General features: G+C 57.6%; 112 protein-coding genes (2 of these 112 running past the window's edge). 57 read left to right on the forward strand and 55 right to left on the reverse strand.

What is annotated here, in order from left to right; all coding sequences use genetic code 11:
- Positions 1–568: the 3' portion of an AEC family transporter gene (locus CLV83_RS20195; protein WP_132297001.1), read on the forward strand. Its footprint begins 326 nt before the window's first position; 568 of the gene's 894 nt are visible here — the last part of the coding sequence; the start codon falls outside the window, past its left edge; its stop codon occupies positions 566–568.
- A 51-nt stretch (positions 569–619) separates the two neighbouring features.
- On the opposite strand, the gene CLV83_RS20200 is transcribed toward CLV83_RS20195, so the two are convergent.
- The 12 genes from CLV83_RS20200 to gyrA form a co-directional block, all read right to left on the reverse strand.
- Entirely contained in the window at positions 620–892 is a 273-nt protein-coding gene (locus tag CLV83_RS20200; protein ID WP_132297004.1) for a ComEA family DNA-binding protein, read from the reverse strand.
- A gap of 146 nt (positions 893–1038) precedes the next feature.
- Positions 1039–1743 carry an orotidine-5'-phosphate decarboxylase gene (gene pyrF / locus CLV83_RS20205; RefSeq protein ID WP_132297007.1) on the reverse strand — a complete coding sequence of 235 codons (705 nt, stop codon included), beginning with the start codon at positions 1741–1743 and terminating at the stop codon, positions 1039–1041.
- 14 nt (positions 1744–1757) lie between these two features.
- Positions 1758–2954 carry a lipopolysaccharide assembly protein LapB gene (gene lapB / locus CLV83_RS20210; protein ID WP_132297010.1) on the reverse strand — a complete coding sequence of 399 codons (1197 nt, stop codon included), beginning with the start codon at positions 2952–2954 and terminating at the stop codon, positions 1758–1760.
- A 1-nt stretch (position 2955) separates the two neighbouring features.
- Positions 2956–3261: a LapA family protein gene (locus CLV83_RS20215; protein ID WP_132297013.1), complete on the reverse strand. Its 306-nt coding sequence runs from the start codon at positions 3259–3261 to the stop codon at positions 2956–2958.
- A 20-nt stretch (positions 3262–3281) separates the two neighbouring features.
- Entirely contained in the window at positions 3282–3578 is a 297-nt protein-coding gene (ihfB, locus tag CLV83_RS20220; protein ID WP_132297016.1) for an integration host factor subunit beta, read from the reverse strand.
- A 51-nt stretch (positions 3579–3629) separates the two neighbouring features.
- Positions 3630–5309 carry a 30S ribosomal protein S1 gene (gene rpsA / locus CLV83_RS20225; protein ID WP_132297019.1) on the reverse strand — a complete coding sequence of 560 codons (1680 nt, stop codon included), beginning with the start codon at positions 5307–5309 and terminating at the stop codon, positions 3630–3632.
- A gap of 28 nt (positions 5310–5337) precedes the next feature.
- Complete coding sequence (gene cmk, locus CLV83_RS20230) at positions 5338–6033, reverse strand: (d)CMP kinase (protein ID WP_132297022.1); 696 nt, start codon at positions 6031–6033, stop codon at positions 5338–5340.
- Complete coding sequence (locus tag CLV83_RS20235) at positions 6033–8246, reverse strand: bifunctional prephenate dehydrogenase/3-phosphoshikimate 1-carboxyvinyltransferase (protein WP_341540391.1); 2214 nt, start codon at positions 8244–8246, stop codon at positions 6033–6035. The genes cmk and CLV83_RS20235 overlap by 1 nt, the downstream gene beginning before the upstream one ends.
- On the reverse strand, positions 8240–9346 hold the full coding sequence (gene hisC / locus CLV83_RS20240) for a histidinol-phosphate transaminase (RefSeq protein ID WP_132297025.1): 1107 nt from the start codon (positions 9344–9346) through the stop codon (positions 8240–8242). Before hisC ends, CLV83_RS20235 begins: the two co-directional genes overlap by 7 nt.
- Positions 9347–9368: 22 nt before the next feature.
- Positions 9369–10490, reverse strand: a complete 1122-nt coding sequence (gene pheA, locus CLV83_RS20245) for a prephenate dehydratase (RefSeq protein WP_132297028.1) — start codon at positions 10488–10490, stop codon at positions 9369–9371.
- A 34-nt stretch (positions 10491–10524) separates the two neighbouring features.
- Positions 10525–11607 carry a 3-phosphoserine/phosphohydroxythreonine transaminase gene (serC, locus tag CLV83_RS20250; RefSeq protein WP_132297031.1) on the reverse strand — a complete coding sequence of 361 codons (1083 nt, stop codon included), beginning with the start codon at positions 11605–11607 and terminating at the stop codon, positions 10525–10527.
- Positions 11608–11664: 57 nt separating this feature from the next.
- Positions 11665–14325, reverse strand: a complete 2661-nt coding sequence (gene gyrA / locus CLV83_RS20255) for a DNA gyrase subunit A (RefSeq protein ID WP_132297034.1) — start codon at positions 14323–14325, stop codon at positions 11665–11667.
- A gap of 250 nt (positions 14326–14575) precedes the next feature.
- Here gyrA and ubiG point away from each other — a divergent pair, with 250 nt between their 5' ends.
- From ubiG to CLV83_RS20270, 3 genes are read left to right on the forward strand one after another with little or no spacing between them, the layout of a single operon-like run.
- Positions 14576–15295, forward strand: a complete 720-nt coding sequence (gene ubiG, locus CLV83_RS20260) for a bifunctional 2-polyprenyl-6-hydroxyphenol methylase/3-demethylubiquinol 3-O-methyltransferase UbiG (RefSeq protein WP_132297037.1) — start codon at positions 14576–14578, stop codon at positions 15293–15295.
- Complete coding sequence (locus tag CLV83_RS20265) at positions 15295–15951, forward strand: HAD family hydrolase (protein WP_132297040.1); 657 nt, start codon at positions 15295–15297, stop codon at positions 15949–15951. The genes ubiG and CLV83_RS20265 overlap by 1 nt, the downstream gene beginning before the upstream one ends.
- A gap of 59 nt (positions 15952–16010) precedes the next feature.
- Entirely contained in the window at positions 16011–16766 is a 756-nt protein-coding gene (locus CLV83_RS20270; protein ID WP_132297043.1) for a YciK family oxidoreductase, read from the forward strand.
- A 115-nt stretch (positions 16767–16881) separates the two neighbouring features.
- Here CLV83_RS20270 and rluB read toward each other — a convergent pair whose 3' ends face one another.
- From rluB to CLV83_RS20290, 4 genes are all read right to left on the reverse strand, one after another.
- Positions 16882–17781 (reverse strand): 23S rRNA pseudouridine(2605) synthase RluB, encoded by a 900-nt coding sequence (rluB, locus tag CLV83_RS20275; protein ID WP_132297046.1) that lies wholly within the window; start codon positions 17779–17781, stop codon positions 16882–16884.
- 77 nt (positions 17782–17858) lie between these two features.
- A complete protein-coding gene (locus tag CLV83_RS20280) occupies positions 17859–18251 on the reverse strand; it encodes an H-NS histone family protein (protein ID WP_132297049.1) in 393 nt (130 codons plus the stop codon).
- A gap of 106 nt (positions 18252–18357) precedes the next feature.
- Positions 18358–18984, reverse strand: coding sequence for an L-threonylcarbamoyladenylate synthase (locus CLV83_RS20285; protein WP_132297052.1), 627 nt, complete (start codon positions 18982–18984; stop codon positions 18358–18360).
- Positions 18985–19010: 26 nt separating this feature from the next.
- On the reverse strand, positions 19011–19901 hold the full coding sequence (locus tag CLV83_RS20290) for a PHP domain-containing protein (protein ID WP_132297055.1): 891 nt from the start codon (positions 19899–19901) through the stop codon (positions 19011–19013).
- A gap of 52 nt (positions 19902–19953) precedes the next feature.
- Between CLV83_RS20290 and CLV83_RS20295 the strand changes: the two genes are divergently transcribed.
- The 3 genes from CLV83_RS20295 (at position 19954) to CLV83_RS20305 (ending at position 21538) form a co-directional block, all read left to right on the forward strand.
- The gene (locus CLV83_RS20295; protein ID WP_132297058.1) at positions 19954–20499 is read left to right on the forward strand and encodes a septation protein A; all 546 of its coding nucleotides are present in this window, start codon (positions 19954–19956) and stop codon (positions 20497–20499) included.
- A gap of 18 nt (positions 20500–20517) precedes the next feature.
- Positions 20518–20817 carry a YciI family protein gene (locus CLV83_RS20300; RefSeq protein WP_132297061.1) on the forward strand — a complete coding sequence of 100 codons (300 nt, stop codon included), beginning with the start codon at positions 20518–20520 and terminating at the stop codon, positions 20815–20817.
- 115 nt (positions 20818–20932) lie between these two features.
- Positions 20933–21538, forward strand: a complete 606-nt coding sequence (locus tag CLV83_RS20305; RefSeq protein WP_243642459.1) for an OmpA family protein — start codon at positions 20933–20935, stop codon at positions 21536–21538.
- 196 nt (positions 21539–21734) lie between these two features.
- Here the strand turns inward: CLV83_RS20305 and purL are convergent, their stop codons facing one another.
- Positions 21735–25637 carry a phosphoribosylformylglycinamidine synthase gene (gene purL, locus CLV83_RS20310; RefSeq protein WP_132297064.1) on the reverse strand — a complete coding sequence of 1301 codons (3903 nt, stop codon included), beginning with the start codon at positions 25635–25637 and terminating at the stop codon, positions 21735–21737.
- Positions 25638–25743: 106 nt separating this feature from the next.
- Between purL and mltF the strand changes: the two genes are divergently transcribed.
- Entirely contained in the window at positions 25744–27243 is a 1500-nt protein-coding gene (gene mltF / locus CLV83_RS20315; RefSeq protein WP_132297067.1) for a membrane-bound lytic murein transglycosylase MltF, read from the forward strand.
- On the opposite strand, the gene tadA is transcribed toward mltF, so the two are convergent.
- From tadA to CLV83_RS22945, 3 genes are all read right to left on the reverse strand, one after another.
- Complete coding sequence (gene tadA, locus CLV83_RS20320) at positions 27244–27765, reverse strand: tRNA adenosine(34) deaminase TadA (protein ID WP_279387539.1); 522 nt, start codon at positions 27763–27765, stop codon at positions 27244–27246.
- Between the two features lie 533 nt (positions 27766–28298).
- Entirely contained in the window at positions 28299–28934 is a 636-nt protein-coding gene (locus CLV83_RS20325; RefSeq protein ID WP_132297073.1) for a YrbL family protein, read from the reverse strand.
- A 268-nt stretch (positions 28935–29202) separates the two neighbouring features.
- Positions 29203–29355 carry a transposase gene (locus tag CLV83_RS22945; RefSeq protein WP_424399133.1) on the reverse strand — a complete coding sequence of 51 codons (153 nt, stop codon included), beginning with the start codon at positions 29353–29355 and terminating at the stop codon, positions 29203–29205.
- A gap of 603 nt (positions 29356–29958) precedes the next feature.
- On the opposite strand from CLV83_RS22945, the gene CLV83_RS20335 reads away from it, so the two are divergent.
- Positions 29959–30894 (forward strand): glycosyltransferase family 2 protein, encoded by a 936-nt coding sequence (locus tag CLV83_RS20335; protein WP_132297076.1) that lies wholly within the window; start codon positions 29959–29961, stop codon positions 30892–30894.
- A gap of 19 nt (positions 30895–30913) precedes the next feature.
- On the opposite strand, the gene msbA is transcribed toward CLV83_RS20335, so the two are convergent.
- From msbA to guaB, 4 genes are all read right to left on the reverse strand, one after another.
- The gene (gene msbA / locus CLV83_RS20340; RefSeq protein ID WP_132297079.1) at positions 30914–32674 is read right to left on the reverse strand and encodes a lipid A export permease/ATP-binding protein MsbA; all 1761 of its coding nucleotides are present in this window, start codon (positions 32672–32674) and stop codon (positions 30914–30916) included.
- A 223-nt stretch (positions 32675–32897) separates the two neighbouring features.
- Positions 32898–34061 carry a glycosyltransferase family 4 protein gene (locus CLV83_RS20345; RefSeq protein WP_132297082.1) on the reverse strand — a complete coding sequence of 388 codons (1164 nt, stop codon included), beginning with the start codon at positions 34059–34061 and terminating at the stop codon, positions 32898–32900.
- A gap of 590 nt (positions 34062–34651) precedes the next feature.
- Entirely contained in the window at positions 34652–36232 is a 1581-nt protein-coding gene (gene guaA, locus CLV83_RS20350) for a glutamine-hydrolyzing GMP synthase (protein WP_132297085.1), read from the reverse strand.
- Between the two features lie 97 nt (positions 36233–36329).
- Positions 36330–37799: an IMP dehydrogenase gene (gene guaB, locus CLV83_RS20355; RefSeq protein ID WP_132297088.1), complete on the reverse strand. Its 1470-nt coding sequence runs from the start codon at positions 37797–37799 to the stop codon at positions 36330–36332.
- Positions 37800–37938: 139 nt separating this feature from the next.
- On the opposite strand from guaB, the gene xseA reads away from it, so the two are divergent.
- From xseA to CLV83_RS20375, 4 genes are all read left to right on the forward strand, one after another.
- Complete coding sequence (gene xseA / locus CLV83_RS20360) at positions 37939–39291, forward strand: exodeoxyribonuclease VII large subunit (protein WP_207894975.1); 1353 nt, start codon at positions 37939–37941, stop codon at positions 39289–39291.
- Positions 39292–39311: 20 nt separating this feature from the next.
- Complete coding sequence (locus CLV83_RS20365) at positions 39312–40151, forward strand: peptidoglycan DD-metalloendopeptidase family protein (RefSeq protein ID WP_132297094.1); 840 nt, start codon at positions 39312–39314, stop codon at positions 40149–40151.
- 86 nt (positions 40152–40237) lie between these two features.
- Complete coding sequence (gene bamJ / locus CLV83_RS20370) at positions 40238–40864, forward strand: BamJ family beta-barrel-assembly machinery protein (RefSeq protein WP_132297097.1); 627 nt, start codon at positions 40238–40240, stop codon at positions 40862–40864.
- Positions 40865–40903: 39 nt separating this feature from the next.
- The gene (locus CLV83_RS20375; RefSeq protein ID WP_132297100.1) at positions 40904–41671 is read left to right on the forward strand and encodes an alpha/beta fold hydrolase; all 768 of its coding nucleotides are present in this window, start codon (positions 40904–40906) and stop codon (positions 41669–41671) included.
- On the opposite strand, the gene CLV83_RS20380 is transcribed toward CLV83_RS20375, so the two are convergent.
- From CLV83_RS20380 to bioB, 7 genes are all read right to left on the reverse strand, one after another.
- A complete protein-coding gene (locus CLV83_RS20380) occupies positions 41662–42591 on the reverse strand; it encodes a putative metalloprotease CJM1_0395 family protein (RefSeq protein WP_132297103.1) in 930 nt (309 codons plus the stop codon). The two genes, CLV83_RS20375 and CLV83_RS20380, sit on opposite strands and share 10 nt — an antisense overlap.
- Before the next feature lie 51 nt (positions 42592–42642).
- A complete protein-coding gene (locus CLV83_RS20385) occupies positions 42643–42912 on the reverse strand; it encodes a hypothetical protein (RefSeq protein ID WP_207894976.1) in 270 nt (89 codons plus the stop codon).
- 154 nt (positions 42913–43066) lie between these two features.
- Positions 43067–43759 carry a dethiobiotin synthase gene (bioD, locus tag CLV83_RS20390; protein ID WP_132297106.1) on the reverse strand — a complete coding sequence of 231 codons (693 nt, stop codon included), beginning with the start codon at positions 43757–43759 and terminating at the stop codon, positions 43067–43069.
- Positions 43756–44559 carry a malonyl-ACP O-methyltransferase BioC gene (gene bioC, locus CLV83_RS20395; RefSeq protein ID WP_132297110.1) on the reverse strand — a complete coding sequence of 268 codons (804 nt, stop codon included), beginning with the start codon at positions 44557–44559 and terminating at the stop codon, positions 43756–43758. Before bioC ends, bioD begins: the two co-directional genes overlap by 4 nt.
- The gene (bioH, locus tag CLV83_RS20400) at positions 44556–45329 is read right to left on the reverse strand and encodes a pimeloyl-ACP methyl ester esterase BioH (RefSeq protein ID WP_132297113.1); all 774 of its coding nucleotides are present in this window, start codon (positions 45327–45329) and stop codon (positions 44556–44558) included. Before bioH ends, bioC begins: the two co-directional genes overlap by 4 nt.
- On the reverse strand, positions 45326–46492 hold the full coding sequence (gene bioF / locus CLV83_RS20405) for an 8-amino-7-oxononanoate synthase (protein WP_132297116.1): 1167 nt from the start codon (positions 46490–46492) through the stop codon (positions 45326–45328). The genes bioH and bioF overlap by 4 nt, the downstream gene beginning before the upstream one ends.
- A gap of 5 nt (positions 46493–46497) precedes the next feature.
- Complete coding sequence (bioB, locus tag CLV83_RS20410) at positions 46498–47547, reverse strand: biotin synthase BioB (RefSeq protein WP_132297119.1); 1050 nt, start codon at positions 47545–47547, stop codon at positions 46498–46500.
- A gap of 76 nt (positions 47548–47623) precedes the next feature.
- Between bioB and CLV83_RS20415 the strand changes: the two genes are divergently transcribed.
- The 8 genes from CLV83_RS20415 to CLV83_RS20450 all read left to right on the forward strand — a co-directional run bounded on the left by CLV83_RS20415 (position 47624) and on the right by CLV83_RS20450 (position 56174).
- Positions 47624–48328, forward strand: a complete 705-nt coding sequence (locus CLV83_RS20415) for a ComF family protein (RefSeq protein WP_132297122.1) — start codon at positions 47624–47626, stop codon at positions 48326–48328.
- Positions 48329–48403: 75 nt separating this feature from the next.
- The gene (locus tag CLV83_RS20420; protein ID WP_132297125.1) at positions 48404–50044 is read left to right on the forward strand and encodes a Na/Pi cotransporter family protein; all 1641 of its coding nucleotides are present in this window, start codon (positions 48404–48406) and stop codon (positions 50042–50044) included.
- On the forward strand, positions 50041–50787 hold the full coding sequence (locus tag CLV83_RS20425) for a sulfite exporter TauE/SafE family protein (protein WP_132297128.1): 747 nt from the start codon (positions 50041–50043) through the stop codon (positions 50785–50787). The genes CLV83_RS20420 and CLV83_RS20425 overlap by 4 nt, the downstream gene beginning before the upstream one ends.
- 9 nt (positions 50788–50796) lie before the next feature.
- Entirely contained in the window at positions 50797–51504 is a 708-nt protein-coding gene (gene tsaA, locus CLV83_RS20430; RefSeq protein WP_132297131.1) for a tRNA (N6-threonylcarbamoyladenosine(37)-N6)-methyltransferase TrmO, read from the forward strand.
- Positions 51505–51598: 94 nt separating this feature from the next.
- A complete protein-coding gene (locus CLV83_RS20435; protein ID WP_132297134.1) occupies positions 51599–52954 on the forward strand; it encodes a DASH family cryptochrome in 1356 nt (451 codons plus the stop codon).
- Positions 52947–54428, forward strand: a complete 1482-nt coding sequence (locus CLV83_RS20440) for an FAD-binding domain-containing protein (RefSeq protein ID WP_243642460.1) — start codon at positions 52947–52949, stop codon at positions 54426–54428. Before CLV83_RS20435 ends, CLV83_RS20440 begins: the two co-directional genes overlap by 8 nt.
- The gene (locus CLV83_RS20445; RefSeq protein ID WP_132297140.1) at positions 54385–54588 is read left to right on the forward strand and encodes a DUF2256 domain-containing protein; all 204 of its coding nucleotides are present in this window, start codon (positions 54385–54387) and stop codon (positions 54586–54588) included. Before CLV83_RS20440 ends, CLV83_RS20445 begins: the two co-directional genes overlap by 44 nt.
- 20 nt (positions 54589–54608) lie before the next feature.
- The gene (locus CLV83_RS20450) at positions 54609–56174 is read left to right on the forward strand and encodes a cryptochrome/photolyase family protein (RefSeq protein WP_132297143.1); all 1566 of its coding nucleotides are present in this window, start codon (positions 54609–54611) and stop codon (positions 56172–56174) included.
- Between the two features lie 18 nt (positions 56175–56192).
- Here the strand turns inward: CLV83_RS20450 and CLV83_RS20455 are convergent, their stop codons facing one another.
- Entirely contained in the window at positions 56193–57797 is a 1605-nt protein-coding gene (locus tag CLV83_RS20455) for an OpgD/OpgG family glucan biosynthesis protein (RefSeq protein WP_132297146.1), read from the reverse strand.
- A gap of 272 nt (positions 57798–58069) precedes the next feature.
- Here CLV83_RS20455 and CLV83_RS20460 point away from each other — a divergent pair, with 272 nt between their 5' ends.
- The 3 genes from CLV83_RS20460 (at position 58070) to CLV83_RS20470 (ending at position 60172) form a co-directional block, all read left to right on the forward strand.
- Entirely contained in the window at positions 58070–58279 is a 210-nt protein-coding gene (locus tag CLV83_RS20460; protein WP_132297149.1) for a hypothetical protein, read from the forward strand.
- 90 nt (positions 58280–58369) lie between these two features.
- Positions 58370–59659, forward strand: a complete 1290-nt coding sequence (gene bioA, locus CLV83_RS20465; RefSeq protein ID WP_132297152.1) for an adenosylmethionine--8-amino-7-oxononanoate transaminase — start codon at positions 58370–58372, stop codon at positions 59657–59659.
- Between the two features lie 78 nt (positions 59660–59737).
- Positions 59738–60172, forward strand: coding sequence for an acyl-CoA thioesterase (locus tag CLV83_RS20470; protein ID WP_132297155.1), 435 nt, complete (start codon positions 59738–59740; stop codon positions 60170–60172).
- Positions 60173–60193: 21 nt separating this feature from the next.
- Here the strand turns inward: CLV83_RS20470 and dnaB are convergent, their stop codons facing one another.
- The 9 genes from dnaB to CLV83_RS20515 all read right to left on the reverse strand — a co-directional run bounded on the left by dnaB (position 60194) and on the right by CLV83_RS20515 (position 66594).
- Positions 60194–61579 (reverse strand): replicative DNA helicase, encoded by a 1386-nt coding sequence (gene dnaB / locus CLV83_RS20475; RefSeq protein WP_132297158.1) that lies wholly within the window; start codon positions 61577–61579, stop codon positions 60194–60196.
- Between the two features lie 166 nt (positions 61580–61745).
- Positions 61746–62192 (reverse strand): 50S ribosomal protein L9, encoded by a 447-nt coding sequence (rplI, locus tag CLV83_RS20480; protein WP_132297161.1) that lies wholly within the window; start codon positions 62190–62192, stop codon positions 61746–61748.
- 146 nt (positions 62193–62338) lie between these two features.
- Positions 62339–62569: a 30S ribosomal protein S18 gene (gene rpsR / locus CLV83_RS20485; RefSeq protein ID WP_027852917.1), complete on the reverse strand. Its 231-nt coding sequence runs from the start codon at positions 62567–62569 to the stop codon at positions 62339–62341.
- A gap of 17 nt (positions 62570–62586) precedes the next feature.
- Complete coding sequence (rpsF, locus tag CLV83_RS20490; RefSeq protein WP_132297164.1) at positions 62587–62997, reverse strand: 30S ribosomal protein S6; 411 nt, start codon at positions 62995–62997, stop codon at positions 62587–62589.
- A 196-nt stretch (positions 62998–63193) separates the two neighbouring features.
- A complete protein-coding gene (locus CLV83_RS20495) occupies positions 63194–63601 on the reverse strand; it encodes an OsmC family protein (RefSeq protein WP_165900372.1) in 408 nt (135 codons plus the stop codon).
- Positions 63602–63621: 20 nt separating this feature from the next.
- Positions 63622–64431, reverse strand: coding sequence for an indole-3-glycerol phosphate synthase TrpC (gene trpC / locus CLV83_RS20500; protein ID WP_132297170.1), 810 nt, complete (start codon positions 64429–64431; stop codon positions 63622–63624).
- 5 nt (positions 64432–64436) lie between these two features.
- Positions 64437–65471, reverse strand: a complete 1035-nt coding sequence (trpD, locus tag CLV83_RS20505) for an anthranilate phosphoribosyltransferase (protein ID WP_132297173.1) — start codon at positions 65469–65471, stop codon at positions 64437–64439.
- Between the two features lie 11 nt (positions 65472–65482).
- Complete coding sequence (locus tag CLV83_RS20510) at positions 65483–66064, reverse strand: aminodeoxychorismate/anthranilate synthase component II (RefSeq protein WP_132297176.1); 582 nt, start codon at positions 66062–66064, stop codon at positions 65483–65485.
- A 146-nt stretch (positions 66065–66210) separates the two neighbouring features.
- The gene (locus CLV83_RS20515) at positions 66211–66594 is read right to left on the reverse strand and encodes a hypothetical protein (RefSeq protein ID WP_132297179.1); all 384 of its coding nucleotides are present in this window, start codon (positions 66592–66594) and stop codon (positions 66211–66213) included.
- 135 nt (positions 66595–66729) lie between these two features.
- Here CLV83_RS20515 and CLV83_RS20520 point away from each other — a divergent pair, with 135 nt between their 5' ends.
- From CLV83_RS20520 to CLV83_RS20535, 4 genes are all read left to right on the forward strand, one after another.
- Positions 66730–68250 (forward strand): sensor histidine kinase, encoded by a 1521-nt coding sequence (locus tag CLV83_RS20520; protein WP_132297182.1) that lies wholly within the window; start codon positions 66730–66732, stop codon positions 68248–68250.
- Entirely contained in the window at positions 68234–69616 is a 1383-nt protein-coding gene (locus CLV83_RS20525; protein ID WP_132297185.1) for a sigma-54-dependent transcriptional regulator, read from the forward strand. Before CLV83_RS20520 ends, CLV83_RS20525 begins: the two co-directional genes overlap by 17 nt.
- A 181-nt stretch (positions 69617–69797) precedes the next feature.
- Positions 69798–70190 (forward strand): DUF4168 domain-containing protein, encoded by a 393-nt coding sequence (locus CLV83_RS20530; protein ID WP_165900370.1) that lies wholly within the window; start codon positions 69798–69800, stop codon positions 70188–70190.
- 210 nt (positions 70191–70400) lie between these two features.
- On the forward strand, positions 70401–70997 hold the full coding sequence (locus tag CLV83_RS20535) for a DUF938 domain-containing protein (RefSeq protein WP_132297191.1): 597 nt from the start codon (positions 70401–70403) through the stop codon (positions 70995–70997).
- A gap of 11 nt (positions 70998–71008) precedes the next feature.
- Here CLV83_RS20535 and CLV83_RS20540 read toward each other — a convergent pair whose 3' ends face one another.
- Positions 71009–71974 (reverse strand): zinc metalloprotease HtpX, encoded by a 966-nt coding sequence (locus CLV83_RS20540; protein ID WP_132297194.1) that lies wholly within the window; start codon positions 71972–71974, stop codon positions 71009–71011.
- Positions 71975–72120: 146 nt separating this feature from the next.
- Here CLV83_RS20540 and hrpB point away from each other — a divergent pair, with 146 nt between their 5' ends.
- The 6 genes from hrpB (at position 72121) to CLV83_RS20570 (ending at position 78358) form a co-directional block, all read left to right on the forward strand.
- Positions 72121–74646, forward strand: a complete 2526-nt coding sequence (gene hrpB, locus CLV83_RS20545; protein WP_132297197.1) for an ATP-dependent helicase HrpB — start codon at positions 72121–72123, stop codon at positions 74644–74646.
- Between the two features lie 77 nt (positions 74647–74723).
- The gene (locus tag CLV83_RS20550; RefSeq protein ID WP_132297200.1) at positions 74724–74888 is read left to right on the forward strand and encodes an oxidoreductase-like domain-containing protein; all 165 of its coding nucleotides are present in this window, start codon (positions 74724–74726) and stop codon (positions 74886–74888) included.
- 5 nt (positions 74889–74893) lie between these two features.
- A complete protein-coding gene (locus CLV83_RS20555) occupies positions 74894–75619 on the forward strand; it encodes an AraC family transcriptional regulator (protein WP_132297203.1) in 726 nt (241 codons plus the stop codon).
- Positions 75620–75751: 132 nt separating this feature from the next.
- Positions 75752–76654, forward strand: coding sequence for an aromatic amino acid exporter YddG (yddG, locus tag CLV83_RS20560; RefSeq protein ID WP_132297206.1), 903 nt, complete (start codon positions 75752–75754; stop codon positions 76652–76654).
- Between the two features lie 57 nt (positions 76655–76711).
- Complete coding sequence (locus tag CLV83_RS20565) at positions 76712–77623, forward strand: LysR family transcriptional regulator (protein WP_132297209.1); 912 nt, start codon at positions 76712–76714, stop codon at positions 77621–77623.
- 135 nt (positions 77624–77758) lie between these two features.
- On the forward strand, positions 77759–78358 hold the full coding sequence (locus CLV83_RS20570; protein WP_132297212.1) for a LysE family transporter: 600 nt from the start codon (positions 77759–77761) through the stop codon (positions 78356–78358).
- 14 nt (positions 78359–78372) lie between these two features.
- Here CLV83_RS20570 and CLV83_RS20575 read toward each other — a convergent pair whose 3' ends face one another.
- Entirely contained in the window at positions 78373–79287 is a 915-nt protein-coding gene (locus CLV83_RS20575; RefSeq protein WP_132297215.1) for a LysR family transcriptional regulator ArgP, read from the reverse strand.
- A gap of 104 nt (positions 79288–79391) precedes the next feature.
- On the opposite strand from CLV83_RS20575, the gene CLV83_RS20580 reads away from it, so the two are divergent.
- Positions 79392–80018 (forward strand): LysE/ArgO family amino acid transporter, encoded by a 627-nt coding sequence (locus CLV83_RS20580; protein ID WP_132297218.1) that lies wholly within the window; start codon positions 79392–79394, stop codon positions 80016–80018.
- A gap of 57 nt (positions 80019–80075) precedes the next feature.
- On the opposite strand, the gene CLV83_RS20585 is transcribed toward CLV83_RS20580, so the two are convergent.
- On the reverse strand, positions 80076–80798 hold the full coding sequence (locus tag CLV83_RS20585; protein WP_165900371.1) for a DUF3108 domain-containing protein: 723 nt from the start codon (positions 80796–80798) through the stop codon (positions 80076–80078).
- A 163-nt stretch (positions 80799–80961) separates the two neighbouring features.
- Between CLV83_RS20585 and CLV83_RS20590 the strand changes: the two genes are divergently transcribed.
- Positions 80962–81897, forward strand: a complete 936-nt coding sequence (locus tag CLV83_RS20590) for a p-hydroxyphenylacetate 3-hydroxylase reductase component (protein WP_132297224.1) — start codon at positions 80962–80964, stop codon at positions 81895–81897.
- A 138-nt stretch (positions 81898–82035) separates the two neighbouring features.
- Here the strand turns inward: CLV83_RS20590 and CLV83_RS22890 are convergent, their stop codons facing one another.
- On the reverse strand, positions 82036–82503 hold the full coding sequence (locus CLV83_RS22890; protein ID WP_132297227.1) for a cold-shock protein: 468 nt from the start codon (positions 82501–82503) through the stop codon (positions 82036–82038).
- A gap of 329 nt (positions 82504–82832) precedes the next feature.
- Here CLV83_RS22890 and CLV83_RS20600 point away from each other — a divergent pair, with 329 nt between their 5' ends.
- Together CLV83_RS20600 and CLV83_RS20605 are read left to right on the forward strand one after the other, a co-directional pair.
- Complete coding sequence (locus CLV83_RS20600) at positions 82833–83027, forward strand: SlyX family protein (protein ID WP_132297230.1); 195 nt, start codon at positions 82833–82835, stop codon at positions 83025–83027.
- A gap of 5 nt (positions 83028–83032) precedes the next feature.
- On the forward strand, positions 83033–84766 hold the full coding sequence (locus tag CLV83_RS20605) for a 1-acyl-sn-glycerol-3-phosphate acyltransferase (protein ID WP_132297233.1): 1734 nt from the start codon (positions 83033–83035) through the stop codon (positions 84764–84766).
- Here CLV83_RS20605 and CLV83_RS20610 read toward each other — a convergent pair.
- The 5 genes from CLV83_RS20610 to mpl all read right to left on the reverse strand — a co-directional run bounded on the left by CLV83_RS20610 (position 84763) and on the right by mpl (position 89104).
- The gene (locus tag CLV83_RS20610) at positions 84763–85545 is read right to left on the reverse strand and encodes a class I SAM-dependent methyltransferase (protein WP_132297236.1); all 783 of its coding nucleotides are present in this window, start codon (positions 85543–85545) and stop codon (positions 84763–84765) included. The genes CLV83_RS20605 and CLV83_RS20610 overlap by 4 nt on opposite strands.
- A 1-nt stretch (position 85546) precedes the next feature.
- Positions 85547–86356 carry an undecaprenyl-diphosphate phosphatase gene (locus CLV83_RS20615; RefSeq protein WP_132297239.1) on the reverse strand — a complete coding sequence of 270 codons (810 nt, stop codon included), beginning with the start codon at positions 86354–86356 and terminating at the stop codon, positions 85547–85549.
- Positions 86353–87039: a tRNA (adenosine(37)-N6)-threonylcarbamoyltransferase complex dimerization subunit type 1 TsaB gene (gene tsaB / locus CLV83_RS20620; RefSeq protein ID WP_132297242.1), complete on the reverse strand. Its 687-nt coding sequence runs from the start codon at positions 87037–87039 to the stop codon at positions 86353–86355. Before tsaB ends, CLV83_RS20615 begins: the two co-directional genes overlap by 4 nt.
- A gap of 71 nt (positions 87040–87110) precedes the next feature.
- Entirely contained in the window at positions 87111–87734 is a 624-nt protein-coding gene (locus CLV83_RS20625) for a flavin prenyltransferase UbiX (protein WP_132297245.1), read from the reverse strand.
- A complete protein-coding gene (mpl, locus tag CLV83_RS20630; RefSeq protein WP_132297248.1) occupies positions 87734–89104 on the reverse strand; it encodes a UDP-N-acetylmuramate:L-alanyl-gamma-D-glutamyl-meso-diaminopimelate ligase in 1371 nt (456 codons plus the stop codon). The genes CLV83_RS20625 and mpl overlap by 1 nt, the downstream gene beginning before the upstream one ends.
- 159 nt (positions 89105–89263) lie before the next feature.
- On the opposite strand from mpl, the gene CLV83_RS20635 reads away from it, so the two are divergent.
- Entirely contained in the window at positions 89264–90253 is a 990-nt protein-coding gene (locus tag CLV83_RS20635; protein ID WP_132297251.1) for a class 1 fructose-bisphosphatase, read from the forward strand.
- Between the two features lie 87 nt (positions 90254–90340).
- The gene (gene ppa, locus CLV83_RS20640; protein WP_132297254.1) at positions 90341–90874 is read left to right on the forward strand and encodes an inorganic diphosphatase; all 534 of its coding nucleotides are present in this window, start codon (positions 90341–90343) and stop codon (positions 90872–90874) included.
- 113 nt (positions 90875–90987) lie between these two features.
- On the opposite strand, the gene CLV83_RS20645 is transcribed toward ppa, so the two are convergent.
- Complete coding sequence (locus tag CLV83_RS20645; protein WP_132297257.1) at positions 90988–92292, reverse strand: uracil-xanthine permease family protein; 1305 nt, start codon at positions 92290–92292, stop codon at positions 90988–90990.
- A gap of 11 nt (positions 92293–92303) precedes the next feature.
- Positions 92304–92930 (reverse strand): uracil phosphoribosyltransferase, encoded by a 627-nt coding sequence (upp, locus tag CLV83_RS20650; RefSeq protein ID WP_132297260.1) that lies wholly within the window; start codon positions 92928–92930, stop codon positions 92304–92306.
- A gap of 213 nt (positions 92931–93143) precedes the next feature.
- Between upp and CLV83_RS20655 the strand changes: the two genes are divergently transcribed.
- Complete coding sequence (locus tag CLV83_RS20655) at positions 93144–93704, forward strand: hypoxanthine-guanine phosphoribosyltransferase (protein ID WP_132297263.1); 561 nt, start codon at positions 93144–93146, stop codon at positions 93702–93704.
- Positions 93705–93939: 235 nt separating this feature from the next.
- Here the strand turns inward: CLV83_RS20655 and CLV83_RS20660 are convergent, their stop codons facing one another.
- Complete coding sequence (locus CLV83_RS20660; RefSeq protein WP_132297266.1) at positions 93940–94710, reverse strand: ParA family protein; 771 nt, start codon at positions 94708–94710, stop codon at positions 93940–93942.
- Positions 94711–94772: 62 nt separating this feature from the next.
- Positions 94773–95819, reverse strand: a complete 1047-nt coding sequence (locus tag CLV83_RS20665) for a DUF2333 family protein (protein WP_132297269.1) — start codon at positions 95817–95819, stop codon at positions 94773–94775.
- Positions 95820–96314: 495 nt separating this feature from the next.
- Here CLV83_RS20665 and accB point away from each other — a divergent pair, with 495 nt between their 5' ends.
- From accB to CLV83_RS20745, 16 genes are all read left to right on the forward strand, one after another.
- Positions 96315–96767 carry an acetyl-CoA carboxylase biotin carboxyl carrier protein gene (accB, locus tag CLV83_RS20670; RefSeq protein ID WP_132297272.1) on the forward strand — a complete coding sequence of 151 codons (453 nt, stop codon included), beginning with the start codon at positions 96315–96317 and terminating at the stop codon, positions 96765–96767.
- Positions 96768–96798: 31 nt separating this feature from the next.
- Positions 96799–98139 (forward strand): acetyl-CoA carboxylase biotin carboxylase subunit, encoded by a 1341-nt coding sequence (gene accC / locus CLV83_RS20675; protein WP_132297275.1) that lies wholly within the window; start codon positions 96799–96801, stop codon positions 98137–98139.
- Between the two features lie 129 nt (positions 98140–98268).
- On the forward strand, positions 98269–99174 hold the full coding sequence (gene prmA, locus CLV83_RS20680) for a 50S ribosomal protein L11 methyltransferase (protein WP_132297278.1): 906 nt from the start codon (positions 98269–98271) through the stop codon (positions 99172–99174).
- Complete coding sequence (locus CLV83_RS20685; protein ID WP_132297281.1) at positions 99171–100493, forward strand: DUF3426 domain-containing protein; 1323 nt, start codon at positions 99171–99173, stop codon at positions 100491–100493. The genes prmA and CLV83_RS20685 overlap by 4 nt, the downstream gene beginning before the upstream one ends.
- A 247-nt stretch (positions 100494–100740) precedes the next feature.
- Positions 100741–101715 (forward strand): tRNA dihydrouridine synthase DusB, encoded by a 975-nt coding sequence (gene dusB / locus CLV83_RS20690; protein ID WP_132297284.1) that lies wholly within the window; start codon positions 100741–100743, stop codon positions 101713–101715.
- Positions 101716–101732: 17 nt separating this feature from the next.
- Positions 101733–102029: a DNA-binding transcriptional regulator Fis gene (fis, locus tag CLV83_RS20695; RefSeq protein ID WP_104004338.1), complete on the forward strand. Its 297-nt coding sequence runs from the start codon at positions 101733–101735 to the stop codon at positions 102027–102029.
- Between the two features lie 32 nt (positions 102030–102061).
- Positions 102062–103645: a bifunctional phosphoribosylaminoimidazolecarboxamide formyltransferase/IMP cyclohydrolase gene (gene purH / locus CLV83_RS20700; protein ID WP_132297287.1), complete on the forward strand. Its 1584-nt coding sequence runs from the start codon at positions 102062–102064 to the stop codon at positions 103643–103645.
- A gap of 16 nt (positions 103646–103661) precedes the next feature.
- Positions 103662–104948, forward strand: coding sequence for a phosphoribosylamine--glycine ligase (purD, locus tag CLV83_RS20705; protein ID WP_132297290.1), 1287 nt, complete (start codon positions 103662–103664; stop codon positions 104946–104948).
- 86 nt (positions 104949–105034) lie between these two features.
- On the forward strand, positions 105035–105649 hold the full coding sequence (locus CLV83_RS20710) for a LysE family transporter (RefSeq protein WP_132297293.1): 615 nt from the start codon (positions 105035–105037) through the stop codon (positions 105647–105649).
- Positions 105650–105680: 31 nt separating this feature from the next.
- Positions 105681–106493, forward strand: a complete 813-nt coding sequence (locus CLV83_RS20715) for a tetratricopeptide repeat protein (protein ID WP_132297296.1) — start codon at positions 105681–105683, stop codon at positions 106491–106493.
- A 580-nt stretch (positions 106494–107073) separates the two neighbouring features.
- Positions 107074–108996: a PrkA family serine protein kinase gene (locus CLV83_RS20720; protein WP_132297299.1), complete on the forward strand. Its 1923-nt coding sequence runs from the start codon at positions 107074–107076 to the stop codon at positions 108994–108996.
- Positions 108997–109050: 54 nt separating this feature from the next.
- A complete protein-coding gene (locus CLV83_RS20725; protein WP_132297302.1) occupies positions 109051–110340 on the forward strand; it encodes a YeaH/YhbH family protein in 1290 nt (429 codons plus the stop codon).
- Positions 110337–111863 (forward strand): SpoVR family protein, encoded by a 1527-nt coding sequence (locus tag CLV83_RS20730; protein ID WP_132297305.1) that lies wholly within the window; start codon positions 110337–110339, stop codon positions 111861–111863. The genes CLV83_RS20725 and CLV83_RS20730 overlap by 4 nt, the downstream gene beginning before the upstream one ends.
- A gap of 60 nt (positions 111864–111923) precedes the next feature.
- The gene (locus CLV83_RS20735) at positions 111924–112289 is read left to right on the forward strand and encodes a histidine triad nucleotide-binding protein (protein WP_132297308.1); all 366 of its coding nucleotides are present in this window, start codon (positions 111924–111926) and stop codon (positions 112287–112289) included.
- Positions 112290–112415: 126 nt separating this feature from the next.
- Positions 112416–113411 carry a bifunctional enoyl-CoA hydratase/phosphate acetyltransferase gene (locus CLV83_RS20740; protein ID WP_279387541.1) on the forward strand — a complete coding sequence of 332 codons (996 nt, stop codon included), beginning with the start codon at positions 112416–112418 and terminating at the stop codon, positions 113409–113411.
- A gap of 3 nt (positions 113412–113414) precedes the next feature.
- Positions 113415–114602 carry an acetate/propionate family kinase gene (locus tag CLV83_RS20745; protein WP_132297314.1) on the forward strand — a complete coding sequence of 396 codons (1188 nt, stop codon included), beginning with the start codon at positions 113415–113417 and terminating at the stop codon, positions 114600–114602.
- Positions 114603–114626: 24 nt separating this feature from the next.
- On the opposite strand, the gene CLV83_RS20750 is transcribed toward CLV83_RS20745, so the two are convergent.
- A protein-coding gene (locus tag CLV83_RS20750; protein WP_132297317.1) for a hypothetical protein crosses the window boundary here: on the reverse strand, positions 114627–114692 show its end. It continues 144 nt past the right edge of the window; the window shows 66 of its 210 coding nt (coding positions 145–210); its start codon lies beyond the right edge, outside the window; its stop codon occupies positions 114627–114629.

Genomic DNA, 114692 nt, shown 5'->3' on the forward strand with positions numbered 1-114692 from the left:
TAACCTGGGGATTCCTCTGATTGTCCTGGCGTTCGGTGAAAATGCCCTGGCCGCTGCCGTGGTCCTGTTTATCGTGGAGAACCTGCTCCACTTCACCCTGGGGATGTTTATTCTCGACAGCCGCACTAATCTGCGGCAACTGGCGCGCAACCCGATGATCCTTGCCAGCGTAGCCGGACTGGCATGGAGTCTGTTCGATATTCCGCTTCCTGCCGCGGTAAAGACCCCGATAGACATGCTCGGACAGATCGCGATCCCACTGATGCTGTTTGCACTGGGGGTAAGGATGACCAGCATCGATTTTTCGAACTGGAAGACCGGTGCCTGGGGAGCAATACTGACACCGCTGAGCGGCTTGATCGCCGCGGTGCCAGCGATCTGGTTGCTCGGCCTGGAGGGCAATGACGCTGCGTTTCTGATTCTATTCGGTGTGCTACCGCCTGCGGTACTCAACTACATGGTTGCCGAACGCTATAACCAGGAACCGCATCAGGTGGCATCCATTGTTTTGATTGGCAATGTGGCCAGCCTGGCCGTTATTCCGCTGACTCTCGCGTTTATCCTGTAGTTGCAAAAACAGATCCATAGAAAAGGCCAGCCGAATGGCTGGCCTTGAACACTACTCCGCGCTATCACCCGCTCCCAGGGTTATCTGGTCACGATTTTTCTCTACCGTGGCTGGCCCTATCCCGTTAACTTCCATTAGCTGATCAACGCTGACAAAGGGCCCGAATTCATCGCGATATTCGATGATAGCAGCCGCTTTAGAAGGCCCGATTCCCTCCAGGGAACTGGCCAGCTGATCAACAGAGGCACTGTTAATATCAACCGCAAAAGCGAGAGGGGAGAAAAAGCAGAGCGCCAGAGTCAGCGCCTTCAGAATTTTACGCATGTGAATGTCCTTATTCCTAGTAAGTTTTTCGTAACCATCCAGTTACCAACTGCTCAATTACTGAACAGAAACCTACTATATCGGCGTGCTTCTCATGCAGCCTTTGATCTGCATCAAATCTACAGATCAAAGGCTTTAACGCTGGGTCAGGCTGACGCTACCTCACTCAGTACCGCTTCGACTGCCCGGGCAGGATCTTCGGACTGGGTAATCGGGCGTCCCACTACCAGGTAACTTGAGCCTGCACGAATCGCATCCACCGGCGTCAGAATACGACGCTGATCTCCGGCAGCGGCCCAGGCTGGACGGATTCCCGGCGTGACCAGATCAAAGTCACCGACGATCTCTTCGCGCAGCATCTGCGCTTCCTGCGCCGAGCATACGACGCCATCAAGGCCGCTGTCTTTGGTCAGCTTAGCCAGACGGCGCACCTGCTCCAGAGGCTCGATATCCAGCCCAATCTCAGCCAGGTCAGAACGCTCCATGCTGGTCAGCACCGTCACGGCAATCAGCTTGGTATCGCCAGACACCTGCGCCAGTTCGTTCTGCGCCGCTTCCATCATCCGACGGCCGCCACTTGCATGGACGTTGACCATCCAGACGCCCAGTTCCGCCGCTGCGCGCACTGCCTTGGCTACCGTGTTAGGAATATCGTGAAATTTAAGATCCAGAAACAGATCGAACCCCTGCTTCTGCAAGGCTTCAACGATGGCTGGACCTTCACGAGTGAACAGCTCTTTACCGACCTTGACGCGACATTTGGCGGGATCAAGTCGCGCAGCCATCTCCAGTGCAGGAGCTTGCGCCGGGTAATCCAGCGCCACGATGACCGGTTTTTCTACTTTATTCATTGTTACCAACCTGTTTATTCACCTTCCAGCCCCTGAATAGGGCGCGTGCTATCCCACTGCCGACAGGACGGGCAATGCCAGTGCAGCGTGCGGCCCGCAAAACCGCAGTGTCCACAGCGATAAATCGGCTTACTCAACTCCAACTGCCCCGTCAGCCCCCGAAGTACGGTAAGGCTTTCTCTGGCACTGCTGGAACCATATTCGAGATGCAGATCTATCAGTCGATTAAAGCCCCGAATGGATGGCCGGCTTTTCAATTCATCCGTTATAAATTGCCCTGCAGCCCTGACGCCTTCTCGCTCACAAAGAAGATCAGTCCTTGCAAGCAGCACCGTTGTCGACGGCGCGTGCACCATACACTCTTCAAGATAGCTTTCAAACTGATCGAGGCGATTAACCTCCTTATAGCAGCGGGCCAGCAACGGAATCGTTTCCGAAACCAGCAACGGCTCCTGCTCACGAACACTGCGAAGGCGCTTGATAGCGAGCGGCCACTGACTTCGCTCCATCGCCATCCGGGCACCAAGAAGGTTGGGACGTACACCACTGGGGTTAAACCTGAGTGCTTCTGCCAGACCGGTCTGAACCTCCTTCCAGCGTTTTCTTGCCAGGCTGTTTTCGGCCAGTTCACAACAGTATTGCGCCAACTCGCGCCCTATACGGCCCTGGCCTTCCGCTTCCAACTGACGCCCCATACGCAGCGCATCGCTCCACTCGGCCTCTTTTTCATAGAGCTTGACCAGCAACTCAAGCGCGTTGGATTTCATCTCCGCACCGGGGTTGTCGCGGATAATTTCGTGCAACAGATTTTCAGCTCGATCCAGCAGACCTATCGCTTCATAGTCACGCGCCAGCGCCATCTGAATCCGGATGAAATCGGTATGCTCCAACCCGGGGCGGGCAAGCAGAGTCTGGTGAACACGGATAGCACGATCCACATCGCCCTTGCGACGCAGCAGACGGGCAACCGCGAGATGGGCAGGAATTGTATCGGAATTGATTTCGAGCGCCCGTATGAAGCTCTCTATGGCCTCGTCGGTACGGTCGCTCATCAGATAGTTGAGCCCCTGGAAATATTCACGGCTCAACGCTCCGTCCTGGCGCGTCTCGCTGCCGCGACTCGCGTCAGATTGCCGGGAGCGCCGACCCAGGAACCAGCCGATCCCTATGGCGGCAACCAGCAACAGCAGCAGGAGCGGATCAAAGGACATCTCAGGCAGAGTCTTTCAGCGCCAGGGAGCGCAGGCGATCTATCTCTTCTCGATTATGAGTAACCTTGCGCTGGGCACGGCTCAAGCGTGTTTTCAACGCCATGATGGTCAGGCTGCTCAGCAATACTCCGCAGAGTCCGCCGGCGACAAACGCAAGAATCAACCAGAGCGACAGAGTCGCCTCAGGCAGGGTAAAGAACACCAGATCAATGCTGACCGGCTCCGTGTTATGCACGGTAAAAAGAATCCCCACTGCCAGTATCAGCAAACCGATGACGGCAGCGAGAAGGGTTTTGATCCAGTTCACAGAACGGCCTCTATATCAGCTCAGGATTCGTCCTGAAGGCTTTGGTTTACCTGATCACGCAACTCTTTACCCGGTTTGAAGTGAGGTACAAACTTTTCCGGCAGAGGCACGGAATCACCGGTTTTCGGGTTACGACCGATGCGCGGCGCCCGGTAATGCAGAGAAAAACTGCCAAAACCCCGTATCTCGATCCGGTCCCCTTCAGACAGGGCCTCCGTCATATGATCAAGCATGGTTTTAACTGCAAGTTCGACATCCTTTACCGATAACTGAGGGTGCGCATCAATCAGACGCTCAATCAATTCCGATTTTGTCATATCAGCTCCTCGCCGAAGTTAGGGGCCGGACCAGCGGGTCCGGCGACCTGATCAGGAATCCCGTTTTTCCATCTGCGCCTTAATAAGATCACCAATGGTCGTCGGAGCTGCCTCATCGGCCTTCTCCTGGACAGACTTGAGCGCTTCTTTCTGCTCTTTGATCTCAACCTGTTTTACCGACAGGTTAATAGCGCGATTCCGGCGATCAACACTGATGATCGCAGCTTCGATCTCGTCACCTACAGAGAGTTCACTGCTCAGATCTTCAACACGGTCGCGGGACAATTCCGAGACTTTCAGAACGCCATCTATGCCCTCAGCCAGGCTGACTGTAGCCTGACGCGGGTCCACTTCCGTTACTTTACCGGTGACAATCGCCCCTTTCGGGTTCTGATCGGCATACTCGATAAACGGATCGGAATTCATCTGTTTGATACCCAGCGCAATGCGTTCACGCTCCGGATCGATAGAGAGCACCAGCGCTTCAACTTCCTGCCCCTTGGAATACTCTTTGACCACAGTCTCACCCGGCTCATCCCAGGAAAGATCGGACAGGTGTACGAGGCCGTCGATTCCACCTTCCAGGCCAATAAAGACACCAAAGTCAGTAATCGAGCGAATAGCACCACTGATGCGATCGCCTTTCTTGTAGGTGCTGGCAAAGGCCTGCCAGGGGTTCTGTTTACACTGTTTCATCCCCAGGGAGATGCGACGACGCTGCTGATCGATATCCAGAATCATGACGTCGATTTCATCGCCGATGGAAACGACCTTGGAGGGATGGATGTTCTTGTTGGTCCAGTCCATCTCGGAGACGTGAACCAGGCCTTCGATACCTTCAGCGATCTCAGCAAAACAGCCGTAATCGGTAAGATTGGTTACCTTGGCGGTAACCTTGTCACCCACGGTGTAATCCTTGGTGAGCTGATTCCAGGGGTCTTCCTTCAGCTGTTTCAGGCCCAGGGATACGCGGCTGCGCTCGCGATCAAACTTGAGGACCTTGACGTCGATCTCGTCACCGATTTTGAGTACTTCGCTCGGATGCTTGACCCGTTTCCAGGCGATGTCGGTAATATGCAGCAGCCCATCGATACCGCCGAGGTCGATAAAGGCGCCATAGTCGGTGAGGTTTTTCACCACCCCTTTCAGCACCAGCCCCTCTTCCATCTTCTCAAGCAGCTTCTCGCGCTCTTCGCTGTAGACAGCTTCAAGTACCGCGCGGCGGGAGACGACAATATTGTTGGAACGGGCATCGAGCTTAACGAGTTTAAACTCAAGCTCCTGGCCCTCGAGGTGGGAAGTATCACGCAGGGGACGAACGTCAACCAGAGAACCGGGGAGAAAGGCGTTGATACCGTTCACATCCACGGTAAGACCACCGCGGACCCGGCCAGTGATATGGCCGGTGACGGTCTCTTCGCCTTCGTATGCTTTTTCGAGGACCGCCCAGGCTTCAGCACGCTTCGCCTTTTCACGAGAAAGCTGGGTGGAGCCGAAGCCATCTTCAAGCGACTCAAGCGCTACCCGGACCTCGTCTCCAACCTGAAGGCTGACTTCGCCCTGCTCGTCACGGAACTGCTCCAGGGGGATCACCCCCTCCGACTTAAGCCCCGCATTAACGATAACAAAATCGTTATCAATCGCGACTACCGTGCCCGTAACGATCGATCCCGGCGCCATGTCCAGGTCTTTCAGGCTTTCCTCGAACAGCTCAGCAAAACTCTCGCTCATCACCCTCGGTCCTCAAAATGGGGCCGCGTCAGCGCAACCCTCTATGTCTCGCTTCGTCCAGCACCGCCAGCAGAACCTCGTCGATCGTCATCTTGGTGGAATCAAGAATAATTGCATCAGGCGCCGGTTTCAGGGGAGCGACGGCTCGATTCATATCGCGGTCGTCACGTGCCCTGATATCGTCCAGTATTGCTTCAAGGCTAGCACCCAGCCCCTTGCTAATCAACTGGTTATAACGGCGACTCGCACGCTCTTCCGCACTGGCGTCAAGATATATTTTTAAAGGCGCCTCAGGGAAGACTACGGTGCCCATATCCCGGCCATCTGCGACCAGGCCCGGCGCATGCACAAAATCACGCTGACGGCTCAGCAACGCTTCGCGCACCGGGCCCAGGGCGGCTACGACGGATGCATCGGCCCCCACCTCTTCGGTGCGGATCGCCAGAGTGACCTCTTCACCTTCGAGTACGATCTGGAGTTCTTCATCCTGCTCTCCGGCGATAAATTTCACATCCAGATGAGCGGCCAGAACCACCAGCGCTTCGGTGTCATCCAGACTGACGCCATGATGGCGTGCAGCCAGCGCGGTCAGGCGGTAAAGGGCGCCACTGTCGAGCAGATGCCAGCCCAGCGAACGCGCCAGCAATTTACAGAGCGTTCCCTTGCCGGAGCCACTTGGACCATCAACAGCAATTACGGGGACCTCTTGTTCTCGGCGGGACATCAGTCCTCCTCCTTAAATAAAGCAATACCAATACGTCGAGCCAGATCAGCAAACTCGGGACAAAATGCATCGACCGATTCGCAGCCAGCGATATCAAGTGAGCCGCTCGCGCGCTGTGCAACCATGGTCAGCGCCATCGCCACGCGCGGATCACCGCCGCAGTCCAGCATACCGCTGCCCAGATCACCGCCGCGGACGCGCAGCTCGTTATTGTTCAGTGTCAGCGCAATGCCCAGCTGCTGCAGCGCACTGCACATAAGTTTAAGTCGTGTGTTTGACAAAAGCGTATCGTCATCCGGCAAAGTCAGGCGGGTCTCACCCTCTGCACAGGCTGCAGCCACCAACAGAGCAGGACACTCATCGAGAGCCAGACGGCTGAGCTCGTCAGGGATCACTACTCCCTGGAGCGGCGCGTAGCGAACACTGATATCGGCAACAGGCTCACCACACTCGTCGTGAGCATCATGCAGCTCTATATCGGCTCCCATCTGTTTCAGGATAGTCACCAACCCCATGCGTGTCGGATTAATTCCGATATGCTCAAGGGTTAGTTCCGCGCCTGGCGTGATCGTCGTCGCCACCATAAAAAAGGCCGCCAGAGATAGATCACCAGGGATGCGCAGCTGCGTTCCGCTGAGACGCTGACCGGACTCGATACACAGATGATCGCCCTGCTGTTGCAGTTCGCAGCCAAAGCGCCCCAGCATCCGTTCGGTATGATCGCGGGACAGCCCCTCCTCCTCGATGCACAACCGACCATCGGTATAAAGCCCGGCAAGGAGCAGCGCTGATTTAACCTGCGCACTCGCAACACTCAGCGAAGCGGGCGGGCTCTGCAGGCTAGCGGGCGTAATCTTCAATGGCGCACATTCCGCCTCTGCAGTCTCGATTTGCGCGCCAAGCGCCCTCAGCGGCTGTACCAGTGAGCGCATGGATTCGGCATTGAGCTGATCATCACCGCAAAGCTCAGTCGCAAAAGGCTGCCCTGCGAGCACACCACAAAGTAACCGCATGGAAGTACCCGATGAACCGAGATAAATCGGCCCGACCGGCGGCTGCAGACCATTCAGGCCAACACCATATACCCGCACCCTGCCTTGATGCGGGCCTTCGATAACCACACCCAGATCGCGGAACGCCTGCAGTGTCGCCAGGCTGTCTTCACCATCGAGGAAGCCTTCGATATCGGTAATACCATCGGCCAGCGCGGCGAGGATAATGGCACGATGAGAGATCGAGCGGTCACCGGATACGGCGATAGAGCCAGCGATCTTTGTATTAGGACGGACCAGGAAACGGGCTGGTCGTAGCTTCCCCTGAGGCGAATAGGCGGAGCGCGCCAGAATGCGCGAGAAATGTTCGCGAGCAGATCGGGCCCGGGTAAAAATACCCAGCAAGGCCTGGCTGTCGCCACGATCTACGGCATCGCGCAGTCGCGACACACCCGCAGAAAAGCGGTCAATCTGCGCCAGCAGCTGATCACGATTGGCAAAACAGATATCGTGCCACATGCTCGGATCGCTGGCCGCAATCCGCGTGAAGTCACGAAACCCGCCTGCGGCGTAGCGGAAGATATCGGTATTTTCTGCCTCATGTGCCAGAGTATCGACCAGTGAAAACGCCAGCAGATGAGGCAGGTGACTGGTCGCAGCCAGCACCTCATCATGCCGACTGACATCCATCTGCAGCACTTCCGCACCGACGGCCTGCCACATGCGGGCGATCGCCAGTGTTGCTTCGGGAGCAGACTCTGGCAGCGGGGTCAGAATCACCTTGCGACGAACAAAAAGATCCACATCCGAAGCACCCACACCGCTTTTTTCCGCCCCGGCAATAGGATGACCAGGCACAAACCCCGGAGGCAGCTCACCGAACAGGCTCCGTGCAGCCATCACCAGGTTACCCTTGGTGCTGCCGACATCGGTAACCAGCGTGTTAGCTGAAAGCCAAGGCTTGATCTCAGCCAGCACCGCTTCCATGACCTTGACCGGAACGGCCAGCAATACCAGACCGGCTTTAGAGACCTCTGTCCCCAGATCCTCACCGATACGATCGATGACGCCCAGGGAAAGGCCGAGCTCACATTCGGCACGGTTAAGATCGTAGCCCACAACTTCATCCACCAGATGACGCTGCTTCAATGCGCGAGCCAGGGACCCGCCAATCAGACCCAGACCGATAACCAGCACACGACTGGTAGAGAACTTCAACACGCCAGCACCTTCTCCAGTGCTGCCAGGAAACGTCGATTCTCCTCGGCCAGGCCGACGGTTACACGCAGGTGGTCATTCAAACCATAGGGCGCTAGCGGACGCGGAATCACGCCTTCCCTCAGCAGCAGATCAAATACCGGCTGCGCCGGCCGCTTCAGATCCAGAAGCAGGAAGTTGCCCTGGGTCGGCAGCGATTCAAGACCCAGCCTTTGCAAACCCTCCTGCAGCTGCGCGACGCCCTGACGATTCACCTCCAACGTTTTGGCCAGATGCTCGACATCAAACAGCGCCGCTTCGGCCGCAGCCAAGGCCGGTATATTGACGTTGAACGGATCGCGCACTCGGTTCAAAAGATCGGTAACCGTAGCATCCGCAGCCGCAAACCCCACGCGCAGGCCCGCCAGGCCGTAGGCCTTGGAGAAAGTGCGCAGCACGATCAGGTTCGGGTAGTCATCCAGCAGCTTCAAGCCATCAGGCAAACCCGCTGCCGGATCCACATATTCGGTATAGGCCTCATCAAGCACCACGATGACACGGGACGGGATTGCACTCATGAAACGCGCCAGCTCATCCCGGGTAAACCAGGTACCGGTGGGGTTATTCGGATTGGCCAGAAAGATCAGGCGCGTTTTATCGGTCACTGCCGCTGCCATCGCAGCCAGATCGTGGCCTGAATCTTTTGCTGGTACCACGACAGGCTCCGCATTCACAAAGCGAGCCGCGATCGCGTAGGCGATGAAACTGTATTCGGAGTAAATAATCTGATCGCCAGGCCTCACAAATACGCGTGCTGCCAGGCTGATCAGTTCATTCGAGCCATTCCCTAAAGTCAGGCGCTCTGAACTCAGGCCGAAACGCTCGCGCAGTGCCGCCTTAAGGCGAAAACCCGCTGCATCGGGATACCGCGTCATGCCTGCAAGCGACTCCGTTGCCGCCGCCAGGGCAGCAGGGCTTGGCCCCAGGGGATTTTCATTACTGGCCAGACTGACGATATCAGTCAGGCCAAGTTCCCGCTCCAGTTCCGCGGCGGGTTTCCCCGGGCGATAAGGCGCAAGGCCTGCGACGCCGGAGGATGCAAGACTATACAGATCAAAGCTCATGGAGATACAACACTCTCAATCTCTACAAAACGGCCTTTGGATAGGATCCCAGACGCTTCAGCTCAACAGAACCAGACTCCAGTTCCTGCAGCAACTCAGCCACTTCTGCGCTGTCCTCATGGCCTTCGAAATCAACATAGAAAAGCATATCCCAGGTTGATTGCGGCGCCGCGCGGCTTTCCACCCGGGTCAGGCTGATATTGCGCTTACGGAAAGGCTCCAGCAGTTCGTACAGCGCCCCTGGGCGATCATGGGCCATGAGCAGAATAGATGTCTTATCCTGACCACTGGCGCCCACCGCCTGGCGACCTACCACGAGATAGCGTGTGCGATTGTCCGGCTGATCTTCGATATTTGACTGAACCACCTTAAGGTTGAAAAGATCGGCGGCTATATCACCGCCAATTGCCGCAGCTGTGCTGGACTCGGCCGCCCGACGAGCAGCCTCGGCATTTGACTCAACCTCAACGCATTTCAGATTTCCGCAACGAGCATCGATCCAGTGACGGCACTGATTGATCGCAAAGGGGTGCGCGTAGATCACTTCGAGCTTATCGAGCTCCGCGGAATCCACCATCAGCAGATGCTGGTGAGTACTCAGCTCCACCTCACCACAGATACCGAGGTTAAAGCGGCTGAACAGATCGAGGGCGTGATTAACGACGCCATCTTCGGCGTTTTCGATCGGCACCACACCGTAGTTCGCATGGCCCGCTTCCACATCGCGGAAGACCGCCTCAAGGTTATCCAGCGCACTGCAGCGCACCGAATGGCCAAAGTGTTTCAGCGCCGCCTGTTGGGTAAAGTTCGCCTCCGGGCCAAGAAACACCACATTGAGCGGCTGCTCCAGCGCCAGGCAAACCGACATCACCTCACGAAACAGGCGCGCCACCTCCTGATCCGGCAACGGCCCCTCGTTACGGGACATCACCTTGCGCAGCACCTGGGCTTCACGCTCGGGGCGATAGAACACCGCCGCTTCGGTACCACCCTTGGTCTTGATCTCGGCCACGGTCTGGGCGCAACGGGCACGCTCGTTCAGCAGGCGGTGGATCTCGCGGTCGATCTCATCGATTCGATCACGCACCTTACCCAGCGCCTGCTCCTGCTCCCGCTGCTCCTGTTGTAGTTTGCTATCGCTCATCGTTTCTCCGCGGAACGAACCGCACTCTTTACCCTTAGCCAGCAGTTCGTTCAAATTCGTGCATGAAGGTGATCAGCGCATCGACCGACTCTTCGGGTACCGCGTTGTAGATGCTGGCACGCATGCCGCCTACAGAACGGTGCCCCTTCAGGTTAAGCAGCCCGTTAGCTTCCGCCTCCTGCAGGAAACGTCCATCCAACGCACTGTCAGCCAGAGTAAACGGCACATTCATCAGTGAACGGTTAACGGGATCAATGGGGTTGGCGAAGAAGTCGGACGCATCGATCGCCGCGTACAGCTTCTCTGCCTTGCGCTGGTTACGCACGGCCATCGCCTCAACACCACCCTGAGCCTTGAGCCACTTGAACACCAGGCCAGTCATGTACCAGGCAAAGGTCGGCGGCGTGTTGTTCATGGAGTCAGCATCGGCGTGGACCTTGTAGTCGAACATGGTCGGCGTCCCGGCCAGGGTGTTGCCGAGCAGATCTTCACGCACGATCACCACCGTCAGGCCGGCGGGACCGATATTCTTCTGGGCACCTGCGTAGATCAGACCATAACGGCTGACATCGATCGGGCGCGCAAGAATATCGGACGACATATCCGCCACCAGCGGTACGTCACCAGTCTCGGGCACATAATCGAACTCAACACCGCCGATAGTTTCGTTGGTGGTGTAGTGGACATAGGCCGCCGCCGGGTTCAACTGCAGCTCAGCCTGGGTGGGGGCGCGGGTATAACCCTGGGCTTCGGTACTGCCCGCCTGAGCGATATTGGCGTAACGAGACGCTTCCCTGATCGCCTTACGCGACCAGACACCGGTATTGATGTAGTCGGCGCTGTCACGGCCACGCAGCAGATTCATCGGCACCATGCCGAATTGGCTGGTGGCGCCGCCCTGCAGGAACAGCACCTTGTAGTTGGCAGGAATCGACAGCAGATCACGCAGATCCTGCTCGGCGGTTTCCGCCACTTCCACAAAGGCTTTATCCCGGTGGCTCATCTCCATCACGGAGAGGCCGCGCCCCTGCCAGTCGAGCATTTCGCTCTGGGCCTGTTCAAGTACTTCCAGGGGTAGTGCGGCCGGGCCTGCACTGAAGTTATGTTTACGTGTCATGCTCTGTATCAACTCCAGAAATAGATGCAGCAACGGGGCCCTGAGGCCCCGCTTTTATCACTCTTCGGGCGTACTGTCTTCGCCACTGTCTTCAGCGCTTCCCGCGCTACTGTCTTCACCGGCATCAGCCTCCGGCGCAGCGCCTTCGGCGTCCGTCACAGCAACCGCTTCCGCGTCGAGTTCCTCTTCATCGGGCTCTTCGATACGGGCGATACCCGAGAGTTTTTCCTCGTCACCCAGACGGATAAGCATCACACCCTGGGTGTTACGACCCAGTACCGAGATTTCCTCGGAACGGGTACGCACCAGAGTGCCACGATCACTGATCAGCATGACGTCATCGCCCTCCATCACCTGCACGGCGCCGGCCAGCTCACCGTTACGCTCGGTGCACTGCATGGCGATAACACCCTGGCCGCCACGACCACGTAGCGGGAAGTCTTCAACGGCGGTCTGCTTACCATAACCTTTGACGGACGCGGTCAGCACTCGACCACCCTCACGCGGAATGATCAGCGAGATCACCTTGGTGTTGTCATCCATCTTCACACCACGCACACCACGGGCGGTACGACCCATGGAGCGCACGTCCGCCTCGTTGAAGCGGATCGCCTTACCGGCGCTGGTGGTCAGCATGATGTCGTCATGTCCGCTGGTAATGGACGCACCGATCAGACGGTCACCATCGACGATATCCAGCGCAATCAGGCCGGTGCTACGCGGGCGGGAGAAGGCTTCGAGCGGCGTCTTCTTGACCGTACCGTTGGCGGTAGCCATAAAGATGAAGCGCTCGGAGTCAAACTCTTTCACTGGCAGAATCGTGCTGATCCACTCACCTTCTGCCAGCGGCAGGATGTTGACCACCGGGCGACCGCGGGAGGTACGGCTGGCGGGCGGAATCTCGTAGACCTTACGCCAGTAGACCTTACCGTGGTTGGTGAAGCAGAGAATGGTGTCATGGGTATTGGCGATCAGCAGATGCTCGATGAAGTCTTCATCTTTCATTGCGGTCGCAGATTTACCCTTACCGCCACGGCGCTGAGCCTGATAGGCGGTCAGTGGCTGAGTCTTGGCGTAACCACCGTGGGAGATGGTGACCACCATATCCTCTTCGGTGATCAGATCCGCCACGGTCAGATCCTGCATGGAAGCCTGGATCTCGGTACGACGCTCATCAGCGTACTCGGCAACAATCGCTTCGAGCTCTTCACGGATCACTTCCATCAGACGCTCGTAGGAACCCAGGATTTCCAGCAGCTCCGCGATCTTCTCGATCAGTTCACGGTACTCGCCGAGCAGCTTTTCATGCTCAAGGCCAGTAAGGCGGTGCAGTCGCAGATCCAGGATCGCCTGCGCCTGAACCGGCGACAGGTGATAGTTGCCGTCATGCATACCAAACTGCGGCTCAAGATCGTCCGGACGGCAGGCATCTTCGCCAGCACGCTCAAGCATATCGAGCACAGAGCCCGGCGCCCAAGGCGTTTCGATCAGTTTCTCTTTCGCTTCCGCCGGTGTCGGCGACGCCTTGATCAGTTCGATTACCGGGTCGATATTGGCCAGCGCCACCGCGAGGCCTTCCAGCACATGGCCACGCTCGCGAGCCTTGCGCAGTTCATAAACGGTACGACGAGTGACCACTTCACGGCGGTGACGAATGAAGCACTCAAGCGTGCCCTTGAGATCGAGAATCTTCGGCTGACCGTCGACCAGTGCCACCATGTTGATGCCGAATACGCTCTGCAGCGCAGTCTGGGCAAACAGGTTGTTGATGATCACTTCCGGTACTTCACCGCGACGCAGCTCGATCACGATGCGCATACCGTCCTTATCGGACTCATCACGCAGTTCGCTGATTCCCTCAAGCTTCTTCTCTTTAACCAGCTCGGCGATCTTTTCGATCAGACGCGCCTTGTTGAGCTGATAAGGAATCTCGGTGATGACCAGCATCGGCCGGCCATTCTTGGGATGATCTTCCACATGGTGCTTGGCCCGCACATAGATACGGCCGCGGCCGGTGCGGTACGCCTGCAGGATGCCAGCGCGGCCATTGATAATACCGCCGGTGGGGAAGTCTGGACCGGGGATAAACTCCATCAGATCATCGATGGTCAGGTCCGGGTTGTTGATCAGCTCGATACAGCCACGAACCACTTCACCCAGGTTGTGCGGCGGGATATTAGTCGCCATACCCACCGCGATACCGGCAGAGCCGTTCACCAGCAGATTAGGCACACGGGTCGGCAGTACGGCGGGAATACGCTCGGTACCGTCGTAGTTATCAACGTAGTCGACGGTTTCTTTATCCAGGTCAGCAAGCAACTCGTGAGAGATCTTCGCCATACGGATCTCGGTGTAACGCATTGCTGCCGCCGAGTCGCCATCTACCGAGCCGAAGTTACCCTGACCATCGACCAGCATATAGCGCATGGAGAAGTCCTGCGCCATACGTACGATGGTGTCATACACCGCGCTATCGCCGTGAGGGTGGTATTTACCGATCACATCCCCGACTACACGGGCGGACTTCTTGTACGGCTTGTTCCAGTCGTTATTCAACTCGTTCATGGCGAAGAGCACGCGGCGGTGCACCGGCTTCAAGCCGTCGCGCACGTCGGGCAGTGCCCGGCCGACGATAACGCTCATCGCGTAGTCGAGATAAGACTGCTTCAGCTCATCTTCGATATTGACTGGCAGAACTTCTTTGGCTAGATCACCCATTCGCTCAGCATTCCTTGGTTCTTAAGGCCTACAGCTGGAAATCCGCTGTAATTTTTAACCGCGCGAGTATATCACATTGATAATCCTTTAACTCCCACCCACCTGGCTCAAATAACAATTGAGTAACCGATACCAATGCAGCCGCAACTGTGAATTTTCCGCCCCCACACAGCGGTGCTAGAATGCCGGCTTTGCGCCTCCGACTGCCCAGTCGAGAAGCCCTGTCGAGAATAGAGTTGAGAACACGCCCATGAACGAAAAACAGGCACAGAATATCGACCCGGCGGAAATCGCCAAGTTCGAGGAGCTGGCCAGCCGCTGGTGGGACAGAGACAGTGAGTTCAAGCCACTACACGACATCAACCCTCTGCGCGTCGGCTTTATAGACCGCATCGCCCCCCTGGCGGGTAAACGCGTGCTGGACGTGGGCTGCGGCGGCGGCATCCTGTCCGAGTCCATGGCCAAACGCGGAGCCGAGGTTACCGGCATCGATATGGGCGAAGCTCCGCTGAAGGTCGCGAAGCTTCATGGTCTCGAAAGCGGTGTCCAGGTTCGCTATCGCCAGGTGACAGTTGAAGAGCTTGCGGCCGAAGAGCCCGCATCCTTTGATGTGGTCACCTGCATGGAGATGCTCGAGCACGTGCCGGATCCGGCCTCGATCATCGATGCCTGCGCCCGCCTGGCAAAACCGGGGGGTATGCTGTTTTTCTCAACGCTTAACCGCAACCCCAAGAGTTATCTGTTCGCCATTCTCGGCGCCGAGAGAGTTCTGAAGCTCGTACCGAATGGCACCCACAACTTCAAGAAATTCATCCAGCCCGCCGAACTCGGCGAATGGATCCGGCATAGCAAACTGTCGATCCGCGAGATGTCCGGGCTTGTTTACAACCCACTGACGCGCACCTACCGCCTGGACAGCCAGGATGTCAGCGTCAACTACATGATCGCGACCCAGAAGGACGAGACCTGATGCCAGGCTACCGGGCGGTGCTCTTTGATCTGGACGGCACACTGCTCGACAGCGCACTGGATTTCTACTGGGTCATCGACAAAATGCTGGCAGATAGAAAACTGCCAGCAGTGGATCGCAAAGGTTTTCGCCAGCATGTTTCCGATGGCGCCCGCTCCATGGTCTGCTTCGCCTTTAACCTGCCTGCAGACGCACCTGAAACCAACCTGCTGCTGGAGGAGTTTCTTTCCCTTTACCAGCAGCACAGCATGGTAGCCGCCACACTCTTCCCGGAACTGAATAGCATGCTTGAGCGACTCGAGCGGCGCGCGATCCCCTGGGGGATCGTTACCAACAAGCCTGAACGATTCTGCCTTAGCATTCTGGACAAGCTCGACCTGACCCATCGCTGCGCGACACTGATCTGCCCAGAGCATGTAAAACAGCGCAAACCAGACCCTGAATCCCTGCTACTCGCCTGCGAGCAGCTGGCATGCCCGCCCTCTGAAGCCTTATACCTGGGTGACCATCAGCGCGATATCGAAGCGGGACGCAGGGCTGGCATGACCACAGCCGCCTGCCTCTGGGGATATATTCATGCGAACGACAATCCAAGACTCTGGGGCGCAGACCTGATCATCGAAGATACTCGGGAACTGAGTGCGCTGCTAAACTGACGTTAATCAGTGCAGGATGAAGTCCACCTTCACAGGCTATATAAGGAAGCAGTTACACGATGTTTACATACGACGCACCGCAGGAACTATTAACCGGTCGCATTATCCTCGTCACCGGCGCCGGTGATGGTATTGGCAAGGCGGCTGCTCACGCTTACGCCTCTCACGGTGCAACGGTGATACTGCTGGGACGGACCCTGGAAAAGCTGGAGCAGGTTTACGATGAACTCGAAGCTCAGGGTTATCCACAGCCTGCCATCGTACCGATGAACCTGGAAACCGCCGCCGAACACGATTACATCGAGCTGACCAACCAGCTGGAAGAGACGTTTGGCCGCCTCGACGGCATCCTGCATAACGCCGGAGTGCTGGGACTTCGAACCTCGCTGGAAAGTTACGACCCGATCATCTGGCAGCAGGTGATGCAGGTAAACCTTAACGCTCCCTTCCTGCTGACACAGACGCTGATGCCACTGCTACGCCGCTCCGACGATGCCAGCGTGATCTTCACCTCATCTGGCGTCGGCCGCAAAGGTCGCGCACACTGGGGCGCCTACGCGGTATCCAAATTCGCTACCGAGGGAATGGCACAGGTAATGGCGGACGAACTGGAAAACATCTCCTCCGTTCGCGTCAACTGCATCAACCCCGGCGCTACCCGCACCTCCATGAGAGCCTATGCTTACCCGGCCGAAGCACCGGAGACTAATCCTACACCGAAAGAGATCATGCCGGTTTATCTTTATCTGATGGGCAGTGAAAGCAAAGCGGTAAACGGTCAGTCACTGGATGCACAGGGTGATGGCTCCGCTTGAGCGGAAATACCAAACTGCAAGAACGACTCCAAGCCACGAGGCCCAGCAACAAAAAGCGCCGCCTGAAACCAACCAGGCGGCGCTTTTTTACTACTGACCACGCGTTATTGCAGTCTTAACGCTTTTTACCTACACGACGGCCGACGGAGCGAGCTTTAGCCTTGTGGCTGCGCTGCTCTACCACTTTTGACTCCGTACTCTGACGGGCACGCTGGCGGCTGTAACGGCGTTTTTCCTCAACCTGCTCTTCACGGCTTCTTACCTGGCTCTGAACCCGGTCTAGACCGAGCTCGTCGCGCAGCACGTTAATTTCCTTGCCTCCCAACTCACGCCAGGTTCCAACCTTGACGTCACTGGGCAGGAATACGGGACCGAAGCGCACTCGCTTCAGACGGTTCACCTGAAGCCCCTGAGATTCCCAAAGTCGACGTACCTCACGGTTACGCCCTTCCATCACCACACAGTGATACCACTTATTGGCACCTTCACCATCGAAGTAACGAACATCACTAAAGTTAGCCATGCCGTCTTCGAGCAAAACGCCTTTTTTCAGGTGTTCAAGCATCTGCTCATTTACGTCACCCAACACGCGCACCGCATATTCGCGATCGATATTAGCCGACGGGTGCATCATGCGGTTCGCCAGCTCGCCATCGGTAGTAAATATCAACAAACCGGTGGTATTTATATCCAGACGCCCGATAACGATCCACCGCCCAACCTTCAAAGGCGGCAGGTTATCGAAAACTGTCGGCCGACCTTCCGGGTCGTGACGGGTACAAACCTCACCTACGGGTTTGTTATAAATGAGAACTCGACAAGGGCTGTCAGATGAATATACAAGGGAAACTGAACGCCCATCGACGGAAACCTGGTCGCCCTCTTTTACTCGATCACCCAGTTGCGCCGTTTCACCGTTAACCGCAACCCGCCCTTCACTAATATAACGCTCCATCTCACGACGTGAGCCCAAACCGGAGCGCGCCAAAACCTTTTGCAGCTTTTCATCTTGCATTCTGACGTCGCCTCAAACTAAAAAAGCTCTTCAGCCTGCAAGCCGAAGAGCTTTGGATTTCATCTATATAGAGTAGATCAGTTTACCGTCGGCAGCTGATCTTTGCTGATGCCGTTTTCTTTCATGTAGTCAGCGAAGACAACCGGAGTACGGCCACGGCCGGACCAGTAATGCTCTTCACCGTCAACATTGATAACGTATTTGGCTTTAACGCTCTTACGCGGAGAAGAGTCAACCTGCTCCGCCAGCTCTTCCAGTGCAACCCCCGATTCCATCATCTGCTTGCGAATCGCTTCGATCGCAGCAACCTTGGCCGCTTCAGCTTCGGCCTGAGCGGCTTCGTCAGCACGACGCTCTTCGAGAATATCGGTCAGGTCAGACATAACCTTTTCGATTTCTGCAACACCCAGTTCCTGAGTCTGCTTACGGAGAGAGTTTTTCCGGGTAAGTGTTTTGATGAAATCTGTCATTTTAATCTCTTCAACTGTTCGTTTTTAAACATACTGGCAATTATCGTTAATAAACGATTATTTGCAAGAATTTGAGATTAATTTTTCGCCTGACATTCGTTCTATTTTAATACGCTTCAAAAACCGAGCTATCCCCCGCCCCCTGACGCGTCACTTCCGGCAATTCGTTTAACAGACTGATCACGGTTGTAGCTTCCATTCCACAGTAGCCACCATCGATAACCAAGTCGACCTGATTCTGGAGAAGATCGCGTATTTCGTAAGGATCAGTGAGCGGAATATCATCGCCAGGCAAAATAAGCGTTGTGCTCATTATCGGCTCGCGCAATGCATCGGCAAGCGCCAAAGCAATCGGGTTATCCGGTATACGGATACCAATTGTCCGCCTTTTCGGATGCAGCAAGCGACGAGGAACCTCACTGGTCGCATTGAGAATAAAAGTATACTGACCCGGCGTGTGGGCTTTAATAGCACGAAAGGCCTGATTATCCACCTTCGCATAAGTCGCCAATTCGGACAAATCGCCACATACCAGGGTAAAGTTATGCTTATCATCCAACTGGCGAATGCGCTTTATGCGATCAACGGCTTTTTTGTCACCAAGATGACAGCCGAGCGCATAAGCCGAGTCCGTGGGATAAACCACCACACCGCCTGATCTTATTATCTCTGCCGCCTGCTCAATCAAACGAGCCTGCGGATTCACCGGGTGTATCTGAAAAAACTGACTCACTGCAGACTCCTGTAAACTGCTCATACTTAAGATAGCGACCGGGAAGATGGATCAGTCGCTACTTTTTCGGAAAACGGATCTTGCGATAAATAGCTTAGCAAGTGGCGCCCGCCCTCGAAGGACGGAAAACGCCCCAGTGCCGTCCAGCGCTGTTCCGGCGAATGAAAGTCACTGCCTGCAGAGATAACCAGGGACTTGCGCTCCGCCAGGTTAAGCAGGTCACGCAGATGGTTTGGTGTTACTCCGGGGTAACTCACCTCAAGGCCGTCACCGCCCGCAGCAACCAGATCATCCGTTAGCGCCCTGAGCCGGGTGAATGTCAGCTTATATTTCGTCGGGTGCGCCACCAGGGCGTAACCGCCGGCAGACTTCACCAGCTGCACCGCCTCCTCCAATGAAGGCCACTCCGCTTTTACATCCCCGGCCTTGCCAGCCCCCAACCAAAGATCAAACGCCTGCTGAGGCGTCGAAACCATGCCGCGCTTTAACATCGCCTGGGCAAAATGAGGCCGTCCGATCTGCCCATCCCCGGCATTTTCCTGGGCTTCCGCAAGCAGGTTCGGCAACCCTTTTTTCTCTAGTTTTTCCGCTATTTTTTCTGCTCTCTCATCACGCAGACGCCTTAACCTGGCCATATAGTCCGCGCATTGAGACGCTTCCGTATCAATACCGATCCCCAATAGATGGATCACTCGACGCTGCCACAAACAGGTCAATTCAACACCGGGGAAGAACTCCATATCCGAGTGCTGCCTAGCTGCTTCCCGCGCCTCGTAGAGGCCTTCTAGAGTGTCATGGTCTGTCAGCGCAAATTGGCGCACCCCCGCTGCGTAGGCAGCCTCTACCAAAGCGGCGGGAGAAAGCGCGCCATCCGAGGCAGTACTGTGAGAATGCAGATCGTAGGCGGATGGTTTCACTCTAATCAGGGGGCCTTTATACTAGGAGATTAAACAAATACCCGTGGATACTATGAAAATCTTACTCGATTTCCTGCCTGTTATCGTCTTTTTTGTCGTTTACAAGATGACAGGGGACATCATTCTCGCCACTGCGGTGCTGATCCCTGCAACCCTCGCCCAGATGGCATATACCTGGTTTAAACAACACCGCATCGAAAAAATGCAACTTGTTACCCTGGTACTTGTTGTCCTGCTCGGCGGCGCAACCATCGTGTTCCATGACAAAGCTTTTATTCAATGGAAACCCACAATCGTTAACTGGTTATTCGGCGTAGCCTTCCTCGGCAGTCATTTTATCGGCAGCAAAACCGTGGTTCAGCGGCTGATGGAAAACAGCATTGAGCTCGCTCAGCAGACCTGGCGCCGCCTAAACATGGGCTGGGTCATGTTTTTTCTAGCCATGGGTGTTATTAATCTGATTGTAGCGTACAGCTTTAGCGAGGATACTTGGGTCAACTTTAAGTTGTTCGGAATGCTCGGCTTAACGCTGCTTTTTATTCTGGCACAGGGGGTTTACATATCCCGACACATGCCACAACAGCCAAACGAAGACTAACTTTTTCGGGTCACATTCATGTATTACGCTATTGTAGCCGAGGATAACGAGAACTCATTGAACAAACGCCTGGAAACCCGGTCGGACCATCTAGCTCGACTGGAAAGGCTTAAGGAGCAGGGTAAACTGCTGATCGCAGGCCCCTGCCCAGCGACGGATAGCGAGGACCCGGGTCCTGCCGGATTTACCGGCAGCATGATTATTGCGGAGTTCGATTCATTGGAAGAAGCCAAAGGCTGGGCTGACGCTGATCCGTATTTCGCCGCGGGCGTATACAAAAGTGTGAGCGTCAAACCGTTCAAAAAAGTTCTGCCTTGATGCAAAACTGTTAAAATAAGGACGAAAAAGGTATTTACCAGGATTAAGGAAAATTCAATACTAATGGTCTATACGTTGTAGACAAATCGATGAAGACTGTCACAAGGATATGATGATGATGAAGAAATTTGCGATTGCGGCGGGCCTGACTTTGGCGATGGGGGCATCACTGGCCCAGGCTCACGAAGAAAACGCTGGTTACGTTACCAACAGCGCCGAGACTATCTGGCGTAACAGCTTTGGTGATTGCTGGCACAACTCATCCTGGACTGAAGACAAAGCAGTCGTAGGATGTGATGGCAAAGTTGCCATGGCTGAAACTGAAGCTCCGGCTCCGGCAGCTCCGGTCGTTTCCATGGTAGACGATACCAAGAAATTTGCTCTGTACTTCGACTTCGACAGCACCGAAGTTGGCGATACTACCAACATCGTTAACTACATCGGCACCCTGTCCAGCCTGGAAGAAGTAAATCTGGTCGGTCACGCTGACCCGATCGGTGCTAGCGAATACAACCAGCAGCTGTCCAAGCGTCGTGCGGAAGCAGTTGCAGCCGAACTGGCTGACGCTGGTGTAGACTCCAGCAAAATGAGCATCGGCTTCCTGGGTGAATCTGCCCCGGTTGCTAACTGCACAGGCCGCGGTGCTGAGCTGATCGCTTGCCTGCGTCCGGACCGTCGTGTAGACGTTGAAATCCTGGGTACTAAGCGCGTAGAACAGTAAGATCTACGCGCCCATAGAAAAGCCGGCATCTGCCGGCTTTTTTTATGCCCATACTTCAGAACTGCACCCTGATCATCAAGAGTTTTGGCAGGAATCAACAGCTGATAAACGCTGTACGGGTACTTCCAGCTGAGCATCTATAAACACAAAAAAGACGACCAATGGTCGCCTTTTTATAGCTCACTCAAATAAGCGCTTAGCCCAGGCGGACTCGCGCGTTACGGAACATACGCATCCAGGCACCATCTTCCTGCCACTCGTCCGGCGCCCAGGAATTCTGGATCGCACGGAATACGCGCTCAGGGTGCGGCATCATGATGGTTACACGACCATCTGGAGTAGTCAGACCACTGATACCGTTCGGCGAACCATTCGGGTTGAACGGATAACGGGTGGTCAGCTCACCTCGGTTATCCACGTAACGCAGGGCCACGGCACCTGAGTTTTCCATAGCCGCCAGATGCTCCGCATTACGGAACTCGGCGCGACCTTCACCGTGAGCAACCGCGATCGGCATACGTGAACCGACCATACCTTCGAAGAACACGGACGGTGAAGACTGCACTTCAACCATGGCAACACGCGCCTCAAACTGCTCCGACTGGTTACGCACAAAGTGCGGCCACTGCTCGGCACCCGGGATTAGCTCATTCAGGTTGGAGAGCATCTGACAGCCGTTGCAGACACCCAGCGCAATGGTATCTTCACGCTGGAAGAAGCCTGTGAACTGCTCACGGGCACGAGCGTTGAACAGGATCGACTTGGCCCAGCCCTCACCGGCGCCGAGAACATCACCGTAGGAGAAACCGCCACAGGCGACCAGCCCCTTGAACTCGTCCAGGGTGACCTTACCGCCGAGGATATCGCTCATATGCACATCCACAGCCGCGAAGCCTGCACGATCGAAGGCAGCAGCCATCTCGATCTGGCCGTTAACACCCTGCTCGCGCAGCACTGCCACTTTCGGCTTGGCGCCAGTGGCAATGAACGGTGCTGCGATGTTTTCGTTGATATCGAATGTCAGCTCGGCATTCAGACCCGGATCTTTGCTATCGAGCAGCGCGTCAAACTCCTGCTGCGCACAGGCGGTGTTATCACGCAGCGCCTGCATGCGGTAAGAGGTTTCCGCCCACCAGCGATGCAGCTCAATGCGACTGGCGGAGAACACTTCCTCTTCATCGAAGAAGATGTTCAGCTGATCATCCGGGTTCAGCGTACCGATCACCTTGGCCGCATCGCCAAGACCTGCGGCATTCAGTTCGGTCAGAACCTTTTCGGTATCTTCGCGACGCACCTGAACCACTGCACCCAGCTCTTCGGCAAACAGAGCCGCAACCAGCTCATCGCTGGAGGACGCCAGCAGATCCAGGCTCAGGTCCACACCGGTATGGCCGGCGAAAGCCATCTCGGCAACGGTAGCGAGCAGACCACCATCAGCGCGGTCGTGGTAAGCCAGCAGCAGACCCTGCTTGTTAAGCTCCTGCACCGCGGCAAAGAAGGTCGCCAGCTGGTCGGCATCATCCACATCCGGAACATCACGACCTACTTCGTTATACACCTGCGCCAGGGCGGAGAGACCGAGACGGTTCTGACCGTTACCCAGATCCAGCAACACCAGATCGGTTTCACCCTTATCGGTGCGCAGCTGCGGTGTCAGCACAGCACGGGCATCGGTCACCGGCGCAAAGCCGGAGATGATCAATGACATCGGCGCAGTAACGCTCTTCTGCTCATCGCCATCCTGCCAGACGGTACGCATGGACATGGAGTCCTTACCCACCGGGATGGTGATACCCAGCTGCGGGCAAAGCTCCATACCCACCGCCTTCACGGTGTCATACAGCTTTTCGTCTTCACCCGGGTGACCGGCGGCACACATCCAGTTAGCGGACAGTTTGATATCGGCGATATCACTGATCGGAGCACCCGCCAGGTTGGTCAGGGTTTCACCGATCGCCATACGGCCAGAGGCCGGTGCATCGATCAGAGCCAGCGGCGTACGCTCGCCCATCGCCATCGCCTCACCAGCATAGGTTTCGTAACCGATGGTGGTAACAGCACAGTCAGCTACAGGCACCTGCCAGGGACCCACCATCTGATCGCGAGCCACCTGACCGGTGATGGAGCGGTCGCCAATAGTAATAAGGAAAGACTTGGAAGCGACTGCCGGCAGCTTGAGAACACGTTCAATGGCATCGCCCATATCGATTTTGGCAGCGTCAAACTCAGGCACTTCGTAAGCGATGCGCTGAACGCTGCGATGCATCTTCGGCGGCTTGCCGAACAGCACGCTCATCGGCAGATCCACTGGCTTGTTCTCGAAGTGAGTATCACCAAGGGTCAGATGATGGTCTTCGGTGGCTTCGCCGACGACCGCGTACGGGCAGCGCTCACGCTCACAGATCGCTTCGAAGCGGGCCAGGTCTTCCGGCTTAACCGCCAGCACGTAACGCTCCTGGGCTTCGTTACACCAGATCTCCAGTGGAGACATGCCCTGCTCGTCGTTATTCACGTTGCGCAGGTTAAAGTTACCGCCGCGGCCACCGTCTTTAACCAGCTCCGGGAAGGCGTTGGACAGACCACCGGCACCTACGTCATGAATGAAGGCTACCGGGTTAACGTCACCCAGCTGCCAGCAGGCATCGATCACTTCCTGACAGCGGCGCTCCAGCTCCGGGTTGCCACGCTGAACGGAAGCGAAGTCCAGATCAGCGGAAGAGCTACCGGATGACATAGAAGAAGCCGCACCGCCGCCGAGGCCGATCAGCATCGCCGGGCCACCCAGACAGATCAGCTTGGCGCCAACGGTAATCTCACCCTTTTCAACATGCTCGCCACGGATGTTACCCATACCGCCGGCGATCATGATCGGCTTGTGGTAACCGCGTACCTCATCACCGGCAGCACCGTTAACCTGCTGTTCGAAGGTACGGAAATAACCCACCAGGTTGGGACGACCAAATTCGTTATTGAACGCCGCACCACCGATGGGGCCTTCCAGCATGATATCCAGCGGAGACACGATACGCTCTGGCTTGCCGTAGCCTGACTCCCAGGGCTGTTCGAAACCGGGGATATTCAGGTCAGACACCGTAAAGCCGGTTAGACCAGCCTTCGGCTTGGCACCACGGCCGGTAGCGCCCTCGTCACGGATCTCGCCGCCGGAACCGGTGGCGGCACCGGAGAACGGTGCGATCGCTGTCGGGTGGTTGTGGGTTTCCACCTTCATCAGGATGTGGATATCTTCTTCCGAGTAACCGTACTCATGGCTTTCCGGATTCGGGAAGAAACGAGCCGCGTGATGGCCCACCATTACCGCCGCATTATCCTTATACGCAGAGAGTACGTTTTCGCCGCCCTGGTTATAGGTGTTACGAATCATACCGAACAGAGAGTGCTCCTGGTCTTCGCCGTCGATATCCCAGGACGCATTAAAAATCTTGTGACGACAGTGTTCAGAGTTCGCCTGAGCGAACATCATCAGCTCAACATCATTGGGGTTACGGCCCAGCTCAGTAAAACTCTGCACCAGGTAATCGATTTCGTCTTCGGCCAGCGCCAGGCCCAGCTCGCTGTTAGCACTTACCAATGCATCGCGACCACCGCCAAGCACATCGACGCTGGACATCGGACGCGGCTGTTCATGACGGAACAATGCAGAAGCCGCATCTACCGAGTCCATCACCGCTTCGACCATACGGTCATGAATCAGCGCTATGACGGTTTCGCGATCTTCCGCACTTAGAGGCTGATTGCTCTGCACGTAGTATGCTACGCCACGCTCCAGACGCAGGACCTTTTCCAGGCCGCAGTTGTGAGCGATATCGGTAGCCTTGCTGGACCAGGGGGAAATCGTACCCGGGCGCGGAACCACCAGGTAGAGATCACCTTTTGGTTCTTCAGTACTGGCATTAGGACCGTAACGCAGGATACGATCAAGCACCTGCTGCTCCTGCGTGTCGAGATCTGCAGACAGATCGGCGAAATGAAGGAATTCAGCATAAACGCCGGTGACCGAGTTCAGCTTATCACTGAGTGATGAAAGCAGTTTCTCATGACGGAAAGCTGAAAGAGCGGGCGCTCCACGCAGTACGAGCATGTTAGTTTCGAGCCTCTTGCTAGACCTGTCAGGGCAGGCGGTGACAGCGGATAAGTAGGCCCGAATTTTACCTGATCGGGGACAGGGTAACCAGAAGAGCAGTTAGATGTTTGCACTCCGCCAGAAACCTCACTTTCGCGCAATGATCTACTTCTGGGGTTTGACCGTCATCGGCATCATGCTGGTGGTGATCAGCGTCAACACCCCCAGCCAGCTGGAAGCGATCAAGCAGAAAGGCGTCCTGCGTGTCGCCACCCGCAACACGCCGATGACCTACTACATCGACAAAGGCCGTCCCGCGGGCTTTGAGTACGAGCTTGCCCGCGCCTTTGCCGACCATCTTGGCGTGCGCATGGAGCTGATTTTACCGCCCACTTTTGCCGACCTGTTCACCACGATGCGCGAACGCAACGCGCATATTGCCGCTTCCAACCTGAGCGTCACCGCGCAGCGAGAAAAGCAGTTTGACTTTGGGCCACCCTATCGCAAGAGCGCGCCAACGGTGATCTACCGCGTGCGCCAGGGACAGCCGCAACCCAAAACCATTGATGACCTCTATGGCAAAAAGCTCCTGGTACTGGAGGACTCCGCCCAGGCCGAGCTACTCACCCGGCTGAAAATCGAATATCCGGAGCTGGAGTGGGAAACCTCCGAGGACGATGCCGCCACCGAGCTGCTCAACAAGGTGCACGACGAGACCATCGACTTCACCATCATGGACTCCACCGTCTTCGACGCACAGAAGTCCTTTTACCCAGGCCTGGCCAAGGGCTTCGCTCTTGAAGCGCCCCAACCGATCGCCTGGATGCTGCCTAAGCACTACGACGGCTCACTTAAACAATCGATTGATGATTTCTTCGCGCGCCCGGAAACTCAAAAGCTGATCGACAGGCTCGAGGCACGTTACTTTTCGCGCCAGAACCAGCTCAATTTTTTCGATACCAGCGAGTTCCGCCGCGCCCTGGATGAACGCTACCTGCCTCTGGAACAGTATTTCATGCTGGCCGAGCAGGAAACCGGCATAGACCACCTGCTGCTGGCCGCCATCGCGTACCAGGAGTCACATTGGAAAGCGGACGCTGTGTCCCCCACCGGGGTTAAAGGGATCATGATGTTGACCAACGGCGCTGCTGAAGAGGTGGGCGTTACCGATCGCACCGATCCACACCAGAGTATTCTTGGTGGTGCCGAATACCTGATCACCGTGCGGGCAAAAATCCCCGACCGTATCCCCGAGCCCGACCATACCTGGTTCGCACTGGCCGGTTACAATATCGGCTTCGGTCATCTTGAAGACGCACGCATACTCACCCAGCGTGCCGGCAAGAACCCCGACAACTGGCAGCATGTGCGTGAACACCTGCCGCTGCTGGCAAACGAGAAATACTACTCAACCCTGAGATACGGCTACGCCCGGGGTTATGAACCCGTTACCTATGTGGCTAATATCCGCAAATATATGGAAGTGTTGCGCTGGGCCGAGCAGGTCTCACAGGCCAGCCGCAGCCATGGCGCCGCCAGTGGTGAAGCGCCGCCGGTGGAAGCAATCCCTCTTCAGGAAAAGCGCCAGGAAAGAAGTGAAGAACCGGCTTCACCGACCCTTTGATTAATCCCCTGCGGCTCGCTTACGCTCTCGCTCGAGCCGCTTCTGCTCTCGCCGGAAGGCAAAGAATTCACTGATACGATCACTGCAGCGCTGGGCCAACACCCCTCCCTGCCAAAGTACCCGGTGGTTCAACCAGCTCTGGTCGAAAAAGCAGCCCTGGCTGCAAACCACCCCCGCTTTAGGTTCTGAGGCGCCAAACACTACCCGGCGGATCCGCGCATGGACTATAGCGCCGGCACACATGGAGCACGGCTCAATAGTAACGTAGAGATCTGCACCAACGAGACGATAGTTGCCCACTCGGGACGCAGCATCGCGCAGCGCAAGAATCTCGGCATGGGCGGTAGGATCACAGCTGCTGATCGGCTGATTCCAGCCCTCACCAACCACCTCACCATCGAGCACCACCAAAGCGCCCACCGGTACCTCGTTCAGGCCCGCTGCGCGTTCTGCCAGCTCCAAAGCTTTCTCCATCCAACGCCGATCCGACTCTGCCGATGAATAATCACCTGCATCACTCAAGCACATTCTCCCTTCCGGTCGCTTTAACCACCTACCCTACCCCAGGCTCACGACGACAAAACAACCGCGAGACAGGCCAGCCACAAGTTTAACTCAAACGAACTCCATCACCGATAACAGGGAAAGGGGTCAGCGCCTTTCGAGCGACCGACGGGCCCTGACCCGCTCAGCTACACACCAACAGGCAAGATCTTACCATCTGGATTAAGACAACCGGCATGACAGCAAAGACTATCAGGCACTTCTGGCGTGGACGACAATCAGCCTTGTGAATCGGAATAGGAAGGAGAGGCAAGAGAGGAAGTCACCAGGACATTTCTGTTGCCGGCGGCGTTGCTGCCAGCCAGCACATCGGACCGGTATTAGTTGCCAATAACAAAACCAGAAATGAAGCCCGCTGAGATATCACGACCTATATCGAGCTCCTTAAATCATACGGCGAGCACGGCCAGAGCCATAAATTTCAGAGAGTAATAACCTAAAAAAGAATACTTAAAGACGAGCAAACCCTCAGTCAATTTATTCCTGAAACATCACTCCGCCTTCCGAAGAGCGTCTTCCCGTCTCTTCTTCGCTCTTTCAATTCTTACAAGCAGCTTATTTGCGCGCTTGTTATTGGAGCGCTTGTTGTACCAGCGACAGAGCGAACGAAACGAGAAACCGGCTCTTCCACCCAGACCATCGATAATCACAAACCGATTCCCAAGCTCATCCCAAACCAGATTCCTTAGGTTCAGATCACGGATGATCAAACCGGTAGACCTTAGCCAGCTCACTAGCTCAGCAACCGCCTTTTCATGGACTTCGTTATAGCTGCCGGTATAGAGCAACTCATTAAGACTCTGCGCCAGCTCACCACTCCCCCTGGCAACTTTTTCGACAACAAGCCCCACACCCAAGTCCGTATCTGCTATGCCCACAATATTCTGTACGAAGCGGGTATCCTCTCCCCACTCTCGGACATACAGATGTTCAGACAGCTCTTTCAGACAACCCGTGTATTTAGGCAAGCGGCGAAATAGATTATAGAAAGAATTCTTTCTCTCGAGCTTTTCAAAGTACCTGGGGCGCCAGACTTTAATCAACAGTTCATCCATCTCGGAATGCTGATAGACGTTCTTTTCACCACCGGAAGCCAGAGGTTTTTGCGTACTTAGAGTAAGTTTCATATCAAAAAAACCTGGAACACCACGCTCCCCTCCATGGAAAAAGTCAAAAGCCAGTTATCGTTAAATGACCTCCGGCAAAGCCGGAGGCTTATCAGGGAGCGTCCGCTAAGAGCCATTTACTCGCGCCGAGGGCGCCACATCCCCAGTTTGAACGGGTCACGATGTTCATCCATTTTTTCTAATTCCGGATGTACTCGCGAAACATCTGCTCACCCAGGCCTACCGTTGAAACGAAGCGGCCTCTCGTCCAAAAAATCTTGCTAATGACTTAAGTGTCTCTGACAACCTCTGAACTGTCTAGCGATGGCGTTGCGCTGTTTCCCCTCAGGCGAACCAACCACATTGGATATGAGCACTTAGGCCGAATGCTGATACACATGTGGATGTGATCCGGCATCAGATGTCCCTTAACGATCTTCACGCCCCTCCGCCCGGCAAGCTACATAGAAAAGCGCTCCCATGTAGCGACGTAATTTCCCGTAGACCAACTTCCGCCTCTTCTTCGGCATGCACACCAGGTCACACTTACAACCGCAGCCCTTTTGGTCGAAATGCAAAAGTATGTTGACCGCAGCCACGCCCAAGCCTATGCAACTACCCCATCAGGAACGTATATATCAATAAGCTCAATAATCAAGGCTTATGATACCTAACTACAAGCAATGCATAAAAGACCTTTACCATACTACCAACACCCCTCAGCCTCGCGAGTCAAACCCTCTCCCCCTCAAAGACAACTCCGCTTTACGCACCGCGATTAAGCAGTTGCCACACAAAAAGCCAAAGAATTAGAATCTACTGAATGCGGCAGGATGCCGGAAGCGACGTAGAAGAAAAGCAATAATTTGTTAATCACCGCCTGACCCAGCAAGCAATTGCGGTATCCGACTCTAGTTATTGATTTTCCAGCACTTCTCACCAAATCAGATGACGAGCCTCTGTGCTTGAAGCTCACAGCCTCAGTGGTGCATCTCACGGGCAGCGAAATCTCAAACTTTCGCAGCAATAAGGAATTCACAGAATAATGGCCACAAATACCCCGCCAATGTCCCACCTCTGCATCTGTGTGTGCACCCGTGAACGTCCCACAATGCTTGGCAGATTCATAGACAGCTATCTGCAACTGAATCTACCTGAAGGCTTAAGCATCAGTCTTGAAGTGGTTGAAAACAATACACACCGAGAAATGGAAGCACTGGTAACCAACGCGGGTACCGAGAGCAGACCTGTTCACTATCACCACCAAGCCAAACTCGGCATTCCCTGTGCCCGCAATACCAGCATCCAAGCGGCAATTGACCGAAACGCCAGCCACATAGCGTTCGTTGATGACGATGAACGCTTTGCCCCCGACTGGCTGGTCAATATATGGCATTACCTGAACAGCCAGGCGGACGAGACAGTGGTTCACGGAGCAGTCTATTCCGTGCTGCCCCAGTCCGCCCCTCAGTATTACCTGGATTTTTTTCAGCGACAGATTGAAGCCACAGGCTCGGAGTTAGACTTCTGCCGCACCAACAACGTGATCCTTCCGCTCTCCATACTGACCCGCAATAAGCTCTGGTTCGACGAATCCCAACCTTTGGCTGGAGGCACTGACAGCAAACTGTTCCGCGCTGTTCACGCACTGGGTATCAGCATCAAAAGCTGTGCCGAAGCGGTAGTCTATGAAGATGTACCCGACGAACGGGTGACATTACGATGGCTATCCCATCGTAATTTCCGTATTGGCATGACCATGGGAGAACAAGCCGCCCAGGTCAGTAATCGATACACGCACTTTCTGCGTCAGTCAGGCAAGTCCCTTGTCTACCTGCTGAAATACCTGATCCGAACACTGCTGATGCAACGCAGGGAGAAACGCATCCGCTACTGGTTCAAGGCATGCAAGTCCGCGGGAAGCGGCCTTGGATCGCTGGGCTGCCGAGTCGATGCCTATAAGAAAATACAGGGGCACTAGCCCCTGCATCCAGTCCAAGCTACTCCAGGAATTCAGCCGAATAGAGCCGTTTATAAAAGCTACCGTTTTCCAGTAGCTCCTGGTGACTACCCTCTTCCTTCACTTCGCCATCTTCCATCACTATCAAGCGATTCGCCCGTTGGATCGTTGAGAGACGGTGAGCGATCACTATAGTCGTACGCGACTTGGCCAACTCTTCGATGGCAGCCGTGATTTTCGCTTCAGACTCGTTATCCAATGCCGATGTCGCCTCATCAAGAATCAGAATGGGTGCGTCCTTCAGGAAAGCTCGGGCAATAGCCAAACGCTGACGCTGACCGCCAGACAGCTTGGTCCCATTATCGCCAACCCTACTGTGAATCCCCTTGGGCAACTGCTCGACGAATTCCAGAGCCTCGGCTCTCGCTAGCGCTTCACGCACCTGATCTTCGGTGTATTGCGCCCCCCCGTAACTGATATTGTTAAAGACGGTGTCATCAAACAGCGTGACATTTTGACCAACCACCGAGAACTGCTGGCGCAGATTGGCAAGCCGGTAGTCATCAATATCTACGCCGTCAATAAAGATAGCCCCTGGCTGCACTTCATAATGACGGTACAGAAGACCAGCTAAAGTACTTTTCCCGCTGCCTGAGCGTCCAACCAAGGCCACCATTTCGCCCGCTTTAACCTTGAGGCTAATCCCGTTCAGCACAGCCTGATCCTGAGAGTGATAGCTAAAGGTAAGGTTACGAACTTCGATATCGCCTTTAACCTTTTTACTTTCATGCCTACCCTCATCACGCTCCTTGTCTGCATCAAGCACCTCGAACACCAGCTCAGCACCGATAATCCCACGCTGAATGATGACTCCGACGCCGCTCAACTGACGCATTGGCTTAGGAATCAGAGCAATAGCAGTCAGATAACCCACCAGCTCACTGGTCGAGTATTTGCTTAGAATCGCAGGATCCAATAGCAGAGTGATCACGGCCGCAACCGCCATCGCAATAATGGTTTGCGAAATCGGCGAGTAGCAGGCCTGCACCAGCCGGATTTTCATCTGGGTTTTAAAGGCGTCCGCCAACGCCTTGTTGTAACGCTTCGACTCATACGCCTCAGCACCAAAGGTTCTTACGACCATAAAGCTACTGAGAGTCTCTTTTAAAATCTGCAGCCCCTGACTCAGGGCCGTTTCATTTTTCCGAGCATACTTTCGAAACAGCTTGCCAGCATAGGACACCAGCAAACCCAGCACCGGTGCGGCAACCAAAAACACCAATGACAGCTGCCAATTGAGGTAAAAGGCGTACCCAAGCAACACTATGATTGTCAGGCCTTCCTGGATCAGCTTCTTCAGTGCGTTAGTCACTGCCGATTTAACCTGGCCAACTCCCGAACTGACCCTATGTAGAATCTGGCCCTGACTGGTTCGATCATAATACTCGGCTGGCAGCACCAGCAGACGGGCAAAAATATCCTCGCGCAGAGAGTGAACAATTTTGGTTCCCACATACTCGTTGTAATAGGTACCGATAAACACCCCCAGGCCACGCAACACGAACACACCTACAGCAATCGCGGGGAGATATAAACGAGCATCCGTGTTCTTGCTATTCAACGCCTCAATGATCATCTCCATGACCTTTGCCATCATGGCCTGGCTCGCAGCATACATAATGAAGCCCACTATGCTAATCGCAAAGGGAACAGCCAGGGGCCGAAGATACTTCAACAGCCGAAAATAGGTCTGCATGGCACCCTTCGATTCAGTCGTTGCTACCAATTCATTGTCTTTCATTCTTCCACCGCATCTGCGAGTTCAGCGAATCGATTCACCACACGCGTATTGAAAAGCACTTTCAAGAGCCCCTTTTAAAGCCTGAACTCCAATATTCTCCGACATGAACGCGATGCGGCCATCAACATTAAGCATCGCCGCTAGCGAACCATGACCGGAACGAAATACGCCAACCAATAACAAAGCTAACTCAGAAGGCTACTGATAATTGTTTGGCACACAATTATTCGTCATCGCCTTTTATCCGTCTAATGACGTCAATAGATTGACCCACCACACGCCCCCAACCAAAATCCGTTTGCGCAAACTGCCGCGCAGCAATACCCATCTGATGACGCAGCTCAGTATCACCTAGAAGCTGACAAACAGCGTCGGCAATAGCCTGCACATTACCCTGCGGCACCAGTAATCCGGTTTTATTAGGTTGCAGCATTTCGGGCACACCACCAGCGTCGGTTGCCACCACCGGAACAGCATTGGCCTGCGCCTCGCAGATACTGCGGCCCATGGTTTCCGTATGAAGATAACTAACCCCTTTGGACTCTTTCTGTATATCCTTCGACGTGGAAAGATAGAGTGCGCTGCGCTTGTAGAAACTTTGCACCATCGCAGGCGCGACCTTACCGTAAAAGCAGACGTCATCCTCCAAACCTAAGCGGGAACTCAAGCTCTCAAGCTCGGGACGCAGCTCCCCCTCCCCAACGATCACAAAGCGAAAGCTTAGACCCTCCTGTTTTACCAACGCTAGCGCGTGCAGGGCATCCTCCAACCCTTTAAAATCCACTAGACGGCCGCAAGTCAGTAGCACCGGCCGATCATCAGCCAAGTCTATCTCAGGCGTCTGTTCAGGTGCTGGCTCGCACCCTCCCTTAATAACCGTCATTCGTTGCTTATCAATTCCTAACTCTGCCGAACGCCCCAAACTGAAGTTGCTGTTCACGATCAGATAATCCAACTGGTTGATACCGGCAACCAATCGCTCGCGAGCCGTTTTCTCCATGAAGAAAATATCGTTCCCACCGGAACGGGCAACCTGGGCGTAGCCCTGAGCGCGAAAATGCTCGTAGAACGGATAGAGATCGAGAGTGTTGTGGTATATCAGAGTTTCAGCGGGATCGAAGCCAGTACCACGCAGCATCTTCTCGATAACTGGCAATTTTTTCATCTCACTCTTCTTGAGATGCGACGTCAAAACAGACTCACCGTCGAATTCTCGCTTATAGGTGCGCAACAGCAGCAGAATTTTAGACCGCACTGTAATCACACGCACACGAAACTCATTCTGCCGTGACAAGTTACGAATCATGTAATAAGCACTGGTCTCAATGCCACCAACATATTCAGGCGGAAGCCTTTTAGAGAATACGATTAAGTTCTTAATAGACATAACGATCAACCAGTTACCTTATAGCTCGCCACTTAGATCCGACTCTGGCCTGTGCCGGCTCCCGATACCTTGCACATCCTCACCCAGGCTTGATTGCGTTGCAGCATGTGATCGGGACAGGGACACCACAATACTTTCATAGCGTTCCCAAGGCTAGCAAACGAGGCGCAGCACCGGTTGAGTAGCCTCCCGGCTGCGGAGACTTTCCACGCTACCCGCAAAAAGTACCCAATACAGCACAAAACCTACCCAACCCGACCGCCACTGCCGTACTAAAGGCATATTGTCCCCGTGATACTTGGAATCGCTACCAGCAGCAATAGGCACTTCATGTAGTGACATTGACCAGATACGCGTAACGCGAGCTCATATCAACCATGCCATTTCGTCTTTTCGTTTACTCGCTATAAACGAAGTCATTTGTAGCTTGACCACTCCTCGGGCCAGACCTCTTTTACACGATCACCAACTCGGGAAAGAGGTGATTTAAGAGCGACAATAAAAATGCCGGTTAGCGAAGCTGACCGGCATTATATTCTCGATTACTACCTAGGCTTACTTCGACACACTCAAGCCTATTGAAAACCGGATCATTCCCACTCGATGGTAGCTGGCGGCTTGCTCGATACATCGTAGGTTACGCGAGACACCTGGGCGATTTCGTTAATGATACGGCCGGAGACTTTCTCCAGCAGTTCATACGGCAGGTGCGCCCAACGTGCGGTCATGAAGTCGATGGTTTCGACGGCACGCAGCGCGATGACATATTCGTAACGACGGCCATCACCAACCACACCTACAGACTTCACCGGTAGGAACACAGCAAACGCCTGGCTGGTTTTGTGGTACCAATCAGCATTGTGCAGCTCTTCGATGAAGATCGCGTCTGCTTCGCGCAGGATCTCAGCGTATTCCTTTTTAACTTCGCCAAGGATACGCACGCCCAAACCCGGTCCCGGGAACGGGTGGCGGTAGACCATGTCGTACGGCAGGCCCAGCTCCAGGCCGATCTTACGCACTTCATCCTTGAACAGCTCGCGCAGCGGCTCGACCAGTTCGAACTTCATATCTTCCGGCAAGCCACCCACGTTGTGGTGTGACTTGATCACGTGCGCCTTGCCGGTTTTCGCAGCGGCGGACTCAATCACGTCCGGATAGATGGTGCCCTGCGCCAGGAAACGACACTCTTTCAGGCGCGCCGCCTCGAAATCAAACACCTCGATAAAGGTGTTACCGATGATTTTGCGCTTGGCTTCCGGATCGTTGACGCCATTCAAACGACCAAGGAACTGGTCTTCAGCATCAGAACGGATAACGTTCACGCCCATATTACGCGCAAACATCTCCATCACCTGGTCGCCTTCGTGCTTGCGCAGCAGGCCGTTATCCACGAATACACAGGTCAGACGATCGCCGATCGCCTTATGCAGCAGCGCCGCAACCACTGAGGAGTCGACACCGCCAGAGAGACCCAGCAGTACTTTCTCATCACCCACCTGAGCACGAACCTTCTCGGTCAGGTCGTCGATGATACGAGCCGGTGTCCACAGCGCTTCGGTATCACAGATCTCGCGTACGAAACGCTCCAGGATACGCAGACCCTGTTTGGTGTGAGTGACTTCTGGGTGGAACTGAACGCCGTAAAGATTACGCTTGGGATCGCACATAGCCGCGACCGGCGCAGACTCAGTACCCGCAATAGTGTGAAAGCCTTCCGGCAGATCAACAACCTTGTCCCCGTGGCTCATCCAGACATCGAGGGACAGTGAGCCGTTGTTGGCGATATGATCCTCGATACCCTCAAGCAGGCGACTCGGGCTGTCCGCCAGGCGAACGCGGGCGTAACCGAACTCGCGTTTGTCGGAGCTGGAAACGCTACCACCGAGCTGAGATGCCATGGTCTGCATACCGTAGCAGATACCCAGCACCGGGATGCCCATGTCGAAAACACAAGTTGGGGCTCGCGGTGAGTCCAGCTCGGTTACGGATTCAGGACCACCCGCCAGGATAATCCCCTTGGGGGCGAATTCCCGAATCTCTTCTTCGCTCATATCGAACGGATGGATTTCGGAGAACACACCGATTTCACGCACACGGCGTGCGATCAACTGGGTGTACTGCGAACCGAAATCAAGAATCAGGATACGTTGTGCGTGAATATCTTTGGACATCTCAGGTAACTCCACCGAAACCCGGAGGTATTACAGCGCCAGAAACGAAAAGTGGGGCGGCGTTCGCCCCACTCTGGTCGCTACTATTTAGTTAGCGTTAGCCGATACGATAGTTCGGCGCTTCTTTGGTAATGCTCACATCGTGGACATGGCTTTCGCCGATGCCCGCGCTGGTGATGCGCACAAACTTGGGCTTAACACGCATCTCATCAACTGTGGCACAACCGGTATAACCCATGGAGGCGCGCAGACCACCCATCAACTGGTGTACTACACCGCCCATCGGACCTTTACAGGGGACTCGACCCTCGATCCCTTCCGGTACCAGCTTGTCGACACCGGCTTTGGCATCCTGGAAGTAGCGGTCGGAAGAACCGGTGCTGCCAGACATGGCTCCCAGAGAGCCCATACCACGGTAGGACTTGAAGGCACGCCCCTGGAACAGCTCAACTTCGCCCGGCGCTTCGTCGGTACCGGCCAGCATAGAGCCGACCATGACGGCGGAGGCACCTGCAGCAATCGCTTTACCGATATCACCGGAGAAGCGGATACCGCCATCGGCGATCAGCGGGATGCCTTTATCTTTGAGCGCTTCAGCCACATTGGCGACAGCGGAGATCTGCGGCACACCGATACCGGCAACGATACGGGTCGTACAGATGGAACCAGGACCGATACCGACCTTGACGCCATCCGCTCCGGCTTCAGCCAGTGCCAGCGCAGCTTCAGCGGTAGCGATGTTGCCACCAACCACCTGAACCTGCGGGAAGTTCTGCTTAACCCAGGCCACACGATCGATAACGCCTTTGGAGTGACCATGTGCAGTATCAACGACGATCAGGTCAACACCGGCAGCAGCCAGCGCAGTAACGCGATCTTCAGTCTCCGGACCGGTTCCCACGGCAGCGCCAACAATCAGACGACCTTTGTCATCCTTGGCCGCGTTCGGGAACGCCTGCGCCTTGTTCATATCCTTAACGGTGACCATACCGCGCAGAGCGAAGTTATCGTCAACCAGGAGGATTTTTTCGATACGGTGCTGACGCAGCAGATCGCTGATCACTTCGGTGTCTTCGCCTTCACGGGCGGTAACCAGCTTCTCTTTCTGCGTCATGATCTCACCGACCTTGGCGCTCAGATTGCTTTCAAAGCGAACGTCACGGCTGGTTACGATACCTACCAGTTCGTCGCCCTGGACAACCGGGAAGCCGGAGAAACCGTACTGATCAGCGAGATCGAGCACCTCGCGGACCGTTGTGTCAGGAGTGCAGGTCACCGGATCGGTAACGATACCGGATTCATACTTCTTGACCTTGCGAACCTGCGCAGCCTGTTCTTCAACTGTCAGGTTCTTGTGGATAATCCCGATACCGCCTTCCTGTGCCATCGCAATCGCAAGACGCGCTTCGGTTACCGTATCCATCGCCGAAGAAACCAGAGGAATATTCAGTTCGATTCCCTTGGTCAGTCGGGTCTTCAACGAAACGCTTTTGGGCAGGACTTCGGAGTAACCAGGCACCAGCAAAACATCATCAAAAGTGAGAGCTTCCTCGACGATTCGCAACATTGTTAGCCAGCCTGTATATCAATGAAAAGTGAAACGAGTAATTCTACAGAAATCACCCGCTGATCTCAATTTAACTGGCGATATTTACAATAGAAAGTCGGCTGCCATTTCTGCAAAAAACAGGGTTAGAATGTGCGCCATGAATAGATCTCCTCATACCCTGACGGCGGCTAACCGCGCCCTGTCGGTCAGCGCGCTCAACCGGCAGGTTAAATCGCTGCTGGAAAACTCTTTCCTATCGATCCAGGTCATCGGCGAAATCAGCAACTTCGCCCGTCCCTCCTCCGGTCACTGGTACTTCACATTGAAGGACAGCAAGGCACAGGTGCGCTGCGCCATGTTCCGCGGACGCAATATGGCCACCGGCTTTATTCCCCGCGAGGGCGACGAGGTTGTCGTCACCGCTCGGGTCAGCCTTTATGAAGGCCGCGGCGACTATCAGCTGATCTGCGAACGGATGGAGAAAAGCGGGCTTGGCCAGCTGCAACAGGCGTTCGAGGCACTGAAGGCAAAACTGGATAAGGAGGGTCTGTTTGAGCAGAGCCGCAAGCGTCCGCTGCCAGCACACCCCAAACACCTGGGTGTCGTGACGTCACCGACGGGGGCTGCCATCCACGATATCCTGACCGTACTCAAACGCCGCTTCCCTGGCTTACCGGTTACGCTTTATCCCACCGCTGTGCAGGGGCAGGAGGCTACGGCACAGATCGTCCGAGCCATAGAGCTCGCCAACCGACACGCCAGCGCCGACGTATTGATCGTTGGCCGCGGCGGCGGTTCGCTGGAGGATCTCTGGCCGTTCAACGAAGAAGCAGTAGCACGCACGATCCTGGATTCCGCGATTCCGGTGGTCTCCGCCGTCGGTCATGAGGTCGACATATCGATCAGCGATCTGGTCGCCGATCAGCGTGCTGCAACCCCTTCGGCCGCCGCCGAGATGCTCAGCCCGGACCGCAACGCCCTGAACCTGCGGCTGCAGCAGCTGAAACGACGCCTGCAGAGTCGCATGAGCTGGCAACTGGAGAAAAAGCGCCAGCAGTTGAACTCTGCACGCCAGCGTCTGCGTCACCCCGGTGACAAGGTGCGTGAACATATGCAGGCGCTGGATCGTCTGGAGTTGCGCCTGACCCGCGCCACCGCACGTCATATCCAGCTGCAGCGATCAAGGGTGGAGCAGCTGCAACGGCGCCTGCAACGGGTAACGCCGATAAACCGAATCAACCAGCATCGTGAGCGCCTGACACAGATCGAACAACTGATGCCACGGCTGATGCAGGGCCATATCGAACGTAACCGACTGCGCCTGGCACAGCAAAGCGGCAAACTTCAGTCGGTCAGCCCATTGGCTACACTTGAGCGCGGTTATTCAATCCTGTTGGACAACAAGGGGCAGGCGGTATCCGATAGCACTCAGGTAAACCCGGGCGATAAGCTGGAAGCACGACTTCATCAGGGCCGTCTGCAATGCACGGTCGATAGCACCGAAGAATAGAACTCTAACGAGGGCAACATATGAACAACTGGCGCACCGGCCTTATCACTGCCCTGCTGGGTATAGCAATTTTCCCATCAGCAGCCCAAGCCCTGCCAGAAGAATCCCGTATACCCGGCGGCGTAGCCCTGGTGCCGCTGGTAGGCATCAACAGCACAACAGCGCCGCAGGTCAGTTACGGTGAGCAGCGCGTCATGGTGGTGCCCAACAAAGATGCCGGACGCAAAGCAGACTGGGTAGCCGTTGTCGGCATCCCTCTGTCCGCAGAGGCAGATCAGCCCCAGACACTGAGTCTGGATGACAAAACCTTCGGCTTCGACATCTCGCCGAAAGAGTATGAAGCCCAGTATCTGACGGTGCCCAACAAGCGCCACGTCGACCCAAATCCGGATGACCTGGCTCGTTGGAAACGGGAATCCGCCGAGATGAAAGCGGCTTTTACCCGCTGGTCCGAGCCGGATCAGATTGTGGATAAAATGGAACTGCCAGCAACCGGTCGCTTCAGCAGCCCCTTTGGCCTGCGCCGTTTCTTCAATGAGCAACCACGTAATCCGCACAGTGGGCTGGATATCGCCGCACCCACGGGGTCACCGATTAGTGCGCCTGCTGCTGGAGAAGTAGTGGCCGTGGGTAACTATTTCTTTAATGGCAACACTGTCATCCTCGACCACGGTTATGGCCTGACCACCCTGTATTGCCATATGAGCGCCATCGACGTCTCACTGGGTGATCAGCTCGAAGCGGGAGACCTGATCGGTAAGGTCGGTGCCACCGGCCGCGTCACCGGCCCCCACTTGCACTGGAGCGTCAGCCTCAACAACACCCGGGTCGACCCGCTGCTATTTATTGGCAAAGAATAGCTGATGCAGCGAACAGCCAACGGGAAAAAACCGGGCACCTGTGGTAGCCTTTCGCGCTTAAAACCAAGCAATTGATCGAGAAAATAATGAGTGAACTGACTCTGGAAACTACCGAGCAACGCGCCAGCTACGGCATCGGCCGCCAGATGGGCGACCAGCTGGCTCAGAACGGTTTTGATGGTGTGGATATCGAAGCCGCTGCTGCCGGTCTGCGTGACGCATTCAACGGTGAAGGCCTGCGCGTCAGCGCCGAAGACCTGACGGCCGCTTTCAACGAGCTGAACCAGCGCCTGCGTGAGAAGCAGGAGCAGGAAGCCAAAGCAGCTATCAAAGTAGGCGAAGAATTTCTCGCCGAAAACGCCAAACGTGACGGCGTAGTCACGCTGGAATCCGGCCTGCAGTACGAAATCGTTGAAGCCGGTAGCGACGATGCCGCCAAGCCGGCCGCCAGCGACAAGGTTCGTGTTCACTACCATGGCACCTTTATCGACGGCAACGTCTTCGACAGCTCCTACCAGCGCGGAACACCTGCGGAGTTCCCGGTTGGCGCCGTTATCGCCGGCTGGACCGAAGCTCTGCAGCTGATGACCGCCGGCTCCAAATGGAAGCTGTATATCCCTTATCAGCTGGCGTACGGCGTTCAGGGTTCACCAGGTGGTATCCCGCCCTACTCCACCCTGGTATTTGATGTCGAGCTGATCGACGTCCTCTAACCCTTTTTTCTACCTGGAACACTGCCTGGGAGAGATCCGATGCAACTGAATTACCACCGTACCGGCCAGGGGCCTGCGCTGATCATTCTGCACGGGCTCTTCGGCACCTGGGAGAACTGGGGCGCGCAGATCAAGATGCTGGCGGAACAGTACGATGTGATCGCTGCTGATCTGCGCAACCACGGCGCCTCGCCCCACAGCGATCAGCTCAGCTATGCGCTGATGGCCGAAGACGTTATCGAACTGATCGATAGCCTGAAGCTCGACAGCGTGCTTTTGCTCGGCCACTCCATGGGTGGCAAGGTGGCGATGCAACTGGCGATAGAACACCCCGAGCGGGTCGAGAAGCTGATCGTCGCCGATATCGCGCCGGTCACCTATGGCCGCCACCATGATGACGTATTCAGGGGACTGTTCAACGTGGAACTCGACGGCCTTAAGTCACGTTCTGCGGCTGACAAGCAACTGGCCGAACATGTGGAAATTCCCGGCGTTCGGGCCTTTCTGCTGAAAAACCTGCAGCGTGATTCGGAAGGCAAGTTCGGCTGGAAAATGAACCTGGATGCGCTGCACCAGGAATATCACGAAATATCCGCAGCCCCGGCGGAAGGTCAGTACAGCGGACCTACCCTGTTCATAAAGGGTGGCGATTCTAACTATCTGAAGCCCGAATACGCGGATGCGATCAAGTCACGCTTTCCCAACGTCAGCTACAAGATTATCGAGGGAACGGGACACTGGCTGCATGCCGAAAAGCCGGCAGCCTTCAATCGTATTGTAGAAAGGTTTCTTAGCGATCAGGCCTGATCGTTGATCACCGAACCGACAAAATAGTCGGAGTCCAGCACACCCATATCCACCAGTTTCTGGTTGAATTCACGCAGACGCTGGCTTAATTCGTCTCTCGATTCCTGGTATTCGGCCAACCGCTCGCTACGTGCCTCACCCTGCTGCTGCAGGCTATCGAAATACTCGCCTACTCTGGATACCAGCGCCTCAGTGCGTTCTTCCGTCGTAGCAGAAACCGCATTCTCAGGTGACAACGCAGTTGTAGCAGAAGTATCGGGGACAGATTCAATCACGGAGACCGTTGCAGGACCTGTAAGACTCGAGTCTGGGTTTTGCCCCTCTACATCAGCCTGATCTGCGGGGGTGCGACCAACCAGAGGATTCTCACGCTCCTCCGTATCCATGGATGAAAGCTCGGCCTGAGCTTCGTTAACTATCTGTCGAGCGGCCTGCGCCACACTCCTATCCTGAGCAGACGGCTCCGCCGGGGCCAGAGCCGCGCTGACGACCTGCCTCGCCAACTGAATATCACGCTGGGGATCACCGCTTCGGCTTGGCATCTGCACGCTGACTTCGCCACCCACCGCATACAAACGCCCATCAGGACCTTTTTCGTAGGTGTAGGACGCAGCACCGGTCAGCGCACCCCCTGCGTTCTGATGCGCCTGCTCGTGGGTGCGCACCTCACGGTCACGAGCACTCAGTTCCTGTATGATTTTCTGGTCCTGCAGATCCAGCTCTGCCTGCGCCGCAGGTGCTGAACCACCCACCCGCTGCTCAGAACGCAGACCCGACTCCCTTTGGTCCGCAGTTGCCGAGGCGCTTCCGTCATTGGATTGCGCTCCGCCTGGCACAGACGACGCAGCAGCTTGATCCTGAGTCTCCGATGGGCCAGGTCGATAGGTATTTTGCGTATAACTAGTGATCGTTGAAATCATAATGATGATCCAGATTCACTACCTACTGTTTAGTCAAAATTAATAGCCGCTTCAGGCGAAGGTATCCACGTTCTGCCCGAGCGTCAGCCCCAGGGCTTCAGAAGCCTCGGAAGGTTGTTCAACAATTTTAGTACTGGCTGCCTGCGTACTCGCATCCACGGTAGCCTCCTGCAAATCAGGATTGGCTACTACACCGGAGGCTTGCTCCGGTGATTCAGGCTGACCACTCCCCTGCAAATCGCTGGAAGCTCGTTGAGCACCATCAAGACTGCGGTTAGAGGCATAGAGCGATGCGTTTTGCGCTGTTAAAACGTTAATCATAACTGCACCCAAGCAAATCACTTGTGAGTTTAAATTATCGTCAGACGATAACTTACGCGCTATGAGTCGCCCGTAACAGTCACCAAAAAGGTTAAATCAGACACAAGCCGACTCATTCATAGAGCGACTAGTATAGCTCAACAACTACAAGTGTTCATTTTTTAAACACAGCCAAAGAGCTCAGATCCAGGTGTGCGGCAACCTGTGCCGGCGAGGGGTCATCAAGATGAGGCACCACTCCCAGCAGGGGGGCATGGATGGCGCCCTTTAGCGTATCGATATTCTCTTGCAGTACGGCCATCTCAGGATCCACAACGTTGGCCACCCAACCCGCCAACTGCAGCCCGTCGCGGGAGATCGCCTCTGCCGTCAGCAGAGCGTGGCTGATACAGCCCAGCTTCATCCCCACCACGAGAATCACCGGTAGCTCCATCAACTGAGGAACACGTGACAGCATCTCGCGACTGCTCAAGGGAACCCGCCAGCCTCCGGCCCCCTCGACCAGCGCAAAGTCGGCGGGCTGCATCAGTGCGCCACGGCAAAAAGCAGCGATACGGTCGGCACTGAGCCGGCGCTCTTCTCGCTGAGCGGCCAGGTGGGGCGCCATGGGCTCGGCCAGTGCTATGGGGTTAACCTGCTGGTAGGGCAATTGCACACTGGCGGTGGCCTGCAGAATCAACGCATCACTATTACGCAGCCCTTCCCCATGATCCTCGCAACCCGCAGCCACCGGCTTCAGACCGATGGTTCTCAGGCCCAGTTCATTGGCGTGATGCAGCAGCCCCGCGCTGACCAGGGTTTTGCCAGCGTCGGTATCGGTTCCGGTAATAAAGAAGGTCTTTTTCACGACTGCGGCTTTCTCCAATGGCAGAAATAAAGTTCATAGCTTGCCGGCAAGGCTCCGGATGCCAGTCTCGTCCGCTCGTAAGCCTGGGTCAGTTTCCTCAGGCGCTCTCGGGTCGACAGGCCCTGGCGGCTGCGGGCGTTAACATTATGTGCACCCAGCGCCTTGAGCTCATGCGTCAGCTGGCCGAGTTTGCCATATTCCAGCACGCGAAGCTGCGCCTCCTGCTTTACAGATTCAAGTACAACAGCAGCTTCGTTAACCTCTGCCAGAGGCAGGAACTCATTCACATGGCAATCATCATCCACCGCCGCCCAGGCCAGCTTTAGTTCGACCAGCGTCGCCGGGCCAAGCGTAGCGACCAGAACCTGACCACCTGGCTTTAACACGCGCGCGAGTTCAGCAAACAGCATTTCGGGCCGCTCACACCACTGCACCGCCAGGCTGGAAAACACCAGATCGACACTGTTATCCGCCAGCGGCAACTGCTCGGCATCACCACAGACATGTTTGTGCTGCGCCAGCGAGTGCCGGTCACGAGCATACGCCAGCATTCCCTCCGCCAGATCCAGGCTCAGCAGCAGCGCCTTTGGATAACGTGCTCTGAGCTGCGGCGAGGCGTAACCGGTGCCGCTGCCCAGGTCCACCACTACCTTAGGCTCGATATCAGGAAGCCAGGACAATAAATAGTCTGCGGTGTCGCGCTGCAGCCCGGCGACGCTGTCATAGGTTGGCGCCGCGCGGCTGAATGAGTTTGCCACCAGCCGCTTATCTCTCAGCTTATCTCGCAACATCGCCGTCATAACGCCGCCTCAGCCGAGCGCTCTGCGAGAGCGTTTAACGCTGAGTCGAACCGTTCAGGCTCTGCCAGAAAAGGCAGATGCGCCGAGTGTTCGAAAAGCTGCACTTCTATAGACTGATTAAGCTGAGCGACGGCACCAGCAAGAGATGCCGGCACCAACTGATCATGCAGCCCCAGCAACAGAGTGGCCGGCACGGAAAGCGCGCACAGCTGGGGGCGCAGGTCCTCGCGCAACAGATCGAGCGTCGACCCCAGCGCCTCTGGTTCTGCTCCGGCTATAACCCGTTTCAGCCGTTTAAGCTCATCCCGGGCGCTCTGGCTGCCCTGGGTCTGCAGCATGGCAAAACGGCTCAGGGTTTTAGCGGGGTTCAGTGCAACTCCGTCAGCGAAGGCTTCGAACACCTCGGTGTCCATGGCGCTGGTCCAGCAGTCGCGTTGAATAAAGCAGGGCGACGCCGCCACCATCAGAAACCCGCTGACCCGGGACGGCGCAACACTGGCAACTTGAAGCGCCAACGCTCCACCGAGCGACCAACCGATCCAGAGCGCTTTTTGCGGCGCTACGTCAAGGAGCGCTTCGGCGGTAGCCGCCATCGAGTCATTCTCAATCGCCGCTGACTTGCCGAGGCCGGGAATATCGATCAGGGTAAGCCGGTAATGCGGGCTCAACCTGTCGATCACCGGCGCCCAGATCTCGCTGGATAATCCCCAGCCATGCAGCAGCACCAGCTCTGGACCGCTATTGCCGTGATGCTCCAGATGCAGGCTCACGCGACACCTCCACGCAGTTCGTCAAGCGCCGCCAGCAGGCGGTCCACCTGCTGCTCGCTGTGGGTCGCGCTCAGCGTCACTCTCAGGCGCGAACTACCCGCCGGAACCGTAGGCGGACGAATAGCGGAAACGAACAGCCCCCGTGTTTCAAGGCCCTCACTGAGACGCATCGCCTCGGCCGCATCGCCGATCATGATCGGCTGGATCGGCGTTTCAGAAGCCATCAGCTCATAGCCGAGTTGCTGGGCACCAATGCGGAAACGCTGGATCAGCGAGCGGAGTTTTTCCCGGCGCCAGCTCTCCTCCCGCACCAGCTTGAGACTTGCCAGCGTCGCCCAGGCCACGGCCGGCGGCATACTGGTGGTATAGATATAGCTGCGCGCGAACTGGATCAGCGTTTCGATCAACGCATCACTTCCAGCCACAAAAGCACCGGCGGTACCAAAGCCTTTGCCGAGCGTACCCATAAGCACCGGCACATCGGCCTGACTCAGGCCAAACTGCTCGACACAACCGGCGCCGGTCTGGCCTAAAACGCCCATACCGTGAGCGTCGTCCACCATCAGCCAGCCCCCCGCCTCACGGCTGGTGCGCGCCAGCTCCGGCAGGTCGGCGATATCGCCATCCATACTGAAGACGCCATCGGTGACCACCAGCTTGCGGCGCGCGTCGCTCTTTTCTAGGCGCTGTTTCAGGCTGGCGGCATCGTTATGCAGGTAACGCTGAAAACGGGCGCCGGAGAGAAGGCCGCCATCGAGCAGCGAAGCGTGGTTGAGACGATCCTCAAACACCCCATCCTGCTTATCCAGCAACGCGTTGATCACACCAAGGTTGGCCATGTAACCGTTGGAGAACAGCAGTGCTCTAGGCCTGCCGGTCCACTCGGCCAGCGCCTCCTCCAACTCGTGGTGCGCACTGGAGTGCCCCATCACCAGGTGGGATGCGCCGCCGCCGACGCCGAAGCGCTCCACGCCCTCGATCATCGCCTGTTTCAGTGCCGGATGGTTGGCCAAGCCCAGGTAGTCGTTGGAGCAGAACGCGAGACAGTTTTGGCCATCAACGCTAACTTCAGGCCCTTGGGGCGATTCCAGCAGACGGCGGCGACGATAAAGGTGGGCGGCGCGGCGCTCTTGCAGCGCCGCCTCCAGTTGATCGAAGGACATGGAGATCAGTTAACCGCGTCGTAGAACAGAGCGTCGTCCTTACGCGCCTGCAGGTTGCGAGTGATCGCCTCTTCCTGTTCGGCGTCTGTCTGTTCGATACGCTGTTCCACGTTGATACCCAGGCGCTTGAACAGCTGCAGGTCGCGGTTGGTTTCCGGGTTCGGCGTGGTCAGCAGGCACTCGCCGTAAAAGATGGAGTTGGCGCCGGCGAAGAAGGTCATCGCCTGCATCTCGTCGGACATCTGCTCACGGCCAGCGGACAGGCGCACGTGGGATTTCGGCATCAGGATACGCGCCACGGCTATATTGCGAACAAACTCCAGCGGATCCAGGTCTTCCACATTTTCCAGCGGCGTGCCTTCCACCTTCACCAGCATGTTGATCGGCACCGACTCCGGCTGCTGCGGCAGGTTGGCCAGCTGCTTGAGCAGGCCGATGCGGTCGTTGGCGGTTTCGCCCATACCAAGGATGCCGCCGCTGCAGATCTTCATACCCGCATCACGCACATGACCCAGGGTATCGAGGCGATCCTGGTAGGTGCGGGTGGTGATGATCTTGTCGTAGAACTCCGGCGAGGTATCCAGGTTATGGTTGTAGTAATCAAGCCCGGCTTCGGCCAGCTGATCCGCCTGATGCTCTTTCAGCATCCCCAGGGTCATGCAGGTTTCCAGCCCCAGCTCTTTCACCCCTTTGACCATCTCCAGTACATAGGGCATATCTCTGTCGGTGGGGTGTTTCCAGGCGGCGCCCATGCAGAAACGGGTTGAGCCCGCGGCCTTCGCCTGTTTCGCCTTGGCCAGCACCGCTTCGACCTCCATCAGACGCTGCTTTTCCAGGCCGGTGTCGTAGTGTGCGCTCTGGGGGCAATACTTGCAGTCTTCCGGGCAGGCGCCGGTCTTGATCGACAGCAGTGTACTGACCTGCACCTCGTTCGGGTCAAAGTGCTGGCGGTGCACCGTCTGGGCACGAAACAGAAGGTCGTTGAAGGGCAGGTCAAACAGCGCCTGGATCTCCGCTTCTGTCCAGTCGTGACGCACGTCGGCTTGGGTTTGCATTGGGCAGGGCTCCGCTTCAGCATAATTGATTAAGACAGGACGCAAATCATAAACAGACAGAAGGAACTGTCAACTTATGAAAAAACCAAAGGTAGACTTTAGTTTATTTTTTAACCAGGCCTGTTTTCTTTGCCGCGCCTACCCCGCTGTAACCGGTGGTCTTTGCGAAGGCTGTCACGGAGACCTGCCCTGGCTGATCAGTTTCTGCCCGCGCTGCGCAGAGCCGCGCCCGTCTCATATACCTCAGGACCAACCCTGCGGTCGTTGCCAGAAAACACCACCCCACTATGATCGCGTTATCGCCGCCTTCGGCTACGCCTTTCCGCTCAGCCAGATGATTCCCGGAATCAAATATCATCGCCGGCCCGCGTTGATCGGCGGCCTGGCAGCGACGCTTTCCCACCTGATAGAAGAGCGCAGCGAACACCCGCCCCAACTGCTGTTACCCGTTCCCATGCATCCCTGGCAGGAGATGTCGCGGGGCTTCAATCAATCGGCTCTGTTGGCGGCCGAGCTTGGAAAAAGACTCGGGATCCCAGTCGCACACAACAGGATAAAAAAGGTGCGCAGAACCATACATCAAGCGGACCTGGATCGACGTTCAAGAGCCACCAACCTGAGAGGCAGTTTTCGCGTTATCGGGTCAATACCGGAGCGGGTCGCCATCGTCGACGATATTCTGACCACCGGCGCCACCGCCAACGAACTGGCCAAATGTGTCAAAAAAGCGGGAGCCAAAGAAGTGGAGATCTGGGTGCTGGCAAGAACTGCATCCAATTGATAAACGGTAAAAAAGAGTTCTGATAAACTGTCCGTCTGGACAATTCCTACTGGCTTCAGGGCGCGGAGCGGAACTATGACGTTTGAGATGATTGGCCAACTGATCGGCGGTATCGGCCTCTTTCTGCTGGGCATGCAACTGATGACCGCAGGGCTTAAGCAGGCCGCCGGACGCTCCCTGAAACAGGCCCTTGAGGCCGCGACCCGTTCCCGCCTGCGCGGTCTGTTATCCGGCACCCTGATCACCGCCGCTGTGCAGTCATCCAGCGCGGTCACTGTGGCCACCCTCGGTTTCGTTAACGCCGGGTTGCTAACACTGGGTCAATCCATCGCCGTGATCTACGGCTGTAATATCGGTACCACCATGACCGGCTGGCTGGTGGCGTTGATCGGTTTCAAGATCAAGATCAGCGCCTTCGCCCTGCCGATGATCGGCGTGGGCATCGCCCTGCGCACGATGAGCAAGAACGGCCGCCTTGGGCATATTGGTACTGCTGTCGCCGGGTTCGGCCTCTTCTTTATCGGGCTCGACTTTCTTCGTGCCAGCTTCGATGGCCTCTCCGAGAATATCCCGCTTGAGAGCATCGGCCACGGTCCGCTGGCACTGGCTATCTTTGTCGCAGCCGGTTTCCTGCTGACCTTCCTGATGCAGGCCTCCGCTGCTGTCATGGCGATCGCCCTTTCGCTGGTCCACACCGGCTCAATCACGTTGTCAGCGGCGGCAGCACTGGTGATCGGCGCTAACGTTGGCACCACGACCACTGCGCTGATCGCCGCCATCGGCGCGACGCCCAACGCCAAGCGCATATCCGCCGCCCATGTCATTTTCAATCTGCTCACCGGCGCCGTGGGACTGGTATTCCTGATGTTTCTGGCGGGTTGGCTCGATCAACTGGATGCGAGCCGGTTCGACCTGGTCAGTCTGCTGGCACTCTTCCACACCCTGTTCAACCTCACTGGCGTGGCGATGATCTGGCCGCTCACGGACTGGATGGAAAAGATGCTCAACAACCGTTTCCGCAGCCTGGAAGAGAACGAATCCCGCCCACGTTACCTGGATAAAAACATCCTCACCACTCCATCACTGGCGGTGGAAGCGATGAACCAGGAGCTGGCCCGCGTCAGCCGCCACTGCACCCGCCTTTCCAAGGAGGCACTCAGCGCGGAAACTGCATCCCGTGATAAGATCGAAGCCGAGGCGCAGGGCATCTACCAGCTGGTTGGCAAGATCGCCGAATTCAATCAGGAACTGGCGCGCCAGAACCTGATTCCTGAGATCAGTGAAACCCTGCCGATCTCGCTGCGCGTGGCGCGCTACTTCAGCGAGATGGCACGGATCAGCGCTACCCTGGCCGACTACTATCCGCAGTTTGATACTATTCAGGATGAAGGTCTGAAGAAAAACCTGTTTGAGTTCAAACAGGCGATTATTCGCCTGGTCGATATGGCGGAGATACGCGAGAACAGCAGCAGCCAGGGCTACGAAACCCACCAGCTGATGCGCGAGGTAAAACATATCTACCAGCAGCTCAAATCCTCACTGCTGGAGCAAGCAGTCAAAGGCCGCATGGACAACGCCGAAAGCATGGCGCTGCTCGACGCAGTCAGCCAGCTGCAACGGTTGGCGGAGCAGGCCGAAAAAGCGTCCAGCCACTGGAGCTCCACTCTTCCCGTGCATGAACGCGGACCGCTACACAAGGAACAGACCCAAGCATGATTACCGATCCACTGTTTTACCTCGCCGCGGTGCCGGCAGTCCTTATCGTTGGCATCTCCAAGGGGGGCTTTGGCGGTGGTCTGGGCCTGCTCGCCGTACCGATGATGTCGCTGGTGATCAGCCCGATTCAGGCGGCGGCGATCATGCTGCCGATTCTCTGCCTGATGGATCTGGTGGGTCTCTGGAGCTTTCGCGGCAAGGGTGATTTCAGTCTTCTCAAGGTGCTGATTCCTGCGTCACTGGTTGGCATCATTGTCGGCGCGCTGAGCTTCAACTACCTGAGCGAGCGCAGCCTGGAGTTTATCGTTGGCGCCATCGCCGTGCTGTTTACGCTTAACTACTGGCTGCGGCCAAAACAGCGGGAGGCAAAACAACCGAGCACCGCCCGCGGCGGTTTCTGGGGACTGATCACCGGTTTCACCAGCTTCAGCGTCCATGCCGGCGGACCGCCGCTGAATATCTACCTGCTGCCGCTGCAGCTGGAGAAGAGCGCTTATATCGGTACCACCATTATCATGTTCGCAGCGATCAATTACCTGAAAGTGATCCCCTACGCAGTTCTCGGGCAGTTCAGCATGGCCAACCTGAGTACGGCGGCGGTCCTGGCCATACTCGCTCCCATCGGGGTGCGCATGGGCTACTGGATGCATCACCGCATTAACGAAAAGTGGTTCTACCGTATCTGCTTTGTTTTTCTGTTCGTCACCGGCAGCAAGCTGCTGTTCGATGCCATCATCGGCTGAGGTTTAACGATGAATTTTGAACCCATCGGGGTTATCCACAGCGCCTTTGACGAGAAGTTTGGCATCCCACGTCAGCCGGGGCTGACGCCATCCTTGAATGCGACGATAGAGATACTGCCGCCGTTCGCCTCACCAGAAGCGGTGCGCGGCCTGGAGCAGGCCAGCCATATCTGGCTTATCTTTCTGTTCAGCGCGACCGCGGAACAGGGATGGAAACCGCTGGTTCGTCCGCCCCGCCTGGGTGGTAACCGCCGGCTTGGCGTATTTGCCTCGCGCTCGCCGTTTCGTCCCAACCCCATAGGCCTGTCTCCAGTGCAGCTGACCGGCATACGCCAGCAGGGAGACTCCATTCTGCTCGACGTGGTCGGCGCGGACCTGCTCGACGGCACACCGATCCTGGATATCAAACCCTACCTGCCCTATGCCGATAGTATCCCCGAGGCTCACTTTGCCCTGGCGGAGAAGATTGAAACTCTGGAGCTGCCGATCCACTGGAGCGAACAGGCCGAGCAGGCCGTCAACGAGCAGAGTCAGCTGAAAAACCAGCCGCTGGCAACACAGATAGAGGAGCTGCTGCGCTGCGATCCAAGACCTGCCTACCAGCGTGATCCGGAACGGGAATATGGTGTCAGCCTGCACCAACTCAACATCCGTTTCCGCATCAGCGAGACAGCTATAGAGGTTCTCAGAATCACCGTGGCCGCCAGACCACTTTAACCTCGGCAGCGACCGATCAGCGCCACAGCCAGTGAAAGAATGATCTACTCTGACCTCCCGGAACGTACCTGCTTGTGCACCCGGGAGATCATTGATGACTACGACGCTGTACCGCTTCACCAACGACCTGCGCCTGACCGATAACGCCGCGCTGTCTCAGGCAGCCAGCCTGTCCGACAAATTGATCTGCGTTTACTGCGTGAACCCCAGCTGGTTTCGCATGGGTAACTATCAGTCGCGTCCAATGGGCGATCACCGCTGGCGTTTTCTTTACCAGTCTCTGCGGGATCTGGACCGCCACCTGGAAGCATTGGGGCAGCGCCTGCTGGTGCTTTACGATAAACCTGAGACCAGCCTGCGCCGGCTCTGCTCCGCGCTCAAGGTAGACCTGCTGCTGCAAAGCCACCCCAGCTGTTTCGACGAGCTGACCGAGTGGGACCGGCTGGAGTTTCCCGGTGTGCATAAACGGCTTATCTGGACGCACACGCTGTTTACGCCGGATCACCTTCCGTTTCCCCTTGAGCAGCTGCCCGGCCATTTCACCGCTTTTCGCAAAGAGGTGGAGTCGCTGTACGTGCCCGATCCCCTCGCACCGCCTGGCAGCCTGCCGCCACCGCCTGTCACCCTTCCGCTATCGGACTGGAACCAGCTACCGGATGCCTCCAAAGGCGACAGTGCTCTGAGCGGCGGCAGCGAGGGCGCTGCAGAGAGGCTCGAATACTATTTTTCATCACGCCTGCCAGACAGCTACAAGGCGACACGGAACGCACTTCAGGGCCGGGATAACAGCACCGGTTTCAGCCCCTGGCTGGCCAACGGCGCCCTGTCTCCGAGACAGATCGCCCAGGCTCTCTATCAATATGAAACCCGCCACGGCGCCAGCGAATCCTCTGGCTGGATCTATTTTGAACTGCTCTGGCGGGAATACTTTCACTGGTACGCGCGCAAGCACGGCTCACAGCTGTTTCAGTTTCGCGGTATCAAGACTCAGCCACCGTTAACGACCTTCTACCCATCCCGGTTTCGTAAATGGACCCAGGGCGCTACCCCAAGTCCCCTGGTTAACGCCTGCATGAACGAGCTGCGCGAGACCGGCTGGCTATCCAACCGTGGCCGACAGCTGGCCGCCAGCTACCTGGTCAATGAGCTGGGCGTTGACTGGCGCTACGGCGCTGCCTGGTTCGAGCAGCAGCTGGTGGATTACGACCCCGCCGCCAATTGGGGGAACTGGCAGTACATCGCTGGCGTCGGCGCCGACCCGCGCGGCGGGCGCCACTTCGATATCGAATGGCAGAGAGAGCAATACGATCCAGATGACGCATACGTAAAGCGCTGGACCAGCAGCCAGGCGGCGGCACTCCCCCTGGACAGCGTCGACTGCGCGGACTGGCCGGTCATCCACAACGCAGACGATGGCGAGGCCAAAGACGAGGAAAATCAGCGTGACTGAACGCCCGGTTATCCAGGTCGTCTGGTTCAAACGCGACCTGCGCTTGAGCGACCACCACCCCCTGGTCGAGGCGCTGAAGACCGGCCTGCCGACCCTGCTTCTCTATGTTCTGGAGACAGATAGCGACCGGGATCCTCACCTGAGCGCTCGCCACTGGCGCTTTATCCGTCAGTCTCTGGCGGAAATGGATCAGCAGCTTCGCCCCTTCGGTGCGCATATGAGCGTGCAGTGCGGCACCATGCCGAACCTGCTTGAATCGATTTCGCAGCGCTATCGGATCGCGAGTCTGTTCAGCCACGAAGAAACGGGGACGGATATCACCTTCCAGCGCGACAAAAGAGTGGCCCGCTGGTGCCAACAGCGCGGAGTCGGCTGGCAGGAGTTCCCCAGCGGAGCCGTTATCCGAGGCCTGACCAGCAGACATGACTGGGACCAGCACTGGTACCGGGTAATGCGTGCCCCGCTTGCCCACCTGGATCTTTCCAGACTTAACCCCATCCATGTAGAACCTCTTTCCAGGCTGATCTGGCCGGAACAGAGCCAAGCGGATGCCGCACATTTCCAGCCCGGCGGTGAGCTGCAGGCGCAAGCGGTGATGGAGAGCTTTTTCAGCCGCCGGGGGCTGAACTACCGTTACTCGATCTCAAGCCCCGATAAAAGTCGTCAACACTGCTCCCGACTCTCGCCCTACCTGGCCTGGGGCAACCTGAGCCTGCGCCAGGTTTACCGGCGAACGTCCCTGCAGCGTAACCATCCAGACTGGAGTCACAGCCTGCGCGCCTTTGCCTCGCGGCTGCATTCGCACTGTCACTTTATCCAGAAGTTCGAAAGCGAATGCGAGATGGAGTTTCGACCGGTCAATCGCGCCTACGAAGCGTTGCCCTATCGTCAGGATAACCGCGTTGAGCAGGACCTGAAAGCCTGGCTCGCCGGCATGACCGGCTTCCCGCTGGTCGATGCCTGTATGCGCGCGCTGCACACTACCGGCTATATCAACTTTCGCATGCGCGCCATGCTGGTCAGCTTTCTTTGTCATCATCTGAATATCGACTGGCGGCTTTGCGCTCAGCCTCTGGCACGCCTGTTTCTCGACTACGAACCGGGTATCCACTACCCGCAGATACAGATGCAGGCGGGAGTGACCGGCACCAACACCATCCGCATCTACAACCCGGTCAAACAATCCCAGGAGCAGGACCCTCAGGCGCGCTTCATCCGCCAGTGGGTGCCGGAGCTGCACGACATTCCCACCGATCTTATCCACACACCCTGGTCCGCGGCTCCGCTGGAACGCCAGATGCTTGGGCTGGATCGCTATCCGGAACCGATCATCGACCTGGATACCGCCAGCGCCGCCGCCCGGGAACGGCTCTGGAGCTGGCGTGAACGCAAGGATGTGCGCAACGAAGCCCAGCGTATTCTCAAACGCCATGTACGCCCACCCACTGAAGAGGAGCTGGCCCGTGCACGCTAAGCCACATCTACCCAGCAAGATCTGCCCGGTCTGTGAGCGTCCATTCAGTTGGCGCAAGAAATGGGCGAGGGAGTGGGAGTCGGTGATCTACTGTTCCGAGCGCTGCCGGCGCTCGAAATATCGACGGGTGCAAGACAGCCCTGCTTCGCAAGAAACCTAACCCAAACAAGAAAAAGCGACATGGAAAACAGCGAGCACTGCAGCAGCACTCTGCGCCTCATTCTGGGCGATCAACTGAATGCCTCACACAGCTGGTTCCGGGAAAAGAACTCCCACTGCATCTATCTGATCGCCGAACTGAAACAGGAGACCGGCTATGTGCGCCATCATGTGCAAAAGGTCTGTGCGTTTTTCCTGGCGATGCAGGCGTTCGCAGCCGCACTGGAAAAAGCGGGACACCGGGTTATCTACCTGACACTGGATGACACCGCCGACTGCACCAGCCTGCCGCAGCTGCTCGACCGGGTAATCGCGGAACAGGCGATCGGCTCGTTCGAGTTTCAGCGCCCGGACGAATACCGGCTGCTGGAACAGCTGCGCCACTATGCCGCCGATCTCGACCTGCCCAGCCGGGAGGTCGATACGGAGCACTTTCTACTCCCCTTTGACGAGCTGGCGAAAGAGTTCAAGGCCGATACGGCGCATCGGATGGAGGCGTTTTATCGCCGCATGCGCAAACGTCACGATATCCTGCTGGAGAACGGCGAGCCGGTAGGCGGTCAGTGGAACTTCGATAAGGAGAATCGCGAATCGCTGAAGCCCGAAGCCCTGGAGCAACTGCCGGAGCCGCTGCTGTTCGCCAACGATGCCAGCCAGGTACTTGAGCGACTGGAGCGCCACCAGGTCAAGACTTTCGGTAGCGCGCAGCCACAGCTGATCTGGCCGGTCAGTCGCAGCCAGGCGCTGGATCTGCTGAGCTACTTCTGCGAACACCTGCTGCCCAACTTCGGCCGTTTTCAGGATGCAATGACCCGGCAAAAGCAGCAGCGCTGGAGCCTTTACCACTCAAGACTCTCCTTCGCCCTGAACGCAAAAATGCTGCATCCACTGCAGGTTATCCGCCAGGCGATAGCCGCCCGGGAAGCCAACCCGCAGCGAATCAATCTGGCGCAACTGGAGGGGTTCGTACGCCAGATTCTTGGCTGGCGAGAGTTCGTCCGCGGCATCTACTGGGCCAATATGCCGGGCTACGAATCGCGCAACGCACTGACTGCCGATCGCAAACTGCCGGCCTACTTCTGGAATGGCGATACGCAGATGCGCTGCATGCAGGAATCCCTGGGCCAATCGCTGGAATATGCCTACGCGCACCATATCCAGCGGCTGATGGTGATCGGTAACTTCTGTTTGATCGCAGGAATCGATCCCGACGCAGTGGATAACTGGTACCTGGGTGTGTACGTGGATGCGATCCAGTGGGTTGAGCTGCCTAACACCCGCGGCATGAGCCAGTTTGCCGATGGCGGCCTGCTGGCCAGCAAGGCCTACGCGGGCTCGGGTCAGTACATCTCGCGCATGAGCGATTACTGCAAGGAGTGCCACTACAGGGTCAGCCAGAAAACCGGGCCGCGCAGTTGCCCGTTTAACAGCCTCTACTGGGACTTCATGCTGCGCCACCGCGAGCGCTTTGAACTCAACCCGCGTGTAGCCATGCTCTATCGCAACTGGGACCGCCAGAGCGAGGAGAGCCGTGCGGCCATCCTCGATCAGGCGAAGAAATATCTGTCACGGCTAGAAAGCCTGTGACCCAGGCGCGCTATCCGCTTAAAGGTGACCGGGGTTACGCAGGTCACGCTCGTCGGCAGGCGGCGGCGTCCACTGGTAGACCCAGGTCTCGGTCAGCGGCTGGCCGTTGGCTTCGAGATAGACCCGTAGATTCACCGGTTCAGTGCTCTCGGTCGGCACCAGGTCAAACATGGCGCGGTAGCCGCCAATGGCGTTCTGGGGACGTGCTGACGCAATCTCCACCTCGCCGGATGATGCCGTAATGACCGGCTTAACCTCGGTATCCTTACCCAGCATATCGAGCATCCCGCCGGCAAAATCGATCACGAAGCGCTGGCTGTAATACTCCCGTTTCTGACCAACCACGCCGCCGATACCGGTAAAGGTATCCACCACCCGAGCCGCTTCAGGCTGCACCGGCGCCGTGCCGCCCCAGTAGAGGTTATAACTGAACAGCAGCTCCTGCCCCGGTTCCACCGGTTCGGCCGGATTCCAGAAGGCGACGATATTATCGAAGGTCTCATCGAGGGTCGGTATCTCAACCAGCTGCACCGAACCCTTGCCCCAGTCGCCCAGCGGCTCTATCCACAGGCTCGGCCGGCGATCGTAGAACACACCGTCATCCTGGTAGTGATCGAAGTCCCGGTCCCGCTGCAGCAGGCCAAAACCTTTGGGGTTTTCATCGCTATAAGCGTTAAACCTGAGCGACTCAGGGTTAGTCAACGGACGCCAGATCCACTCGCCGTTACCGGTATGCATCGCCAGGCCGTCGGAGTCGTGGATCTCCGGTCGCCAGTCCCAACCGACACGACGGTCGTTTTCACCGACCATATACATACTGGTCATCGGCGCAACGCCTAAGCGCTCAATGGATCGACGCGGGTAGATCGCCGCATCCACTTTCATGGTCAACCGAGGTCCCGGACGGATATCAAAACGGTAGGCGCCGGTGACGCTGGGCGAGTCCATCAGCGCATATACGGTGGTCACGTCACTGCCGGGCTTGGGATCTTCAAGCCAGAAGTCGGTGAACATGGGAAACTCTTCAGGCCTTGGCAGGGCCGTATCGACGGCCAACCCACGGGCGGAGAGACCGTATTGCATCTCCTTGCCCACGGCCCTGAAATAACTGGCGCCCAAAAAGGCGATCACATCGCGAGCCCAGTCGTTGTGATACTGCAGACGGAAGCCGGCAAAGCCGAGGTCATCCGGCATGGAACGGCCCTTAACGCCGGAATCACCATAACTGAACAGGGATGATGAGTACTCCACCGGGCTCGACTCACCCTCTTTCAAGCGATGTATCTGCACCGGCGTGTCGAAGTAGAGGCCCAGGTGAAACAGTTCACCACGAAAGCGCACATTCTTATCATCGCGCCAGAGCGCTTCATCCTTGTTGTAACTGAGCTGTTGATAATCATCCCAGCTCAACCCTTTAAGCGCTTCGGGCAGCTGTCCCTTATGGCTGTAATAGGGTCCCTGTGCCGACTGCTGCGCCTGACCTTTCAGCCAGGCATAGCTGAAATTTTCTCCCTCGGCGGGCTCGGCAGCGGCGACCGCGCCATTTGCCGCAAGGCCTAGCGTAAGCACCAGGCCGGTTAACAGGCGTCCGTTTACTCCTCGGTTTTCAAAGCCGGATTTCATAAGCGTCCTTTTCGTCCATGTTCCGTTGATGCCTCCATCACAGGGCGTTTCACTGGCGATCTCGCTGACCCGTTTTCTGAGGAATGGAGGCTCGGCTCATATTTAGAGACTACGAGGAAAGTAAAAGGTTGCTCCCCAGACGGCTGCAGTCATCATTCGGACGCATCAAATCGTCCGGGAAACCAGCACCGAAGTGTTGTTTAATTTTCAGCCGGCAGATGGCGCATAAGGGTCTAGACTAGTTGAGTGTTTACTCATAAGGAGACCCTGTAATGTCGTACAAGAAACCCGTATTTAAAGAGACTCATCAGACCATTGCCGAGCAGACCCGCTCTTATCTGAAATCAGGCGGCAAGATCGAAGAGGTTCCAGCCGGCTATACCGGGCAGGCCAAACTTGCCGATAAGCAGAAACACTACCTCGCGTCCTCAACCGGACTTCCAGCGGGCAGCCTCAAAAAGCCAGGCATCAACAACCACTGACGCTCCGGGCACCAGGTTTACAAAAGCCCCTGTGTTACACTTCGCGCCTCCAGACACCGAGCATCCCCCTCTCAACTCACCGGAGGTAGCATGAGTATCAACGAAGAGCAGCTGGCCTTTGACCAGGCCCATATCTGGCACCCCTACTCCTCGATGATCAATCCACCGCCGATGACCCCGGTGGAATCCGCCTCAGGCGTGCGCATCAAGCTCAGTGACGGACGCGAACTGATCGATGGTATGGCGTCCTGGTGGTCGACCATACACGGCTATAACCACCCCAGGCTGAATGCCGCCGCCCATGGCCAGATAGACAAAATGTCGCATGTCATGTTTGGCGGCATTACGCACGAGCCGGCCATCGAGCTGGCCCGCAAGCTGGTGGAGATGACTCCGGAGGGACTGGACCGCGTATTCCTCGCCGACTCCGGCTCCGTATCCGCCGAAGTCAGCATGAAGATGGCGATCCAGTACTGGCACGCCCGCGGCAAACCGGGCAAGCACCGCATGCTGTCGCTACGTAACGGCTATCACGGCGACACCTTCGGCGCCATGTCGGTCTGCGACCCGGTCACCGGTATGCATGAGCTGTTCAGCGGCGTGCTCGCTCAGCAGTTCTTCATTCCCCGCCCCGAAACCCGCTTCGGCCAGCCATTGCTGGACGGGGACCTGGATGCGCTTGAGCAGATGCTCAGCGAACACGCCGACGAGATCGCCGCACTGATTCTTGAGCCGATCGTTCAGGGTGCTGGCGGCATGTATTTCTACTCACCGGAATGGCTCAAGGGCGCCCGCGCGCTCTGTGATCGTTACGAAGTACTGATGATCGCCGATGAGATCGCCACAGGCTTTGGTCGCACCGGCAAGCTGTTCGCCTGCGAACACGCCGGCATCAGCCCGGACATCATCTGCCTGGGCAAGGCATTGACCGGCGGCTACATGACCCTGGCGGCCACGCTGACCACCGCCCATATTGGTGAAACCATCTCCAACGGCGGTGCCGGCTGCTTTATGCATGGCCCTACCTTTATGGGTAACCCGCTGGCCTGCGCCGTGGCTAATGAAAGCCTTACGCTGCTGCAGGAACAGGACTGGCAGGCTGAGGTTTCCCGCATAGAAGGACAACTGAAACAGCAGCTGGCCCCGGCAGCGGCCCTCAACAACGTGGCCGAAGTACGGGCACTGGGCGCCATTGGCGTAGTGCAGCTGCGCGAGCCGGTGACGCTTGCCGAGATCCAGCCACTGTTTGTCGATGCCGGCGTTTGGGTCCGCCCGTTCGGCAAGCTGGTGTATGTTATGCCGCCCTATATCATGAGCAACGAAGACCTGGCGACGCTCTGCAGCGCGATTATCGATGTGCTTGGCCAGCTGGAGAATTAACGCGAGGCACCTGCCCCCTCAGCCGTTTTTGAACTAGGATAAAGCTCAGAAGAATAGAATATTCAGGGAGTTGTATTCATGGCGCGCATTCGCATCGACATGCCGGATAATTATCTGTTCAGTACCGAAATCCCGATCAGAATCAGCGATATCAATTACGGTGGGCACCTGGGCCATGATTCGGTGTTATCCATCATCCATGAAGCACGCGTGCGCTTTCTAAAGCAGTACCACTACACCGAAATGGATATCGAGGGCGCAGGCCTGGTGATGTCGGACAACGCGATTATCTATAAGGCGGAAAGCTTCTACGGCGACAGCGTCCAGGTGGACGTCACCGTGGGCGACTTCAACAAGTATGGCTGCGATATCTACTATCTGCTGACCAACAAGAAAACCGCCGTGGAGATCGCCCACGCCAAAACCGGCGTGGTGTTTTTCGACTATGAAGCACGCAAAATCCGCCCCATTCCAGAAGCTTTCCGCACTCAGGTACTGAAGATCACCTGCTAAGCGCTGTAGCTGAGCCCGGACTTATTCGTCCGGGCCGTAATCGTAACCGTGGGCCAGGTTTTCGAAGCGGGTGTACTTACCGATAAACGCCAGGCGCGTGGTACCGATGGGACCGTTACGCTGCTTACCAATGATAATCTCGGCCACACCCTTTTCCGGACTGTCCTCGTTGTAGACCTCATCACGGTAGATAAACATGATGACGTCGGCGTCCTGCTCAATCGCTCCGGATTCACGTAGATCCGAGTTGACCGGTCGCTTGTTGGGGCGCTGCTCGAGGGAGCGGTTCAACTGCGACAGCGCCACTACCGGGCACTCCATCTCTTTCGCCAGCGCTTTCAGTGAGCGGGAGATCTCCGAGATCTCCTGGGTACGGCCTTCGTTCTTGCCGTTTTTCATCGACATCAGCTGCAGGTAGTCAATCATGATCATCCCCAGCTCGCCATGCTCACGCACAATACGACGGGCGCGGGCACGCATCTCGTTGGGGCTGATACCGGCCTGGTCATCGATATAGAGCGGTTTGTTCTTAAGCATGTTGACCGCCGCGGTCAGGCGCGGCCAGTCATCCTCTTCCAGCTGACCGTTACGGACCTTCGTCTGATCGATACGACCCAATGACGAGAGCATACGCGAGACCAGCTGATCGGCCGGCATCTCGAGACTGAACACCAACACCGGCTTGTCGGTACCCATCAGCGCATTTTCCACCAGGTTCATGGAGAAGGTGGTCTTACCCATGGAGGGACGCGCTGCAACGATGATCAGATCCGACGGCTGCAGTCCCCCGGTACGGGCGTCCAGATCATCAAAGCCGGTGGTGGTACCGGTCAGCGCATCGGAGTTGTTGAACAGGGTATCGATACGATCGACGGCCCGCTTCAGCAGCGGATTGATCGGCTCCGGGCCACCCTGGTTGGGGCGGCTCTCGGCGATCTCAAAGATCTTCTGCTCCGCCTCGTTGAGAATCTCTTCCGAGGCACGGCCCTGAGGTTCGAAGGCGCTGTCTGCGATCTCGTTGGCGACTGAAATCATCTGCCGCAGCAGGGCGCGGTCTCGCACGATCTCTGAATAGGCGCGGATATTGGATGCACTGGGCGTGTTGCGCGCCAGAGAGACCAGATATTCAAGCCCGCCAGCCTTCTCCAGCTCTCCGATACGGTCCAGCTCTTCCGACAGGGTCACCACATCGATGGGGCGGCTGTCATCGATCAGCTTCTGCATAGTGCGGTAGATCGAACGGTGATTACCGCTATAGAAATGCTGGTCCAGCACCACCTCGGATACGGTATCCCAGGCGTTGTTATCCAGCATCAAGCCGCCCAGCACGGACTGCTCGGCTTCCATCGAATAAGGAGGTACTTTGGCGCCTTCAAACGCCTCGTCGGTCTGCTCCGCGGTATCCACTACAACCTGTCTCGCATCAAGGAAAATCAGAAAGAAGTCTAGTCTAAAGGCTCACTGGCTGATGCAAAAGAGCCCAACTTCAGCGGCGCTGCATCGCTGCTATTCAGACATAAAAAAACGCCGCAATCCCGAAGGAGTGCGGCGCTTTTTCGAGCGTTAGCGCAACTTATTCAGCGACAACAGTCAGCTTCATGTTTGCGATAACTTCCGGGTGCAGCTGCAGAGCAACGTCGAACTCGCCAACGGTGCGGATAACACCTGCCGGCAGACGAACTTCGCTCTTTTCAACGGCGATACCGGCTTCGGAGATCGCATCAGCGATGTCGCGAGTACCGATAGAACCGAACAGCTTGCCTTCGTCACCCGCTTTAGCGACAACGGACAGCTCCAGATCGTTGAACTGATCAGCGCGAGCCTGGGCAGCAGTCAGCTTTTCAGCTTCAGCCTGTTCCAGCTCTGCACGACGCTCTTCGAAACGTGCAACGTTATCGGTGGTAGCCGGTACGGCTTTGCCCTGCGGGATCAGGAAGTTGCGGCCGAAACCACCCTTTACTGAAACCTTGTCGCCAAGCTGACCCAGCTTGCCGATGCTCTCGAGCAGAATTACTTCCATCTCGTTAACCTCATCATATCTGCAGCCGTGGCTGCAGGTTTAATTCCTATCCGGTTGACGGGACTGCCCCGTCTCACCTCTAACCTTTCATCCACATAGCGACGGTACGCCGCCATGTGCAGGATTCCGGCCAGGCCGGAACGGCCTTAGATGTCGTGGCTGTCAGTGTACGGCAGCAGAGCCACGTAACGCGCACGCTTGATAGCGGTGGCCAGCTGACGCTGGTAACGCGCTTTGGTACCGGTGATGCGGCTCGGAACGATTTTGCCGGTTTCAGTGATGTAGCCTTTCAGGGTGTCGAGATCTTTGTAGTCGATCTCTTTAACGCCTTCAGCGGTGAAACGGCAGAACTTGCGACGACGGAAAAAACGTGCCATCTGAACTCTCCTTAAAATTACTCTTCTGAAGCGGCTTCAGCGTTCTCTTCAGCAGGCTTTTCCTGCTTCTCAGAGCGCTCTTCGCGACGCGGTTTACGATCTTCGCGTGCTTCAGCAGCTTTGATCGGAGAAGGTTCAGTGATTGCTTCTTTACAACGGATAACCATGTTACGCAGCACGGCGTCGTTGTAACGGAACAGGTTGGACAGTTCGTCCAGCTCTTCCTGACCACATTCAACGTTCATCAGCACGTAGTGTGCTTTGTGAACATTGTTGATCGGGTAAGCCATCTGACGACGACCCCAGTCTTCCAGGCGGTGGATCTGACCGTTAGCACCTTCGATGAGGGCTTTGTAACGCTCGATCATAGCCGGAACCTGCTCGCTCTGGTTCGGGTGAACCAGAAAGACGATTTCGTAATGACGCATTATTGCTCCTTACGGGTTAATAGCCTTCGCATCAGACAGCGCCGCGGTCCAAAACAGATTGAACTGAGACATTATTGCCGGCCGACCGAAAGCAAGGAGTTAAGTAAATAACAGTATATGCCGAAAATATCGGACGCGAAATCATACCCGCAGAGCCTGCAGAACACAAGCCCGGGCGGATACAAAGGGGGAGACGTTACTCCGCTTCGATGATTTCGAAGCTGTGGCTGATCTCGACACCGCCTTTTTCCAGCATCAGCGATGCGGAGCAGTACTGTTCGGCGGAGAGCTTGACCGCGCGTTCGACGGCAGCCGGCTTGAGTTTGTGACCGGTCACCACGAACTTGACGTGAATCTTGGTGAATACGGAAGGCACGGTATCCGCACGCTCCGCCTCGATCTGAGCAACACAGTCGGTGACGTCCTGACGCGCCTTGCGCAGGATGCTCATCACATCGACGCTGGTGCAGCCGCCAAGGCCTGCCAGCAGCAGCTCCATCGGGCGCGGGCCCTGCTTGAGATCGCGATCGATCATCACATCGAAGCCGGAATCGGTCTGCGCCTTGAAACGCTCGTCGCCATCCCAGTGTACATTGACGTTCATCGTCATCTTGTCGCTATTCCTCAGTTAAACAGTTCAGCCAGCTTCATACCCGGCTCAGGTGCGCGCATAAAGGCTTCACCGACCAGGAAGGCGTTCACACCATGGCTGCGCATGGCGGCCACATCGTCCGGAACCAGAATGCCACTTTCGGTGATCACCAGGCGATCTGACGGTACCTGATCGAGCATGCGGAAGGTGTGATCCAGGGACACTTCGAAGGTATGCAGGTTACGGTTGTTGATACCGACCAGCTTGTTGCCCAGCGGCAACGAGCGCTGCAGCTCCTCCTCGTTGTGGACTTCAATCAGCACATCCATGCCCAGAGAGATCGCCAGGGCGTTCAGCTCGGCCAGTTTTTCATCGCTCAGCGCCGCCACAATCAGCAGGATACAATCCGCACCGATGGAGCGCGCTTCATACACCTGGTAGGGCTCAACGATAAAATCCTTGCGGATCACCGGCAGTTCGCAGGCGGCACGCGCTTCCACCAGATACTCATCGGCACCCTGGAAAAAGTCCACATCGGTCAGCACCGACAGGCAGCTTGCCCCGCCCTGCTCGTAGGAGCGGGCGATCTCGGCCGGGTGGAACGGATCGCGGATCACACCCTTGGAGGGACTCGCCTTCTTGATCTCGGCGATGACCGCGGAGCGGCCTTCATCCAGTGCACGCTGCATCCTGTTGGCAAAGCCACGAGGATCCGCCGCGGTGCCCTTGTGCGCCTCGATCTGGTCGCTCAGCTCCTGCACGGATACCTTGGCTGCCCGCGCTTCGATCTCTTCGTACTTACGGGCGATAATTTTTTTCAGTACCGTCGGTGTATCGGTCATTATTTTTAGTCCTTCAGTGACTGGCTGAATGCTGCCAGCTCCTGCATTTTCTTCAGCGCGGCGCCGGAGTCGATCGCTTCGATGGCACGTTCGACGCCCTCTTTGTGCGTAGCGGCCTGACCACTCAGGTAGATCGCTGCGCCGGCATTAAGCGCGACCATCGCCACCGCCTTGCGAGAAGCAGTGCCTTGATCGCCGGAGAACGCAGCGGTAATAAGCTCCAGCGACTGCGCCGGGCTTTCCACCACGAGGCCGATCAGGCTCTGGCTGTCGACACCCAGATCTTCCGGCGTCAGGCGGTATTCGCTGATCACGCCGTCCTTGAGTTCGGCTACGTAGGTGTGGGTCGCCAGGCTGATCTCGTCGAGACCATCTTCAGCATGCACCACCATGATGTGTTCGGCACCGAGTTTCTGCATCACTTCCGCCATGGGGCGGCAGAGCTTCTTGGTAAACACGCCGATCACCAGGCGCTTGGCACCAGCCGGGTTGGTCATCGGGCCAAGGATATTAAACAGGGTACGGGTGCCCAGGGCGCGACGGGCGCCGATCGCATGTTTCATCGCGCCGTGATAGCCGGGAGCAAACATAAAGCCCACACCGACCTCATCTATGCAGCGGGCCACCGAGTCACCGGGCAGATCCAGGTTGATACCCGCCTGTTCCAGCAGGTCGGCGCTGCCGCTGCTGGAGGAGACACCGCGGTTACCATGTTTGGCGACATGCACACCGCAGGCGGCGGCAACAAAGGCACTGGCGGAGGAGACATTAAACAGGTTGGCGCCATCACCACCGGTACCAACGATATCGACCAGCGGCGCACTCGCGGCATTCACCGGAGTAGCCAGCTCACGCATCACCTGGGCGGCGCCGGTTATTTCATCGATCGACTCACTTTTCATGCGCAGCGCCACGAGGAACCCGGCAATCTGTGATTCGGTGCACTCGCCGGTCATCACCTGGCGCATTACGTCCACCATTTCGTCACGGCTGAGATCGATGTGATCGATCACCCGCGCCAGCGCTTCTTTGATATCCATGCAGTCGCCTCTTATCCGCGATTCAAAAAGTTCTGCAGCAGCTCGTGCCCCTGCCGGGTCAGTATCGATTCCGGGTGGAACTGAACCCCTTCCACATCCAGTTCACGATGCCTGACACCCATGATTTCATCCTGTTCGCCCTGCGCGTTCTGCGTCCAGGCGGTCACCTCGAGCGACTCTGGTAGCGTCTCTTTCTCCAGTATCAGAGAGTGATAACGGGTGACGCTGACCGGATTATCCAACCCGCTGAAGACGCCCTCACCGAGGTGATAAACCGGCGATGTTTTACCATGCATCACCTGACGCGCGCGAACCACCCTGGCGCCAAACACCTGCCCCAGCGCCTGATGACCAAGACAGATACCGAGGATAGGTAGACCTCCCGCGAAATGTTCGATCGCCTGCAGTGAGATACCCGCCTCGTTCGGCGTGCAGGGTCCAGGAGAGATGACCAGATGCGTCGGTGCCAACTGCTCGATCCCCTCAAGGTCGATCTCGTCGTTGCGACACACCCGCACCTCGGCACCGAGCTCACGGAAATACTGCACCACGTTATAGGTGAACGAGTCGTAATTATCGATGATCAGCAGCACGCCGGATGAACCTCACTACAACATCTGACTGGGGAGCAGGCGGTTAAACCCCAACCTGTTCTGTCCGGCGTACCGGCAAAGCGGCCATGATACAACAGCTCAGCGGCCGAGCCCATCCGCAGGCCGCTGCTGAGGCAAGGCCGAGGTTACAACGGCCGTTCGCGCTCTTCACTTTCCAGTTCTACACCGGCAAAACTTTCCAGTACGCGGGTCGGAACGACAAGACGCTTGCTGGTACTGAGGCTTTCCCCTGCATTGACCGTTTCCACCACCCGGGAACTGTACAGCGTCTCGCCAGACTCATCCTGCAGGTGCAGTTTCAGCACCATATCAAACGGCGTGGCACAGCCATTTTCCAGCTGCGCTTCCCAGGCCAACTCGCTGCCACCGAACTGGGTATCTTCCATCTCATACTTCATATCACCGACCTTCACACAGTCGTTCTCAGCCGCTTCCATCTCAACCGGCTCTGCCTGAACGGAGAGCGGCGCAAACAACACACCCATAACGACTACCAGATAACGCAACATCGAAAAGCTCCACTGATTGATTGAGTACCAGCCTGGCAAGCAGAATGCATGCCACACACGACTAGCAGTATTTTCCAGAGCCAAACCCCATAGATCCACTAGGACAGGCTCCTACGAGCTGTATAATTTTGACACATGAGCCAATTTAACCCTGTATCCAGGCTGCGTGCCGCCCTTCGCAACCCGCCCCTGACCCTTGCACTGATCGGCGCTGTGATTCTGCCCTTTATTCTTGTTCTTGCACTGACAGGTGCCTATGCAATCCAGGTTCTGGAACAGCACACCCGAACCCGCATGCAGGAAGATATCGAACTGATCGCCCGTGCTATCCGCCTGCCCCTGAGCCATGCCATGGAGCGCGGTCACGAGGTCACAGTGGAACAGGCGCTGGAGTCCGCCTTTTCCATCAACCGAGTCTATGGGGTCTATGTTTACGATGAAAAGGGCAAGGTCATTTACACTAGCGGCAGGACCGGCGCAGAGATGCCATCGCAACGGGCACAAAGCCTGGCAGAGGGTGGTCAGCGTCGGGGCGAGTTTGCTCAGGCCGGCGCCGTGAACATCTACTCCTACTTCGTCCCCCTGACGGACAGTGGCGAACGGGTCATCGGCCTGCTGCAGCTGACCCGCCGAGGCAGCGACTTCGATCTATACATGACGAATATTCGCAACCACGGTCTCAGCGTCCTGATTATTTCGGGCCTGCTTTTAACCGCCGTCATCCTCCTGGGCCAGCGCCTCATCGTCGGCCGCCCTCTGCAGCGGATCAATACAGGCCTTGAGCGAATCAGGCGAGGCCAGAGAGATTACACCTTCCAGGTTCAGGGTCCTGCCGAAGTTGCTTCCCTCAGCCGTGCCCTCAACCGAATGCTGAACGCCATCGATGCCTCGCATCAGCAACTCAATGAGCAGCTGAAACGGGAGGAAAGACTCAAAGACCAGCTGCACCAGTCACAGAAGCTTGCCGCCATTGGCCAACTGGCAGCGGGTGTCGCCCATGAGCTTGGTTCACCGCTTGCGGTCGTGGACGGTAAGGCGCAGCGCCTGTTGCGCCAGACAGATCTGCCCGAGAAGCTGACCCGGGATCTGACCAGTATCCGTTCGGAGGGTGCGCGCATGGAGCGCATTATTCGTCAGCTACTCGACTATGGCCGCAGCAACCCTCTGGACCGAAAACCCATCGCCGTGGAGATACCGATCCGCAGCGCACTGAACACGCTGCCCGCCATCCACAGCGAAGGACTCACCATTGACCTGGAGCTCGCCCCGGAGCTTGCATCGCTGACGCTGAATGTGGACCGGATCCGCCTTGAACAGGCATTGATCAACCTGCTCCACAACGCCTGCCAGGCCGCCAAAAACCGGGTAATCATACGCGGCGTCAAAGACAACTCCCGGGTTCTGATCAGCTTTCAGGATGACGGCAAAGGCTTTGACGAAACAATCAGGGATCAGCTGTTTGAGCCATTTTTCACTACCAAGCCCACAGGCCAGGGCACAGGGCTCGGGCTGGCCGTGGCCCACGCCGCCGCCCACGACCATCAGGGCTATATCGAAGCAGAATCGAGCGCCGGTAACGGCGCCTGTTTCACACTTGTCCTGCCAATCAACGAGCCCGCGATTAACAAGGAGCTAACCCATGTCGACCAAGGCTGACCTGAACGCCAGCATTTTAATTGTCGAAGATGACTCGGGGTTGCGCGAACTGATACAGGAGGAGCTACAGGACGCCGGCTATCGGGTCAGCACCGCCAGCAGCGCCGAACAGGGCGGCGAACAGATCGCCCAGGCCTATCCGGACCTGGTGATCAGTGACCTGCGCCTGCCTGGCGAGGATGGCCTGTCACTCCTGAAGGGCACCCGCTCGCTGACCGCTGCGCCGGCGTTTATCGTCATCACCGCATTTGGCACCATCGAACAGGCGGTCAGCGCCCTGCAGCTAGGTGCCGACGATTTTCTGACCAAACCACTCAACCTGGAACACCTGCGACTCAGCGTTGCCCGGGCACTGGAGCGGCAGGCGCTGGAGCGAGAAGTGGACCGCTATCGCCGAATGCTCAGCGCCGGCGACTTTCACGACATCATCGGCCGCAGCACGCCAATGCGCCAGCTGTTTGAGCAGATCCGCCGTATCGCCCAGGCCGACGGCCCGGTGCTGGTCGGCGGTGAAAGCGGCGCCGGCAAGGAGCGCGTAGCTCGCGCTATCCATGCCGAAAGCGAGCGCCACAACGGACCTTTTGTTGCCATCAACTGCGCCGGCATCCCCGCCGAACTGCTGGAAAGCGAACTCTTCGGTCACAAGGCCGGCGCCTTCACTGGCGCCCAGCAGGCGCGCAAGGGGCTGTTTGCCGAGGCCGATGGCGGTACTCTGCTGCTTGATGAGATCGGCGAAATGCCGCTGCAGATGCAATCCAAATTGCTGCGGGTACTGCAGGAAGGTTGCATCCGTCCGGTGGGAGAAAACCGCGAGCGCGCCATCAATGTCCGCATCATCGCCGCCACCAACAGAGACCTGGAACAGGAGGTGGAAAACGAGGAGTTCCGCGCCGACCTTTTCTATCGCCTGGAGACCTTCAGCATCGAAATCCCTCCGTTGCGCCAGCGCGGCGACGATATCGATCTGCTCACCGCCCACTACATTGCCCGCTTCGGTGCCAGCCGCCCAGAACCGGTCACAGGTATATCCACCGAAGCGCAGCAGCTGTTACGCCGCTACCCCTTTCCCGGTAACGTGCGCGAACTGGCCAACGCCATCGAGCGCGCCAGCGTCTTTGCCCGGCATGAACAGATCCAGCCCGAAGACCTGCCGGCACGGATCCGGCGCCACTCGGGTGGAAAAAGCGATAACAGCGCGCTGCTGGAGGGACTGCTCGAAGCCAACGAGCTGCCTCCCCTGCGCCAAATGGAACAGCGCTACGTCCAGCATGTGCTTGAGCGCAGCGGCGGCAACAAACGTCAGGCGGCCCTGACACTCGGCATCGGTCGACGCACCCTGTATCGCTACCTGGATGAATCCGGCTAAACAGCGGGTGCACAGGGACCCATGTGCCGAATCGACACACTTCAACAGCGGCAAAAAATCGACCTTACCCGCTACAGCCCGCATAAAACGGGCTTTTAACAACCTGGCACGCCCCCTGCTTTATCAGTCCAGAGCGGTACACGACGGCCCGCTCTCACTGAACAAGCCAATGGAGGACTTTATGTCAGCATTTAAACTTGGAACCGGTATCGCCCTCGCTGCAGCACTGTTCGCTGCGCCCGCTCTGCAGGCGCAGGAGGCTTCCAGCCAGGAAGCTCAGCAGTACAGCGCACCGGCAGCCCAGCCTCAGATCGAGGTGAATGACGCCACCGTCGCAAAATTCGCTGATGCCTACACCGACGTCGTTGCGCTGCAGAGCGACTTCTCCACCCGCCTGCAGAATATCGAAGAGCCCTCAGAAGCCCAGGCTTTGCAGGAAGAGGTCCAGGCGGAGATGATTGAAGCGGTGGAAGCAAAAGGGTTTAGCGTGCAGGAATATAACGCCATCGCCCAGCGCGTCAGCCAGGATCCTGAACTCCAGGCACAGCTTGAAGAGCTGATGAGTAACAGCTGATCCTCGTTTGATAACCAGCTCCCGGAGAGGTCAGCCTCTCCGGTATCCACCTGTCACTTAGCCGTCCGAAGTAACGCGCCCTAAGTTGCAACCGCGACCACCATCATCAAGCGCCGGTCCTCAAGTCATCGAGTCGATCAGCTGGCAACGACTTTCATGAGCCTTTATCCTGCTCTATTAAGGTCCAAGTCGTGTTAAGCCGAGAGCCCAATGACAGATAAACCCTTCGCCCCCTCCTGCGAGAACAACAAAACACCGATTCTGGAGATCCTGCTGGATGCCTTCAGCGACCGCACCCTGGTGTTGGAAATCGGCAGCGGTACCGGCCAACACGCGGTGCATTTCGCGGCGGCGCTACCGCATCTGCAATGGCAGACCAGCGACCTGGCGGAGAACCATGCGGGGATAAAGCTCTGGCTTAGGGAAGCCGCTCTGGATAACGTGCATCCGCCTGTGGAACTGGATGTAACCCAGGCAGACTGGCCAGAAGGTTTCGATGCGGTGTTCACCGCCAACACCACCCACATCATGCCCTGGACAGCGGTGATCGAGATGATCGGCCGCATCGGTGAGCAATTGCCCAGCGGCGGCGTGTTCTGCCAGTACGGGCCATTCAACTATAACGGCGAGTTCACCAGCCCCAGCAACGCCGGTTTCGACCGCTGGTTGAAGGAGATAAATCCGGCCCGCGGTATCCGCGACTTTGAGGCGGTGCAAGAACTGGCCAACAAGGCCGGGCTCACGCTGGTTAAAGACTATGCCATGCCCGCCAACAACCGCCTGTTAGTGTGGCGTAAACAGGGCTAAGCCCGAGCCGATCACCACCAGGTTCCCCAAAGCCTGCGCCGGGGCTTACGCGCGACTTCCGGATGGTCATAGCGGTGCAGCAGTTGCTCCAGTGGCAGACGATCACAGCGGTCCATATCCTGCTCCATTGCCAGTAGCCGCTCGACCCGCTCTTCGGTACGGGGATGGGTTCTCAGCAACGATGGATCCGGCACCCGGTTACCGGGCGCCAGAATATGCTCGATCCAGCCGCCCTGGGCTCTCTCGATCTGTTCCAGCGCCTTTGCCAGCCCGCGAGGATCACCGGTCAGCCTTGCGGCTCCCATATCCGCCGCATACTCCCGGGTACGTGACAACGCCAGCTGCGCCAACGCACTCAGCAACGGCGCAATCATCAGCAGCAGAATTAACCACCAGTTGATCGTGACCATCCCCAGCAGCATCAGCGGCAGGTTCATCAGCAGCAGAATCTGCCCCACAAACGCCATCATGCTGGTCATGCGGCTAAACAGGTCTGCCAGTCCCATCACCCAGAGATCGTTATGCCGGATATGGCTGATTTCGTGCGCCAACACACCGGCGAGCTCCCTGAGATCAAGCTGCCGCATCATCGCGTCACTGAGCGCCACCGCCGAGCGCCCGGAGAACCCCACCGAAAAGGCATTCATCACCCGGCTGGGAATCAGGTAGATCTCCGGCTCTTTCTCCAGGCCAGCGCGTTCACAGAGCCAGCGCGTCAGTTCACTCAACGCCGGCGCATGAGCCTTCTGCAGTGGTTTGGCGCCGTACAGTTTCATCACCCAGCGCGGCGATAGCGCCGGGTTAAACACCAGCGTCAGCAGGCCCACCAGCAATAACAGAGCGACGCCGGTACCGCCCCAGATCTGCCAGCCCAGCGCGGCCATAAAACCACCCATAAACAGGATCAGAACAGCGGACTCCAGCGCGTTCAGCAACGCCTGACTACGCCAATGCCCGCCATGATTGGTTTGTCGCATCTACTCCTCCTGACCCGAGACTCCCTGTCTGATACCGGACTGGACTTAACCTCTGCGCAGGGTCTCCAAGCTGGACCTCTATGCCAATCCTCTATGCCACCTCTATGTTAGTATCAGCGCTTTATTCAACCTCTGTATAGCGTTAGATGGACTCACTGCCGATCGATTCAACCCTGCCGGAACTGCTCGCCGCTCTGAATAGCCGGGATGAAGTGGTTCTGGAGGCGCCGCCCGGCGCCGGTAAAACCACCCGCGTCCCTCTGGCCCTGCTGGATCAGCCCTGGCTCGGCAAGCAGAAGATCCTGATGCTGGAACCGCGCCGCCTGGCCGCCCGCGCCGCCGCCGAGCAGTTGGCCCGGCAATTGGGCGAGAAACCCGGGGACACCGTGGGTTACCGTATCCGCCTGGATACCCGCGTCGGCCCAAACACCCGCATCGAGGTGGTCACCGAAGGAATACTGACCCGCATGCTGCAGTCGGATCCCGGGCTGGAAGGCGTAGGGCTGGTGATCTTCGATGAGTTCCACGAACGCTCTCTCGATGCGGACCTGGGCCTCGCCCTGGCCCTGCAGGGGCGCGAGCTACTGCGCGACGAGCCACCGCTGAAACTGCTGGTGATGTCCGCAACCCTGGATGGAGAGGCGATCTCCACCCTGCTGAATAACGCCCCCATCGTACGCTCCGAGGGGCGCAGCTTCCCCGTCGATCATATCTATACCGGCCGTGCCGAGCCGGGCGAATGGATAGAACCGCGCATTACCCGAGTGATTGAGCAGGCCGTAGTGGAGCGCAGCGGCAGCCTGCTGGTATTTCTGCCAGGGCAGGCGGAGATCCGCCGCGTGCAGGAGGCACTGGAGACCAGTTTCCATGAGCGCAACGACCTGGTGGTCGCGCCGCTATACGGCGAGCTTTCGCTGGAGCAGCAGCGCCGCGCCATAGAACCGGCGCCCGCCGGACAACGCAAAATCGTGTTGGCCACCGCCATTGCTGAAACCAGCCTGACCATAGAAGGCATAGACACGGTGGTCGATTCCGGCCTGTCACGCCAGGCCCGCTTCGATCCCGCATCCGGCATGACCCGCCTGCACACCACCCGCGTTTCCAGCGCCGCTGCCACCCAGCGAGCAGGCCGCGCCGGCCGCCTGGGCCCCGGTTACTGCTACCGGCTCTGGTCCGAAGGCCAGCAGGAGCAACTTGCCGCTTTTACGCCGCCGGAGATTCAGCAGGCCGACCTGGCACCGCTGGTACTGCAACTGATGCGCTGGGGCTGCATGGATGCGAACGAGCTGAGCTGGCTGGATACGCCGCCAGCGGGTGCCTGGCAACAGGGGCTCGACCTGCTCGACCGCCTCGGTGCCATCGAACATCTCGACAACGGACGCAGCCGGCTCAGCGACCATGGCGAGGCGATGGCACGCTTCCCGGCACATCCGCGTCTGGCTCACCTGCTTCTGATCGGCGCCCGCAAGGGCTTGCTGCCCCAGGCTGCCGATATCGCCGCCCTGCTTGGCGAGCGCGACCCACTGCGTGACAGCAGCACCGACCTGTCCCTGCGGCTGGAATGGCTGCGCGGCGACAGCAAGAGCAGCAAGAGCAACGCAGGTATGCGTCAACGGTTAAGACAGCTGGCAAAACAGTTTCGCCAGCAGGCCCAGCAGATCGACCCGAGCCAGCCTGTATCCGACCCCGACCATCCACGCTGGACTGGGTTTCTGCTCGCCTGCGCCTACCCCGACCGTATCGCCCGCAACCGCCGCAGCGGCGGCAATAGCTTCAGATTGGCCGCCAACCGAGGCGCCGAACTGGATCCGTCCGACCGCCTAACCCGGTTCGACTGGCTGGTGGTAGCGGAACTGACCAGCCGCAGCGGCGACGCCAGCGACCGTATCCGCCTGGCTGCTGCGCTGGAACCCGCACTGTTCGATGATCACCTCAGCGAGCTTGTACAGAGCCGCGAACACGTAGAGTGGAACGAGCAGGAAGGTCGTCTGATCGCCGAACAGCAGCGCCGCGTGGGCCAACTGGTGCTCGACTCCCGCCCGCTTGATGCCAGCTCCGCAGAAGCGCGCCAAGCCGCACTGATCGCCCTGGTACGCAAACGCGGCTTAAGCCTGCTGCCCTGGAGCGATGAGCTGAACGCCTGGCGTCAGCGGGTCGCCTTTTGCCATCGCCATGCAGAAGAACAAAGCTGGCCCGATCTATCGGACAAGGCGCTGCTCGACACCCTTGAAGAATGGCTCGGGCCTTACCTTGAGCCCGTCAGTCATATCAACCATTTCGCGAGGCTTGACCTCGACGCCATCCTCAAGGCGCAACTTCCCTGGCCGCTGCCGCAGCAGCTCGATGAGTTGGCACCGCAGCGGCTCCGCGTTCCCTCCGGCGCGCGCCTGGGCATCGATTACAGCGAAGAGCCGCCGGTGCTTGCGGTGAAACTCCAGGAGATGTTCGGCTGTACCCGTACGCCCACGCTGGGCTTTGGCGTTGCGGTAAAACTACACCTGCTATCTCCGGCCCGACGCCCGCTGCAGGTCACCCAGGATCTGGCCGGCTTCTGGCAGAACAGCTATCCGGAGGTCAAAAAGGAGATGAAGGGGCGCTATCCCAAGCATCCCTGGCCAGATAATCCGCTGGAGGCGGTCGCCACAGCAAAAACCAAAAAAGCCCAGGGCTGAGACGCGAGCCCAATCAGGTTAAAATAGCCCGCGACCCTAAGTTAAAAGCAGAGTTAACAGTGTTGGAAAAACCTACGTTGGAAAAACCTACCCCACCGATGGACGGCGAGTGCTGCGAGAGCGAATGCAGCCCCTGCGTCTGGGACACCTATTACGAAGAGATGCACGCCTGGCGCCAGGCGGAAGCGGAACGTAAGGCCGCTGAGGCTGCAGCAGACGATAACGCCGGGCAGCAGAGCTGAACCTTATGCAGGCCCAGCTTGAGGTGCGCAGCTACAGCGCCGAGGTAGACCGCCACAGTCACCGCTACCACCAGCTGGTGCTGCCGGTGAGCGGCTCTCTGGAGATAGAGATAGGCTCACAGGGTGGCGAGGTAGCCGCACATCGGGCCGCGGTGATTCATGCCGGTGAGACCCACTGTTTTCAGTCACAGGGCACTAACCGATTCCTGGTGGCGGACCTGCCAATGAACTGCAGCGACAAACTCGAGCCGCTGCCGGCCTTTCTCAGCCTGAGCCCTGACACCCTCGAATACGCCGCTCTTCTCGGGCGGATGCTACAGAAGCCGGCTAGCGCTGACGCCCTGCAGCGGGTCAGCTGCGATCTGCTGCTTGAGCTGCTCTCGCGACACACCACAGACCTTAACCAGAGCATCGACCGCCGTCTGCTCCTGGCCAAAACCTACCTCGACGAAACCTTCGCCAGCCCTATCAAGCTGGAGCAGCTCTGCGCTATCGCCCACCTGAGCAGGCGCCAGCTACACACACTGTTCCTACGCCAGCTCGGCTGCGCGCCCTCGGAATACCTGCTGCGACTGCGTATGAACCATGCGCGTCGCCTGCTGATTGAGACCGAACTAAGCATTCAGCGCGTGTCCGAACAGTGCGGCTACCAGAATCTGGCCGCCTTCAGCGACCGCTTCCGCCGCCACTTCGGTGTGGCGCCGAGTCACTACCGCCGAAGGTTGCACTAAGCCACTGCACCAACGCTCTCTCATCACATCTGCAGCAAACAGGAGTGCCAGATCGGCAAAGACCGGCGTTCAGGCAAGCGCTAACATAGGCGTTTAGCTTTCCTGTCTTGTTTTATCTGAGCGGAACCACCGATGAACACCACCAACGCCACGCTGATCGGCAGTATCTCAATCCTGCTCTGGGGCACCCTGGCCCTGATGACCCGCTGGACCGATGCGCAGATCCCACCCTTCCAGTTGCTGGCGATGACCTTCACCCTCGCCTGGCTGCTGATGCAGACCCGCTGGTGGCTGCGTGGTGACAGTGGTTTCCGCTTCCTGCGCCAGCCGCTGCCGGTCTGGCTACTCGGTATCGGCGGGCTGTTCTGCTATCACCTGTTTTACTTTATCGCCCTGGCCAACGCGCCTGCGGCGGAAGCGGGCCTGATCGCCTATCTCTGGCCGCTGTTGATCGTGCTGATGTCCGCCCTGCTGCCCGGTGAGCAGTTACGCCTGGCCCATATCCTGGGCGCCCTGCTGGCCGCCGGCGGCAGCGCCATGCTGCTGCTCAAGGGTGAAGCCGGCTTCAGCAGCGAATACAGCCTCGGCTACCTGGCCGCCGGAGCCTGCTCGCTAATCTGGTCCAGCTACTCGGTATTGAGCCGTCGCCACGCCCATGTTCCAACGGACACCGTGGGCTGGTTCTGTGCCGGCACCGCCCTGCTCGGCCTGGTCTGCCACCTGCTGTTTGAACAGACCGTCTGGCCCGAACGCCCGCTGCAGTGGATCGGCATTGTCGGCCTGGGATTGGGGCCCGTGGGTATCGCCTTCCTGACCTGGGATATCGGCGTGAAGAAAGGCAACATCCAGCTGCTCGGTACCCTGGCCTACGCCGCGCCGCTGATCTCCACCCTGCTGCTGATCGCCGCCGGTGAAGCCGAGGCAACACCGCGGCTGCTACTGGCCTGCCTGCTGATAGTGGGTGGTTCAACGGTGGCAGGTGTGCGCCTGCGCAGTCTGCGTCTGGCCCGGAGCCGCCCTGGCGCGCAATCCTGACCCACCGGCGATATACTGCCCGCAGAGAATTACTCCGGGAGCACAACAGCCAAGGCTATGGATCTATCGCGCATCAACCTGAACCTGCTGCTGGTGTTGCAGCAATTGCTGGAGCAGCGCAGCGTCAGCCAGGCCGCCCGCAGCCTTAACCTGACCCAGCCCGCCATCAGCCGCAGCCTGGCACAGCTCCGCGACCTGTTCGCCGATCCACTGCTGGTGCGGGTCGGCAACCAGATGCAACTGACGCCCAGGGGCGAGGAACTGAAGCAACAGCTGCCCGGCGTACTGCAGCCCCTGGAAGCGTTTTTCACCCCGGGCAACTTCAATGCGGACACCTTTCGCGGCCGCTTCAATATCGCCATTACCGACTATATCGCCGAGCGCATCCTGCCAGACCTGGTGGGTGAACTGATGCGCGACGTGCCCGGTATGCGGCTGCATTTCCGCCTCTGGGAACCCGGCATGATAGGTGACCTGCGTGAAGGTCGCCTGGATATGGCCGCCTGCCTGCTGGACAAGGTGCCTGACGATATCCACGGTCGTGCCGTGGGCTCCGACCACTGGACCTGCCTGATGCGCAAGGATCATCCTCTGGCGACGGGACCGCTGGATATGGACGCCTACACCGCGGCGGACCATATCAGCATCAGCGGCGGGGGCGATAAGAACCGCTCAGTGGATGAGGCGCTGGCCGCCTATGGCCTGGGGCGACGCATCCGCACCAGTGTGCCGTTTATTCAGGCGGCGCTGGCGTTTACCGCCCGAAGCGACGCCCTGCTGACGCTGCCGGCCCATATGGCCGCTAATATCGCGCCGGATTTCGGCCTGGTGCTGCGGCCGCTGCCACTTAAACTGGAACCGGTGCAGTATTACCTGCTCTGGCACCGACGCCAGCAGCACGATGCAGCCCATCGTTACCTCCGGGAGCGACTGCACCGGGCGCTGATCGACTCTCCCTTTTCCCGCTGAACCATCCCGCTGAGCCTTCAAAACCCGCAAGGTCATCATTTTTATTTATAACCTGAATGAAAAAGCACGATTAGAAGCCTCCAAGCCGACTCAATAGACTAGCTTGCATCACTTACAGTTATGCGAGAGACAGGAATGTTGGACTGGCTGCTTTTTCTGGGAATCACCGTGGGCGGTGCCATGATACCGGGGGCAAATTTCGCCGTGGTACTGCGCAACACCCTGAACGGCTCCCGCCGCAGCGGCCTGCTGACGGTCTGTGGCCTCGCCACGTCGCTGATGATCCACGGCACTTTGACGCTGCTCGGGATCAGTGCACTGATTCAGAATTCGCCCGCCGCCTTCGAGGTGATTCGCTGGCTGGGGGCCGCCTACCTGATCCTGCTTGGAGGCTGGCAGCTGCTGCAGCGCCAGCCAGCCGCGGAGAATAGCGCTCCCAATCATAACGGCGGTTCCCCCTTCATTGCTGGCCTGCTGATCAGCCTGTTCAACCCCAAGGTGCTGGTGTTCTTTCTGGCGATCTTTTCCCAGGTGCTGTCACCGGAGCAGTCGCTGGCCACCAAGCTGCTCTACGTCGCCACCCCGGCCCTGGCCGAGATCAGCTGGTTTATGCTGGTACTGGCCCTGCTCGGGACCCCGGCCATCCGTCAGTGGCTGATGCGGGTAAAAAGCAAACTGGAGCGCTTTCTTGGCGGCGCCATGGTTGCTCTCGGCATCAAGATCGGGCTGGGCTGATTAGCGCTCCCTGATCATGCCAGTTCAGGGTGGAGCTCCATCGGCTCAAGCGCCTCTGCAGCGGTCCTTACCAGCTCATCGGTAATCTGCCTGATCAGCTCCGAATGCAGGTTCCAGACATGCCAATACAGGGGCACAGGCACAAAGTAGCCCGGCACCATATCCACCACGTTACCGCGCTCTATCATCGCCCTGCCGAGCTGATCGGGAATCATGCCGCAGGCGAGGCCCCGCTCGACGATATCGTTGAAGCCGTTCAGTGAGGGTACCCGGTGACGCGGATATTCATGGGGTTTTACCGAGAAGTACTGCTCCAGGTAGCGGTTCTGTAGCTGATCCTTGTGGCTGAACTCGGCCACCGGGGCCAGGCGAAACCCCGTCGCACCGATCCCCTTGGCGAAATAGGTCTCGATATAGGCCGGCGTCGCCAGGCAACGGTAGACCATCACCCCCAGCGGCACGCTGACGCAGCCAGGCATCGCCGACGACGCCGAGGTGATACACCCCACCACCTCACCATCTTTGAGCAGCTGCTGGGTAGCATCCTGATCGTCCACCTTCAGATCCATCAATAGCCGTTCCCGCCTCACCAGGCGCTCCATCGCATTGGTGAACCAGGAACCCAGACTGTCGGCATTCACGCCGATGGATACCTGTGTATAACCCCGCGCATCACGCTGAGCCAGACTGCTCAGCAGCTCCTGCTCCAGCAATGCCAGCTGACGGAAGTGCTTCAGCACCTGCAGCCCTGCCTCTGTGGCGCGCACGGGGACGGCACGCACCAGCAGCACCTGCCCCAGCCGCTCCTCCAGCTGTTTCACCCGCTGAGATACCGCGGACTGAGTCACATGCAGCTTGCGCGCCGCACGCTCGAAACTGCCCTCATCGATCACCGCTGCCAGCGCAGCCAGCTGCCGGGAATCCAGCATTATTAATTTCTCTAATCAGATATTAAAAACATTAGTTTTACTTACATCGAGGCGAATCGCAACATAGCGCCGTCCTACACGATTCAGCTTTTCGGAGATAAAAAATGCTGCCCACACTGACACTGGAATGGCTGGCCTGGAGCAAGGGCTTGATGACCTCTGCCGGCCTGATCATGGCGATCGGGGCGCAGAACGCCTTCCTGCTGACACAGAGCCTCAGGCGCCAGTTCCACTGGCCCATCGCGCTGCTGTGCATCCTCTTCGATGGCCTACTGATTACCGCCGGTGTGGCCGGGCTTGGCGTGCTGATCAGCCAGTCCGAACTGCTCTCCGAAATCGCTCGCTGGGGCGGCGCCCTGTTTCTGCTCTGGTTCGGTTATGGCGCGGCAAGAAGAGTGTTCCGCAATGAAGTCATGGAGACCGGCGGCCGGGAGATCTCATCCCTGCGCGGAGCGCTGCTGATGACCGCCGCGGTCACTCTGCTTAACCCGCACGCCTGGATCGATACCGTCGTACTGATCGGCAGCATCGGCGGACAGTATGATGCCGATCTGAAAATATGGTTTGGCGTGGGCGCAATCTGCTTCTCGGCGATCTGGTTTATCAGCCTCTGTGTCGGTGCACGCTGGATGGCGCCAATGTTCAGCAAACCGACCGCCTGGAAGGTTCTGGATACAGGGATCTGGTTCATGACCTGGGGGATCGCCGCCGGACTGCTGATCGGCTTTTAAAGGCCGATCAGCGCCGACGCGGGATATGCGGCGAGACTTACCGCCTAGGGCCACTGCTCAGGGCCGTTTTGCCAGCAGCAGCTCCGCAGCCTCATCATCCTCTTCCTGGTGTTTGAAGCGTACGACGAGATAGTTAAGTTCGGGAGCCAGCCAAATCTGCTCAAGCTTGTCGCCCTCTTCACCCTTTTCAAGCAAAACCGCTGCAAAATTACCCGCCGGCGTCTGAACATTCTCTTCGCCAACATAGCGATAGTTGTAGTCGGACAGTCCCTTACGACGCGCGATGGAATAAGCGTAGTTATCTTGAGGAGGCTTGCAGGCCAGATCGATACGCAGCTGCAACTGATGACTGAGCAAATCGTAGACCGGGCCCTGATAATCTATTTCATCATCGCCGCGGGGCGACTCGACCTCGTACTCGCCGCTACCGTCAAAACTGAGATGAACGTTGTGCTTTTTACTCAGCCCCTTGCGTTCGTAGCGGTACTCCTGCGGCTCAATCGAGCCGTTCTGCAGACGAAACCGACTCTCCTCCTCGATCCCCATGAACAGCAGCGTGCTGGTGTTTTGCGCCTTCCAGGCGCCGTTCTCAAGTTTATCCACCGTGCGACTGCTATCCAGCGAAAAGCCTTTCCAGTCCACACGGTAGTTGATACCTATCCCCGCGAAACGCCCCAGTGTCTGCTCTGCGCAGGCCTGCACTGAATCATCCGCCAGCGCTATCCCAGGTGTCAGCAGAGAAAGGAAAAGCAGCGTCGAGCGTTTAACTGGCAATTTCAAAACGATCCTCCGTGGCGACTTTTGGTCCATGGGTGCTATGGTTTTATAAAAGGAGATACAGGGAACCGATCCAAGTTTACGGTTTCCAAACTCAATCCGGCATAACACGGGCCGGCATTGCATCCTAACCTCTTTAGCGCCCCATCCCAACAGGAGTGAGTTGATGAGCGACACTATGGATTCCCACGCCTTCCGGCGCGCCCTGGGTAACTTTGCCACGGGCATTACCGTCGTGACTGCGCAGAGCCCGGCGGGAGAACGCATCGGCCTGACCGTCAACAGCTTCAACTCGGTTTCACTGGATCCACCGTTGATTCTATGGAGCCTCGACAAACGCTCGGCTGACAGTCTCGAAGTGATCCGCCAGAGCGGTCACTTTGCCGTCAATGTGCTGGCTGCCGATCAGCTCGACATATCCAACCATTTCGCCCGGCCCCAGGATGATAAATTCGCGTTGATAAGGTTCGCCGAAGGGCCGGGCGGCTCACCCCTGCTAGATAACTGCGCGGCGCGCTTCCACTGTGCACTGCACCAGGAAGTGGATGCCGGCGACCACTGGATACTGATCGGCAGGGTGCTGGACTTCGACGACCTGGGTCGTGCGCCGCTGCTTTACCACCAGGGCGCCTATTCAGTAGCCCTGCCCCATCCGCGCGTTGAAACCCGCCCCTCCACCAGTGGCAGCGGCGATAACCCCATGGCCCAGCACCTCTCCAACAACCTGCTGTACCTGATGCTGCAGGCGGTCAACGCTTACCAGAACAGCTATCTGCCGAAACAGCAGGCGCTGGGACTGAGTGTTAGTGAGGCACGCTTGCTGATTTTGCTGAGCGTGTTGGGTGGCAGCGGCGTTGAGCGGCTGCAGAAGGAGTCCAGCCTGCCCGGCTCCGAAGTGGTAGAAGCCGCCGAAAATCTGGAGATGGCCGGGTTGGTCAGCCGTTCCGGCCCGCTGCTGGAGCTGAGCGAAGCTGGCTCCGAGCGCGCCAAAGAGTACTGGACCCTGGCGGAAAACGAACAGAACCAGGTATTTAGCGAGTTCGACAGCAATGAAATCGGTCAATTCAAGCGGATGCTGAACAGCGTGATTCAGAAGTCCTGAGCTGTGGCTGTGGCTGTGGCTGTGGCTGTGGCTGTGGCTGTGGCTGTGGATAAAAACTGAACTGCATAACGTTTAAAAAGCGTTAAACGAAAGAAGGGAGCCCGAGGGCTCCCTTCTGCGTAGCTGCGATCCGCCGTATCAGCCGCGAACGACCGACACGTCCTCAGCCTGCAGCCCTTTTTCGCTCTGGTGCACGTTGAAACGCACCTGCTGACCTTCGGTCAGGGAGCGGTGCCCGCGACCGCGAATATTGCGAAAATGAACAAATACATCGTCACCATTAGAACGGGTGATAAATCCAAATCCCTTGGAAACATTGAACCACTTTACGGTTCCCTGCTCACGGCTGTCATCTTCCGACTCTTCGTCATCAACATCGCCCTGCTGATCTGCTCGGGGCGCCGCCTTGCCAGCCTGAACTGCGCCGGCAGACGGACCACCCAGAGAAGAAACCAGCGTAGCCGCCAGCACGATAACAAACGTCACGCCCAATACCACGGCGTTCAGTTCAATCTCCGTCGCTGTCACCTGCGACAATATCGACGGAATGGCCACCGCCGCGACAATGCTTAGAACAATACTTTTAAATACCTGAATACCACTCATTTATACGGTTTCTCTTCTAATTCAAAAATTAATCACAGTAATAAGGCGGGCATAACTTAACCAGCATACCCAACCTGCGAGATATAACGTATTAGCTACATTTTTTCAACAACTTACTAGTACGCTTATCACTACCGTCTGGTTTTGACAGCATTTTTTTGACCAGGCTTTCCAACCAGCAGTAGCAAGAGAGGCTGAACGGCTGAAACCCGCAAATCTTAAGTTTCAGAACCAAGATCTGGCTGACTCGCCCACGCTAGCGCGCCGCTTTACAGCTACAATAGCCCTGTCCGAAACTTACTTTTAACCCCGTCAAACAGGAGATCGCCATGTCGGAAAACGAGCAGATCGCAGAGCTGGAATCACGCATCGCCTTTCAGGAAGAGGCGATCGACAAACTCAGCGATATTGTCGCCCGGCAGGAGCGGGATCTGGAGCGCCTGACCCGGATGATTCAGTTCCTAAACACCGAAATGAAGTCGGCGGGCATCGAAGAGAACGATCAGCCGCCGCCACATTACTGAACAGGATGCTGACCACTCTGCGCAATTTTTCCGCTTCTGCCCACGCCCGGCGCGAGCAGGAGCGACGCCTGATCGCTGAATTACTTGCCGATCCGCGCCTGCGCCAAGCGATCGATGCGACCGCAGCAAAATCAGGCGAACCCAGGCTGAATGTAGAACGCCAAGCTCACCAGCATCTCGAGCGCATCACTGCGCGTTACCGCCACTCCGTGGTCAAGATGCTGGATCCTCTGTTCAGCCTGGTATTAAAGCGCCTTTACCGCCGCATGGAGATCAGTGGACTGGATCGGCTGAAATCACTGAACCAGGAATATCAGCTGATCTACCTCCCCGCCCACCGCAGCCATATCGACTACATGCTGATCTCCTGGGCGCTGTTCCAACAAGGGCTCCCCCTGCCCCGCATCGCTGCAGGCGAGAATCTGAACCTGCCGCTGGTGGGCGCACTACTCAAACGCGGTGGCGCTGTGTTTCTGCGCCGAAGCTTTCTCGATGACCCGCTCTATACCTGCCTGGTGCGACTCTATCTGGAACAGTTGCTGAGCAACGAACACAGCTTTGAGGTGTTTATTGAGGGCCAACGCAGCCGTACCGGCCGACTGCTACCGCCAAGGCTGGGTCTATTGAGTATGCTGCTGGAGAGTAAAACGCCCCGACCGCTGGCACTGTTGCCGATTTCAATCAACTACGACCTCTGCCTCGATAACCGTACCTACCAGCATGAACTCGCCGGCCGCCCTAAACGCAGTGAGAGCCTCTGGGGAGTAATCAGCTCGGCCAGCGTATTATTCAAACGCTGCGGCGGCGCTTACCTTAAGGTCGGCGAGCCTGTCTTTATTGCTGAGAACAGTGATTCTAACGCTACCTTGGACACGGCAAGGCAGGTCATGCGCCGTATCAACCAGGCAACCATTGCCACCGAGGCCGCCAGAATCGCCAGCCTGCTTCCCGGCGCCAAACAAAACCTGCCACAGGCAGAGCTTGAACAGGCAGTAGCAGATCTGAGCCGCCTGCTTCAGCAGCAAGGCACAGATCTACCAAGGCGGGACAGAGCTCCCGGCGCAATGATTACTGCCATGAGCCGACGCGGCCAACTCAGTCTGTCCGCGGGGAATGTCCTGGTCTGTGAGCAGCAGAGCGCGGAGCTCAGCTACTACCGCAACAATCTGACTCACGCTCTGGTACTGCCGGGATTGATGATTCTGCTGGCAGCACGCCTACCCAAACCTGGCCGCTCTACCATCACCCGTCTGATGCGGGCGTTACAGCCCTATCTGGCAGCGGAGTTCACCCTGGAAGTCGACAAAGATGAACCAGTAAGACTAAGGCAGACACTGCTGCAACTGGGACTGCTGCGCGAAGACAAACAACAACTGCACCCGCACACCAACCTGCTGACCAGGGCCCTGTTTCAGCTGGCGGAAACGGTGCTGCTACGCCAGTACCTGCTGGTACGCATCATCACGCAGCAACCGCAGGTCAAGGAGCTGCAGCTCTGCGAAATCACCACCGCGTTAGCGCGGCACCTGCAATCCTGGTACGAGCATCCGCTACCCGAATATGCGGACCAACGCCAATTGCGTCCGCTGATAGAGTGTCTGGAACAGCAGCAATTACTGAACAGAAATGATCAACGCCTGAGCGCAGCAAGAGACCTGACGCCCATACTGCGAGTGGGTCGTAAACTGCTGCCAGACGTATTGATTCAAGAAAGTGAGCGCTGGCTGGCGCAGCATTAATCGAGCTTCTTCAGCGCATAGATATCGTAGCGCCCGGATTTGCCTTCCAGCTTATAGGATGGTTCGCGGCCACCGATGCAAGGCGCCTTGCGCGGACGCTTCACCACCACGCGGCATTCGGCTACCTCCAGCGCCACCGCCAGCAACTCCGTCTGGTCGGCATCCTCTCCCACCAGGTCACGGAACGCCAGCATCTCTTTTTTCACCTGAGCCGACTTGTCACTGTGCGGGAACATCGGATCGAGATGCACCACCTGGGGTCGCTCAGCCTCAGCCAGGGATGAGAGCCAGTCGCGGGCATCGCCGCCATACAGATGCATCCGCGCGATAATATCCGCCACTTCAGAATCCGCCGCCCGCGCCAGACCATCCGCCAGCAGCGCGTGCACCACCGGCGAACGCTCCACCAGACTGACCTCACAGCCCAGAGTCGCCAGCACAAAACCGTCGCGCCCCAGCCCCGCGGTCACATCAGCAACCGTCGGACGGATACTGCCCTTGATACCGCAGGCCTTGGCGATCATCTGCCCCTTGCCACCGCCGAACTGGCGCCGGTGCGCCACCGCACCAGTGACGAAGTCCGCCAATACAGGACCCGGCCGCTTGCGCCCGGTTTGCTGCAGCACCAGCGCATCCTCGGTCAGCAGCAGGTATTGGGCGACAGACTCCGACTCAAGATCGACCTCTTCGGCAAAAACAAGCCCGAGCTGCTGGGCCAGCTCCCGAGCCTCTTCGCTGCGCGCCGCGCAACTAGTGCCAACAACAGGTGTGGAACTCATATCAGCCGGCAAACCAGACACCCAAGAGCACAAAGCCCAGCATCAGGCGATAAATCACAAACGGCATCATGCCGATCCGATCGAGCCATTTCAGAAACAGATAGATACAGGCAAAGGCGCTCAGTGCCGCCAATACGGCACCGCTGCCGATCATTATCCAGTGCGCCTCTGCATCGCTCTGGATCAGCTCCAGTGTCTTCAGACTGCCCGCCGCAACGATGACCGGTATCGACATAAGAAAAGAGAAACGCGCCGCACTCTGGCGATCAAAGCCGAGCATCAGCGCTGCGGTGATCGTAATACCCGAACGAGAGGTGCCGGGAATCAATGCCACCGCCTGAGCCAGACCGATAGTGAGCGCATCCTTCACCCCCAGGGTATCGGTCTTACGCACCCTCTTGCCCTTAAGGTCCGCCCAGCCCAGCAGCACACCGAAGATCAGCGTAGTGCCGGCGATCACCAGGATGGAACGGCCGTACTCATCCACCAGATCGCCGAACAGCCCGCCAAAGATCACCGCCGGAATAGTGGCCAGCACGACCAGCCACCCCAGCTTGCCCTCGGCACTGCGACGACCGCCCAGCGCGGCGATACTGGCGACGCTGATCTGCAGGACCTCGCGACGGAAGTAGTAGATCACCGCCACCAGGGTTCCGACATGGACACCCACATCAAACGCCAGCCCCTGATCCTGCCAGCCCAGCAGCTGGGATGGCAGGATCAAATGAGCAGAACTGGAGATCGGCAGAAACTCGGTGAGTCCCTGAATCAGGGCGAGAATGACGGTATGAATCCAGTCGGCCAGTGTCACTGTTGATCCTTCTTCTTCCAGCTGCCTTCACGCAGGTACACCGGCAGCGCGTCTTCGGGCAGCAGCCCCTCGCCCGCAGCCAGCTGCGCACCGGCCAGCACCAGCATGGCACGAGCATCCGGGTAGCATTCCTGATCGACCTGTTTGATGGTTGCGGTCAGCGCTTCAGGCATCTGTTCGCTGTAACGCCAACCGCTGCCGACGCCGAGCCACTCGGCCGCTTCCGGCAGTTCCAGATCCCTGGGCGAACGCACCGATTCATCGATCAACGCCCGGGGCAGATCAGCGCTGATATCAAACGCGCCCCAGTACACCTCGTCCATCCGGGCATCCAGCGCCGTCGCCACCCGGCTTGCCTGCGGGAAGCGCTCTTTGGCGGTCACCGCCATCGCCGCCAGAGTCGATACTGGCAGCAGCGGAAGATCCGCCCCCAGCGCCAGCCCCTGGGCGGCGCCGGTGGCGATTCTAATTCCGGCAAAGGAGCCCGGACCGCGCCCGAAAGCGATCGCATCCAGACTCGCCAGTTTAACGCCGGCCTCGGCCAGCACCTCCTCCACCATCGGCAATAGCAGATGGGTATGGCGGCGTGGTTCAATGACAAATTTATGCTGAATTTCCCCATCAAGACTCAAAGCCACGGAGCAGGCGTCGGTTGAGGTATCCAGGGCAAGTATTCGGGACATCGGTTTTCCGTCAGCTAACTGGCTGCGCCACTCTATGCGGAACAGCTTGTGATTTTATTAACACTTGGTTTTCAGAGTAAGTTTTCTCCCCAGCGCGGCAGTAGAGACTGCTCAATACCGAGCTGGGACAGAATTCGTGCCACGATAAAGTCCACCATCTCCTCGACGCTGGCGGGCCGCTGATAAAAACCGGGGCTCGCCGGAATGACCACCGCCCCCATACGGGTCAGCTTGAGCATATGCTCCAGGTGGATCTCTGAATAAGGCGCCTCACGGGGAACCAGTATCAACTGGCGCCGCTCTTTGAGCACCACATCGGCGGCACGTTCAATCAGGTTATTACTGGCACCACAAGCGATGGCAGAGAGCGAGCCGGTACTGCAGGGGCAGACCACCATGGAACTGGGTGCTCCTGAGCCAGACGCCACCGGCGCCATCCACTGCTCGCGGCCATAGACCTTCAGCTGACCTTCACGGGCGCCATAAAGCTCACTCAGGAAAGTCTCCTGCTGATCTGGTTGGCCCGGCAGCTTGAGATCGGTCTCGGTGGCGATCACCACCTGAGCCGCCCGCGACACCAGCAGCAGCACCTGCACATCGGCAGCCAGCATGCACTGCAGCAGACGCAGGCCATACTGGACGCCGGAGGCTCCGGTGATTGCAAGAGTGACCCGACGTGAATATTCCGCGCTCATTATGCCTCCTCCTGGTCACGCTGCTGCAGCCTTGCCAGCAACTTGCCATGGATACCGCCAAAGCCACCGTTACTCATCACCACCAGATGAGTGCCGGGCTTGGCATCCTGGGCCAGCTGATCCACCAGTGCATCGATATCACGGTGCAGGCTGGCCGGGTTGCTGCTGGCCTCAATCACAGAGTCCAGCGACCAGTCCATACCTTCCGGTTGATACCAGTAGACGCTATCGGCCAGTGCCGCAGAGGCTGCCAGCGCCTGCTTGTGAGCGCCAAGGCGCATGGTGTTGGAGCGCGGCTCAATTACCGCCAGCAGAGGAGCATCACCCACTTTTGCACGGATACCGGCCAGGGTGGTTTCGATCGCCGTAGGATGGTGGGCAAAATCGTCATAGACCTTCACACCATCCGCTTCACCAAGCAGCTCCATGCGGCGCTTAACGCCACCGAAGTTACTCAGCGCCTCTGCCGCAATCGCCGGCGTCACACCCACGTGGCGCGCCGCCAATATCGCGTGTAAGCCATTACTAACATTATGTGCGCCAGTCAGCGACCAGTTCACTTCTGCGACTTTCTCGCCCGCCTGCATAATCGCAAAGCACCCGCCATCCGCGCTCAGCGGCTGCGCACTCCAGCCCTTCTCATCGCCCGTGGCCAGGGTTTCGCTCCAGCAGCCCATATCGATCACTTCGACCAGCGCTTCACTATCGGCCGGATAGATCACCTGGCCACTGCCGGGCACCACCCGAATCAGGTGGTGGAACTGGCGCTGAATAGCCGCCAGGTCCGGGAAAATATCGGCGTGATCAAACTCCAGATTGTTCATGATCAGCGTGCGGGGAGCGTAATGCACAAACTTGGAGCGTTTATCGAAGAAGGCGGTGTCGTACTCGTCCGCTTCGATAACGAAAAACGGCGTCTCACCCAGACGTGCGGAGCGATCGAAATTGTGCGGTACTCCGCCGATCAGAAATCCCGGCGCCATCTTCGCCTGCTCAAGAATCCACGCCAGCATCGTCGCTGTGCTGGTCTTGCCGTGCGTACCCGAGACCGCCAGCACCCAGCGCTCTTTCAGCACATGGTCATGCAGCCATTGCGGCCCGGAGGTGTAGTTAAGGCCACGTTCCAGCACCGCTTCGACGCAGGAGTTACCACGCGTCATCGCATTACCGATCACCACACAATCCGGCACAGGGTCCAGCTGCACCGGATCGTAACCTTCGATCAGCTCGATCCCCTGCTGCGCCAACTGAGTACTCATCGGCGGATAAACATTGGCGTCAGAGCCGGTCACACGATGGCCCAACTCCCGTGCCAACAGCGCCAGCGACCCCATAAAAGTGCCGCAGATACCGAGGATATGAATATGCACGTCGGTCCCCCTGAAAAATTAGCCCGTAATAATAGCGTTTTTGCCGCCGGGCTGTTACTCCCATCCGGCGGAAAGCCGCATAACGCCATGCAATGCCGTCAGGGATCGCGTATAATTTCCCGCATTCTTGACACGGAACACACAAGGTCCACGAATCCGATGCAGCTGCTCAGCGCTTACCTTAAAAACCACGACACCGATAACGAACTGGTCGAACTGATCGACATCCTGATGGTCGCCTGCAAAGAGATCGCTCTGCAGTTGCGCGAAGGCGCACTGGCAGGCATCCACGGCACCACCAGCGACACCAACGTCCAGGGCGAAACCCAGAAGAAACTGGATGTCATCTCCAACGATATCCTCAAGGAAGTTCTACTGGATAACCGTCTGGTGCGTGGTGTGGCCTCCGAAGAGGAAGACGAACCCGTATTCGGCAACCCCGAAGGCCGCTTCCTGGTGACCTTCGACCCGCTGGACGGTTCCTCCAACATCGACGTCAACGTCTCGGTCGGCACCATTTTCTCGATCCTGGAAGTACCCGAAACCGGCACGCCAGACAGCGTTGACCTGTTCCTGCAGCCGGGCCGCAAACAGGTTGCCGCCGGTTATGTACTTTACGGTCCGTCCGCGGTACTGGCGCTGACCACCGGCCATGGCGTGAACATGTTCACCCTGGCGCACACCGGCGACTTCCTGCTGACCCGCGAACAGGTCAGCGTGCCCGAGACCACCAAAGAGTTCGCCATCAACATGTCGAACCAGCGTCACTGGGAACCGGCCATGCGCAACTACGTAGACGACCTGCTCGCCGGCGCCGAAGGCCCGCGCGGCAAAAACTACAACATGCGCTGGATCGCCTCCATGGTGGCCGAGGTTCACCGCGTACTGACGCGCGGCGGCATCTTCACCTACCCCTGGGATTCCCGCGATCCGAAGAAGCCGGGCAAACTGCGCCTGATGTACGAAGGCAACCCGATGAGCATGCTGATCGAACAGGCCGGCGGACTCTCCACCACCTGCTACCAGAACATCATGGATATCCAGCCGGCTCACATCCACCAGCGCGTGGCCGTTGCCCTGGGTTCACGGGAAGAGGTGGAAACTGCAATGCAGTATCACCAGGACACCCCGAGCATTATTCAGCAGTAAGTAGTATTCATCCCTGAGCGGCGCGATGCTTATAATGCCGCTCAGGTAACAGATCCGACCCTTAACACGACTAACAGGAAGAGACGCATGAGCTTTGCGAAAGTCCCTGCCGGTAAAGAACTGCCGGATGACCTCTACGTGATCATCGAAATCCCCGCCGAAAGCTCTCCGGTCAAGTACGAGATCGACAAGGATGCGGACGCGATCTTCGTCGACCGTTTCATGGCGGCACCGATGTTCTACCCGGCCAACTACGGCTACGTGAACAACACCCTGGCTGACGACGGCGACCCGCTGGACGTGCTGGTACTGACCCCGCACCCGGTCATGACCGGCTCCGTCATCCGCTGCCGTCCGGTTGGCATCCTGAACATGACCGACGAAGCTGGCGAAGACGCCAAGCTGGTCGCGGTTCCGCACCAGAAACTGAGCCAGGCTTACAACGACATCAACGATGTCGATGACCTGCCGCTGCTGCTGAAAGACCAGATCTCTCACTTCTTCGAAAACTACAAGAAGCTCGAGAAAGGTAAGTGGGTTAAGGTTGAAGGCTGGTCCGACGCCGAAGCCGCCCGCGAAGCAGTTCGCAAATCTGTTGAAGCTTACGAAGCGCAGAAATAAGCGCCTTCCAGAGCACCAAAAAAGCCCGCAGCCGGAAACGACTGCGGGCTTTTTTCATGGCTTTTTAACAGCCTGAAGCAAACATCAGGAGTGGTCAGAACCACCCCTATGCCTTAACGTGAGTGCTCAACGATATCGTCGACTACCTCTTCCTCTGCGTGCAGGTCACCCGGCAGCGGATCCGCGCCTGGCAGCACCAGATTGAGGATGATCGCCACGATACCGCAGAGGCTGACGCCCTGCAGGTTCAGATCACCATTACCCAGCGCCATACCGCCGATACCGAACACCAGCACCGTCGCTACGATCACCAGGTTACGCTGCTTGCCCAGATCCACATGCGCCTTGATCAGCGTGTTCAGACCTACCGAGGCGATAGAGCCAAACAGCAGGATCATGATACCGCCCATCACCGGCACCGGGATGGTCTGCAGCAGCGCACCGAACTTGGCCACGAAAGCCAGCATAATCGCGAAGCCTGCGGCCCAGAGCATCACCACCGGGTTGAAGGAGCGGGTCAACATGACCGCACCGGTGACTTCCGAGTAGGTCGTGTTCGGCGGTCCACCGAAGATCGCCGCGGCGCTGGTGGCCAGACCGTCACCGAACAACGTCCGCTGCAGGCCCGGCTTGCGGATATAGTCTTTACCGGTGACGTTACCGATCGCGATGATATCGCCAACATGTTCAATCGCCGGCGCAATCGCCACCGGAATCATAAACAGCAGCGCCTGCCAGTTAAACTCGGGAAGTACAAACGCAGGCACCGAAACCACCGGCGTTTCATTGATCACGCTCCAGTCCACCATCCCCATGGCCCAGGCGGCGAGATAACCGACAAAGACGCCTGAAAGAATCGGCAGCAGGCGGAAAATGCCATGCGCAAACACTGAGACCAGCAGAGTCGTCAGCAGCGCAGTCATCGACACGATGATTGAATCCACATAGGGGAACAACTCCATCGAGCCGTCGCCGGTTTTGCCCATCGCCATGTTCACCGCCATGGGCGCAAGGCCCAGACCGATGATCATAATCACAGGACCAGTCACCACCGGCGGCATGATGCGGTGGATAATACCGGCTCCCTTAAGCTTCACCAGCAGCGCCAGCAGCATGTAGACCACGCCGGCGCCCATCAACGCGCCCATGGTGGCAGGCACGCCCCAGGTCTGGATCGAGTAGGCGATCGGAGCGATAAACACAAAAGAGGATGCCAGAAAGATCGGCACACTCAATCCGGTCACTAGGTGAAACAGCAGCGTACCGACACCGGCGGTAAACAGCGCCACGTTCGGGTCCAGCCCAGTCAGCAGCGGCATCAGCACCAACGCACCAAAGGCCACGAACAGCATCTGGGCGCCAGCCAGTATCATCTTCCAGTTAAAGTTACCCAGGGACTGGGTATTGGACTCAACCATGACAGTGCGCCTCAGCGGGTTCCGAAGATCTTGTCACCGGCATCACCCAGACCAGGAATAATGTAACCCTGTTCATTCAGGTGAGAATCGATACCCGCGGCGTAGATCTCCACATCCGGGTGCGCATCCTGCACTTTCTTGAGCCCTTCCGGGGCAGCCACAAGCACCAGTGCACGAATACTGGTGCAACCAGCTTTCTTCAGCATATCGATAGTCGCAATCATGGAGCCGCCGGTGGCGAGCATCGGATCGACAATCAGAGACATGCGGGAATCGATATCACTGGCCAGCTTTTCAAAGTAAGGCACTGGCTCCAGGGTTTCCTCATCACGATAGAGGCCAACCACAGAGATTTTTGCACTCGGCACCGCTTCCAGCACACCATCAAGCATACCGATACCGGCACGAAGAATAGGCACCACGGTAAATTTTTTGCCCTTGATCCGTTCTGCCTGAATAGGGCCACACCAGCCCTCAATCTCATACTCTTCGAGCTCCAGGTCTTTGGTCGCTTCGTAGGTCAGCAGACAGCCAACCTCGGCAGCCAGCTGCCTGAAACTGCGAGTACTTTTGTTGACCGAACGCATCAACCCCAGTTTGTGCCGCACCAACGGATGACGAATCTCATGTACGCTCATGGCTTAACCCCTTCTCAACCTTTCTCAACCGTTATCAACAACGATGACATCCCTAACACGCAAGAATCTGACCACCATATCAAATTACGCCGCAAGACTAACCAAAGCGCCCGCAGCTGTCACCCGCAAGGATACCCTGACCCGCTTGCCCTTACCGACAAAGCGCTTTATGGTTCGCGGTTCTCAACCGATAAATTAAGCAGGAAGACGCCCATGAGCAGCACTGATCTCGACCATATCAAACAGGTTTATATCGAATCGGATCTGCTGTTCAGCGAGATGGAAGTCAAGGCAGCGATCCAGAAGATGGCGGCGGAAATCACAGAGCAGCTGGGCGATGCCGACCCGGTGGTATTCAGTGTGATGAATGGCGGCCTGGTGATCGCCGGGCAACTGCTGCCGATGCTCAACTTCCCGCTGGAAGCCAGTTATCTGCATGCTACCCGTTACCGCAATACAACGGCAGGTCACGAGCTGGAATGGAAAGTTCCACCGATGGTGGAGTTCAAGAACCGCCCGGTACTAATCATCGACGACATTCTGGATGAGGGCCATACCCTCGCCGCGATCATCGATTACTGCCGCGAAGCCGGCGCCAGCAGCGTGCAGTGCGCAGTACTTGTGGACAAACTGCACGATCGCAAGGCGCGCCATGACCTGCAAGCCGACTTCATCGGCCTTCAGGTAGAAGATCGCTACATCTTCGGTTATGGCATGGACTATCAGGGATACTGGCGCAACGCCCCGGGCATCTTTGCAGTCAAAGGCTTATAACGCCTGCACCTTAGTTGGAAACGACGAACCCGATATCTGGGGTTGCGCGACAGATCACAGCCGCTAGAATCGGGTCAATTCCAAACCAAACAGGTAAACCATGACGGAAGTCGTGATTCTGACCGTATCGGCTGCAGCACTGGGGTGTTGGTTGCTGAATCTGCGCCGCAAATCGCAGAACGGTCGCCGCCAGATTCGTTAAGCGGACCTCTCTTCAGCTCTCAGACTGCAGCACTCAGGCCGGGTGCAGTTCGTCGTAGAGATTCAGGAATTCCTGAGTCAGACGGTGCTTGGGCGCCAGCTGAATCAACGGACTCGCTGCCGTGTGTGACTCCTTCATCTTCACCGACGACGGAATACGGGTATTCAGCACCGGCAGGGATTCCGCCAGCAACTCGGCAACAATCTTCTGTGGTAGCGACGCCCGCGGTTGATACTGGTTCACCACTATCCCCTCCACCTCCAGCGCGTCGTTATGATCCACCCGGGTTTCCTGAACATTGTTCAGCAGGCTGTAGAGTGCCTGGCGGGCGAAGTCATCGCAGTCAAACGGGATCAGGCACTTCTCTGCGGCACAGAGCGCTGACAGCGTAAAGAAGTTGAAGGCCGGCGGCGTATCGATATAGATCGCATCGAACCGGTCCATCAGCGCTTCCAACGCATCCTTGAGCTTATAGATCTTATGCTTGGATTCGAGTTTTGACTGGAGATCGCCGAGATCTGGGTTGGAGGGGATGATCCACAGATTATCAAACGGTGAGGCGTGCACATACTCGCCGGGATCGGTCGGCTTGAGCTGAAAGGTCAGCGTCTGCTCAAAGAAGTCACGCACGTCGGTATCCGGCGTATTCGCCTCGTCACCGAGCAGGTAATGCGTAGAGTTACACTGGGGATCCAGATCCACCACCAGAGTCCGCAACCCCCGACTGGCACTGATCGCTGCCAGGTTTACCGCAATACTCGACTTACCAACACCGCCCTTCTGATTGAACACAACTCGACGCATGGATACACCTCACACTTATGCTCTAAAGCGCGCACGAAGCGCCAGCAGGTCATCCGACTCTGTCAGCCCTGTGAAAGCAGGTCGCGGAGATCGATAATTGCAGCGTTGGCGCGTGAAATATAGGAAGCCATCACCAGAGAGTGGTTGGCCAGCAGTCCAAATTCGGTACCGTTTAGAATCATCGGGCTCCAGATGGTTTCCTGGGTGGCCTCAAGCTCACGGATGATCTGCTCCAGGCTGACGCGGGCACTTTTCTGCTCCAGCGTATCGGCGAAATCCACCTTAACCGCTTCCAGCAGATGAATCAGCGCCCAGGCGGTGCCTCGGGCTTCATAGAAAACATCATCAATCTCGAGCCAGGGCGTCTTGATCAGAGACTCATCCGCCGCGGCGGTAGACTGAGTGGCGCCAGGGCTCCCGGCAAGATCGGTATTCAGACGACGCTGACCGACACTGGCGCTGAGACGCTGCGACAGACTACCCAGGCGAGTCGACACATCGCCGAGCCAGTCGCGCAGGTTATCAGCGCGGGCGTAAAACTGAGCATTACCCTGGGCAGGATCCGCCAGATCCGCGCGATAGGCGCGCAGCGCCTTCAATGCTTTCTTGTACTGCCCTTCTGACGAAGGCAGGATCCAGAAGTTGGAATCAGACTGGAGCAAAGGCTCCGCCTTTACCAGGCTTGGATCCTCGGTGGATTGTGACTGAGAACGGCTAAACGTCTTACGCATGGCTCTCGCCATGTCTCGCGCCTGAATCAGCACACCGTATTCCCAGTGGGAGATGTTATCGAGCCAGAGTCCCGGCGGGAAACGGTCATTGGTGATATAGCCGCCCGGCTTGTTCAACAGCGTTTCCATCTCGTGGATCAGCACCGATGTGGTCTGATAGCCGACCACGACACTCTCCCCGGCCGCCTCGGCTTCTGCCTGGGCCACGGCCGCCCCATCGAAGCTGTCAGGTTCGAAGCTCCAGTAGATGCCGACCACAATCGTTACCAACAGATAGATACCGACCAGTACCGCCAGCGCTTTGGCAACACGACCCTTGCCCAGGCGCGCTACCAAACCATCCCAGAATTTCAGCCAGATACGCTGCAAAGAGTCCACCGAGTCTTCCTTTTATTCTCTGCCTGCACGCTGCGGAATAAGCCACCGTTACCTCGCCCGAAACCGACCTGTGACAGAAACTGTCGCAATGTATCGAACAAAATCGACTTAAGGGGGTCCCAGAACCTGCCGCCGTTACCCGACAGCGCAACGCGCCTAATGATGCAGTGCACTATGGCGAATTTACGCTAGTCGGTCAACGCAAGCCGAACGCGCCTAAAAAGTGTAAAAAGACGCATCCCTGAGGTGGACAAGCGAGCAAAAGCCAGCCACCTTTAAGACAAAAGGGTGGCAAACGTCGGCAAACAGGCCGTCTAATTCCGGAAAGATGCTGATTCGCGTGGACAGCAGAAAGCCTTTAATGCACACTTAGCGCCCTTAATTAAGTTCATTCTCCTTCGGGCCCAACATCGTCAGCCCGGCATACGCCCGTGTTGACCGGTTCGGGGATGAAACTGTTTTCCCAAACGTCAAAAATTCCGAGACTCTATTCCGATGGATATCCGCAAAGTTAAAAAACTGATCGAACTGCTCGAAGAATCCAACATCAACGAGATCGAGATCAAGGAAGGAGAAGAGTCGGTTCGCATCAGCCGCGCTTCGGGTCTGGTACAGCAAGCCGCTTATGCACCAATGCCGATGCCAGCCGCTGCGCCCGCTCCGGTAGCCCCGGCCGCTGCGCCCGAAGCTGCACCGGTCGCCGCAGAGCCTGCAGGTCACTCCGTCAAGTCACCGATGGTCGGTACTTTCTACCGCTCACCGTCCCCGACCGCTGCACCTTTCGTTGAAGTCGGCCAGTCCGTCAAAGCAGGTGACGTAGTCTGCATCGTTGAAGCGATGAAGATGATGAACCAGATCGAAGCGGACAAATCTGGTGTCGTCGAAGCGATCCTGGTTGAAGATGGTCAGCCGGTCGAATTCGATCAGCCGCTGATCGTTATCGCCTGATCCGCCGTCGCGAACCAAGGATTTCATAATCATGCTCGATAAAGTGCTCATAGCTAACCGCGGCGAAATCGCTCTGCGAATTCTGCGCGCGTGCAAGGAGCTGGGCATCAAGACCGTGGCCGTGCACTCCGTTGCCGACCGTGACCTGATGCATGTGCGCCTGGCAGACGAAGCCGTCTGCATCGGCCCGGCACCCTCAGCCCAAAGCTACCTCAACATTCCGTCGATCATCAGCGCCGCCGAAGTTACTGATTCCGTGGGTATCCACCCGGGTTACGGTTTCCTGGCAGAGAACGCCGGTTTCGCTGAGAAGGTGGAAGAATCCGGCTTCACCTTTATTGGTCCGCGTGCCGAGACTATCCGCCTGATGGGCGACAAGGTCTCCGCCATCGAAGCGATGAAGAAAGCCGGTGTTCCAACGGTACCGGGATCTGATGGTCCGCTGCCCGAAGATCCGGAAACGATCCACCGGATCGCCAAGCGGATCGGCTACCCGGTCATCATCAAGGCTGCCGCCGGTGGCGGTGGTCGCGGCATGCGCGTGGTTCACACCGAAGCGCATCTGACCAACGCGGTTCAGGTCACCCGCTCCGAAGCCAAAGCGGCATTCGGCGATGAAACCGTCTACATGGAGAAGTTCCTCGAGAAGCCACGCCACGTGGAAGTTCAGGTTCTCGCCGACGGTCAGGGCAAGGCAATCCACCTGTATGACCGTGACTGCTCACTGCAGCGCCGTCACCAGAAAGTGGTTGAAGAAGCACCGGCTCCGGGCATCGATCCGGAAGCGCGTGCCAACGTACTTAAAGCCTGTGTTGATGCCTGCATCGAGATCGGCTACCGCGGCGCAGGCACCTTCGAATTCCTGTACGAAGATGGCGGCTTCTACTTCATCGAAATGAACACCCGCGTTCAGGTGGAGCACCCGGTTACCGAGCAGGTTACCGGCGTCGACATCGTCAAGGAACAGCTGCGCATCGCTTCCGGCATGGGCCTTTCCATCACCCAAGATGACGTGAAGCTCAATGGCCACGCCTTTGAGTGCCGCATTAACGCCGAGGACCCGCGCACCTTCATGCCGAGCCCTGGCAAGATCACCTACTACCATGCGCCCGGCGGTAACGGCATCCGTGTCGATTCCCACCTCTACAGTGGCTATTCGGTTCCGCCGCACTACGACTCCCTGATCGCCAAGCTGATCACCTGGGCCGAAGATCGCGAAACCGCACTGCTGCGTATGCAGAATGCGCTGGACGAGATGGTGGTTGAAGGCATCAAGACCAACGTCGCACTGCATCAGGATATCGTTCGCGATTCCAACTTTGCGCGCGGTGGCGTCAACATTCACTATCTGGAGAAAAAGCTGGGGCTCTAATGCCGCTGCTCAACAGATAGACAAAAGCCCGCGATTGCGGGCTTTTTTAATCTTCTGACCCCGCTCACGGTTTCCCGAAAGCGGGGTTTGCGACATACTTTCACCATTGCCGATGTTGGAGTTGTACCCATGCCCTGGTTACAGATAAAGGTTGAAACCGCCCCGGAGCAGGCCGAACACTACGAAGACCTGCTGCTGGCCGCCGGCTGTGCTGCCGTCACTTACCAGGACGCCGAAGACCAGCCTATTTTTGAGCCGGACCTTGGCACCACACCGTTATGGAGCAAAACCGTGGTCACCGGGCTATTCGCTGCCGAACACGACCTGCAGGAGACCCTGGACCTTTTGCACCAGGCGCAGCAGCAGATCGCCCCAAACGCGACAGACCTGCCAACCTTCAAGGCAGAGATTCTTGAAGACAAGGACTGGGAGCGCGAATGGATGGAAAGCTACCATCCGATGCAATTTGGCCGTCGCCTCTGGGTTTGCCCAAGCTGGCGAGAAGCGCCGGATCCCGATGCCGTTAACATGATGCTCGACCCGGGTCTCGCCTTTGGTACCGGCACCCATCCGACGACAGCGCTGTGCCTGGAGTGGCTTGATGGCCAGCCTCTGGATGACCAGCTGGTGGTCGACTACGGTTGTGGCAGTGGCATTCTCGGCATCGCGGCTCTGCTGCTGGGCGCGCGTGAAGTGACCGCTGTGGATATCGATCCCCAGGCGTTAACCGCCACCCGCGACAACCTGAACCGTAACAACCTGGCCGAAAGCCGCCTGCAGGTCTATCTGCCGGAAGCAACGCCCGCAGTTCAGGCGGATACCCTGGTGGCCAATATCCTGGCCGGCCCACTGGTATCGCTCGCACCCACCCTTGAGGCGCTGGTTCGCCCCGGCGGCAAGCTACTGCTATCAGGTCTGCTGGCGGAACAGGCGGATGAGGTTTCTGGCGCTTACAGCCAGTGGTTCGACATGGAGCCAGCCGCAGAAAAAGATGGCTGGATACGCTTAACCGGGGTCAAACGTCAGGCACAATGAACGAGCCTATCGTCACCGAATGCCCCAGCTGCCACTCCCGTTTCAGGGTAACCCAGGGGCAGTTACGCATGGCGCAAGGACAGGTTCGCTGTGGCGCCTGTCTGCAGGTGTTCGACGCGCGTACCGAGGCACACCGCCTGGAGCGAAGACTTGAAAACCGGGCCCGCCAAAAGCGGCGCCCGGAGCTGTTTACTGCAGCCCCCAACAGCGCGCAAGCCGCCAACTCAGGATCCGCTGGCGCAACCATCAAAACCGATGAGCTCAAGGCATATCTCGGCGCGATCACCGGCATGGGCACAGCGGCTGCCGACAAGCGAGAGCAGCCTTCCAATACCGAGGAGCCCCATACTGCCTCGAGTGATGCATCTCCCCCTGACGCAGTCAAACCTGATCCCGAGACATCGGATTCAGAGACACCGCCCCTCAGCGCTTTCTTGAAAGAGGCAGCGGCTGAACCTGAACTCAAGCCTGAGCCTGAGCCTGAGCCTGAGCCTGAGCCTGAGCCTGAGCCTGAGCCTGAGCCTGAGCCGACAGCAGTTTATGCGCCCGACTCCGACACGCAAGCGCAACTCATCTCTGCTGAGATTCCTGAAGGGTCGCTCGACACCCGGCAAACGGAAACCGGTAATAGCTCTGAAAGCAGCTCTGCCAGCGAACCGGAACCGGCTATCGAACAGATCAAGCCGCCTGTTACCGAAGCCGAAGCCAAAGCGCCCGAGCAGCTTGTCGCCGTCGACTCAAGCAAAGAGAACGCTCAGATTGAGTCTGAGCCTCTGGCTGAGCAGGATATTCCGCACCTTTATGCCGAACCGATCACGCTGGAGGTCAGCCGTGAGCAAAGCGACCCCTTCGCTATCGCCGGCTGGTCCATAGCGTCACTGCTGGCGGCGGCCATCCTGCTTGCCCAGGTATTCTGGTTTGAGCGCGACCAGCTTGCCCTGCTGCCCAACTTCAGGCCGTTATACACTCTGGCCTGCGAGTCTCTACCCTGCCAACTGGACGGCACCGCCTACGATAATATCGAGAACCTGCAGCTGGTGGTCCGCCCCCACCCGTCGTTCGCCGATGCTCTGCGGGTAGACATCCGGCTGCAGAACAACGCCGCCTTCCGCCAACCCTACCCAGCGCTTGGGCTCACCTTCAGCAATGTGAAAGGACAGATCGTCGCGCGACGCATTTTCCACCCCGGAGAATACCTCGATGCGAGTCGGCAAAATGCGTTAATGCCTTCCCACGCCCCGGTAGAAGTTCAGCTCGAGATTACCGACCCGGGCGAGGGGGCGCTGAGCTACAACCTGGACCTGCTTCCGGACCGTTAAACAAACCGCGACACGCTCAAAACGCGATGCTGGTCAAGCCCGAAATCGATCAAAAAAGCAACAAAAACGGGTTGGAGCCCCCGTTACGAAAGAGTATCATTGGCCGCCTTCCAAACAGGATGCCAGTGCGGCGTCAGTCCTTTTGCGTCGTTTACGACGCGGGGCTAACTCGTCTCTGACTTCCCTGAGAACCCGGGACTCGGACCTTAGGTCCGGGCCAGAATCCTTTTCTTTTGGCAGGTGCATGATGTTCCGAATCGGCCCTTACACCATTGATAGTCAGGTTATACTGGCGCCGATGGCTGGGGTAACGGACCGTCCTTTCCGTTCACTTTGCAAACGCATGGGCGCCGGACTGGTCGTGTCGGAGATGGTGACTTCCGATACACGCCTGTGGAATTCACGCAAATCCTCCCTGAGACTGGATCACAGCGGCGAAGCCGAGCCTCGCTCGGTACAGATTGCCGGTGGTGATCCAGAGATGATGGCGGACGCGGCCCGTATGAATGCGGAGCGCGGCGCGCAGATCATCGATATCAACATGGGATGCCCTGCCAAGAAGGTCTGCAACAAGGCGGCTGGTTCCGCCCTGTTGCGCGATGAACAGCTGGTTGCCGACATCCTCGATGCGGTGGTCAGTGCTGTGGATATCCCCGTTACCCTTAAAATCCGCACCGGCTGGTCGCCGGAGCAGCGCAATGGCGAGCGTATCGCGGACCTGGCCCAACAGGCCGGTATTGCAGCACTGGCCGTGCACGGCCGGACCCGCGCCGACCGTTATCAGGGTGACGCGGAATACGACACCATCGCCCGCATTGTGAACCGGGTCTCCATTCCCGTTATCGCCAACGGCGATATCGACTCCCCCGAGAAAGCCAGACAGGTGCTCGACCGCACTGGTGCTGCCGCCGTCATGATCGGCCGAGCCGCTCAGGGTCGCCCCTGGCTGCTGCGCCAGATCGACAGCTACCTGCGTCACGGTGAGTATCAGGACGAGCCTGAGACCAGCGAAGTTCTGTCTATACTGACCGGACATCTGCAGGAGCTGTATGGTTTTTATGGCGAGTTCATGGGGGTGCGTATCGCCCGCAAACATGTGGGCTGGTATCTGCAGCAACACCCGGAGGCTGCCGGGTTCAGGAAGCATTTCAATCAATTAGAAACAGCAAGTGATCAGGTAAGTGCTGTCACCGCCCTATTGGGCGATTCAGCGGCTGCTTGAATCCAGGATTTGGGTACATGAGTACAGTGGATAGCAAAGATTTGGAACAGTATGCACAAAGCACCCAGCCGCAGGCGGGTAAACCGGCACAGACTCTTCGTGACACCGTTCACCAGTCTCTGACCAGCTACTTCAAGCAGCTTGATGGGCAGCCGGTAACCGACGTGTACCAGATGGTTCTGTCTGAGATCGAAGCACCGCTGTTTGAGAGCGTGATGGCTTACACCAAGGACAACCAGACCAAGGCATCCGAGGTACTGGGCCTGAACCGGGGCACCCTGCGCAAGAAACTGAAGCAGTACGGCCTGCTGTAATCGAGCGAATAGAGAGAAGCGAATCCAAGACTATGTCTGAGCAGAACACTACACCGATCCGCCGCGCCCTGATCAGCGTGTCGGACAAAACCGGTATTGTTGACTTTGCCCGCGCCCTGTCCGCACGCGGCGTTGAAATCCTCTCCACCGGCGGCACCTACAAGCTGCTGAAGGAAAGCGATATTCCGGCTACCGAGGTTTCCGACTACACCGGATTCCCGGAAATGATGGCCGGTCGCGTAAAGACCCTGCACCCGAAAGTTCACGGCGGCATCCTTGGCCGTCGCGGCACTGACGACGAAGTGATGAGCGAGCACGGCATCGACCCGATCGACATGGTCGTCGTCAACCTCTACCCGTTCGCTCAGACCATCGCCCGCCCGGACTGCGATCTGCCGATGGCGATCGAGAATATCGATATCGGCGGCCCGACCATGGTTCGCTCCGCGGCGAAAAACCACAAGGACGTCGCCATCGTCGTCAACGCCAGTGACTACGACGCTATCCTCAAGGAACTGGAAGCTGACGGCGGCCTGAGCCAAAACACCCGTTTCGATCTGGCGGTGAAGGCATTCGAGCACACCGCTGGCTATGACGGTATGATCGCCAACTACCTGGGCGCCATCGTTGAGGGCGACGCTGAAGAGCCTGCGGACTTCCCGCGCACCTTCAACACTCAGTTCGTCAAGGCACAGGACATGCGCTACGGTGAGAACCCGCATCAGCGCGCTGCTTTCTACGTAGAAACCAACCCGGCCGAGCCGAGCGTTTCTACCGCGCGTCAGCTGCAGGGTAAGGCACTCTCTTACAACAACGTGGCCGACACCGATGCCGCGCTGGAGTGCGTCAAGCCGTTCCAGGAACCGGCCTGTGTGATCGTCAAGCACGCCAACCCCTGCGGTGTGGCAATCGGCTGCGATATCCTCGAAGCCTACAACCGTGCCTTCCAGACCGACCCGACCTCGGCTTTCGGTGGCATCATCGCGTTCAACCGTGAACTGGATGCCGAAACCGCCAAGGTGATCGTCGAGCGTCAGTTCGTGGAAGTGATCATCGCGCCGAGCGTCAGCGCTGAAGCATCCGAGATCGTTTCCAAGAAGCCGAACGTGCGTCTCCTTGAGTGCGGCGAGTGGGGTGCTCAGCGCGCCCAGGCGTTCGACTACAAGCGCGTTAACGGCGGCCTGCTGGTTCAGGATCGCGACCTGGGTATGGTCGACGCTTCCCAGCTCAAGATCGTTACCAAGGTACAGCCCACCGAGCAGGAGATCCGCGATCTGCTGTTCTGCTGGGAAGTGGCCAAGTTCGTCAAGTCCAACGCCATCGTCTACGCCAAGAACGGCCAGACCATCGGTATCGGTGCAGGCCAGATGAGCCGCGTTTACTCCGCCAAGATCGCCGGCATCAAAGCCGCTGACGAAGGCCTGGAAGTAGCCGGTTCCGTGATGGCATCTGATGCGTTCTTCCCGTTCCGCGACGGTATCGACTCCGCTGCTGAAGCCGGCATCAAGGCCGTTATTCAGCCGGGCGGTTCCATGCGCGACCAGGAAGTGATCGACGCTGCAGACGAGCACGGCATGGCGATGGTCTTCACCGGCATGCGCCACTTCCGTCACTGATCAAGGGTTGCTGCTGATGAATATTCTCGTAATCGGTTCCGGCGGGCGCGAACACGCGCTGGCCTGGGCCGCTGCCCGAGACGAAGCCGTCGAGAAGGTCTTCGTTGCACCGGGTAACGCCGCCACCGCTCAGGAAACCAAGTGCCAGAACGTCGACATCGACGTACTGGCGCTGGATGAACTGGCGGCCTTCGCCAAGGATAACGCCATCGCGCTGACCATCGTCGGCCCGGAAGCGCCGCTGGTCGAAGGGATCGTCAACAAGTTCAATGACCAGGGTCTGCGTGTGTTCGGCCCCACCGCCGGTGCTGCTCAGCTCGAAGGTTCCAAGGCGTTCACCAAGGACTTCCTGGCGCGTCATGCGATCCCGACCGCGGACTACCAGAACTTCACCGAGGTAGAGCCAGCTCTGGCCTACGTCCGTGAAAAAGGTGCGCCGATCGTGATCAAGGCCGACGGCCTGGCCGCTGGCAAAGGCGTTATCGTTGCAATGACCCTGGAAGAAGCGGAAGAAGCTATTCGCGACATGCTGGCAGGCAACGCCTTTGGCGATGCGGGTCACCGCGTGGTTGTCGAGGAGTTTCTCGACGGCGAAGAAGCTTCCTTTATCGTTATGGTCGATGGCGAGCACGTACTGCCGATGGCCACCAGCCAGGACCACAAGCGTGTGGGTAATGGCGATACCGGCCTGAACACTGGTGGTATGGGCGCCTACTCTCCGGCTCCGGTGGTTACCCAGGAGATCCATAACCGCGCCATGGAAGAGGTGATCCTTCCTACTGTTCGCGGCATGGCCTCTGAAGGTAACGAGTATACCGGCTTTCTGTACGCCGGCCTGATGATCATGGCCGACGGTACTCCGAAAGTGATCGAGTACAACTGCCGCTTCGGTGATCCGGAAACCCAGCCGATTATGCTGCGCCTGAAATCCAGCCTGGTAGAACTGTGCAACGCCGCACTCGACAAGAAGCTGGATCAGGTGGAAGCCGAGTGGGATCCGCGTCCCGCCGTTGGCGTTGTGATGGCCGCCGGTGGTTACCCCGGTAGCTACAACAAGGGTGATGAGATCAGTCTTCCAGCCGAAACGCCTAACGACAGCAAGGTGTTCCACGCTGGTACCAAGCTGTTCGATGGCAAGGTTGTTACCGCCGGTGGACGCGTGCTCTGCGCCACAGCAATGGGCGACAGCGTGACCGATGCGCAGAAGCGCGCCTACGAACTGGTCGATATGATCAGCTGGAAAGACGCTTACTTCCGCACCGATATCGCCTACCGGGCGATCGCGCGGGAAAAAGCGAACTGAGCAGTTTTCGCTCAGCGCTCAGCTAAAGCAGCCGCCCTCGGGCGGCTGTTTTTGGTTTAAGGGATAACTTTTTAGCAGGGAACACTATGCCACTGGAAGCCTGGCTGGCACTGCTCAGTGCCTCGATTCTTATCAGTCTCTCACCGGGGGCCGGCGCGGCCACAGCGATGACCTTCGGCCTCAATCACGGCGTACGTGGTGCCGCCCCCGCTGTGGCCGGTCTGATTGCCGGCTTCGGTACCCAGCTGCTGATTGTCGCCGTGGGCCTTGGCGGCCTGGTGGCCACCTCGCCGACGCTGTTTCAGGCGATCAAGTGGATCGGCGCCGGCTACCTGATCTGGCTCGGTATTCAGGTCTGGCGAGCCCGCAGCCACCTGAGCCTGGATCGTGAAACCCGCGGCAGCAAGCGCCAGCACTTTATCAGCGCCTACTTTGTGAACATCACCAACCCCAAGGGGATGGTATTCCTGGTCGCCCTGATGCCCCAGTTTATGGATCCGGCCCTGCCGCGAACACCGCAGCTATTGGTAATTGCAGCTACACTGCTGATCGTCGACTGGAGTGTTATGACCGGTTACAGTGGTCTCGCTTCGCACCTGAGTCGCTGGATGCAAAATCCGACAGCACTGCGCTGGCAAAACCGCGTCTCCGGCAGTGCACTGATTCTCGCAGGTCTGGTACTCTCGACAGCAACTCTCTGAAGCGATATCGGCACTCAAGGACTGAACGAAGATGAGACTGTCTTGCCCTTCTTCCCATCTCAAGCTCCATTTGAATACGCCCCGTTTCAACACCTTGCTCGGACTGACCGGCCTGGCTCTGCTGCTGACTGGCTGCGGGAGCATGCACGGGGAGCCAGAACAAGCGCAGACAGAACAGTATTGTCTGAGTGCCGGCAAGCATCAGACCTTCGACTGCGCCAGCGAGGATGGCAGTCTCTATACTGGCCCGCTGAGAATACGTGATCTGCCGATCGATGATGAAACCCTGTACGCTCGCCTTGAAGAAACCAAGCTCTGGCTAGCCAACCGCAAGGCTGAACTGACTGGTGAGGTGCTGCCGACCGAGGTTGAAGCGGAAGGTTTTATTCCCGATGCACCCCAAGCCCAGGCTCCCGCCAGCACACCTGAGGAGGCACTCGCCGCAGCGCTGGCACTGGCGCACCGTGGTGAATTCGATACCGCAATGACCCTGGCAGAGGAGTATCGCGCCCTCACCCAGGATGACCTTTCCGCCACCCTGGTGGAGTCACGCATTCTGTTTATCAAGGCGGATCTGGACCAGGCCCAGCAGCTGCTCGAAGAGAGTATCCAGCGCTACCCACAGATCCCGGAACTCTACAATAACCTCGCTGCCGTCCAGGCGGCCCAGGGCAGAACCGGTGCGGCGATCAGCACGCTGCAACAGGCCTTTGCCACGGACCCGAGCTTCGCCCGGATCCAGGCCAACTTGAAAAATCTCTACAGTGCCTCGGCACGTCATGCCATGCAGCCGGACCTTCCCGCGCCCCGACCAACACTGGATATGATCGAGCAGCTGCCCTAGATCTTAGCCGAGCTCACCAAATTAGCGCACAACAGAGTACGCCGCCCCATTTCGATCACGCACTGATCACTTTTTGTGCGCTTTTTTAGCTTCCCACGCGGGGACCGCCTCTGCATCGCCCACTCGGCTGTACGAATTCCGACAATCAGTTCGCCACCCGGACCCGCCTTACGCAGCATTATCATTTCCCGTTGAGTCAACCAGCGGATTCCGCGCTCGAAGCCGCGAATATCCTGTCCACCACGGCAGGATAATCCGATGCAACTTGCAGCCCGTAGATCAGTCTACTGAGTAAGCGTTAGCTGCAACTGGAGTGAGGCAAAACAGACCTGAATTCCGATAGCGGCACGTTTAATGCAATTTACTTCGTAAGCAGAGCCATACCGGCCTTTGCAGCCACTCTGACCATACACAGCCAAAACACGCCCTGGGGAGATTAAAAAAGAAGTCAGTACAAGCCCTTGCAGACCATAGCTTTGGACTACACTGAAACAGGAATGCGGCGTAATACGCTGTGACAACAACTTTGAAAACAAGTTGTTATGCGAAGAGTCAGCGTCCGAGTACAGGAAGGTGAGCAATGAGTATATTTGATCATTACAAAGCGCGTTATGAATCAATCCAGCAGGAAGAAATGAGCCTGCAGGAGTATCTCAACCTGTGCAAGGAGGACCCGATGGCTTACGCCAATGCGCCTGAGCGAATGCTCCAGGCGATCGGCGAACCGGAACTGATCGATACCTCTCTCGAGTCGAGAATGAGCCGCATTTTTTCCAACAAGGTCATCAAGCGCTACCCGGCATTTCACGAATTCTACGGTATGGAAGACGCCATCGAATCGATCGTCTCCTACTTCCGTCACGCCGCTCAGGGTCTCGAAGAGAAGAAACAGATCCTTTACCTGCTCGGCCCGGTGGGCGGTGGTAAGTCCTCACTCGCCGAGCGCCTCAAGGCGCTGATGCAGCATATCCCCTTCTACGCCATCAAGGGCTCACCGGTCTTCGAATCTCCACTGGGGCTGTTTAACCCGCGCGAAGATGCACAGATTCTTGAAGAGGAATATGGCATAGCGCCGCGTTACCTGCGCGGCATCATGTCACCCTGGGCTGCCAAGCGCCTGCAGGAGTATGGCGGCGACATCACCAAGTTCAGGGTCGTCAAACTCTTCCCCTCAATCCTCAACCAGATCGCTATCGCCAAAACAGAGCCGGGCGATGAGAACAACCAGGATATCTCCAGCCTGGTCGGTAAGGTTGATATCCGTAAGCTCGAGGAATATCCCCAGCACGACCCGGATGCCTATAGTTTCTCCGGCGCACTCTGCCGCGCCAACCAGGGCCTGATGGAGTTTGTGGAGATGTTCAAGGCGCCAATCAAGGTGCTGCACCCGCTGCTCACGGCCACCCAGGAGGGCAACTACAACAGTACCGAAGGGATGGGGGCCATTCCCTATGACGGTATCCTGCTGGCTCACTCTAACGAGTCCGAGTGGCAGACCTTCAAGAACAACAAAACCAACGAAGCTTTCATCGACCGCGTCTACATCGTCAAGGTGCCTTACTGCACCCGGGTGACTGAAGAGATTCATATCTACGAGAAGTTGCTGGAAAACAGTTCCCTGAACCAGGCACCCTGCGCACCTGACACTTTGAATATGCTGGGCCAGTTCTCGGTGCTATCGCGAATGAAAGTACCGGAAAACTCCAGCATCTACTCAAAAATGCGGGTTTATGACGGCGAAAACCTGAAAGATACCGATCCGAAAGCCAAGTCTATGCAGGAGTACAAGGACTCCGCTGGCGTCGACGAAGGGATGGAAGGTCTATCGACCCGCTTTGCGTTCAAGATACTGTCCAAGGTGTTCAACTTCGACCCGGCGGAGGTTGCCGCCAACCCGGTTCACCTGCTCTATGTTCTCGAGCGCGAGATCAGTGCACAACAGTTCCCGCCGGAGGTGCAGGAGCGCTATCTGGGTTATCTGAAAGAGTACATTGCGCCGAAGTATATCGACTTCCTCGGCAAGGAGATCCAGACCGCGTATCTGGAATCCTACTCCGAGTACGGTCAGAACATCTTCGACCGCTACGTAACCTATGCCGACTTCTGGATTCAGGACCAGGAGTACCGCGACCCCGAAACCGGCGATATCCTCGACCGCCAGTCGATCAACGAGGAGCTCGAGAAGATCGAGAAGCCGGCCGGTATCAGTAACCCGAAAGACTTCCGTCACGAGATCGTCAACTTCGTACTGCGCGCCCGCGCCAGCAACATGGGCAAGAACCCGGCCTGGAACAGCTACGAGAAGATGCGCACCGTGATCGAGAAGAAGATGTTCGCCAACACCGAGGACCTGCTGCCGGTGATCTCCTTCAATCCGAAGGCATCTTCCGACGAGCAGAAAAAGCATGGCGAGTTCGTCAAGCGGATGATCGAGCGCGGCTACACCGAGAAGCAGGTCCGCCTGCTGTCGGAGTGGTATATCCGCGTACGTAAATCCCAGTAAGCAGCCATATCGGAGGGCGGCACAGGCGGCCCTCCGACCACGGGAGTCTTCGGTATGAGCTATATCATCGATCGCCGACTCAACTCGAAGAAAAAGAGCACGGTTAACCGCCAGCGCTTTCTTCGTCGCTATAAGCAGCACATCAAGCGTGCCGTTGAAGAGGCTATCCATGACCGCTCGATCTCGGATATCGAGCGTGGCGGTGAGGTTACCATTCCCCGCCGCGACATCTCCGAGCCTGTTTTCCATCATGGCCAGGGCGGTCAGAACACCCGCATCTATCCCGGTAACAAGGAGTTTGTCACCGGAGATGAATTCCAGCGTCCCGAAAGCGGCGGCGGTGGCGGTTCAGGACAGGGCAAAGCCAGCAATCAGGGCGAAGGCGAAGATAACTTCACCTTTTCAATCAGCCAGGAGGAGTTTCTCGACTTCATGTTCGAGGACCTGGAGCTGCCCTACCTGGTGCGTAAGCAGCTCAAAGATGCCACAGCCTTTGAGACCCGGCGCGCGGGTTACAGCACCAGCGGCTCGCCGGACAAACTGCATATTGTGCGTTCCCTTCGTGCCGCCCACGCACGGCGTATCGCTTTGGGCGGCGGCGATCGTAAGGAGATACGGGCACTACGCAAGGAGCTCTGGGCACTGGAGGCGATGCAGCCTGCCGATGACGCCGCCCAAGAACAGATGCAGGCGCTGCGCGACCAGATCGCGGAGCTGGACAAGAAAGCCCGCAGATTACCGTTCATCGACGATTTTGACCTGCGTTACAACAACCTGGTCAAGGTTCCGGTCCCCTCCAGCAAGGCGGTAATGTTCTGCGTTATGGATGTATCCGGCTCGATGACCCAGTCAATCAAGGATATCGCCAAACGCTTTTTCATCCTGCTGTATCTGTTCCTGCAGCGGAACTACAAGCAGATAGAGCTGGTCTTTGTACGCCACCACACCCATGCGAAAGAGGTGGACGAACAGGAGTTCTTCTACTCCCGCGAAACCGGCGGCACCATCGTATCCAGCGCGCTGCAGATGACTGCAGACATCATCGACAAACGCTACTCACCGGCGGACTGGAACATCTACGTTGCTCAGGCTTCTGACGGCGACAACTGGGATGGAGATTCCGCCACCTGCTCCGACCTGCTGATGAAACGCATTTTGAAAAAAGTGCAGTACTTCGCCTATGTGGAGATCACCACCGGTCCGCACCAGAACCTCTGGTACGAGTACGAGCAGGTGCACGAGGCGTTTCCGGATGAGTTCGCCATGCAGCACATTACCGATGCGGGCGAGATCTATCCGGTATTCCGCAAGCTGTTTGAAAAGCGCACGGAGGGTGCCGCATGAGTGCAGTAAAAGAGCGCACACCGATCTCCACCGGCTCTGAGTGGACCTTCGACCTGATCGAGGAGTACGACCGTGAGATCGCCCGGGTGGCAAAAAACTTTGGCCTCGACACCTATCCCAACCAGATAGAGGTGATCACCTCCGAGCAGATGATGGACGCCTATGCTTCCATCGGCATGCCTCTGAACTATAACCACTGGTCATTCGGCAAACAGTTCGTCGAGACAGAGCAGAACTACAAACGCGGCCGTATGGGTCTGGCCTACGAGATCGTGATCAATTCCGATCCCTGTATCGCCTACCTGATGGAGGAAAACACCATCACCATGCAGGCGCTGGTTATCGCCCATGCCTGCTACGGCCATAACTCCTTCTTCAAGGGTAACTACCTGTTCCGCACCTGGACCGACGCCACCGCGATCATCGACTACCTGCTGTTTGCCAAGCACTACATCAGCCAGTGTGAGGAGCGTTACGGTACCGATGAAGTGGAGAAGATTCTCGACTCCTGCCACGCGCTGATGAACTATGGCGTCAACCGTTATAAGCGCCCCCGCCCTCTCACCGCGACGGAAGAGAAAGAGCGCCAGATGGCCAGGGAAGAGTATATCCAGCGCCACCTGAACGACCTCTGGAATACCATTCCGAAGAAGGAAGCCAGCGGCGAGGAGCAGGTGATTCACTACCCCAAGGATCCGGAAGAAAATCTACTCTACTTCATCGAGAAGAATGCGCCGTTACTGGAGCCCTGGCAGCGGGAGATTATCCGCATCGTGCGCAAAATCTCGCAATATTTCTACCCGCAGAAGCAGACCCAGGTGATGAACGAAGGCTGGGCCACGTTCTGGCATTACACCATTCTGCATCAGCTGTACGATGAAGGGCTGGTCACCGACGGCTTTATGATGGAGTTTCTCCACTCCCATTCCAGCGTGGTTTATCAACCCGCCTTTGACAGCCCCTACTTCAACGGTATCAACCCTTATACGCTGGGCTACAACATGATGACCGATATTCGGCGCATCTGTGAAAACCCCACCGATGAGGATCGTCAGTGGTTCCCGGATATTGCCGGTAAAGACTGGATCGAAACACTCGATTACGCCATGCGCAACTACAAGGATGAGAGCTTTATTCTTCAGTTCCTGTCGCCGCGGCTGATGCGGGAGCTGCATCTGTTTGCCATCCTCGACGATGCCGAACGGCCGACCCTGCGCGTGGACGCGATCCACAATGAGGAGGGCTACCAGAAACTGCGTGAGCAGCTTGCCGCGCAGTACAACCTGGGCAACCGGGAGCCAAACATCCAGGTTTATAACGTGGATGTGCGCGGTGACCGCAGCCTGACACTGCGCCACTACATGTACAACAATCAGCCACTCGGTGATTCCACCGACGAAGTACTCAAACATGTACACAGGCTTTGGGGCTTCGAGGTCAAACTCGAATCGGTGACTCCCAGCAACGAAGTGGCCAAGACCTTTCACTGCCCACCCAAACCCTTGTCGATGGACCTGGCTTGAGCCGGTCCCTCGGCGCTCGTTATACTGGTCGCTTTAAATCTTCACTCTCGAGGGAGACCGATGGACTGTCTGTTTTGCAAAATCGTCGAAGGCGAGATTCCCGCCGATGTTCTCTACCAGGATGAGAAGGTCATTGTTTTCCGTGACATTAACCCTCAGGCGCCTTTTCATGCCCTTGTGATCCCACGCCAGCATATCCCCACCCTGAACGACATCGCGGATGAAGACTGCGAACTGGTGGGCTATATGCTCAAAATCGCAGGTGATGTGGCCGAAGAGCATGGTTTCGCCGAAGACGGTTACCGCACCGTGTTCAACTGCAACACCCACGGTGGCCAGACCGTTTACCATATCCATCTGCACCTGCTCGGTGGCAAACCCATGGGCTGGCCTCCCTACCAGGAAACTCTGAAAACGCCCGTCTAGCCTTACCGTCTTATACAGGCCTGGGGGGCAGTTCTGCCCCCGCTCGTCCCTTTCTTTGTAGCCAGATCAAGATAAAAGCTGCGCCGTGTATATATATTTTGCTGCGCCGCATCATTTTTCAGTAGTATCGAAGTTGTAGTATCTGAACCTCAACCAAGGACTTGGAGAAGATACATGGCAACGATCGAGACAGGTCAGCCGCCAGCCCATAATCAGCTGGAATACTTTATCGAACAGGCGCGGCGCGCACGTCCCATCAAAACCGCCGTTGTTCATCCCGTTGATCACAACAGTCTACTCGGGGCCATCGAAGCTGCGGAACAAGGCCTGATAGACCCGCTTTTGGTTGGCCCGGCAAACAAGATCCAGGCAGCCGCCGACACTGAGGGCCTGGATATCTCCGGTTATGAGATCGTAGCTACCGAACACAGCCATATGGCCGCCGAGCGCGCCTGTGAGCTGGTCCGCATGGGCCAGGCTGAAACGCTGATGAAAGGCAGCCTGGGCACCTCGGAGCTACTGGCCGCCGTGGTTCACAAGACCCGCGGGGTACGCACCGACCGCCGCCTGAGCCATGTTTTCGTCTTTGACGTGCCGAACTACCACAAGCCCCTGGTCATCACCGATGCCGCCATCAATATCGAGCCGGACCTGATGGTCAAACGCGATATTGTTCAGAGCGCCATCGAGTTCTGCCAGTCACTGGGTAATCCGCAACCCAAGGTCGCTATCCTCGCGGCGGTGGAAAAGGTTAAACCCAACATGCAGAGCACCATCGATGCCGCTGCGCTGTGCAAAATGGCCGACCGTGGCCAGATCAAGGGCGGAATCATCGACGGCCCGCTGGCGTTCGATAACGCTATCTCGCGTCAGGCGGCCATCGACAAACATATCGACTCCCCGGTCTCTGGCGACACCGATATCCTGCTGGCCCCGGATCTGGAATCCGCCAATATGATCGCCAAACAGCTGATCTATCTGGCTAATGCGAAGTCCGCCGGTATCGCCGTCGGTGCAAGGGTGCCTATCATTCTGACGAGCCGCGCCGAAGGCACCCTGGGGCGCCTCGCCTCCTGTGCACTGGCTTCCTATATGGTTCTGCATCCGGCAAAAGGGAACTAAAGCATGGATACCATACTAACGGTCAACGGCGGTTCCTCGAGCCTGAAATGCGGTCTTTACACCTTGAAGCCCGATGGACTTCACTGCCTCTACCACCTGAAAGCCGGTAACCTGCAGGGAGACCCGGTGCGCTTCGATATCCTCGATGAAGAAGACAAGCTGCTCGATCACGAGGAGCTGCACTGGAACCATATAGACTTCGAACAGCGCCACCAGGCTGCGCTGGAACATATCCTCGATTGGCTCAAGGAACATCTGAGCGACGTCAAACTGATCGCCACCGGCCACCGTATCGTCCACGGCGGTGACAAGTTCAGCCACCCCATCCAGATAGGCGATACCGAACTGGACCAGTTGCGCCGCTATATCCCGCTGGCACCGCTGCACCAGCCCTACAACCTGCGCTTGCTGGAGGCCTGCGGCACCCTGGCTGCAGACATCCCTCGTATCGGCTGTTTCGACACCATGTTCCACAGCCAGCAGCCGCACCTCGAAAAGATCTACGCGATCCCCAAGGAGCTGACCGACAGCGGCGTGCATAAGTACGGCTTTCACGGGCTCTCCTACGATTACATCCAGCATCAGCTCGAAGCGCTCGGCTGCGGAGATAAGAAAACCGTGGTCTGTCACCTGGGAGCCGGCGCCAGCATGTGCGCGATCCGCGACGGCCAGTCGATCGCCAGCTCCATGGGTTTTACCGCTGTGGACGGCCTGCCGATGGGCAGCCGCTGCGGCAATATCGACCCTGGCGTTATTCTCTATCTGATGCGCGAGAAGCAGATGGACGTCGATGCCATCGAAGCAATGATCTACAAACAGAGTGGCTGGCTGGGTGTTTCCGGGATCAGCTCAGATATGATCACCCTGCACCGCGCCAACGATCCGGCCGCTGAACAGGCTATCGATCTTTTCGCCTACCGTATCGCCCTGGAGCTTGGCCGGCTTACCGCCGCGCTGGAAGGTCTGGATCAGCTGGTGTTTACCGGAGGTGTCGGGGAAAACGATGCAGATCTGCGCGCCCGTGTGGTCGCTCGCTGTGCCTGGTTGGGAATCAGTATCGATGCAGGACCAAACACCGAGAACGCCCGCCGTATCGATTCGGTGTCATCGAAGATTCAGGTCCGGGTAATACCAACCAATGAAGAGGCGATGATCGCCCAACGGGTCGCCGAAGTGCTGCAACTGACTTGAGATAGCCAGGCAGGTAAGTCCATCCTAACCGGGCTGCACCGGCAGCCCCATTACGTTGAAGCTCCAGGCCTCGTGCCCATCACCCGGCGA

This window comes from Marinobacterium mangrovicola, from assembly GCF_004339595.1.
GTDB lineage: Bacteria > Pseudomonadota > Gammaproteobacteria > Pseudomonadales > Balneatricaceae > Marinobacterium_D > Marinobacterium_D mangrovicola.

What these genes read in the sequence shown, in the direction of transcription:
- rplI (WP_132297161.1), bottom strand. Translation starts at nt 62,192, where the DNA reads ATGGAAGTAATTCTGCTCGAGAGCATCGGCAAGCTGGGTCAGCTTGGC.
- serC (WP_132297031.1), bottom strand. Translation starts at nt 11,607, where the DNA reads ATGACACGTAAACATAACTTCAGTGCAGGCCCGGCCGCACTACCCCTG.
- gyrA (WP_132297034.1), bottom strand. Translation starts at nt 14,325, where the DNA reads ATGGGTGATCTAGCCAAAGAAGTTCTGCCAGTCAATATCGAAGATGAG.
- tsaA (WP_132297131.1), top strand. Translation starts at nt 50,797, where the DNA reads ATGAATTTTGAACCCATCGGGGTTATCCACAGCGCCTTTGACGAGAAG.
- rluB (WP_132297046.1), bottom strand. Translation starts at nt 17,781, where the DNA reads ATGCAAGATGAAAAGCTGCAAAAGGTTTTGGCGCGCTCCGGTTTGGGC.
- CLV83_RS20455 (WP_132297146.1), bottom strand. Translation starts at nt 57,797, where the DNA reads ATGAAATCCGGCTTTGAAAACCGAGGAGTAAACGGACGCCTGTTAACC.
- CLV83_RS20565 (WP_132297209.1), top strand. Translation starts at nt 76,712, where the DNA reads ATGGATCTATCGCGCATCAACCTGAACCTGCTGCTGGTGTTGCAGCAA.
- CLV83_RS20610 (WP_132297236.1), bottom strand. Translation starts at nt 85,545, where the DNA reads ATGAGTTCCACACCTGTTGTTGGCACTAGTTGCGCGGCGCGCAGCGAA.
- bioC (WP_132297110.1), bottom strand. Translation starts at nt 44,559, where the DNA reads ATGACGGCGATGTTGCGAGATAAGCTGAGAGATAAGCGGCTGGTGGCA.
- CLV83_RS20540 (WP_132297194.1), bottom strand. Translation starts at nt 71,974, where the DNA reads ATGCGACAAACCAATCATGGCGGGCATTGGCGTAGTCAGGCGTTGCTG.
- hrpB (WP_132297197.1), top strand. Translation starts at nt 72,121, where the DNA reads ATGGACTCACTGCCGATCGATTCAACCCTGCCGGAACTGCTCGCCGCT.
- CLV83_RS20720 (WP_132297299.1), top strand. Translation starts at nt 107,074, where the DNA reads ATGAGTATATTTGATCATTACAAAGCGCGTTATGAATCAATCCAGCAG.
- CLV83_RS20435 (WP_132297134.1), top strand. Translation starts at nt 51,599, where the DNA reads ATGACTACGACGCTGTACCGCTTCACCAACGACCTGCGCCTGACCGAT.
- tsaB (WP_132297242.1), bottom strand. Translation starts at nt 87,039, where the DNA reads ATGTCCCGAATACTTGCCCTGGATACCTCAACCGACGCCTGCTCCGTG.
- CLV83_RS20380 (WP_132297103.1), bottom strand. Translation starts at nt 42,591, where the DNA reads ATGATTTCAACGATCACTAGTTATACGCAAAATACCTATCGACCTGGC.
- ubiG (WP_132297037.1), top strand. Translation starts at nt 14,576, where the DNA reads ATGAACGAAAAACAGGCACAGAATATCGACCCGGCGGAAATCGCCAAG.
- rpsA (WP_132297019.1), bottom strand. Translation starts at nt 5,309, where the DNA reads ATGAGCGAGAGTTTTGCTGAGCTGTTCGAGGAAAGCCTGAAAGACCTG.
- CLV83_RS20300 (WP_132297061.1), top strand. Translation starts at nt 20,518, where the DNA reads ATGTATTACGCTATTGTAGCCGAGGATAACGAGAACTCATTGAACAAA.
- CLV83_RS20375 (WP_132297100.1), top strand. Translation starts at nt 40,904, where the DNA reads ATGCAACTGAATTACCACCGTACCGGCCAGGGGCCTGCGCTGATCATT.
- CLV83_RS20425 (WP_132297128.1), top strand. Translation starts at nt 50,041, where the DNA reads ATGATTACCGATCCACTGTTTTACCTCGCCGCGGTGCCGGCAGTCCTT.
- prmA (WP_132297278.1), top strand. Translation starts at nt 98,269, where the DNA reads ATGCCCTGGTTACAGATAAAGGTTGAAACCGCCCCGGAGCAGGCCGAA.
- bamJ (WP_132297097.1), top strand. Translation starts at nt 40,238, where the DNA reads ATGAGTGAACTGACTCTGGAAACTACCGAGCAACGCGCCAGCTACGGC.
- CLV83_RS20600 (WP_132297230.1), top strand. Translation starts at nt 82,833, where the DNA reads ATGTCGGAAAACGAGCAGATCGCAGAGCTGGAATCACGCATCGCCTTT.
- CLV83_RS20555 (WP_132297203.1), top strand. Translation starts at nt 74,894, where the DNA reads ATGCAGGCCCAGCTTGAGGTGCGCAGCTACAGCGCCGAGGTAGACCGC.
- CLV83_RS20495 (WP_165900372.1), bottom strand. Translation starts at nt 63,601, where the DNA reads ATGAACGTCAATGTACACTGGGATGGCGACGAGCGTTTCAAGGCGCAG.
- purH (WP_132297287.1), top strand. Translation starts at nt 102,062, where the DNA reads ATGTCTGAGCAGAACACTACACCGATCCGCCGCGCCCTGATCAGCGTG.
- CLV83_RS20265 (WP_132297040.1), top strand. Translation starts at nt 15,295, where the DNA reads ATGCCAGGCTACCGGGCGGTGCTCTTTGATCTGGACGGCACACTGCTC.
- ppa (WP_132297254.1), top strand. Translation starts at nt 90,341, where the DNA reads ATGAGCTTTGCGAAAGTCCCTGCCGGTAAAGAACTGCCGGATGACCTC.
- CLV83_RS20325 (WP_132297073.1), bottom strand. Translation starts at nt 28,934, where the DNA reads ATGAAACTTACTCTAAGTACGCAAAAACCTCTGGCTTCCGGTGGTGAA.
- lapB (WP_132297010.1), bottom strand. Translation starts at nt 2,954, where the DNA reads ATGTCCTTTGATCCGCTCCTGCTGCTGTTGCTGGTTGCCGCCATAGGG.
- CLV83_RS20270 (WP_132297043.1), top strand. Translation starts at nt 16,011, where the DNA reads ATGTTTACATACGACGCACCGCAGGAACTATTAACCGGTCGCATTATC.
- CLV83_RS20415 (WP_132297122.1), top strand. Translation starts at nt 47,624, where the DNA reads ATGAAAAAACCAAAGGTAGACTTTAGTTTATTTTTTAACCAGGCCTGT.
- CLV83_RS20685 (WP_132297281.1), top strand. Translation starts at nt 99,171, where the DNA reads ATGAACGAGCCTATCGTCACCGAATGCCCCAGCTGCCACTCCCGTTTC.
- CLV83_RS20525 (WP_132297185.1), top strand. Translation starts at nt 68,234, where the DNA reads ATGTCGACCAAGGCTGACCTGAACGCCAGCATTTTAATTGTCGAAGAT.
- CLV83_RS20715 (WP_132297296.1), top strand. Translation starts at nt 105,681, where the DNA reads ATGAGACTGTCTTGCCCTTCTTCCCATCTCAAGCTCCATTTGAATACG.
- trpD (WP_132297173.1), bottom strand. Translation starts at nt 65,471, where the DNA reads ATGGATATCAAAGAAGCGCTGGCGCGGGTGATCGATCACATCGATCTC.
- purD (WP_132297290.1), top strand. Translation starts at nt 103,662, where the DNA reads ATGAATATTCTCGTAATCGGTTCCGGCGGGCGCGAACACGCGCTGGCC.
- CLV83_RS20590 (WP_132297224.1), top strand. Translation starts at nt 80,962, where the DNA reads ATGAGCGACACTATGGATTCCCACGCCTTCCGGCGCGCCCTGGGTAAC.
- mltF (WP_132297067.1), top strand. Translation starts at nt 25,744, where the DNA reads ATGTTTGCACTCCGCCAGAAACCTCACTTTCGCGCAATGATCTACTTC.
- CLV83_RS20385 (WP_207894976.1), bottom strand. Translation starts at nt 42,912, where the DNA reads ATGATTAACGTTTTAACAGCGCAAAACGCATCGCTCTATGCCTCTAAC.
- CLV83_RS20730 (WP_132297305.1), top strand. Translation starts at nt 110,337, where the DNA reads ATGAGTGCAGTAAAAGAGCGCACACCGATCTCCACCGGCTCTGAGTGG.
- CLV83_RS20570 (WP_132297212.1), top strand. Translation starts at nt 77,759, where the DNA reads ATGTTGGACTGGCTGCTTTTTCTGGGAATCACCGTGGGCGGTGCCATG.
- CLV83_RS20725 (WP_132297302.1), top strand. Translation starts at nt 109,051, where the DNA reads ATGAGCTATATCATCGATCGCCGACTCAACTCGAAGAAAAAGAGCACG.
- dusB (WP_132297284.1), top strand. Translation starts at nt 100,741, where the DNA reads ATGTTCCGAATCGGCCCTTACACCATTGATAGTCAGGTTATACTGGCG.
- yddG (WP_132297206.1), top strand. Translation starts at nt 75,752, where the DNA reads ATGAACACCACCAACGCCACGCTGATCGGCAGTATCTCAATCCTGCTC.
- CLV83_RS20420 (WP_132297125.1), top strand. Translation starts at nt 48,404, where the DNA reads ATGACGTTTGAGATGATTGGCCAACTGATCGGCGGTATCGGCCTCTTT.
- CLV83_RS20655 (WP_132297263.1), top strand. Translation starts at nt 93,144, where the DNA reads ATGAGCAGCACTGATCTCGACCATATCAAACAGGTTTATATCGAATCG.
- CLV83_RS20345 (WP_132297082.1), bottom strand. Translation starts at nt 34,061, where the DNA reads ATGTCTATTAAGAACTTAATCGTATTCTCTAAAAGGCTTCCGCCTGAA.
- xseA (WP_207894975.1), top strand. Translation starts at nt 37,939, where the DNA reads ATGAATAGATCTCCTCATACCCTGACGGCGGCTAACCGCGCCCTGTCG.
- CLV83_RS20535 (WP_132297191.1), top strand. Translation starts at nt 70,401, where the DNA reads ATGACAGATAAACCCTTCGCCCCCTCCTGCGAGAACAACAAAACACCG.
- CLV83_RS20280 (WP_132297049.1), bottom strand. Translation starts at nt 18,251, where the DNA reads ATGACAGATTTCATCAAAACACTTACCCGGAAAAACTCTCTCCGTAAG.
- CLV83_RS20445 (WP_132297140.1), top strand. Translation starts at nt 54,385, where the DNA reads ATGTACGCCCACCCACTGAAGAGGAGCTGGCCCGTGCACGCTAAGCCA.
- CLV83_RS20605 (WP_132297233.1), top strand. Translation starts at nt 83,033, where the DNA reads ATGCTGACCACTCTGCGCAATTTTTCCGCTTCTGCCCACGCCCGGCGC.
- fis (WP_104004338.1), top strand. Translation starts at nt 101,733, where the DNA reads ATGAGTACAGTGGATAGCAAAGATTTGGAACAGTATGCACAAAGCACC.
- CLV83_RS20575 (WP_132297215.1), bottom strand. Translation starts at nt 79,287, where the DNA reads ATGCTGGATTCCCGGCAGCTGGCTGCGCTGGCAGCGGTGATCGATGAG.
- purL (WP_132297064.1), bottom strand. Translation starts at nt 25,637, where the DNA reads ATGCTCGTACTGCGTGGAGCGCCCGCTCTTTCAGCTTTCCGTCATGAG.
- CLV83_RS20365 (WP_132297094.1), top strand. Translation starts at nt 39,312, where the DNA reads ATGAACAACTGGCGCACCGGCCTTATCACTGCCCTGCTGGGTATAGCA.
- CLV83_RS20710 (WP_132297293.1), top strand. Translation starts at nt 105,035, where the DNA reads ATGCCACTGGAAGCCTGGCTGGCACTGCTCAGTGCCTCGATTCTTATC.
- CLV83_RS20305 (WP_243642459.1), top strand. Translation starts at nt 20,933, where the DNA reads ATGATGAAGAAATTTGCGATTGCGGCGGGCCTGACTTTGGCGATGGGG.
- hisC (WP_132297025.1), bottom strand. Translation starts at nt 9,346, where the DNA reads ATGAGCTTTGATCTGTATAGTCTTGCATCCTCCGGCGTCGCAGGCCTT.
- upp (WP_132297260.1), bottom strand. Translation starts at nt 92,930, where the DNA reads ATGAGCGTACATGAGATTCGTCATCCGTTGGTGCGGCACAAACTGGGG.
- CLV83_RS20580 (WP_132297218.1), top strand. Translation starts at nt 79,392, where the DNA reads ATGCTGCCCACACTGACACTGGAATGGCTGGCCTGGAGCAAGGGCTTG.
- CLV83_RS20635 (WP_132297251.1), top strand. Translation starts at nt 89,264, where the DNA reads ATGCAGCTGCTCAGCGCTTACCTTAAAAACCACGACACCGATAACGAA.
- guaA (WP_132297085.1), bottom strand. Translation starts at nt 36,232, where the DNA reads ATGTCCAAAGATATTCACGCACAACGTATCCTGATTCTTGATTTCGGT.
- CLV83_RS20625 (WP_132297245.1), bottom strand. Translation starts at nt 87,734, where the DNA reads ATGAGCGCGGAATATTCACGTCGGGTCACTCTTGCAATCACCGGAGCC.
- CLV83_RS20460 (WP_132297149.1), top strand. Translation starts at nt 58,070, where the DNA reads ATGTCGTACAAGAAACCCGTATTTAAAGAGACTCATCAGACCATTGCC.
- CLV83_RS20520 (WP_132297182.1), top strand. Translation starts at nt 66,730, where the DNA reads ATGAGCCAATTTAACCCTGTATCCAGGCTGCGTGCCGCCCTTCGCAAC.
- CLV83_RS20645 (WP_132297257.1), bottom strand. Translation starts at nt 92,292, where the DNA reads ATGGTTGAGTCCAATACCCAGTCCCTGGGTAACTTTAACTGGAAGATG.
- rpsF (WP_132297164.1), bottom strand. Translation starts at nt 62,997, where the DNA reads ATGCGTCATTACGAAATCGTCTTTCTGGTTCACCCGAACCAGAGCGAG.
- CLV83_RS20470 (WP_132297155.1), top strand. Translation starts at nt 59,738, where the DNA reads ATGGCGCGCATTCGCATCGACATGCCGGATAATTATCTGTTCAGTACC.
- accB (WP_132297272.1), top strand. Translation starts at nt 96,315, where the DNA reads ATGGATATCCGCAAAGTTAAAAAACTGATCGAACTGCTCGAAGAATCC.
- ihfB (WP_132297016.1), bottom strand. Translation starts at nt 3,578, where the DNA reads ATGACAAAATCGGAATTGATTGAGCGTCTGATTGATGCGCACCCTCAG.
- CLV83_RS20200 (WP_132297004.1), bottom strand. Translation starts at nt 892, where the DNA reads ATGCGTAAAATTCTGAAGGCGCTGACTCTGGCGCTCTGCTTTTTCTCC.
- CLV83_RS20745 (WP_132297314.1), top strand. Translation starts at nt 113,415, where the DNA reads ATGGATACCATACTAACGGTCAACGGCGGTTCCTCGAGCCTGAAATGC.
- CLV83_RS20735 (WP_132297308.1), top strand. Translation starts at nt 111,924, where the DNA reads ATGGACTGTCTGTTTTGCAAAATCGTCGAAGGCGAGATTCCCGCCGAT.
- rpsR (WP_027852917.1), bottom strand. Translation starts at nt 62,569, where the DNA reads ATGGCACGTTTTTTCCGTCGTCGCAAGTTCTGCCGTTTCACCGCTGAA.
- CLV83_RS20660 (WP_132297266.1), bottom strand. Translation starts at nt 94,710, where the DNA reads ATGCGTCGAGTTGTGTTCAATCAGAAGGGCGGTGTTGGTAAGTCGAGT.
- pheA (WP_132297028.1), bottom strand. Translation starts at nt 10,490, where the DNA reads ATGAGCGATAGCAAACTACAACAGGAGCAGCGGGAGCAGGAGCAGGCG.
- pyrF (WP_132297007.1), bottom strand. Translation starts at nt 1,743, where the DNA reads ATGAATAAAGTAGAAAAACCGGTCATCGTGGCGCTGGATTACCCGGCG.
- guaB (WP_132297088.1), bottom strand. Translation starts at nt 37,799, where the DNA reads ATGTTGCGAATCGTCGAGGAAGCTCTCACTTTTGATGATGTTTTGCTG.
- CLV83_RS22890 (WP_132297227.1), bottom strand. Translation starts at nt 82,503, where the DNA reads ATGAGTGGTATTCAGGTATTTAAAAGTATTGTTCTAAGCATTGTCGCG.
- CLV83_RS20295 (WP_132297058.1), top strand. Translation starts at nt 19,954, where the DNA reads ATGAAAATCTTACTCGATTTCCTGCCTGTTATCGTCTTTTTTGTCGTT.
- CLV83_RS20335 (WP_132297076.1), top strand. Translation starts at nt 29,959, where the DNA reads ATGGCCACAAATACCCCGCCAATGTCCCACCTCTGCATCTGTGTGTGC.
- msbA (WP_132297079.1), bottom strand. Translation starts at nt 32,674, where the DNA reads ATGAAAGACAATGAATTGGTAGCAACGACTGAATCGAAGGGTGCCATG.
- CLV83_RS20450 (WP_132297143.1), top strand. Translation starts at nt 54,609, where the DNA reads ATGGAAAACAGCGAGCACTGCAGCAGCACTCTGCGCCTCATTCTGGGC.
- cmk (WP_132297022.1), bottom strand. Translation starts at nt 6,033, where the DNA reads ATGTCCCGCCGAGAACAAGAGGTCCCCGTAATTGCTGTTGATGGTCCA.
- CLV83_RS20515 (WP_132297179.1), bottom strand. Translation starts at nt 66,594, where the DNA reads ATGTTGCGTTATCTGGTAGTCGTTATGGGTGTGTTGTTTGCGCCGCTC.
- bioB (WP_132297119.1), bottom strand. Translation starts at nt 47,547, where the DNA reads ATGCAAACCCAAGCCGACGTGCGTCACGACTGGACAGAAGCGGAGATC.
- bioF (WP_132297116.1), bottom strand. Translation starts at nt 46,492, where the DNA reads ATGTCCTTCGATCAACTGGAGGCGGCGCTGCAAGAGCGCCGCGCCGCC.
- accC (WP_132297275.1), top strand. Translation starts at nt 96,799, where the DNA reads ATGCTCGATAAAGTGCTCATAGCTAACCGCGGCGAAATCGCTCTGCGA.
- trpC (WP_132297170.1), bottom strand. Translation starts at nt 64,431, where the DNA reads ATGACCGATACACCGACGGTACTGAAAAAAATTATCGCCCGTAAGTAC.
- bioA (WP_132297152.1), top strand. Translation starts at nt 58,370, where the DNA reads ATGAGTATCAACGAAGAGCAGCTGGCCTTTGACCAGGCCCATATCTGG.
- CLV83_RS20530 (WP_165900370.1), top strand. Translation starts at nt 69,798, where the DNA reads ATGTCAGCATTTAAACTTGGAACCGGTATCGCCCTCGCTGCAGCACTG.